The 108,684-nt window shown below is 72.0% G+C and carries 105 protein-coding genes and 3 pseudogenes (2 of these 108 running past the window's edge); 49 read left to right on the top strand and 59 right to left on the bottom strand.

Translation table 11 applies throughout. The features are described 5' to 3' along the window. The 5 genes from MOTC310_RS21835 to MOTC310_RS21815 form a co-directional block, all read right to left on the bottom strand. Positions 1-328: the 5' portion of a hypothetical protein gene (locus MOTC310_RS21835; protein WP_331303269.1), read on the bottom strand. Its footprint begins 17 nt before the window's first position; only the first 328 of its 345 coding nucleotides appear in the window; its start codon is at positions 326-328; the stop codon falls past the left edge of the window. Between the two features lie 200 nt (positions 329-528). Continuing rightward, the gene (locus MOTC310_RS21830) at positions 529-1,014 is read right to left on the bottom strand and encodes an SRPBCC family protein (RefSeq protein WP_012318087.1); all 486 of its coding nucleotides are present in this window, start codon (positions 1,012-1,014) and stop codon (positions 529-531) included. A 125-nt stretch (positions 1,015-1,139) separates the two neighbouring features. Beyond that, the gene (locus MOTC310_RS21825; RefSeq protein ID WP_331303268.1) at positions 1,140-1,799 is read right to left on the bottom strand and encodes a glutathione S-transferase N-terminal domain-containing protein; all 660 of its coding nucleotides are present in this window, start codon (positions 1,797-1,799) and stop codon (positions 1,140-1,142) included. Between the two features lie 8 nt (positions 1,800-1,807). Beyond that, positions 1,808-2,446 (bottom strand): L,D-transpeptidase, encoded by a 639-nt coding sequence (locus MOTC310_RS21820; RefSeq protein ID WP_331303267.1) that lies wholly within the window; start codon positions 2,444-2,446, stop codon positions 1,808-1,810. 122 nt (positions 2,447-2,568) lie between these two features. After that, on the bottom strand, positions 2,569-3,555 hold the full coding sequence (locus MOTC310_RS21815) for an NAD(P)H-dependent flavin oxidoreductase (RefSeq protein ID WP_331303266.1): 987 nt from the start codon (positions 3,553-3,555) through the stop codon (positions 2,569-2,571). A gap of 126 nt (positions 3,556-3,681) precedes the next feature. On the opposite strand from MOTC310_RS21815, the gene MOTC310_RS21810 reads away from it, so the two are divergent. Then, complete coding sequence (locus tag MOTC310_RS21810; protein WP_331303265.1) at positions 3,682-4,620, top strand: LysR family transcriptional regulator; 939 nt, start codon at positions 3,682-3,684, stop codon at positions 4,618-4,620. A 53-nt stretch (positions 4,621-4,673) separates the two neighbouring features. Further along, positions 4,674-5,966, top strand: coding sequence for an ArgE/DapE family deacylase (locus MOTC310_RS21805; RefSeq protein WP_331303264.1), 1,293 nt, complete (start codon positions 4,674-4,676; stop codon positions 5,964-5,966). A gap of 90 nt (positions 5,967-6,056) precedes the next feature. On the opposite strand, the gene MOTC310_RS21800 is transcribed toward MOTC310_RS21805, so the two are convergent. Together MOTC310_RS21800 and aptA are read right to left on the bottom strand one after the other, a co-directional pair. Next, positions 6,057-7,118: an SDR family oxidoreductase gene (locus MOTC310_RS21800; protein WP_331303263.1), complete on the bottom strand. Its 1,062-nt coding sequence runs from the start codon at positions 7,116-7,118 to the stop codon at positions 6,057-6,059. A 226-nt stretch (positions 7,119-7,344) separates the two neighbouring features. After that, on the bottom strand, positions 7,345-8,679 hold the full coding sequence (aptA, locus tag MOTC310_RS21795; RefSeq protein WP_331303262.1) for an omega-aminotransferase AptA: 1,335 nt from the start codon (positions 8,677-8,679) through the stop codon (positions 7,345-7,347). A 166-nt stretch (positions 8,680-8,845) separates the two neighbouring features. Here aptA and MOTC310_RS21790 point away from each other — a divergent pair, with 166 nt between their 5' ends. The 4 genes from MOTC310_RS21790 to MOTC310_RS21775 all read left to right on the top strand — a co-directional run bounded on the left by MOTC310_RS21790 (position 8,846) and on the right by MOTC310_RS21775 (position 11,679). Then, entirely contained in the window at positions 8,846-9,406 is a 561-nt protein-coding gene (locus MOTC310_RS21790) for a cupin domain-containing protein (RefSeq protein WP_331291210.1), read from the top strand. Between the two features lie 13 nt (positions 9,407-9,419). After that, positions 9,420-10,055 carry an alpha/beta fold hydrolase gene (locus MOTC310_RS21785; protein ID WP_331303261.1) on the top strand — a complete coding sequence of 212 codons (636 nt, stop codon included), beginning with the start codon at positions 9,420-9,422 and terminating at the stop codon, positions 10,053-10,055. Positions 10,056-10,093: 38 nt separating this feature from the next. After that, the gene (locus MOTC310_RS21780) at positions 10,094-11,413 is read left to right on the top strand and encodes an MFS transporter (protein ID WP_331303260.1); all 1,320 of its coding nucleotides are present in this window, start codon (positions 10,094-10,096) and stop codon (positions 11,411-11,413) included. Positions 11,414-11,481: 68 nt separating this feature from the next. Continuing rightward, a complete protein-coding gene (locus MOTC310_RS21775) occupies positions 11,482-11,679 on the top strand; it encodes a hypothetical protein (RefSeq protein ID WP_331303259.1) in 198 nt (65 codons plus the stop codon). 33 nt (positions 11,680-11,712) lie between these two features. Here the strand turns inward: MOTC310_RS21775 and MOTC310_RS21770 are convergent, their stop codons facing one another. From MOTC310_RS21770 to MOTC310_RS21760, 3 genes are all read right to left on the bottom strand, one after another. Beyond that, positions 11,713-12,582 (bottom strand): amidohydrolase family protein, encoded by an 870-nt coding sequence (locus MOTC310_RS21770; RefSeq protein WP_331303258.1) that lies wholly within the window; start codon positions 12,580-12,582, stop codon positions 11,713-11,715. 2 nt (positions 12,583-12,584) lie between these two features. Beyond that, positions 12,585-13,889, bottom strand: coding sequence for an MFS transporter (locus tag MOTC310_RS21765; protein WP_331303257.1), 1,305 nt, complete (start codon positions 13,887-13,889; stop codon positions 12,585-12,587). A gap of 139 nt (positions 13,890-14,028) precedes the next feature. After that, complete coding sequence (locus MOTC310_RS21760) at positions 14,029-14,523, bottom strand: hypothetical protein (RefSeq protein ID WP_331303256.1); 495 nt, start codon at positions 14,521-14,523, stop codon at positions 14,029-14,031. A 265-nt stretch (positions 14,524-14,788) separates the two neighbouring features. Here MOTC310_RS21760 and MOTC310_RS21755 point away from each other — a divergent pair, with 265 nt between their 5' ends. Next, the gene (locus MOTC310_RS21755; protein WP_331303385.1) at positions 14,789-15,505 is read left to right on the top strand and encodes a phosphodiester glycosidase family protein; all 717 of its coding nucleotides are present in this window, start codon (positions 14,789-14,791) and stop codon (positions 15,503-15,505) included. A 373-nt stretch (positions 15,506-15,878) separates the two neighbouring features. Here MOTC310_RS21755 and MOTC310_RS21750 read toward each other — a convergent pair whose 3' ends face one another. Next, on the bottom strand, positions 15,879-16,997 hold the full coding sequence (locus MOTC310_RS21750) for an NADH:flavin oxidoreductase/NADH oxidase (protein WP_331303255.1): 1,119 nt from the start codon (positions 16,995-16,997) through the stop codon (positions 15,879-15,881). A 186-nt stretch (positions 16,998-17,183) separates the two neighbouring features. On the opposite strand from MOTC310_RS21750, the gene MOTC310_RS21745 reads away from it, so the two are divergent. Continuing rightward, positions 17,184-17,657 (top strand): phospholipase A2 family protein, encoded by a 474-nt coding sequence (locus MOTC310_RS21745; RefSeq protein WP_331303254.1) that lies wholly within the window; start codon positions 17,184-17,186, stop codon positions 17,655-17,657. Positions 17,658-17,705: 48 nt separating this feature from the next. Here MOTC310_RS21745 and MOTC310_RS21740 read toward each other — a convergent pair whose 3' ends face one another. Further along, positions 17,706-19,634 carry a propionyl-CoA synthetase gene (locus MOTC310_RS21740; protein ID WP_331291203.1) on the bottom strand — a complete coding sequence of 643 codons (1,929 nt, stop codon included), beginning with the start codon at positions 19,632-19,634 and terminating at the stop codon, positions 17,706-17,708. 268 nt (positions 19,635-19,902) lie between these two features. Then, entirely contained in the window at positions 19,903-20,085 is a 183-nt protein-coding gene (locus MOTC310_RS21735) for a YdcH family protein (protein WP_091783161.1), read from the bottom strand. Positions 20,086-20,216: 131 nt separating this feature from the next. Between MOTC310_RS21735 and MOTC310_RS21730 the strand changes: the two genes are divergently transcribed. From MOTC310_RS21730 to MOTC310_RS21715, 4 genes are all read left to right on the top strand, one after another. Continuing rightward, a complete protein-coding gene (locus MOTC310_RS21730; RefSeq protein WP_331291201.1) occupies positions 20,217-20,477 on the top strand; it encodes a YdcH family protein in 261 nt (86 codons plus the stop codon). Between the two features lie 89 nt (positions 20,478-20,566). Further along, on the top strand, positions 20,567-21,064 hold the full coding sequence (gene purE / locus MOTC310_RS21725) for a 5-(carboxyamino)imidazole ribonucleotide mutase (RefSeq protein WP_331303253.1): 498 nt from the start codon (positions 20,567-20,569) through the stop codon (positions 21,062-21,064). Next, a complete protein-coding gene (locus MOTC310_RS21720) occupies positions 21,061-22,173 on the top strand; it encodes a 5-(carboxyamino)imidazole ribonucleotide synthase (protein ID WP_331303252.1) in 1,113 nt (370 codons plus the stop codon). The genes purE and MOTC310_RS21720 overlap by 4 nt, the downstream gene beginning before the upstream one ends. A 333-nt stretch (positions 22,174-22,506) precedes the next feature. Further along, a complete protein-coding gene (locus MOTC310_RS21715; protein ID WP_331291197.1) occupies positions 22,507-23,379 on the top strand; it encodes a tetratricopeptide repeat protein in 873 nt (290 codons plus the stop codon). 116 nt (positions 23,380-23,495) lie between these two features. On the opposite strand, the gene MOTC310_RS21710 is transcribed toward MOTC310_RS21715, so the two are convergent. From MOTC310_RS21710 to MOTC310_RS21695, 4 genes are all read right to left on the bottom strand, one after another. Further along, positions 23,496-24,650 (bottom strand): acyl-CoA dehydrogenase family protein, encoded by a 1,155-nt coding sequence (locus MOTC310_RS21710; protein ID WP_331303251.1) that lies wholly within the window; start codon positions 24,648-24,650, stop codon positions 23,496-23,498. 193 nt (positions 24,651-24,843) lie between these two features. Continuing rightward, positions 24,844-26,040, bottom strand: a complete 1,197-nt coding sequence (locus MOTC310_RS21705; RefSeq protein ID WP_331303250.1) for an acyl-CoA dehydrogenase family protein — start codon at positions 26,038-26,040, stop codon at positions 24,844-24,846. A 4-nt stretch (positions 26,041-26,044) separates the two neighbouring features. Next, complete coding sequence (locus tag MOTC310_RS21700) at positions 26,045-27,232, bottom strand: acetyl-CoA C-acyltransferase (RefSeq protein WP_331303249.1); 1,188 nt, start codon at positions 27,230-27,232, stop codon at positions 26,045-26,047. 14 nt (positions 27,233-27,246) lie between these two features. Next, complete coding sequence (locus tag MOTC310_RS21695) at positions 27,247-29,316, bottom strand: 3-hydroxyacyl-CoA dehydrogenase NAD-binding domain-containing protein (RefSeq protein WP_331303248.1); 2,070 nt, start codon at positions 29,314-29,316, stop codon at positions 27,247-27,249. A 336-nt stretch (positions 29,317-29,652) separates the two neighbouring features. Here MOTC310_RS21695 and MOTC310_RS21690 point away from each other — a divergent pair, with 336 nt between their 5' ends. Genes MOTC310_RS21690 through MOTC310_RS21675 form a run of 4 tightly spaced genes read left to right on the top strand, consistent with a single transcriptional unit; the run spans position 29,653 to position 33,448 of the window. Beyond that, positions 29,653-30,681 (top strand): NAD(P)H-dependent flavin oxidoreductase, encoded by a 1,029-nt coding sequence (locus MOTC310_RS21690; RefSeq protein ID WP_331303247.1) that lies wholly within the window; start codon positions 29,653-29,655, stop codon positions 30,679-30,681. Continuing rightward, the gene (locus MOTC310_RS21685; RefSeq protein ID WP_331303246.1) at positions 30,678-31,415 is read left to right on the top strand and encodes an enoyl-CoA hydratase-related protein; all 738 of its coding nucleotides are present in this window, start codon (positions 30,678-30,680) and stop codon (positions 31,413-31,415) included. The genes MOTC310_RS21690 and MOTC310_RS21685 overlap by 4 nt, the downstream gene beginning before the upstream one ends. Positions 31,416-31,423: 8 nt before the next feature. After that, positions 31,424-32,239: an IclR family transcriptional regulator gene (locus MOTC310_RS21680; protein ID WP_331291188.1), complete on the top strand. Its 816-nt coding sequence runs from the start codon at positions 31,424-31,426 to the stop codon at positions 32,237-32,239. A gap of 12 nt (positions 32,240-32,251) precedes the next feature. Beyond that, positions 32,252-33,448, top strand: a complete 1,197-nt coding sequence (locus tag MOTC310_RS21675; protein ID WP_331303245.1) for a CaiB/BaiF CoA transferase family protein — start codon at positions 32,252-32,254, stop codon at positions 33,446-33,448. A 75-nt stretch (positions 33,449-33,523) separates the two neighbouring features. On the opposite strand, the gene MOTC310_RS21670 is transcribed toward MOTC310_RS21675, so the two are convergent. Both MOTC310_RS21670 and MOTC310_RS21665 read right to left on the bottom strand, forming a co-directional pair. Next, positions 33,524-33,901 carry a PH domain-containing protein gene (locus MOTC310_RS21670; RefSeq protein WP_331303244.1) on the bottom strand — a complete coding sequence of 126 codons (378 nt, stop codon included), beginning with the start codon at positions 33,899-33,901 and terminating at the stop codon, positions 33,524-33,526. A gap of 141 nt (positions 33,902-34,042) precedes the next feature. Continuing rightward, complete coding sequence (locus MOTC310_RS21665; protein ID WP_331291184.1) at positions 34,043-34,498, bottom strand: Rrf2 family transcriptional regulator; 456 nt, start codon at positions 34,496-34,498, stop codon at positions 34,043-34,045. Positions 34,499-34,586: 88 nt separating this feature from the next. Between MOTC310_RS21665 and MOTC310_RS21660 the strand changes: the two genes are divergently transcribed. After that, the gene (locus tag MOTC310_RS21660; protein ID WP_331303243.1) at positions 34,587-35,366 is read left to right on the top strand and encodes a class I SAM-dependent methyltransferase; all 780 of its coding nucleotides are present in this window, start codon (positions 34,587-34,589) and stop codon (positions 35,364-35,366) included. A gap of 28 nt (positions 35,367-35,394) precedes the next feature. On the opposite strand, the gene MOTC310_RS21655 is transcribed toward MOTC310_RS21660, so the two are convergent. Together MOTC310_RS21655 and MOTC310_RS21650 are read right to left on the bottom strand one after the other, a co-directional pair. Then, positions 35,395-36,411: an NAD-dependent epimerase/dehydratase family protein gene (locus MOTC310_RS21655; RefSeq protein WP_331303242.1), complete on the bottom strand. Its 1,017-nt coding sequence runs from the start codon at positions 36,409-36,411 to the stop codon at positions 35,395-35,397. 25 nt (positions 36,412-36,436) lie between these two features. Next, complete coding sequence (locus MOTC310_RS21650) at positions 36,437-37,681, bottom strand: complex I NDUFA9 subunit family protein (RefSeq protein WP_331291181.1); 1,245 nt, start codon at positions 37,679-37,681, stop codon at positions 36,437-36,439. Between the two features lie 294 nt (positions 37,682-37,975). Here MOTC310_RS21650 and MOTC310_RS21645 point away from each other — a divergent pair, with 294 nt between their 5' ends. Beyond that, positions 37,976-38,155: a hypothetical protein gene (locus MOTC310_RS21645; RefSeq protein ID WP_331291180.1), complete on the top strand. Its 180-nt coding sequence runs from the start codon at positions 37,976-37,978 to the stop codon at positions 38,153-38,155. Between the two features lie 9 nt (positions 38,156-38,164). On the opposite strand, the gene MOTC310_RS21640 is transcribed toward MOTC310_RS21645, so the two are convergent. From MOTC310_RS21640 to MOTC310_RS21630, 3 genes and pseudogenes are all read right to left on the bottom strand, one after another. After that, positions 38,165-39,106, bottom strand: coding sequence for an MBL fold metallo-hydrolase (locus MOTC310_RS21640; RefSeq protein WP_331303241.1), 942 nt, complete (start codon positions 39,104-39,106; stop codon positions 38,165-38,167). Between the two features lie 205 nt (positions 39,107-39,311). Beyond that, the gene (locus tag MOTC310_RS21635) at positions 39,312-40,505 is read right to left on the bottom strand and encodes a murein L,D-transpeptidase family protein (RefSeq protein ID WP_331303240.1); all 1,194 of its coding nucleotides are present in this window, start codon (positions 40,503-40,505) and stop codon (positions 39,312-39,314) included. Positions 40,506-40,681: 176 nt separating this feature from the next. Continuing rightward, a pseudogene (locus MOTC310_RS21630) lies at positions 40,682-43,022 on the bottom strand (ABC transporter ATP-binding protein). Positions 43,023-43,398: 376 nt separating this feature from the next. Here MOTC310_RS21630 and MOTC310_RS21625 point away from each other — a divergent pair. The 12 genes from MOTC310_RS21625 to MOTC310_RS21570 all read left to right on the top strand — a co-directional run bounded on the left by MOTC310_RS21625 (position 43,399) and on the right by MOTC310_RS21570 (position 57,455). After that, positions 43,399-44,058, top strand: coding sequence for a cytochrome c3 family protein (locus tag MOTC310_RS21625; RefSeq protein WP_331303239.1), 660 nt, complete (start codon positions 43,399-43,401; stop codon positions 44,056-44,058). Further along, positions 44,055-47,018 carry a TAT-variant-translocated molybdopterin oxidoreductase gene (locus MOTC310_RS21620; RefSeq protein ID WP_331303238.1) on the top strand — a complete coding sequence of 988 codons (2,964 nt, stop codon included), beginning with the start codon at positions 44,055-44,057 and terminating at the stop codon, positions 47,016-47,018. Before MOTC310_RS21625 ends, MOTC310_RS21620 begins: the two co-directional genes overlap by 4 nt. A gap of 2 nt (positions 47,019-47,020) precedes the next feature. Further along, positions 47,021-49,045: a DUF3341 domain-containing protein gene (locus tag MOTC310_RS21615; protein WP_331303237.1), complete on the top strand. Its 2,025-nt coding sequence runs from the start codon at positions 47,021-47,023 to the stop codon at positions 49,043-49,045. Then, entirely contained in the window at positions 49,042-49,587 is a 546-nt protein-coding gene (locus MOTC310_RS21610) for a c-type cytochrome (protein ID WP_331303236.1), read from the top strand. The genes MOTC310_RS21615 and MOTC310_RS21610 overlap by 4 nt, the downstream gene beginning before the upstream one ends. A gap of 194 nt (positions 49,588-49,781) precedes the next feature. Next, positions 49,782-52,097: a cytochrome c oxidase subunit II gene (gene coxB, locus MOTC310_RS21605; RefSeq protein ID WP_473753942.1), complete on the top strand. Its 2,316-nt coding sequence runs from the start codon at positions 49,782-49,784 to the stop codon at positions 52,095-52,097. Next, on the top strand, positions 52,094-53,770 hold the full coding sequence (locus MOTC310_RS21600; protein WP_331291169.1) for a cytochrome c oxidase subunit I: 1,677 nt from the start codon (positions 52,094-52,096) through the stop codon (positions 53,768-53,770). Before coxB ends, MOTC310_RS21600 begins: the two co-directional genes overlap by 4 nt. After that, positions 53,767-54,426: a cytochrome c oxidase subunit 3 gene (locus MOTC310_RS21595; RefSeq protein WP_331303234.1), complete on the top strand. Its 660-nt coding sequence runs from the start codon at positions 53,767-53,769 to the stop codon at positions 54,424-54,426. The genes MOTC310_RS21600 and MOTC310_RS21595 overlap by 4 nt, the downstream gene beginning before the upstream one ends. Position 54,427: 1 nt before the next feature. Next, the gene (locus tag MOTC310_RS21590) at positions 54,428-54,739 is read left to right on the top strand and encodes an oxidase (RefSeq protein ID WP_331303233.1); all 312 of its coding nucleotides are present in this window, start codon (positions 54,428-54,430) and stop codon (positions 54,737-54,739) included. A gap of 78 nt (positions 54,740-54,817) precedes the next feature. Beyond that, complete coding sequence (locus MOTC310_RS21585) at positions 54,818-55,603, top strand: class II glutamine amidotransferase (protein ID WP_331303232.1); 786 nt, start codon at positions 54,818-54,820, stop codon at positions 55,601-55,603. Between the two features lie 163 nt (positions 55,604-55,766). Further along, positions 55,767-56,507, top strand: a complete 741-nt coding sequence (locus MOTC310_RS21580) for a NepR family anti-sigma factor (protein WP_331291163.1) — start codon at positions 55,767-55,769, stop codon at positions 56,505-56,507. Between the two features lie 126 nt (positions 56,508-56,633). Then, positions 56,634-57,047 (top strand): DUF1236 domain-containing protein, encoded by a 414-nt coding sequence (locus MOTC310_RS21575; protein ID WP_012318034.1) that lies wholly within the window; start codon positions 56,634-56,636, stop codon positions 57,045-57,047. A 132-nt stretch (positions 57,048-57,179) separates the two neighbouring features. After that, positions 57,180-57,455 carry a hypothetical protein gene (locus MOTC310_RS21570; protein WP_331303231.1) on the top strand — a complete coding sequence of 92 codons (276 nt, stop codon included), beginning with the start codon at positions 57,180-57,182 and terminating at the stop codon, positions 57,453-57,455. Positions 57,456-57,459: 4 nt separating this feature from the next. On the opposite strand, the gene mscL is transcribed toward MOTC310_RS21570, so the two are convergent. The 4 genes and pseudogenes from mscL to MOTC310_RS21550 all read right to left on the bottom strand — a co-directional run. Next, on the bottom strand, positions 57,460-57,879 hold the full coding sequence (gene mscL / locus MOTC310_RS21565) for a large conductance mechanosensitive channel protein MscL (protein ID WP_331291161.1): 420 nt from the start codon (positions 57,877-57,879) through the stop codon (positions 57,460-57,462). A gap of 91 nt (positions 57,880-57,970) precedes the next feature. Next, complete coding sequence (locus MOTC310_RS21560) at positions 57,971-58,816, bottom strand: CDP-alcohol phosphatidyltransferase family protein (RefSeq protein ID WP_331303230.1); 846 nt, start codon at positions 58,814-58,816, stop codon at positions 57,971-57,973. A gap of 7 nt (positions 58,817-58,823) precedes the next feature. After that, a complete protein-coding gene (locus MOTC310_RS21555; RefSeq protein ID WP_331291158.1) occupies positions 58,824-59,534 on the bottom strand; it encodes a phosphatidylserine decarboxylase in 711 nt (236 codons plus the stop codon). A 238-nt stretch (positions 59,535-59,772) separates the two neighbouring features. After that, positions 59,773-60,477 (bottom strand): annotated as a pseudogene (locus MOTC310_RS21550) (RsmB/NOP family class I SAM-dependent RNA methyltransferase); the annotation flags it as partial. Here MOTC310_RS21550 and MOTC310_RS21545 point away from each other — a divergent pair. After that, positions 60,477-60,635: pseudogene (locus MOTC310_RS21545) on the top strand (DUF1674 domain-containing protein); the annotation flags it as partial. The pseudogenes MOTC310_RS21550 and MOTC310_RS21545 sit on opposite strands and share 1 nt — an antisense overlap. A gap of 19 nt (positions 60,636-60,654) precedes the next feature. Here MOTC310_RS21545 and MOTC310_RS21540 read toward each other — a convergent pair. Then, entirely contained in the window at positions 60,655-61,665 is a 1,011-nt protein-coding gene (locus MOTC310_RS21540; RefSeq protein ID WP_331303229.1) for a 2-keto-3-deoxygluconate permease, read from the bottom strand. 238 nt (positions 61,666-61,903) lie between these two features. Between MOTC310_RS21540 and MOTC310_RS21535 the strand changes: the two genes are divergently transcribed. Then, entirely contained in the window at positions 61,904-62,212 is a 309-nt protein-coding gene (locus tag MOTC310_RS21535; RefSeq protein ID WP_331291156.1) for a cupin domain-containing protein, read from the top strand. A gap of 12 nt (positions 62,213-62,224) precedes the next feature. Here MOTC310_RS21535 and MOTC310_RS21530 read toward each other — a convergent pair whose 3' ends face one another. Together MOTC310_RS21530 and bluB are read right to left on the bottom strand one after the other, a co-directional pair. After that, on the bottom strand, positions 62,225-62,734 hold the full coding sequence (locus MOTC310_RS21530; protein WP_331303228.1) for a L,D-transpeptidase: 510 nt from the start codon (positions 62,732-62,734) through the stop codon (positions 62,225-62,227). A 174-nt stretch (positions 62,735-62,908) separates the two neighbouring features. Then, complete coding sequence (bluB, locus tag MOTC310_RS21525) at positions 62,909-63,547, bottom strand: 5,6-dimethylbenzimidazole synthase (RefSeq protein WP_331303227.1); 639 nt, start codon at positions 63,545-63,547, stop codon at positions 62,909-62,911. Positions 63,548-63,904: 357 nt separating this feature from the next. Here bluB and MOTC310_RS21520 point away from each other — a divergent pair, with 357 nt between their 5' ends. Further along, on the top strand, positions 63,905-64,279 hold the full coding sequence (locus tag MOTC310_RS21520) for a DUF2794 domain-containing protein (protein WP_331291153.1): 375 nt from the start codon (positions 63,905-63,907) through the stop codon (positions 64,277-64,279). Between the two features lie 40 nt (positions 64,280-64,319). Here the strand turns inward: MOTC310_RS21520 and MOTC310_RS21515 are convergent, their stop codons facing one another. From MOTC310_RS21515 to MOTC310_RS21505, 3 genes are all read right to left on the bottom strand, one after another. Then, entirely contained in the window at positions 64,320-65,213 is an 894-nt protein-coding gene (locus MOTC310_RS21515) for a dihydrodipicolinate synthase family protein (protein WP_331303226.1), read from the bottom strand. 95 nt (positions 65,214-65,308) lie between these two features. Then, on the bottom strand, positions 65,309-66,079 hold the full coding sequence (locus MOTC310_RS21510) for a Bax inhibitor-1/YccA family protein (RefSeq protein WP_331303225.1): 771 nt from the start codon (positions 66,077-66,079) through the stop codon (positions 65,309-65,311). A gap of 452 nt (positions 66,080-66,531) precedes the next feature. After that, positions 66,532-67,119 (bottom strand): PAS domain-containing protein, encoded by a 588-nt coding sequence (locus MOTC310_RS21505; RefSeq protein ID WP_331290268.1) that lies wholly within the window; start codon positions 67,117-67,119, stop codon positions 66,532-66,534. A 109-nt stretch (positions 67,120-67,228) separates the two neighbouring features. Here MOTC310_RS21505 and MOTC310_RS21500 point away from each other — a divergent pair, with 109 nt between their 5' ends. After that, on the top strand, positions 67,229-67,603 hold the full coding sequence (locus MOTC310_RS21500) for a hypothetical protein (protein ID WP_331303224.1): 375 nt from the start codon (positions 67,229-67,231) through the stop codon (positions 67,601-67,603). 505 nt (positions 67,604-68,108) lie between these two features. Here MOTC310_RS21500 and MOTC310_RS21495 read toward each other — a convergent pair. Both MOTC310_RS21495 and MOTC310_RS21490 read right to left on the bottom strand, forming a co-directional pair. Continuing rightward, positions 68,109-70,685, bottom strand: coding sequence for an ABC transporter permease (locus tag MOTC310_RS21495; protein WP_331303223.1), 2,577 nt, complete (start codon positions 70,683-70,685; stop codon positions 68,109-68,111). After that, positions 70,685-71,386, bottom strand: a complete 702-nt coding sequence (locus tag MOTC310_RS21490; protein WP_419539099.1) for an ABC transporter ATP-binding protein — start codon at positions 71,384-71,386, stop codon at positions 70,685-70,687. Before MOTC310_RS21490 ends, MOTC310_RS21495 begins: the two co-directional genes overlap by 1 nt. A 177-nt stretch (positions 71,387-71,563) precedes the next feature. Between MOTC310_RS21490 and MOTC310_RS21485 the strand changes: the two genes are divergently transcribed. Then, entirely contained in the window at positions 71,564-72,175 is a 612-nt protein-coding gene (locus tag MOTC310_RS21485) for an arylesterase (protein ID WP_419539100.1), read from the top strand. Next, the gene (thpR, locus tag MOTC310_RS21480; RefSeq protein ID WP_331303222.1) at positions 72,175-72,714 is read left to right on the top strand and encodes an RNA 2',3'-cyclic phosphodiesterase; all 540 of its coding nucleotides are present in this window, start codon (positions 72,175-72,177) and stop codon (positions 72,712-72,714) included. The genes MOTC310_RS21485 and thpR overlap by 1 nt, the downstream gene beginning before the upstream one ends. Before the next feature lie 176 nt (positions 72,715-72,890). Here the strand turns inward: thpR and coaA are convergent, their stop codons facing one another. The 3 genes from coaA to MOTC310_RS21465 form a co-directional block, all read right to left on the bottom strand. Next, a complete protein-coding gene (gene coaA, locus MOTC310_RS21475) occupies positions 72,891-73,880 on the bottom strand; it encodes a type I pantothenate kinase (protein WP_331290273.1) in 990 nt (329 codons plus the stop codon). Further along, entirely contained in the window at positions 73,877-74,200 is a 324-nt protein-coding gene (locus MOTC310_RS21470; protein ID WP_024830843.1) for a phosphoribosyl-ATP diphosphatase, read from the bottom strand. Before MOTC310_RS21470 ends, coaA begins: the two co-directional genes overlap by 4 nt. A gap of 124 nt (positions 74,201-74,324) precedes the next feature. Continuing rightward, positions 74,325-75,272: an aspartate carbamoyltransferase catalytic subunit gene (locus MOTC310_RS21465; RefSeq protein ID WP_331290275.1), complete on the bottom strand. Its 948-nt coding sequence runs from the start codon at positions 75,270-75,272 to the stop codon at positions 74,325-74,327. 353 nt (positions 75,273-75,625) lie between these two features. Here MOTC310_RS21465 and MOTC310_RS21460 point away from each other — a divergent pair, with 353 nt between their 5' ends. Together MOTC310_RS21460 and MOTC310_RS21455 are read left to right on the top strand one after the other, a co-directional pair. After that, positions 75,626-76,489: a cytochrome b/b6 domain-containing protein gene (locus MOTC310_RS21460; protein ID WP_331303221.1), complete on the top strand. Its 864-nt coding sequence runs from the start codon at positions 75,626-75,628 to the stop codon at positions 76,487-76,489. Next, positions 76,486-77,445, top strand: coding sequence for a molybdopterin-dependent oxidoreductase (locus MOTC310_RS21455; RefSeq protein ID WP_331303220.1), 960 nt, complete (start codon positions 76,486-76,488; stop codon positions 77,443-77,445). Before MOTC310_RS21460 ends, MOTC310_RS21455 begins: the two co-directional genes overlap by 4 nt. Before the next feature lie 4 nt (positions 77,446-77,449). On the opposite strand, the gene MOTC310_RS21450 is transcribed toward MOTC310_RS21455, so the two are convergent. Further along, complete coding sequence (locus MOTC310_RS21450; protein WP_331303219.1) at positions 77,450-77,722, bottom strand: BrnA antitoxin family protein; 273 nt, start codon at positions 77,720-77,722, stop codon at positions 77,450-77,452. A gap of 28 nt (positions 77,723-77,750) precedes the next feature. Next, positions 77,751-78,023: a BrnT family toxin gene (locus MOTC310_RS21445; protein WP_331303218.1), complete on the bottom strand. Its 273-nt coding sequence runs from the start codon at positions 78,021-78,023 to the stop codon at positions 77,751-77,753. A gap of 206 nt (positions 78,024-78,229) precedes the next feature. Here MOTC310_RS21445 and topA point away from each other — a divergent pair, with 206 nt between their 5' ends. Beyond that, positions 78,230-80,914: a type I DNA topoisomerase gene (topA, locus tag MOTC310_RS21440; protein ID WP_331303217.1), complete on the top strand. Its 2,685-nt coding sequence runs from the start codon at positions 78,230-78,232 to the stop codon at positions 80,912-80,914. Between the two features lie 185 nt (positions 80,915-81,099). On the opposite strand, the gene MOTC310_RS21435 is transcribed toward topA, so the two are convergent. Next, entirely contained in the window at positions 81,100-81,288 is a 189-nt protein-coding gene (locus MOTC310_RS21435; RefSeq protein ID WP_331303216.1) for a hypothetical protein, read from the bottom strand. Between the two features lie 359 nt (positions 81,289-81,647). On the opposite strand from MOTC310_RS21435, the gene parE reads away from it, so the two are divergent. Beyond that, positions 81,648-83,708 carry a DNA topoisomerase IV subunit B gene (gene parE / locus MOTC310_RS21430; RefSeq protein ID WP_331303215.1) on the top strand — a complete coding sequence of 687 codons (2,061 nt, stop codon included), beginning with the start codon at positions 81,648-81,650 and terminating at the stop codon, positions 83,706-83,708. A gap of 63 nt (positions 83,709-83,771) precedes the next feature. Here the strand turns inward: parE and MOTC310_RS21425 are convergent, their stop codons facing one another. Further along, complete coding sequence (locus MOTC310_RS21425; protein ID WP_331303214.1) at positions 83,772-84,266, bottom strand: PRC-barrel domain-containing protein; 495 nt, start codon at positions 84,264-84,266, stop codon at positions 83,772-83,774. 216 nt (positions 84,267-84,482) lie between these two features. Continuing rightward, positions 84,483-85,349, bottom strand: coding sequence for an outer membrane protein (locus MOTC310_RS21420; protein ID WP_331303213.1), 867 nt, complete (start codon positions 85,347-85,349; stop codon positions 84,483-84,485). Positions 85,350-85,801: 452 nt separating this feature from the next. On the opposite strand from MOTC310_RS21420, the gene MOTC310_RS21415 reads away from it, so the two are divergent. The 3 genes from MOTC310_RS21415 (at position 85,802) to MOTC310_RS21405 (ending at position 89,104) form a co-directional block, all read left to right on the top strand. Beyond that, positions 85,802-86,170, top strand: a complete 369-nt coding sequence (locus MOTC310_RS21415) for a hypothetical protein (RefSeq protein ID WP_331303212.1) — start codon at positions 85,802-85,804, stop codon at positions 86,168-86,170. 209 nt (positions 86,171-86,379) lie between these two features. Further along, positions 86,380-87,945: a DEAD/DEAH box helicase gene (locus tag MOTC310_RS21410; RefSeq protein WP_331303211.1), complete on the top strand. Its 1,566-nt coding sequence runs from the start codon at positions 86,380-86,382 to the stop codon at positions 87,943-87,945. A gap of 100 nt (positions 87,946-88,045) precedes the next feature. Beyond that, a complete protein-coding gene (locus MOTC310_RS21405; protein WP_331291069.1) occupies positions 88,046-89,104 on the top strand; it encodes a GGDEF domain-containing protein in 1,059 nt (352 codons plus the stop codon). A 90-nt stretch (positions 89,105-89,194) separates the two neighbouring features. Here MOTC310_RS21405 and MOTC310_RS21400 read toward each other — a convergent pair whose 3' ends face one another. Then, on the bottom strand, positions 89,195-89,572 hold the full coding sequence (locus tag MOTC310_RS21400; protein ID WP_331291068.1) for a HesB/IscA family protein: 378 nt from the start codon (positions 89,570-89,572) through the stop codon (positions 89,195-89,197). A 349-nt stretch (positions 89,573-89,921) separates the two neighbouring features. Beyond that, the gene (locus MOTC310_RS21395) at positions 89,922-90,914 is read right to left on the bottom strand and encodes a threo-3-hydroxy-L-aspartate ammonia-lyase (RefSeq protein ID WP_331303210.1); all 993 of its coding nucleotides are present in this window, start codon (positions 90,912-90,914) and stop codon (positions 89,922-89,924) included. Positions 90,915-91,132: 218 nt separating this feature from the next. Here MOTC310_RS21395 and MOTC310_RS21390 point away from each other — a divergent pair, with 218 nt between their 5' ends. Next, entirely contained in the window at positions 91,133-91,357 is a 225-nt protein-coding gene (locus tag MOTC310_RS21390) for a hypothetical protein (RefSeq protein ID WP_331291065.1), read from the top strand. A 45-nt stretch (positions 91,358-91,402) separates the two neighbouring features. Here the strand turns inward: MOTC310_RS21390 and lpdA are convergent, their stop codons facing one another. The 7 genes from lpdA to MOTC310_RS21355 form a co-directional block, all read right to left on the bottom strand. After that, a complete protein-coding gene (gene lpdA / locus MOTC310_RS21385) occupies positions 91,403-92,842 on the bottom strand; it encodes a dihydrolipoyl dehydrogenase (RefSeq protein ID WP_331291064.1) in 1,440 nt (479 codons plus the stop codon). 13 nt (positions 92,843-92,855) lie between these two features. Further along, positions 92,856-94,265 (bottom strand): pyruvate dehydrogenase complex dihydrolipoamide acetyltransferase, encoded by a 1,410-nt coding sequence (locus MOTC310_RS21380; protein WP_331303209.1) that lies wholly within the window; start codon positions 94,263-94,265, stop codon positions 92,856-92,858. Between the two features lie 4 nt (positions 94,266-94,269). Then, on the bottom strand, positions 94,270-94,866 hold the full coding sequence (locus MOTC310_RS21375; RefSeq protein WP_331303208.1) for a Uma2 family endonuclease: 597 nt from the start codon (positions 94,864-94,866) through the stop codon (positions 94,270-94,272). Positions 94,867-94,881: 15 nt separating this feature from the next. After that, on the bottom strand, positions 94,882-95,169 hold the full coding sequence (locus MOTC310_RS21370) for a DUF5076 domain-containing protein (protein WP_331291060.1): 288 nt from the start codon (positions 95,167-95,169) through the stop codon (positions 94,882-94,884). 59 nt (positions 95,170-95,228) lie between these two features. Next, the gene (locus tag MOTC310_RS21365) at positions 95,229-96,671 is read right to left on the bottom strand and encodes a pyruvate dehydrogenase complex E1 component subunit beta (protein WP_331291059.1); all 1,443 of its coding nucleotides are present in this window, start codon (positions 96,669-96,671) and stop codon (positions 95,229-95,231) included. A gap of 57 nt (positions 96,672-96,728) precedes the next feature. Beyond that, positions 96,729-97,814 (bottom strand): pyruvate dehydrogenase (acetyl-transferring) E1 component subunit alpha, encoded by a 1,086-nt coding sequence (gene pdhA, locus MOTC310_RS21360; protein WP_331291057.1) that lies wholly within the window; start codon positions 97,812-97,814, stop codon positions 96,729-96,731. 172 nt (positions 97,815-97,986) lie between these two features. Continuing rightward, positions 97,987-98,298 carry an FtsB family cell division protein gene (locus MOTC310_RS21355; protein WP_012317989.1) on the bottom strand — a complete coding sequence of 104 codons (312 nt, stop codon included), beginning with the start codon at positions 98,296-98,298 and terminating at the stop codon, positions 97,987-97,989. Positions 98,299-98,411: 113 nt separating this feature from the next. Between MOTC310_RS21355 and MOTC310_RS21350 the strand changes: the two genes are divergently transcribed. Continuing rightward, the gene (locus tag MOTC310_RS21350; RefSeq protein ID WP_331303207.1) at positions 98,412-99,614 is read left to right on the top strand and encodes an adenylate/guanylate cyclase domain-containing protein; all 1,203 of its coding nucleotides are present in this window, start codon (positions 98,412-98,414) and stop codon (positions 99,612-99,614) included. A gap of 69 nt (positions 99,615-99,683) precedes the next feature. Here the strand turns inward: MOTC310_RS21350 and MOTC310_RS21345 are convergent, their stop codons facing one another. Both MOTC310_RS21345 and eno read right to left on the bottom strand, forming a co-directional pair. Next, on the bottom strand, positions 99,684-99,980 hold the full coding sequence (locus MOTC310_RS21345; protein WP_331303383.1) for a DUF3574 domain-containing protein: 297 nt from the start codon (positions 99,978-99,980) through the stop codon (positions 99,684-99,686). A 104-nt stretch (positions 99,981-100,084) separates the two neighbouring features. Then, positions 100,085-101,374, bottom strand: coding sequence for a phosphopyruvate hydratase (gene eno, locus MOTC310_RS21340; protein WP_012317987.1), 1,290 nt, complete (start codon positions 101,372-101,374; stop codon positions 100,085-100,087). A 195-nt stretch (positions 101,375-101,569) separates the two neighbouring features. Here eno and queF point away from each other — a divergent pair, with 195 nt between their 5' ends. Then, the gene (gene queF, locus MOTC310_RS21335) at positions 101,570-102,022 is read left to right on the top strand and encodes a preQ(1) synthase (protein WP_331291055.1); all 453 of its coding nucleotides are present in this window, start codon (positions 101,570-101,572) and stop codon (positions 102,020-102,022) included. Positions 102,023-102,086: 64 nt separating this feature from the next. On the opposite strand, the gene MOTC310_RS21330 is transcribed toward queF, so the two are convergent. After that, positions 102,087-102,425: a hypothetical protein gene (locus MOTC310_RS21330; RefSeq protein ID WP_012317985.1), complete on the bottom strand. Its 339-nt coding sequence runs from the start codon at positions 102,423-102,425 to the stop codon at positions 102,087-102,089. 333 nt (positions 102,426-102,758) lie between these two features. Between MOTC310_RS21330 and MOTC310_RS21325 the strand changes: the two genes are divergently transcribed. Then, positions 102,759-103,433, top strand: coding sequence for a class I SAM-dependent methyltransferase (locus tag MOTC310_RS21325; RefSeq protein WP_331303206.1), 675 nt, complete (start codon positions 102,759-102,761; stop codon positions 103,431-103,433). A gap of 5 nt (positions 103,434-103,438) precedes the next feature. Here the strand turns inward: MOTC310_RS21325 and kdsA are convergent, their stop codons facing one another. Both kdsA and MOTC310_RS21315 read right to left on the bottom strand, forming a co-directional pair. After that, positions 103,439-104,293, bottom strand: a complete 855-nt coding sequence (kdsA, locus tag MOTC310_RS21320) for a 3-deoxy-8-phosphooctulonate synthase (protein ID WP_331303205.1) — start codon at positions 104,291-104,293, stop codon at positions 103,439-103,441. Positions 104,294-104,303: 10 nt separating this feature from the next. Continuing rightward, positions 104,304-104,792: a hypothetical protein gene (locus MOTC310_RS21315; protein WP_331303204.1), complete on the bottom strand. Its 489-nt coding sequence runs from the start codon at positions 104,790-104,792 to the stop codon at positions 104,304-104,306. A gap of 369 nt (positions 104,793-105,161) precedes the next feature. Here MOTC310_RS21315 and MOTC310_RS21310 point away from each other — a divergent pair, with 369 nt between their 5' ends. After that, on the top strand, positions 105,162-106,181 hold the full coding sequence (locus tag MOTC310_RS21310; RefSeq protein ID WP_331303203.1) for an alpha/beta fold hydrolase: 1,020 nt from the start codon (positions 105,162-105,164) through the stop codon (positions 106,179-106,181). Between the two features lie 75 nt (positions 106,182-106,256). Here MOTC310_RS21310 and MOTC310_RS21305 read toward each other — a convergent pair whose 3' ends face one another. Continuing rightward, positions 106,257-107,432: an amidinotransferase gene (locus tag MOTC310_RS21305; protein WP_331291048.1), complete on the bottom strand. Its 1,176-nt coding sequence runs from the start codon at positions 107,430-107,432 to the stop codon at positions 106,257-106,259. A gap of 210 nt (positions 107,433-107,642) precedes the next feature. Between MOTC310_RS21305 and MOTC310_RS21300 the strand changes: the two genes are divergently transcribed. Next, positions 107,643-108,684: the 5' portion of a flippase-like domain-containing protein gene (locus MOTC310_RS21300; protein ID WP_331291047.1), read on the top strand. The gene runs 71 nt beyond the window's last position; the window shows 1,042 of its 1,113 coding nt (coding positions 1-1,042); the start codon lies at positions 107,643-107,645; its stop codon lies off the right edge, out of view.

Raw genomic sequence — 108,684 nt, 5'->3', positions numbered from 1 at the left:
GGCTCTTGGCGGCGGCGAGCAGGTGGAGGGCCTCGCCCGACTTGCCGGCCGAGCATTCCGCGGCGGCCTGGGCGAGGTCGGCGTTGAAGCGGTCGCCCACCGGCTTGTTGAGATTGCCGGTGGCCACGTCGCTGTCGACGATCGCCTTGGTGCGCGCGATCTCCGGACCGCAGCCGCTACCCGTGGGCAGGGCCAGCGGGGCCGGGACGACCGGCGCGGGCTCCATGACGGCGGGCGTGGCGCGCTGCTGGCAGGCGCCCAGCGCCGCGACGGCGAGGGCGGCGAGGCTGAGACGCATCGGAAGACGGGACGCGGGCACGGCGATCATCCTGTTGGGGCGCGGGGGGCTGCGCCGCCGAGGTTCTGAGCCGAGCTTGGCAGTGGGTCAATCGCCCCGGCCACATGCCGTGGGGGTGCGGAACGCGGGGCGGAAGTTCCCGGGACCGCGCGATTACGCCGATGCCAGAGAGGCTTGGAGCGCGAAGCCGGCATCCGGCGCCGGCCGCGCGCTCCGAATCGTGACGGCGCTTACTTGGCCTTGTCGGCGAGCGCCTTCAGGCCGGAATCGTAGATGCCCTGGATCGCGTCGGTGGCGACCGTGTCGGGCGCGCCCTTGGCGTTGAAGGTCCCGGTCCAGGTCACCTTCGAGCCGGAGCCGGCGGGGGCGACCGAGAGCGTCGACTTGTAGTCCGAGACCGGCAGCGGGCTCTCCAGGATCGTGTAGGTGTAGCTCATCACCTTGTCGTCGCGGGAGACCTGCTCCTCCTTGATGGTGCCGCCGCCCTTCAGGCTGAGGGTGCGGACCTTCATGCCGTCCTTGTCCGACAGGACGCACTTCTCGATGGCGGGATGCCAGTCGCCGATGCCGCAGAACTCGCCGATGGTCTGCCAGACCTTGGCCGGCGGCGCCGCGATGTCGGCCGAGCGCGTCACCTCCAGGGCGTAGCCCGGCACAGTGGCCGCGGCGAGCGCTAGGGCGGCAAGGGGAAGGGACCGGCAGAAAGCGAAGGGCATCTCGGGGTGTCTCCGTCCGTCTCAGGTCGCGGCAGGGGCCGCGCAGGCTCTGATGGCCGCGCAGGAGCTAGGCCGGGAGGGTGCGCTCGGCAATGGGCGGGAGCGGCGGCGCATGACTTTCGTGGTCAGACGACGCGGTCGGCGATCGTCTGCGCGTAGGGCACGGAGTCCCGGAACGCGGGGCGCGCCTCCAGCCGGTCGCTGAGCCGGGCGAGGTTCGGATGCCGCGCGCGCCAGTCCAGCTCGGGGAAGCGGACGGAGAGGTAGCCGACGACGGTTCCCGCCGCGACGTCGCCCAGCGTGAACCGGTCGCCGACCGTCCAGTCGCGCTCACCGAGCAGCCGCGCGATCTCGGCCAAGCCGCCCTCGATCTTGCGGCGCTGGCGGGCGAGCCAGGGGGCGCTCCGGCCGGCCTCGTCGCGCTGGCGCTCGAAGAAGGTGAGCACCACCGCGTCGCAGATCCCGTCGCACAGCACCTCGAAGCGGCGCGCGGCGAGGATCCCGTCGGGATCGGGTGGGAGCAGCGGCGGCTCGGGGTGCTTCAGCTCCAGCCATTGCAGGATGTAACTCGACTCGTAGACGCTGCCGCCGTCCGGCAGGAGCAGCACCGGGAGCTTCTCCAGCGGGTTGTGGCGCGGGACCGTCGTGGACGAATCCCACGGCACTTCGGTCACGAGCTCGAACGGCAGGCCCTTCTCGGCCAGCGCGATCCGGACCTTGCGGGCGTAGGGGCTCGGGGTGGCGCTGATCAGCCGGTACGGCGCCCCGGACATGGCCCGGGACATGGCCCGGCCTACCAGCCGTCCACGTCGTCGGTCTCGGCCGGGTAGCCGTAGACCGTCGCCGGGGCGTAGGCCGAGGGGGCGGCGGGGCGATAATAGGCCGGCACCGACCGGCGTCCCATCTGATCGCTGTCCGCCAGCAGGTCGTCCGGCCCGTAGGGGCTGCGGTTCCGGGCGACGCGCGTTCTGCGCTGGCCCCGGTCGGCCATCGGGACATCCGCCCCCTCGATCACCACCCGGGTCCGGCCCATGCCCTGGCTCTTCACGAGGTTGAACAGGGTCGCGGCGTTGCGCACCGACAGGCGCACGCAGCCGTGCGAGGCCGCGCGTCCCAGGCTGCGGACGTGGTTGGTGCCGTGGATGGCGTGGCCCTGGGTCGTGAAGAACATCGCGAAGGGCATGGGCGCGTCGTCCCACTCCTTCGAGAAGTGCGTGCGCTCCATCCGGAACGGGCGGTAGGCGCCGGACGGGGTGTCGTAGCTCGCGACGCCGGTCGAGACCGGCCAGGAATAGCGGGGCTGGCCGTCGACCGAGACCTCCATGCGCTGCGTGGTCTTGTCGACATTGACGAGCACGTCGGCGCTGGCCGTCGCGGGGATGCCCGCGCACAGCAGGAGCCCGGACAGGACGGAGATCAGGCCGATACGCATGAGCGACTCCGACAGGAAGAACAGCGACGGTTTGCCGTCACGCTAAGCCGTCGGCAACACCGAGGTTCCGGTCCGCGGCAACCCTGCGTAGTCACGCTTTGCTGAGCGCCGTCACGGCGCCGTCACGGCGCCGCCGCGGCCATGCCGGAGATCCGGCGGATCGCGGCCTCGGCCTCCCCGGCGATGCGCAGGACCAGGTCGCCGGCTCCCGGCAGATCGTCGATCAGCCCGACGGCCTCGCCGACCGTGACGTTGGCGACGTCGTAGTCGCCCGCCGCGTCGGCATCCTCCACGTCCCGGCGGCGCTCGGCCGAGGCCGCGCGCAGCGCGTCCTCGCGGCCGTGCCAGGTCTCGATGAAGGCGTTGCGCAGGAGCCGCCCGGTATAGGCCGCCGGCCAGGCCCGCTGGCGGGCGATGTCGTAGACCTGCGTGCGGACCGTGTCGTCGCCGGTGGCGGCGAGAACCCGCTGCTTCGCGGCCGGATGGATCAGCGCCTCCCGGGTCGCCCAGAACCGCGTCCCCATCAGGACACCGTCGGCCCCCAGCGCCAGGGCGGCGGCGAGGCCGCGCCCGTCCGCGATGCCGCCCGCCGCGAGGAGCAGCGTCTCGGGGCGCTCCCGCGCGATCAGGTCGGCCGCCGCCGGCACGAACGCCACGGTGCCGCGGGCGGTGAGGCCGTGGCCGCCGGCCTCCGTGCCCTGGGCCACCACCACGGCCGCGCCGACCTCCAGGGCGCGCCGGGCCTGAGCCAGGGTGTGCACCTGGCAGATCAGGGGCACGCCGGCGGCGTGGATCCGGTCCGCGAACGGGGCGGGATCCGCGAAAGAGAGCATCAGGGCCGCGGGCGACCGGGCGAGCGCCGCGTCGAGGAGCGACGGGTCCCGGGCCATGGACCACGTGATGAAGCCGCAGCCGACCCGCTGATTGCCCGCGCGGGCGAATTCCCGGTCGAGCGTCGCGTGGTCGCCGTAGCCGCCGCCGATCAGGCCGAGGCCGCCGGCGGCGCTCACCGCCGCCGCGAGGGCGCCGCCCGAGGCCGGGTCCATGGGCGCCAGCACGATCGGGTGCCGCAGCCCGAAGGCGTCGGTCAGTCTGGTCCTCAACGCCATGGGTCCCCTCCCCGCGGAGCTCTTCTCGGTCGGGCGGTTGCGCGCGCCGCCCGACCGGGCTTAACGCTCGTCGAGATGCGGAAAAAATGATTCCTTCAGAAGGAAGGCATCGGAAAAGCAGATGGCATGAACAGCACCGACCTGATGTTCTTCGCGGCCGTGGCCGAGACCGGCGGCATCGGGCGGGCGGCGGCGCGGCTCAACACCGTCCAGTCCAACGTCACCGGGCGGATCCGCGCCCTGGAGCAGGCCCTGCGCGTGCCGCTCTTCCACCGCGGCAGCCGCGGGGTGACGATGACCCGGGCCGGGGAGCGGCTCCTGCCCTACGCCCTCCAGGTCGGGCAGCTGCTCGCGGAGGCGCGGCACGCCCTGCTGGCCGAGGGCGAGCCCCGCGGGCCGCTGCGGATCGGCGCCATGGAGACGACCGCGGCCCTGCGCCTGCCCGGCCCGCTCGCCGACTTCGCCGCGCGCCACCCGGACGTGGACATCGAGCTGGAGACCGGCCCGACCGAGCTGCTGATCGCCCGGGTCCTCGACCGGAGCCTGGAGGGCGCCTTCGTGGCCGGCCCGGTCACGCAGGCCGACCTCGTCGCGATCCCGGTCCTCACGGAGGAGCTGGTCCTGGTGGCGCACCCGGCCGTCGGCGACCTCGCGGCGCTGCTCGACCGGCTGGCCCGCGCGCGGGACGCGAAAGTGCTCGTGTTCCGGGCCGGCTGCTCGTACCGGAGGCGCCTGGAGCAGTTTCTGGCCCGCCAGGGCCTCGTGCACGTGCGGCGCATGGAGTTCGGTACCCTCGACGGCATCCTGGGCTGCGTGGCGGCTGGCCTGGGCGTGACCCTGGTTCCCCGGGCCGTGGCGGAGCCGGCGCACCGCGCCGGCCGCGTCTCGATCCACCCCGTGCCCGACGGGGACGGCCGCGCCCGGACCCTGCTGGTCCACCGCGCCGACGCGCGGCCGAGCGCGGCCTTCGCGCGGTTCGCCGAGCAGATCCGGACGGCCTTCCCGGATTCGCAGTGCGAGCACCCGGTTCCGGCACGAACCGTGCCCTCGGCAACCGCCGGTTGACAGCGGCCCGAGCCCGGGCGCTTCCTCCCGGCCGCAGACGGTTCGGAGTTCCCATGGCCCTCGACCCCACCCTCGCCGCCGAGATCGAAGCCTCCGTGGCGGCGGGCTTCGCCGACCAGATCGCGCACACGCAGGCGCTCGTCCGGTTCGCCTCCCTGCGCGGGGAGGAGCATGCCTGCCAGGACTACGTGTTCGACCAGTTCCGCGCCCGCGGCTACGCCACCGAGCGCTTCGCCATGGACCGTGCCGCCATCGCGGCCCATCCGGGCGGCTCGAAGATCGACGACGCGCGCCACTCGGACGCGCCGATCGTCGTCTGCCACCACCGGCCGAGCACCGAGACCGGGCGCTCGCTGATCCTGCAGGCCCATGTCGACGTGGTGCCGCCGGGCCCCCTCGACCTCTGGACCCACCGGCCCTTCGACCCGGTGATCCAGGGCGACTGGATGTACGGGCGCGGCGCCGGCGACATGAAAGCCGGCCACGCCGCCAACCTGTTCGCCCTCGATGCCCTGGCCCGCCTGGGCCTCCAGCCGGCTTCCTCCGTGACGGTGCAGTCGGTGGTCGAGGAGGAATCCACCGGCAACGGCGCCCTGATGACTCACCTGCGCGGCTACCGGGCCGACGCCGTGCTGATCCCCGAGCCCGAGGACGAGAAGCTCGTGCGCGCCAATACCGGCGTGCTGTGGTTCACCGTCGAGGTGCGGGGCGTGCCGGTCCATGTCCGCGAGATGGGCGCGGGCGCCAACGCCATCGACGCCACCTACCGGGTGATCGGCGCGCTGCGCGCCGTCGAGGACCGCTGGAACGCCGAGAAGGCCGCGCACCCGCATTTCGAGACCGAGGACCACCCGATCAACCTCAATATCGGCAAGATCGAGGGCGGCGACTGGGCCTCCTCGGTCCCGGCCTGGTGCCGGATCCACTGCCGGGTCGCGCTCTACCCGGGCGTCACCGCCGCGCAGGCCGCCGCCGAGATCGAGGCCGCCGTGGCGTCCTTCTCCCGCACCGACCCGTTCCTCGCCAACAGCCCGCCGCGGGTGGTCTTCAACGGCTTCTTCGCCGAGGGCTACGTGCTGGAAGAGGGCTCGGAGGCCGAGGCGGTGCTCGGCCGCGCCCACGAGCGGGCGATCGGGTCGCCGCTCCAGAGTTTCATGACCGCGGGCTACCTCGATACCCGCGTCCACGCCCTCTACGATAAGGTCCCGGCCCTCTGCTACGGCCCGACCTCCCAGAACATCCACGGCTTCGACGAGCGCGTGAGCCTCGCCTCGGTGAAGCGGATCACGACCACCATGGCGCTGTTCGTGGCCGAGTGGTGCGGGATCGAGCGCAAGGCCGGGTGAGCCGCCGTCCTTGCGAGCGCAGCGAAGCAATCCAGGGTCGCGCCGCCCCGGGTGGCGTCGCTGCGCTCGCGATGACGGCGGTGAGCCCCGTCAGGGGATCAGCCGGTCCGCGCGGAGCTGGGCGAACAGGTCGTAGAACGCGTCGTCCGTCGGCTGGTAGGCCGTGAAGCCGAGGCGGCGGCTCTTGCTCATGTCGGTGACGACCTCGATCGGCCGGCCGAGATCGGCATCCGTGTGCCAGGCCGAGGCCAGCTTCTCGAGGCTCGGCTCGGCGAGGCCGTAGCGCTGCGCGATCTCGGTCCAGGCCGGGCCGTCCTGCGCCATCCGGGGCTCCAGCGGCCGGTGCGTGCCGTCGAACGGCACCGCCTCGATCCCGAACCAGTCGGCGATCCGGCCCCACATCCAGCTCCAGCGGAAGACGTCGCCGTCGACGACGTTGAACGCCTCGTTGGCGGCCTTCGGCTCGGTCGAGGCCCAGAGCAGCTGGCGGGCGAGGAGCCACGCGTCGGTCATGTCGGTGAGGCCGTTCCACTGCGCGGCCGAGCCCGGGAAGATGAAGGGCCGCCCCAGCTCCCGGCACAGGGTGGCGTAGCAGGCGAGCGTCGTGCCCATGTTCATGGCGTTGCCCACCGCCTTGCCGATGATCGTGTGCGGGCGGTGGACGCTCCAGCTGAAGCCGTCGCGCGCCGCGGCCGCGAAGACGGCATCCTCCTGCGCGTAGTAGAAATTCTCGATGTCGAGGCGCCCCTGGTCCTCGCGGAACGGCGTCTGCGGCAGGGTGCCTTTGCCGTAGGCCTCGAACGGGCCGAGATAGTGCTTCAGCCCGGTCACCAGGGCGACGTGGCGGACGCTCCTCTTCGGGCGGAGCGCGTCGAGCAGGTTCTCGACCATCGCCCGGTTGACCCGGATCATCTCCGCCTCGGTCGGGCGCCGCTGCCAGGTCGCCAGGAACACGTGGCTCGGCGCGAGGTCGGCCAGCGCCCGCTCCAGCGCGGCCGGATCCTGCAGGTCGCCCGCCACCGGCGCGACGCCGTCCTGCTGCACCGGGTGACGCGCGAGACCGGCCACCCGCCAGCCTTCCCGGTGGAGCAGCGCCGCGGTGGCGCTGCCGACGATCCCGCTGGCGCCGACGATCAGGGCGGTGTTCGACATGGAAACCCTCGTGCCCGGCCGAAATCCGGGTCCGGGGCAGATGGGCGCAGGTGCTGTCGCGACAACCCCGCTGCGCGGCGGGGGTGCCTGTGCGACGCGCAAGGGTTGTGTGATCGCGTCGCCTTCACCGGCATCGCGAGCGCAGCGAAGCGACCCGGGGCAGCGCGCGGTTTCGAGCCGTGGCGCGACCCTGGATCGCTTCGCTACGCTCGCGAAGACGGGGGCCTCAGGCGACCCGGTCGATCGCGGCGCCGAGGATGTCGACGATCTCGCCGATCTGGCCGCGCTCGATGATCAGCGGCGGCGACAGCGCGATGATGTCGCCGGTCACCCGGGTGAGCAGGCCGCGCTCGAAGCAGTCCACGAACACCTCGTAGGCGCGCTTGCCCACCGCGTCCGGACGCGGCGCCAGCTCGATGCCGGCGACGAGGCCGATGGTGCGGATGTCGATGACGTTCTTGCGCCCGCGCAGGTCGTGGAGCGCCGCCGCCCAGTCGTCGGCGATGTCGGCGACTCGGGTGAGGAGCCCCTCCTCCCGGTAGATGTCCAGCGTCGCGATGCCGGCCGCGCAGGCGATCGGGTGCCCGGAATAGGTGTAGCCGTGGAACAGCTCGATCCCGTCCGGGCCCTGCATCAGCGCGTCGTGGACCGCGCGGCTGGCGAAGACCGCGCCCATCGGGACCGTGCCGTTGGTCAGGCCCTTGGCGCTGGTCACGAGGTCGGGGACGACGCCGAAGAAGTCGGTGGCGAAGGGCGCGCCGAGGCGGCCGAAGCCGGAGATGACCTCGTCGAAGATCAGCAGGATGCCGTGCTTGGTGCAGATCTCGCGCAGGCGCTCCAGGTAGCCCTTCGGCGGGATCAGCACGCCCGTGGAGCCGGCCACCGGCTCGACGATGCAGGCCGCGATGGTCTCGGCCCCGTGGAGCGCCACCAGCCGCTCCAGATCCTCGGCGAGCTCCGCCCCGTGCGCGGGCTGGCCCTTAACGAAGGCGTTGCGGGCCGGGTCGTGGGTGTGGCGCAGGTGGTCGGTGCCGTTGAGCTGCGGGAAGACACGGCGGTTCGACACGATGCCGCCGACCGACAGGCCGCCGAAGCCGACGCCGTGATAGCCGCGCTCGCGGCCGATCAGCCGGGTCCGCGTCCCCTGCCCGATCGCCCGCTGGTAGGCGAGCGCGATCTTGAGGGCGGTGTCGACCGATTCCGAGCCGGAATTGGTGAAGAACACCCGGTCGAGGCGCTTGTCCGGACCGCCCGGGGCGATCTCGGCGAGGCGCTCGGCGAACTCGAAGGCGATCGGGTGGCCCATCTGGAAGGTCGGGGCGAAGTCGAGCGTCGCGAGCTGGCGCTCCACCGCCGCGGCGATGCCCCGGCGGCCATGCCCGGCATTGACGCACCAGAGGCCGGCGGAGCCGTCGAGGACCTTGCGACCGTCGTCGGCGGTATAGTGCATGCCCTCGGCCGACACGAGCAGGCGCGGCGCCGCCTTGAACTGGCGGTTGGCCGTGAACGGCATCCAGAAGGCGTCCATCGCGGGCGTGTTGCGGAGCGGATGGTCGGTCATGGGGCGGTTCTCCGGGGCGGGCGGCGCGGATCGGGCGGCGGGACCAGGGGACACCTTCGCCGATCGGGCAACAAGTCCTTTTCTGGTCGCCGCCAACCCCTTGCAGGATCGGGGCCGCGGGTGGCACCGTTGCGGGATCCGCAACACCTGAAACGGGGCCCGCCGGATGAGCATCGATGTCGGCGCGCGCCTACGCTTCGTCCGGGCCCGCCACGGCCTGTCGCAGCGGACGCTCGCCAAGCGCGCCGGGGTGACGAACTCCGCGATCTCTCTGATCGAGGCGAATCGCGTGAACCCGTCGGTGGGCGCCCTGAAGCGGATCCTCGACGGGGTGCCGATCGGGATGGCCGAGTTCTTCGCCCTGGAGCCGGAGCCGGAGCGCAAGGCGTTCTTCGCCGCCGAGGACCTCACCGAGATCGGCCGCCGGGCCGCCAAGGGGGCGATCTCGTACCGGCAGGTCGGCGACAGCCTGTTCGGGCGCAAGCTCCAGATCCTCAAGGAGCGCTACGAGCCGGGCGCCGATACCGGCCGGGTGCCGCTATCCCACGAGGGCGAGGAGGGCGGGATCGTGCTCTCCGGCCGCCTCGAGGTCACCGTGGACGCCGAGCGCCGGATCCTCGGCCCCGGCGACGCCTACAGCTTCGACAGCCGCCGCCCGCACCGGTTCCGCTGCGTCGGGCCCCATCCCTGCGAGGTGGTGAGCGCCTGCACGCCGCCGAGCTTCTGATCGCCCCGGGCCCATGCCGACCGACAGCGTCGTCCTCCTGCACGGCCTCGGGCGAAAAGCCGCCTCGCTCGCCCGGATACGGTCGGCCCTGACGGCCGAGGGCTACCGGGTGTGCGCGCTCGACTATCCCTCGACCCGCCACGACCTCCCCACCCTGACGGCGACGCTCCGTCCGCAGGTCGCCGCGATCGCCGGCGCGACGGCGGGCGCGCTGCACTTCGTCGGGCACTCGATGGGCGGCATCCTGGCGCGGAGCCTGATCGCGGATGCGCGGCCGGACCGGCTCGGTCGCCTCGTCATGCTCGGGCCGCCCAACCGCGGCAGCGAGATCGCGGACCGGCTGCGCCACGTCGGGCTCTACCGCCGCCTGCTCGGGCCGGCCGCGCTGTCGCTCGGGACCGCGACGGTGCCGGCCTGGCCCGATCCCGACTACCCAATCGGCGTCATCGCCGGCACGCGCAGCGTCGATCCGGTCGGCTGGCTGATGCTGCCTCGGCCCAATGACGGGCGGGTGAGCGTCGCCCGCACCAGGATCCCGGGCCTGCGGGGGCATCTGGTGCTGCCCGTCAGCCACGCCCTGATGATGAACCATCCGATCGTGATCGCGCAGACGGCGCGGTTCCTTGCGACGGGGACCTTCGCCGCGTAACCCTGAATTCAAAATACCGACTGCGCATGCGAGGATCGATGGCCGTCACCACAGCCGCCCCGGCCGCCGGGCCCGGACAGAACCAGTCCGCCCGCGCGGCGCTCGCGGCCTTCGTGGGCACCACCATCGAGTGGTACGACTTCTTCATCTACGGCACCGCGGCGGCCCTGGTGTTCGGGCCGCTCTTCTTCACGGCGGAATCGCCCTACATCGCCACGCTCTCGGCCTTCGGCACCTTCGCGGTCGGCTTCCTGGCCCGGCCGCTCGGCGGCCTGATCTTCGGGCATCTCGGCGACCGGTTCGGGCGCAAGCGCGCCCTGGTGGCGACGCTCGTGATGATGGGCATCGCCACCTCGTGCATCGGGCTGCTGCCGACCTACGCCTCCGTCGGCCTGTGGGCGCCGGTGATGCTGGTGGTCCTGCGGCTCATCCAGGGGCTCGCGGTCGGCGGCGAGTGGGGCGGGGCCGTGCTGATGGCCGCCGAGCACGCGCCGGCCGGGCGCAACACCTTCTTCGCCTCCTTCGCGCAGCTCGGCAGCCCGGCCGGGCAGATCCTGTCGCTGCTGGCCTTCCGGCTCGCGGGCCTCCTCGACAAGGAGAGCTTCCTGACCTGGGGCTGGCGGGTGCCGTTCCTCGTCAGCATCCTCCTGCTCGGCGTCGGGCTCGCCATCCGCCTCGGCGTCGCGGAATCGCCGGCCTTCGAGAAGGCCCGCGCCGCGGGCGGTCCCCCGGCGGCGCCCGTGCGCGAGGTCCTGACGACCAGCCTGAAGCCGGTGCTGCTGGCGGCGGGCGCCAACACCTTCGCGATCGCCTCGGTCTACCTGTTCAACACCTTCATGATCGCCTTCACCACGCAGTATCTCGGCATCGAGCGCGCGACGATCCTCGACGCCCTGCTGATCGGCGCCGTGGTGCAACTGGTGATGACGCCGGTGGGCGCCCGGATCGCGGAGGCCATCCGCAACGAGCGGTTGTTCCTGCAGGGGACGCTGATCTGGGCGATGCTGGCCCCCTACCCGCTGTTCTGGCTGGTCGAGACCAAGTCGGTGCCGCTGATCGTGCTGGGCCTCGCCCTCAACGTGATCGGCACCGGGACCTTCTACGCGGTGATCGCCGGCTACCTCGCGGGCGCCTTCCCGACGCGGGTGCGCTACACGGCGATCTCCATCGCCTACCAGTTCTGCGGCGCGCTCGCCGGCGGCCTGACGCCGATCGTCGGCACCGTGCTGGCCGAGCGCTTCCAGGGCCATTGGTGGCCGATCGCGGTGTTCGGCTCGGCGCTGGCCGGCGTGTCGTTCCTCTGCGTCACGGCGATCGGCGGCTACCGGGCGCGGCAGCGGGGCTTCCTGGACGGGTGAGGGCAACCTGGTCGAAAGCGCCGGATCCGGGTAACCCCGGATTCAGGGCGGCAGTCTAGGATCCCGCCATGGATTCGATCGCCGCAGCCGCCGTCCAGATGCTGGGTTCGTCCCAGAACCAGCAGATCGGCATCGCCGTCGCCAAGCAGCAGCTCTCGGCCGACAAGGCGGTCGCCGGGCTGGTGGCGGACAGCGCGGCCCAGGCGGCGAGCGCCGGCCCGCCCGCCCCTCTCGGACAGGGGCTGAGCGTCGACCTGCGGGTCTGACGGGGCGCTTCGCGCGCCCCGCCCGGTCCAACCCTACCCGAAGCCGTAGAGCCGCCGCGGGTTGTCGACGAACACCATCCGGCGCCGGTCCGCGTCCGGCACCCAGTCGGCCATCAGGTCGAGGAGGTCCCGCGTCCGCGGCGGCCCGTCCCAGGCGGCCACGTGCGGCCAGTCCGAGCCCCAGAGGCAGCGTTCCGGCGCGGCGTCGTTGAGCGCCCGCGCGAAGGGGATCGTGTCCGCGTAGGGCGGACCGGTGACGGAATCCCGGAAGGCCCCCGAGAGCTTCACCCAGTTGCCGTCGGCGACGAGGCCGAGGAGCGCCTCGAAGCCCGGGTGGTCCAGGCCGGCCGAGGTCGGCATGTGGCCCATATGGTCGAAGACCAGCGGCACCGGCAGCCGCGCCAGGCGGCCGGCGATCGGCGGCAGCTCGCGGGCATCGAGCAGGAACTGGAGGTGCCAGCCCATCTCCCGGGCGAGCGCCCCGTAGGACTCGACCGCGTCGAGCCCGACCCCGCCGCCGAACAGGACGTTGAGGCGAAGGCCGACGATTCCGGCCTCCTTCAGCGCGGCGAGCTCGGCGTCGGGCAGGCCGAGCGGGATCACCGCGACGCCGCGCAGGCGCTGCCGGTGGGCGCGCAGGGTCTCGACCATCAGCCGGTTGTCGGTGCCGTGCACGCTGACCTGGATCAGCACGCCGTTGGCCATGCCGGTCCCGTCGAGCATCGCGAGGTACCGCTCGGCCGGCGCCGCCGGGGGCGTGTAGCTCCGGTCCGCCACCAGCGGGTAGTCCGGCGGCAGCCCGATGACGTGGGCGTGCGTGTCGACCGCGCCGTCCGGCACGGCGTAGCGGGTCGGGCCTTCCGGATGCGGGTCCGGGGCGGGGCAGTCTCGGATCTCGGGCATGATCAGCTATCCGCGTGCAGGACCTTGCCGCGCGTCTCGGGCAGCGCGAAGGCCGCCAGGAAGAAGATCCCGTAGGCCACGGCCGCGAAGATCGCGATGGCGGAGGCGAGGCCGGCGCGCTCCGCGAGGTAGCCGACCAGGGCCGGGAACAGCGCGCCGATGCCGCGGCCGAAATTGTAGCAGAAGCCCTGCCCCGAGCCGCGCAGCCGCGTCGGGTACAGCTCGGTCAGGAAGGCGCCCATGCCGGAGAAGTAGCCGGAGGCGAAGAAGCCCAGCGGGAAGCCCAGCACCCAGAGCACGCCGTTCGAGAGCGGGATCTGCGTGTAGGCGACGATCACCGCGATGGCGCCCAGCGAGAAGATCAGGAACAGCGGCCGCCGGCCGAGCCGGTCGGCGAGCCACGCGCCCACGAGGTAGCCGGTGAACGAGCCGACGATCAGCGCCGCTAGGTAGCCGGTGGAGGAGACGATCGACAGGTGACGCTCGGTCGTCAGGAAGCGCGGCACCCAGGTGGTGATCGCGTAGTAGCCGCCCTGGCAGCCCGCCGCCGCCAGGGAGGCGAGCAGCGTCGTCCTGAGGATCGGGCCGGAGAAGATCTCCCAGATCTGCGGCCGGTCGCCCGCGGCGGCGGCCCGGGCACGGGATTCGGCGGCGACCTCCGGCTCCTTCACGTAGCGGCGCAGGTAGAAGACCAGCAGCGCCGGCAACGCGCCCACCGCGAACATCCAGCGCCACGCGGTCTCGGGCGGGAGGATCGAGAACAGCACCGCCTGCGACAGGACCGCGAGGCCCCAGCCGATCGCCCAGCCGGACTGGACCGAGCCGACCGCCCGGCCGCGATACTCCGCCCGGATCGTCTCGCCGATCAGCACCGCGCCGGCCGCCCACTCGCCGCCGAAGCCGAGGCCCAGGATCGCCCGGGCGACGAGGAGCTGCTCGAAGTTCTGCACGAAGGCGCAGAGCAGCGAGAACAGCGAGAACCACAGGATCGTGATCTGCAGGGTCAGCACCCGGCCGATCCGGTCCGCGACGAAGCCCGCGAGCCAGCCGCCGAGCGCCGAGGCCAGCAGCGTCACCGTGGCGGCGAGCCCGGCCGTGCCGGCATCGACGTGCCAGAGGGCCATGATCGTCCCGATCACCAGCGGGTAGATCATGAAGTCCATGCCGTCGAGGCACCAGCCGGCGGCGCACGCCCAGAAGGTGTGCCGCTCCGGCGGCGTCATCGATCGGTAGAAGGCGGTGAGGCTGGCGTCGCGGATCTCGACCGCGTCCACGCCCGTCCCGCCCTGCCCGGTTGCTGAACTCATCACCGCCTCCCGCCGCCCGATACCAGTATCAGCGTCCCGGTCAGAGCTGTCCAACGATGCGGCGGGTCACGCAAGGAACAGGAAAGGAAAAGGCCGCCCGGAGGCGGCCTGTCCCGTTCTTTTCGCGGTCGGGCGAGGCTCAGTAGCAGCGCTCGACCAGTACCCGGCGGTAGCCGTAGGGAGTCCAGCGCACGCGCGGGACCGTGTAGCAGCCGCCGCCGTAGCCGTAATCGTAGGCCGCCGGGGCGTAGTAGCCGCCGTAGCCGTAGCCCGGGTATCCGTACCCGTAGCCGCCGTAGAGGCTCCCGGCCGCGAGGCCGAGCCCGACGCCGAGGCCCAGGCCGCCGAGCCCGTAGCCGTAACCGCCGCGATAGCCGTAGCCGCCGCGCCAGCCGTAGCCCCGGCCGTAGAAGCCGCGGCCGTAGCCGAAGCCGCCGGGACGGAAGCCGGCGCCGCGGAAGCCGCCGCCGAAGCCGCCGTTGCGGAACCCGCCGAACCCGCCGCCCCGGAAGCCGCCGCCGAAGCCGCCGCCGTGGAAGCCGCCGCCGCCGAAGCCGCGCGCGTCCGCGCTGGCCGGCGCCAAGGCCAGAGCACCCGCCGCCAGCAGGGCCGAGCCGAGCACTGCACCCTTCATCACGTCATCTCCGTGGAAACACGCCCTCTGCGGCTAAGAACGCCCGAACCGGCAAAACGGTCCAGCCCGGCCCGCGGCGCGCGGCCGCGCGCCGCGCCCGGACAAACCCGGACGTGTCCGGGCGCGCCGTCCGCGGCTCGGACACGAAATTCGCCGCTTTCCAGAGCGAAGGGCGCGCGGATCGAGCTTCGCCGTCCCCGACTCGCCGTCCCCGAGCTGCCTGGAACGAATGATGATGCTGCGCCCGGCTCACGCCCTGTTGATCATGCTGCTCGCCCTCGCGGCCCCGGCCCGGGCGGCAGGCCCGGCCGCGGTCGAGCCCTGCCGCGCGGTCGAGGCGCAGGGTGAGTCCTTCACGGTCTGCACCATCGATCTCCGGCGGCAGCGGCTGCGGCTGTTCTGGCTCCAGGACGACGGCAAGCCCTACGGCGCCCTCGGCACCCTCGCCGAGAAGCAGGGCGGCCGCCTCGCCTTCGCGATGAATGCCGGCATGTACGACAAGGATCAGGCGCCGGTCGGCCTCTACGTGGAGGACGGGCGCGAGCTGAAGCGCGTCTCCACGGCGGACGGGCCCGGCAACTTCCACCTCAAGCCCAACGGGATCTTCTGGGTGAAGGGCGAGCGCGCCGGGGTGACCGACACCGCCCGCTACCTGCGCGCCAAGCTCCGCCCGGACTTCGCGACACAGTCCGGGCCGATGCTGGTGATCGACGGCCAGATCCACCCCAAGATCGCCGCCGACGGGCCGAGCCAGAAGATCCGCAACGGCGTCGGCGTGCCCGGCGACGGGCCCGTGGCGATCTTCGCGATCTCCGAGCGCCCGGTGACCTTCGGGGCCTTCGCGCGGCTGTTCCGCGACGATCTCGGCTGCCGCAACGCCCTGTTCCTCGACGGCTCGGTCTCCAGCCTCTACGCGCCGAATCTCGGACGCTCGGACATCAGCCGGCCGCTCGGGCCCCTGGTCGGGGCGCTGCCGCGCTGAAGGGTGGTTCCAGGCTTCCATGACGGCGACGGGGGGGGCTAGGGCCGCGTCCGATCGCGTTGCAGCGGTCTGGACGGACGGCGTCTCCGGTCTCGGCGGCCGCGCCAGGCCCCCTCTCCCGCGCGGGAGAGGGTTGGGGCGAGAAGAATCAGGATCAGGCGCGCCCTCGGATCTCCGACACGGCACGCCTCGTCCGGACAAACCTGATCCCTCACCCTGTCCCTCTCCCACACGGGAGAGGGGACCCGCGCCTCGTGCGGCACGGGCTCGGCGGGCGCCTCTGTCCCGACCCGATCGAGAACGGCTCCAGCCCGCGGCGCCAAGGAACGACGGTGCGGTCCGCCGCCAGCCGTTCCAGGCGCGGCGGCCGTCGTCAGCGCTGCCCGAAGGCCGTGTCCTTGAACAGGTCCTTGTACTCCCGCGGCTGCGAGCGCCAGTACTGCTTGGGTGCCCGCACCCGCGCGCCGAGCTCGGCCGCCGCGTGCCAGGGCCAGCGCGGATCGTACAGCATGGCGCGGGCGAGCGAGATCGCGTCCGCCCGGCCCTCCTGCAGGATCGTCTCCGCCTGGGCTGCCTCGGTGATCAGCCCCACCGCGATGGTGGTGAGACCGGTCTCCGCCTTGATCCGCTCGGCGTAGGGCACTTGGTAGCCCGGTCCGAGCTTGATCGCCTGCTTCGGCGAGACGCCGCCCGTGGAGACGTGGAGCGCCGGCGAGCCCGCCCGCTTCAGGGCCTGGGCCAGCTCGATGGTCTCGTCGAGGTCCCAGCCGTCCTCGACCCAGTCGGTGGCGGAGACCCGCAGCCAGACCGGGCTGCCGGCGGGCACGACATCCCGCACCGCGTCGTAGACCTCGAGGGGGAAGCGCATGCGGTTCGCGAGGCTGCCGCCGTACGCGTCCGTGCGCTTGTTGGCGATCGGCGACAGGAACTGGTGCAGCAGGTAGCCGTGGGCGCCGTGGAGCTCCACCGCCTCGATGCCGAGGCGCACGGCCCGCTTGGCGGTGGCCACGAACGCGTCGCGGACCCGCTTCAGGTCGGCATCGTCGAGGGCGTGGGGCGGGACCTCGCCCTCCCCGTGGGCGACCGCCGAGGGCGCCTCGGTGCGCCAGCCGTAGGCGTGCTCCGGCGGGATCTGCTGGCCGCCGGCCCAGGGCGCCTCGCTCGAGGCCTTGCGGCCGGCATGGGCGATCTGGATGCAGACCGGGATCGGCGCGTACTCGCGCACGGCGTCGAGCACCCGGCCCAGCGCCCGCTCGCAGCCGTCGTTGTAGAGGCCGAGATCCCAGGCGGTGATCCGCGCCTCGGGCGAGACCGCGGTGGCCTCCAGGGTCAGCAGGCCCGCCCCCGACATGGCGAGCTGACCGAGATGCATCATGTGCCAGTCGGTCGCCTCGCCGTCCCGCGCCGAGTACTGGCACATCGGGGCGATCAGGATGCGGTTCTCGAGCGTGAGCGCGTCGAGCGTCAGCGGTTCGAACAGGCGAGCGGTCATCGGCAACTCCTGGTGGAAGAACCACTCTGGCCCAGGACGGGCGCCGCGGCCAGTGCGGTGCGGCAGAGCACCCCTGCGGGCGTGCGTTGCGGAACTTGCGGATGTGGCCGGCCGTTTCTCGGCCTGTCGCCGCATCGCGGCATTCGACGCGAACCGCCTGAGGGGGCGAGATCGCCCGAGGTCCAGATGATGCTCACCAAACTCGCCGCCCCGCTCGTTCTCGCCGCCGGCTGCGCCGCTCTCGCCGCCTCGGCGCAGGCGCAGCCCGCCGCCTTCGGCGGACCCAAGATGCTGATCCACGGCAATTACTGCGGGCCGGGCAACAACGCGCCCCTCCCGCCGATCGACGCCCTCGACGCGGCCTGCGCGCGCCACGACGCCTGCACGCCGCAGGGGGGCCTGCCCTCGCAGGCCTGCAACCTCCGCCTCCAGCAGGAGGCTACGCTGATCTCGCGCGATCCGCGCCAGCCGGAGGAGGTCCGGTCCATGGCCGGCCTCGTGGCGGCCACCGCGACCCTGATCCCGTCCGAGCCGAGCGCGCGGCGCGTGCCGGCCTCTGTCGTCGCCGGACCCGCCTCGGGCGGCTACGCGCCCGCCGTGTCGCAGCCGACGCCGACGGTCGATGTCGACAGCGACGACGACGGACCCGACGCCGACTGAGGCGGATCGGGACGTCCCCCGCTCGATCGGCGCGGTCCCGCGGTCTCCTCACTGGGCCGCGCCGATGCCCCGTCCCTTCAGGCTGTCGCCGATCTCGTCGAGGGCGGCCGCGTCGTCGATCGTCGCCGGCATCGTCCAGGGCTCGTGATCGGCGATGCGCTTCATAGTGGCCCGCAGGATCTTGCCCGACCGGGTCTTGGGCAGCCGCGGCACGGTCAGGGCCAGCTTGAAGGCCGCCACTGGGCCGATCTCGTCGCGCACCTTGGCGACGAGCTCTCGCTCGATCGCCTCGGTCGGCCGGTCGACGCCGGCCTTGAGCACCACGAAGCCGCAGGGCACCTCCCCCTTCAGCGCGTCGCGGATGCCGATGACCGCGCATTCCGCGACGTCCGGGTGGCTCGCCAGCACCGCCTCCATGCCGCCGGTGGACAGGCGGTGCCCCGCGACGTTGATGATGTCGTCGGTCCGCCCCAGGACCGTGATGTAGCCGTCCGCGTCGATCACGCCGGCATCCGAGGTGTCGTAGTAGCCCGGGAAGGTGGCGAGGTAGCTCGACCGCATGCGCTCGTCGGAGCCCCAGAGGGTCGGCAGGCAGCCGGGCGGCAAGGGCAGGCGGATCGCGATGGTGCCCATGGTCCCCGGCGGTACCGGCTTGCCGCCCTCGTCCAGCACCTCGACCCGGTAGCCCGGCATCGGCACGCAGGTGCTGCCGTGCTTCACCGGCAGGAGGCCGAGGCCCATCGGGTTGCCGGCGATCGGCCAGCCGGTCTCGGTCTGCCACCAGTGGTCGATCACCGGCCGGCCGAGCACGCGCTCGGCCCAGGCGACCGAGTCGGGATCGGCGCGCTCGCCCGCGAGGAACAGGGTGCGGAAGGCCGAGAGGTCGTGATCGGCGATCCGGGCGCCGGCGGAATCCTCCTTCTTGATCGCCCGCAGGGCCGTCGGCGCCGTGAACAGGCACACGACCCCGTACTCGGCGACGACCCGCCAGAAGGCGCCGGCATCGGGCGTGCCCACCGGCTTGCCCTCGTACAGGACCGTGGTGCAGCCGTGCAGCAGCGGCGCGTAGACGATGTAGGAATGGCCGACGACCCAGCCGATGTCGGAGGCGCAGAAATAGGTCTCGCCGGGCTGGACGCCGTAGAGGTTCGGCATCGACCAGGCCAGGGCGACGAGGTAGCCGCCGGTGTCGCGGACCACGCCCTTCGGCTTCCCGGTCGTGCCGGAGGTGTAGAGGATGTAGAGCGGGTCGGTGGCGGCGACCGGCACGCAGGCCGCGCTCCGGCCCGCCGCCCGAGCCGCCGCGACCGCCTCGGCCCAGTCGCGGTCCCGTCCCGCGACCAGGGTCGCGGGCCCTTGCGGGCGCTGGAGGATCAGGCAGGCCTCCGGCTTGTGCCGCGAGGCCGCGATCGCCGCGTCGAGGAGCGGCTTGTAGGCGACCACCCGGTTCGGCTCGATCCCGCAGGAGGCGGCGAGCACCACCTTCGGCGCCGCGTCCTCGATCCGCACCGCCAGCTCGTTGGCCGCGAACCCGCCGAACACCACCGAGTGGACCGCGCCGAGCCGCGCGCAGGCCAGCATGCCGAACAGCGCCTCCGGCACCATCGGCATGTACAGGATCACGCGGTCGCCCTTGCCGACGCCGAGGTCGGCGAGCGCGGCGGCCAGCACCGCCACCTCGTCGCGCAGCGCCCGGTAGGTGATGCTGCGCTTGGTCCCGGTGACGGGCGAATCGTAGCGGATCGCCACCTGGTCCGCCCGGGCCCCGTCGGCGTGGCGGTCCACCGCGTTGTGGCAGGCGTTCAGGGTGCCGTCCGGGAACCAGCGGCCGTAGGGCCCCGAGTCCGGCGCGAAGGCCCGCTCCGGCGCGCGCGCCCAGTCGAGCGCCCGGGCCGCGTCGAGCCAGAACGCCTCCGGATCGCGGCGGGCCGATTCGTAGATCTCCGGGTAGCGGCCCGGCAGGCTGGCTCTCGTCATCGGTTCGGCGTTTCCTCGCGGGCCGCTCTCCGGCGGCCGGCCCAGATTAGCCCATTCTCGCGCGGGGGCGAGATGGGCCGCGCGCATCACGGCCGGGCCGCGGAGGCGGCGCGGCGGACGCCGCACGAAAACCGCCGCACCGGGGCTCCCGATGCGGCGGCTGTCATCTCAGAGGTGCGCTATGCCCGAACGGGGTCGGGTCTCAGTCCCAAGCGTCTGTTCCAAGCGTCTGTGCCAGGCGTCAGTGCCCAAGGGGCAGTGCCCAGGGTCAGTGCAACGTGTCGTTGCCCGCCTGGAGCCTGTTGATCTCGTCCTTGAGGAGGAGTTTCCGTCGCTTCAGCTCGGCGATGTGGAGGTCGTTCGCCGAAGGTCTGTGGATCGCTTCCTGAATCTCGCGCTCGAGGGCTTCGTGCTTCCGGGCGAGTTGGTTCAGATGCGTCTGCAGCGACATGAGTCGAATCTCCTGTCATCGTTTCGACACACCGAGATTGGCACAGGACGTCGGACCTGTCGAAGCGTTTTCTGCTGCTAAGTCTGATGATTGCTTACCGCGCCGCCTTGTCCGGCGCCGGAGCGTGACGCATGCTCTCGGGCAACGAACGGTCTTCGGGTTCTCAGGTGACGATGGCGGACGAGGCGGGTGACGGTGCGCAGTCGGACCTCCTGGGCGAGCTGGCGCGGCTGCGCGAGGAGCACCGGGATCTCGACAGCGCCATCGAGGCGCTGGAGCGCAGCGTCGCCGGGGACCAGCTCCAGATCCAGCGCCTGAAGAAGCGCAAGCTCACGCTGCGCGACCGCATCTATCACATCGAGGACGCGCTCACGCCGGACATCATCGCCTGATGCCGGTGGACGCCCGCGGGCGCCGCCTTGCCGCCGGCCCGCGCCGCCTGTAAGCGCCCTCTTTTGCCGGGATCAACGCGGGATCAACGATGGTGTCGCCTCCGGTCGCGATCATCATGGGCAGCCAGTCCGACTGGGCGACCATGCGGCACGCCGCCGAGACGCTCGACGCGCTCGGCGTGCCGTACGACGCGCGCATCGTGTCGGCCCACCGCACGCCGGACCGGCTCGTGGCCTTCGCCAAGGGCGCGGTCGCGGCCGGTCTCAAGGTCGTGATCGCCGGCGCGGGCGGCGCCGCGCACCTGCCCGGCATGGCGGCCGCGATGACGCGTCTGCCGGTCTTCGGCGTGCCGGTGGAGTCGAAGGCCCTGTCCGGCCAGGACAGCCTGCTCTCCATCGTGCAGATGCCGGCCGGCATCCCGGTGGGGACCCTGGCGATCGGGCGGGCCGGGGCCGTCAACGCGGCCCTGCTCGCCGCCGCCGTCCTGGCGCTGACCGACCCGGGCCTGGCGGAGCGCCTGGAGGCGTGGCGCGCGGCTCAGACCGCCTCGGTGGCCGAACGGCCGGTGACGGAACAGAACGCGTGACGGACAAGATCCTCGGCCCGGGCTCCATCCTCGGCATCGTCGGCGGGGGCCAGCTCGGGCGCATGATCGCGCTCGCGGCGGCCGATTACGGTCTCAAGGCGCATGTCTACGCGCCCGACGCGGACAGCCCCGCCTTCGACGTGGCCGCCCGCACCACCTGCGCGGCCTACGACGACGCCGCGGCGCTGGCGGAGTTCGCCCGCAGCGTCGACGTCGTGACCTACGAGTTCGAGAACATCCCGCACGCCACTGCCGACATCCTGGCCCGGCACGCCGCCCTGCACCCGAACGCGCACGCGCTCTCGACCACGCAGGACCGCCTCTCCGAGAAGGAGTTCATCAACGGGCTGGGCATCCCCACGGCGCCGTTCCGGGCGGTGGACACGCCCGACGACCTCGACCGGGCGATCGAGGTGATCGGCCTGCCGGCCGTGCTGAAGACCCGCCGCTTCGGCTACGACGGCAAGGGCCAGCGCATGCTCCGCGAGCGGGCCGAGGGCGACCGCAACGCCCTGTTCGCCGAGTTCGGCGGCGCGCCGCTGATCCTGGAGGGCTTCGTGCCGTTCGAGCGCGAGGTCTCGGTGGTGGCCGCGCGCGGGCGCGACGGCAGCTTCGCGGCCTACGACCTCTGCGAGAACGAGCACCGCGACCACATCCTCGCGCTGACCCGGGTGCCGGCGCCCGGCGTCTCCGCCGAGACCGGCCGCGCCGCCCTGGAGATCGCCCGGCGGATCGCCGACGCGCTCGACTATGTCGGCGTGCTCGCCGTCGAGATGTTCCTCGTCCGCGAGGACGGGGCGGAGCGGCTCGTGGTCAACGAGATCGCGCCCCGGGTGCACAATTCCGGCCACTGGACCAGCGAGGGCGCGCTGACCTCGCAATTCGCCCAGCACGTCCGGGCGGTCTGCGGCTGGCCCCTCGGCGCCCCGGACCGGGTCGGCGGCCTCCCCGTGGAGATGCGCAACCTGATCGGCGCCCAGGCCGACGAGTGGCACGCCCTGCTGGCCGAGCCCGGCGCCCACCTGCACCTCTACGGCAAGGGCGAGGCCCGGCCCGGCCGGAAGATGGGTCACGTCACCCGTCTCGGGCCCGCCCCGGCCGGTTCCTGAGGCTTCCAAGGCACACCGGCGCCGCCGCGTGACCGCCTGAGCGCCGTCCGCGGCCCCGCGGGCCGGTCGAGCCATACCTTCGCCACATCCCGCCGCTTCCACGACACCGTGGTCGGTTCCGAATGCTGTCGATCGAGTCCGCCCGCGCCGCCTCGGTCCCGCCGGGACCGGTGGGGAGCCGGGTCACGACGCGGCGCTTCTTAAGCCGGCCTTCACCGTGATGCGCGACGGTGCCCGAACTCGGGTGTGCCCGGCGCAGGGCGCGGGCTCTTGGACTGTGAGGGGCGGGGCGGGCACGCGCGGAGCGGGCAACGCCTCGGGGAGAGTGGGGCGATGAACGTACGCAACCGGCTGGGACGGAAGACGGCACTGATCGGCGCGGCCTTGGTCTCGGCTGCCGGCCTCGCGGGCTGCGAGACCGTCGGCAGCGCGGCCGGCCCGCGGCAATACGCGGTCCTGGAGAAGGACACGACCGGCGCCACGAATGTCAACATCGCCTCCCTGACCGAGGTGGTGCAGCGCAATCCGAACGACGCGGCGGCCTACAACACCCGCGGCGCCGCCTACGCCCGCGCCGGCCAGTTCAACGACGCCATCGGCGACTTCACCAAGGCGATCCAGCTCGATCCGAACTCCGCCTCCGCCTACAACAACCGCGCCCTGGCGAACCGCCAGATCGGCCGCGACGGCCCGGCGCTGCAGGACTTCACCAAGGCGATCGGGATCGATCCGAATTACGGGCCGGCCTATATCGGCCGCGCCAATGTCGAGCGCGCGCAGGGCAACCTCGACCAGGCGTTGAGCGACCTCAACGTCGCGATCCGCCTGAGCCCCGAATCCGCGCAGGCCTACCACGCCCGCGGCCTCGTGCGGCAGAAGCAGGGCCAGGACGCCCAGGCGATCGCCGATTTCGACGCCGCCATCGACCGCGACCCGTTCGTGGCCGCGCCCTACGCGGCCCGCGGCCAGAGCCTGATCGCGACCAACCAGTACGCGAAGGCGATCGAAGACTACAACGCCGCGCTCAACGTGAACGCCAAGGACGCCACGTCCTGGGCCTATCGGGGCCTCGCCTACGAGAAGCAGGGCCAGCGCAAGGAGGCGATGGAGAACTACCAGCGCGCCTCGACCATCGACCCCAACAACACCGTCGCGCGGGCCGGCCTCGGCCGCGTGCAGGGCGGGGTCGGGTCGCTGTTCAACTGATCGCCCCGTCGTCGCGAGCGGAGCGCGACGATCCAGGGCGGCGCGACGTTCTCGAGCGTGGCGCCACCGGATCGCTGCGCTCCGCTCGCAAAGACAATCACGGCGCCTGAGTCGAACTACGCCGCCAGCAGCCCGTTCTCGTCCTGCGTGATCCGGCGCAGGTGGTGGGCGGTGTCGCCGAGCTGGTACTCGATCATGGCGAGCCGCTTGAAGTGGTGGGCGCCGATATACTCGAGCGTCATGCCGATGCCGCCGTGGAGCTGCACCGCCTCCTGGCCGACGTAGCGGCAGGCCTTGTTGATCTGCACCTTCACGGCCGAGAGGGCCGCGGCCCGGGCCCGTGCATCCGGCATGTCCACCATCATGGCGGCGTAGAGCGCCATCGAGCGCGCCTGCTCCAGCTGGATCAGCATGTCCACGGCCCGGTGCTGCAGTGCCTGGAACGAGCCGACGCTGACGCCGAACTGCTTGCGGGTCTTGAGGTACTCCACCGTCAGCTTGTGGAGCGCGTCCATGGAGCCGACCGCCTCGGCGGCGAGCGCCGCGATGCCGTGCTCCACCACCCGCTCCAGGAGCGGCAGGCCGTCCTCCGGATCGCCGAGCGCCGCGTCGGCGGGGAGCTGCACCTCCGAGAAGGACACCTCCGCGGCCCGGCCGCCATCCTGCGTCGGGTAGGCCTCGATGGCGACGCCCGCGGCGTCGGCCGGGACGAGGAACAGGCCGATCCCGCGGGGATCGCGCCGCTCGCCCGAGACGCGGGCCGAGACCACCATCAGGCCGGCCGCGTCGGCGTTGGGCACGACGCTCTTCGCTCCGCTCAGCAGGAACCCGTCGCCGCTGCGCCGGGCCGTGGTGGCCACGTCGGCGAGATCGTAGCGGGACTGGCGCTCGGTGTGGGCGAGCGTCAGGCGCAGGTCGCCGGCGACGAGGCCGGGGACGAGGCGCTCCTTCTGCGCGGCGCTGCCGCCGAGGCGCAGGGCCGTTGAGCCGAGCACCAGGCTCGCGAGCAGGGGTTCGACCACGAGGTTGCGGCCGACCGCCTCCATGACCAGCATGGTCTCCACCGGGCCGCCGCCGAGGCCGCCCTCCTCCTCGGAGAAGGGCAGGCCGGCGACGCCGAGTTCCGCGAAGGCCGTCCAGCCCACCGCGGGGAAGCCGAGCGGCGCCTTCAGCCGCGCCTGCCGGCTCTCCAGGGACGGGTAGAGGTCGGCGGCCAGCCGCTCGACGCTGTCGCGCAGGAGCGACTGGTCCTCGTTCAGGTCGAAATCCATGGTGTCCCCTCGCGGATATTTCAGTCGGGGCCTTCGGCACCGGCCCGTCCAACCCACCCCCTCATCCTGAGGCGCAGGAGCGAGCGAAGGCCTCGGCGGAGGCCTCCAGAGGTCGCCGTGATCCCTGGAGCCCTCCTTCGAGGCTGCTGCGCAGCACCTCAGGATGAGGGCGTGGGTGGGAGGGCGCGACGATTCACAGACCCAGAATGCCCTTGGCGATGACGTTGTGCTGGATCTCGTTCGAGCCGCCGTAGATCGAGACCTTGCGGTTGTTGAAGTAGCTCGGCGCGGCGGCGTCGACCCAGTCGAAGCCCCCGGGCAGGTTGTTGGCCCCGGCCCCGCGGACGGGCGCCGCGAGGGCGAAGGGCCCGGCGAGCTCCACCAGCAGCTCGGTCGCCGCCTGCTGGAGCTGCGAGCCGCGGATCTTGAGGAGCGAGGAGGCCGGGTCCGGCTCCACCGAATCCGCCCTTCCCTGCTTGGCCGCGACCCGCATCTGGGTGATCTCCAGGGCCTTCAGCTCGACCTCGACCTCCGCGACGCGGCCGCGGAAGGCGGGATCGTCCCACATCGTGCCCGACCCGGCCGGCATCTCGCGGGCCAGCCGCTTGATCCGGGCGATCCGCTCCTTGGTCAGGCCGATCCGCGCGATGCCGGTGCGCTCGTTGGCGAGCAGGAATTTCGCGTAGTCCCAGCCCCGGTTCTCCTCGCCCACGAGGTTCTCGACGGGCACGCGCACGGCGTCGAAGAAGACCTCGTTGACCTCGTGCCGGCCCTCCAGAGTCAGGATCGGCCGCACGGTGATCCCGGGCGTCTTCATGTCGATGAGGAGGAAGGAGATGCCCCGCTGCTTCTTGGCCTCGAAGTCGGTGCGGACGAGGCAGAAGATCCAGTCGGCGTGCTGGCCCAGCGTCGTCCAGGTCTTCTGGCCGTCGACGACGTAGTGGTCGCCGTCGCGAACCGCCTTGGTCTTGAGCGAGGCGAGGTCGGAGCCCGCGCCCGGCTCGGAGAAGCCCTGGCACCACCAGTCGTCGAGGTTGGCGGCGCGGGGCAGGAAGCGCGCCTTCTGGTCCTGCCGGCCGAAGGTCGCCAGCACCGGGCCGAACATGTAGCAGTTGAACTGCTGCGGCAGCGGCACCGCCGCCTGGAACAGCTCCTCCGTGTAGATGTAGCGCTGGATCGGGGTCCAATCCCGGCCGCCCCATTCCTGCGGCCAGTGCGGCACCGCCCAGCCCTTGGCGTTGAGGATGCGCTGGCTCGTGACGTAGTCCTCCTTCGAGAGGCTGCGGCCCTCCGAGACCTTCCTCCGGATCTCGGCCGGGATCTCCGTCCGGCAGAAGCTCCGGACCTCGTCGCGGAACGCGATCTCGTCGTCGGTGAAGCGCAGGTCCATCGGCTCAGCTCCGGGCGATCTCGAACAGGCCGGCGCAGCCCTGGCCGCCGGCGACGCACATGGTCACCACGGCGTAGCGCGCGCCGCGGCGACGGCCCTCCAGCAGGGCGTGGCCCACGAGCCGCGCTCCCGACATGCCGAACGGGTGGCCGACCGCGATGGCGCCGCCGTTGACGTTGACCTTCTCGGGGTCGATCCCGAGCGTGTCGCGGCAATAGACCGACTGGGACGCGAAGGCCTCGTTCAGCTCCCACAGGTCGATGTCGGCGACCTTCAGCCCCTGCCGCTCCAGGAGCCGCGGCACCGCGAGAACCGGGCCGATGCCCATCTCGTCCGGCCCGCAGCCCGCCGACGCGAAGCCCCGGAACGTGCCGAGCGGCGTGAGGCCCCGCCGCGCCGCCTCGTCGGCCGACATCAGCACGCTGGCCGAGGCGCCGTCCGAGAGCTGGCTGGCATTGCCCGCCGTGATGAAGGCCCCCTCCCCGCGCACCGGCTTGAGCTTGGACAGAGCCTCCAGGGTCGTGTCCGGCCGGTTGCCCTCATCCTTGGAAAGCCGGGTCTCGACCTCCCGGGTCTCGCCGGTGGCCTTGTCGGTCACCGCCATAACGGCGCTCATCGGGACGATCTCGTCGTCGAACAGCCCCCGCGCCTGCGCGTCGGCCGTGCGGCGCTGGCTCTCCAGGGCGAATTGGTCCTGCGCCTCCCGGGAAATGCCGTAGCGTTCCGCCACGATGTCGGCGGTCTCGATCATCGGCATGTAGATCGCCGGCAGGTGCGCCTCCAGCCACGCGTTGCGGGTCAGCTCCCGCTGGACCTTGGGCTGGACGAGGCTGATCGACTCGACGCCGCCCGCCACCGCCACCGGCACGCCGTCGAGGACGATCCGGCGCGCCGCGCTGGCGATCGCCTCCAGGCCCGAGGCGCAGAAGCGCGAGACGGTGACGCCGGCCGACTCGACCGGGATCCCCGCCACCAGGGCCGCGTGCCGGGCGACGTTGCCGCCCGTGGCGTTCTCCGGATAGCCGCAGCCGAGCACCACTTCCTCGACCGCCTCGGGCTCCAGGCGCGCCCGGTCGAGGGCGCCGCGGATCGCGTGGGCCGCGAGATCGGCGCCGCGGGTGAGGTTCAGGGCGCCGCGATGCGCCTTGCCGATGGGCGTGCGGGCGGTCGCGACGATCACCGCGTCGGTCATGATCTCTCTCCCGCTCAGGCGTTCTTCAGGCCGGCGAAGCTGCCGCCCTCGGCGGCGAGGCGCTTCAGGAGCGGCGCCGGCTCCTGGCTGTCGTCGCCGGTCTCCGCGGCGAAGCGCGACAGCGCCTCCGCGATCGTCCTCAGCCCGACGCTGTCGGCCCAGTGCATCGGTCCGCCGCGCCAAGCCGGCCAGTTGTAGCCGTTGATCCAGATCGTATCGATGTCGCCGGGGCGGGCCGCGATCCCCTCTTCCAGGATCCGCGCGCCCTCGTTGACCATCGGGTACATGAGCCGCGCGACGATCTCGTCGGCCGTGAAGCTGCGGCGCGCGACGCCGTGCTCGGCGGCGACGCGCGCGATCAGCGCCTCCACCTCCGGGTCGCGCGTGCCGGTGCGGGCACCGTCCGGGTAGAGGTAGAAGCCGCGTGCGGTCTTCTGGCCGAAGCGGCCCTGCTCGGCGAGCGAGTCCGCGACCGGCGCCCGACCGCCGAAATCCTTGCGCGAGCGCCAGCCGATATCGAGCCCGGCGAGGTCGGCCATGGCGAAGGGCCCCATCCGGAAGCCGAAGCCGGTGACCGCCGCGTCGACCTCGTGGGGCAGCGCGCCCTCGAGCAGCAGGCGCTCGCCGGCCCGGCTGCGGCGCTCCAGCATCCGGTTGCCGACGAAGCCGAAGCAGACGCCCACCGTCACCGGCAGCTTGTTGAGGCGCTTGCCGAGATCGAGGGCGGTGGCGAGCACGTCCGGGGCGGTCTTCTCGGCCCGGACCACCTCGACGAGGCGCATGACGTTGGCCGGGCTGAAGAAGTGCAGGCCGAGCACGTCCTGCGGCCGGCCCGTCACCGCCGCGATGGCGTTCACGTCGAGGTAGGAGGTGTTGGTGGCGAGGATCGCGCCCGCCTTGGCGATGCCGTCGAGCTTGGAGAAGATCTCGCGCTTGACGCCCATATCCTCGAACGCCGCCTCGACGACGATGTCGGCCTCCCGGGCGTTCTCCAGTCCGAGCGCGCCGGTGATCCGGCCGACCCGCTCGTCGCGCTGGGCCTCGGTGATCGAGCCGCGCTTGGCCGAGCCGGCGTAGAGCCCCTTCACCCGGTCGAGGCCGCGCGCCAGGGCGCCGTCCTCCGTCTCGATCACCGTCACGGGGATGCCGGCATTGGCGAAGCACATGGCGATGCCGCCGCCCATCGTGCCGGCGCCGATCACCGCGGCCGTGCGGACGGGGCGGCGGGGCGTGTCCTTCGGCAGGCCGGGCACCCGAGCGGCCTCGCGCTCGGCGAAGAAGGCGTAGCGCAGGGCCTTCGAGCGCGGATCCTCCACCAGGGCCCGGAACTCGGCCCGCTCCACCGCGACGGCGGCGTCGAAATCCTGCTCCAGGCCGGCGCGCACGGCCCGCGCCAGGGCGTGGACGTTGGTGGCGTCGGGGTCGCGCTTCACCGCCTCGGCGGCCTGGTGTTCGAACCGGTCGCGCGCCTCCGGAATCAGCCTGTCGGACCGGTCACGCACCCGCGGCAGCGTCCCCGCATCGGCCAGTTCCAGGGCGCGGGTCCGGGCCTCCGCCACGAGGTCGCCGAGGACCACGGCGTCCACGATGCCGAGCGAGGCCGCCTTCTCGGCGGAGACGGGCTCGCCGGTGAGCATCATCGGGAAGGCGGCGTCGGGCCCGATCAGGCGCGGCAGGCGCTGCGTGCCCCCCGCCCCCGGGATGATCCCGAGCTTGATCTCCGGCAAGCCGATCTTGGCGGACGGGGCCGCGACGCGGCCGTGGCAGGCCATGGCCAGTTCTAGGCCGCCGCCGAGGGCCGCGCCTCCGATCGCCGCCACCACGGGCTTCGGGCTGGCGTCGAGCCGGTCCAGGATGTCCGGCAGGCTCGGCGGGTGCTGCGGCTTGCCGAACTCGCCGATGTCGGCGCCGCCCACGAACACCTTGCCCTCGGCGGCCAGCACGATCCCGCGGACCGACGCGTCCGCGATGGCGTGCGTCAGGGCCTCGTCCAGGGCCGCCCGCAGCGCGGCGCCCAGCGCGTTGACCGGCGGGTTGGCGAGCGTGAGCACGGCCACGCCGCCATCGACCTCCTGACGAACCACCCGGGACTCCCTGTTGTTCTGCAATGCAGAATAAGTGCCTGCATTTCGGCGGGATGTTGGTCCGAGTGCCCGCCAGCGTCAAGGACGGACAAGGTCTGTCATCGGGGTTCGGCCAACTGTTCTGCAATGCAGAAAAGTATCGCCTCGGCCGTTTGACCCGCGGCCCGGGGCCATGCCATCACAACGGCCCTGAACGAGACTCGGTTGCGGACGCCGCCCGGCGCGCGAAGGCCGGGCCGCCGGAGGCAGGGGGAGGATCGCGGTGCGCGGCAAGGATCGGGGCGAGCGGACCGGGAGCGCCTGTCCGGCGCGGATTCCGGCGGCGGGGAGCGGGCGGTGAGCGACGGTCCCGAGCGTGCCCCGGCCGGGCGCCTGCCCGAGGTCCTGCGCGGCCGCCTCGCCCTGCCGGTGATCTGCGCCCCGATGTTCATCGTCTCCAACCCGGAGCTGGTGATCGCCCAGTGCCTGTCCGGCGTGGTCGGCGCCTTCCCGGCGCTGAATGCCCGACCGGCCGAGCTGCTCGACGAGTGGCTCGAGCGGATCACGCGGACGCTCGAGCAGGCCCGCGCCGCCGACCCGTCGCGGCGGATCGCGCCGTTCGCGGTGAACCAGATCGTCCACGCCTCCAACGACCGGCTGGCGCAGGATGTCGAGGCCTGCGTCCGGCACCAGGTGCCGATCATCATCACCTCGCTGCGGGCGCCGGACGCGGTGATCCGCCCGGTCCACGCCTACGGCGGGGTGGTGTTCCACGACGTCACCACCGTGCGCCACGCCGAGAAGGCGCTCGAGGCCGGCGTCGACGGGCTGATCCTGGTCTGCGCCGGGGCGGGCGGGCATGCGGGGACGCTGAGCCCCTTCGCCCTCGTCGGCGAGATCCGGCGGTTCTACGACGGGCCGCTGATCCTGTCGGGGGCGATCACCTCGGGCTCGGCGATCCTGGCCGCCCAGGCCATGGGCGCCGACCTCGCCTATATGGGCACCCGGTTCATCGCCACCCGCGAGGCCAACGCCGCCCCGGCCTACAAGGACATGATCGCCGGCAGCGCGGCGTCCGACATCCTCTACACCCCCTACTTCACGGGCGTGCCGGGCAACTACCTGACGCCGAGCATCCGCGCCTCCGGACTCGATCCCGACGCGCTGCCCGTCCGCGACAAGACCGCGATGAACTTCGGCAGCGCCAGCGTGAAGGCGTGGCGCGACGTCTGGGGCGCCGGCCAGGGCGTCGGCACCATCGCGGACGCGCCGGCGACGGCCGACCTCGTCGCCCGGCTCGCCCGGGAATACGCGGCGGCGCGGGCGCGGATGGCCGGCCAGTCCGCCGACTACGCCGCGGACCGCGCCGGCGGGGCCGCCCCGTGAGCGTCCGCCTCGCCGATCCGGAGCCCGGGATCCGGCTCGTCACGATCGACCGGCCGGAGCGGCGCAACGCCCTCGACCGGGCGACCTACGCGGGCCTGACCGACGCCCTGGAGACGGCGCCTCGGGACGCGGAGGTGCGCGCCCTGGTCCTCACCGGCGCGGGCGGCTGCTTCACCGCCGGCAACGATCTCAAGGATTTCCAGGATGTCGAGACCGCGGGCGACAGCCCCGGCCTGACCTTCCTCAAGGCCCTGCGCGCCTGCCCGCTCCCGGTGGTGGCGGCCGTGGAGGGCCACGCGGTCGGCATCGGCACGACGCTGCTGCTCCACTGCGACCTCGCCTATGCGGGGGACGGGGCCCGGTTCCGCCTGCCCTTCACGGCCCTGGGCCTCAGCCCGGAGGGCGGGTCCAGCTACCTGCTGCCCCTGGTCGCGGGATCGAAGCGCGCCGCCGAGCTGCTGATGCTCGGCGAGCCCTTCACGGCCGCCGACGCCGCCGCGGCCGGCCTCGTCAACGCCGCCGTCCCGGCCGGCACCGCCCTGGAGACCGCTCTGGCCAAGGCGCGCGCGCTCGCCGCCCTGCCCCGGGTCTCGATCGCCGCGACCAAGCAGGCCCTGCGGCGCGGCCACGACGACAGCGTCGCCCGCGCCCTCGACGCGGAGGCGGAGGTCTTCCACGCCCTCCGCCGCGGTCCGGCGGCGCAGGCGGCCTTCGCGGCGTTCCTGGGCCGGTGAGCGGGCGGATGGAGGCGGATGCGGGCCTGCTCGCCGAATCCGACGCCGCCGGTTCCGGCGCGAAGGAGGACCGGCACTTCGTCACGGCGCTCGCCCGGGGGCTGTCGGTGCTGGCCTGCTTCGGACCGGGGCGCACGAGCCTCGCCAACCACGACATCGCGGAGGCCTGCGGGCTGCCGCGCTCCACCGTGTCGCGGCTGACCTACACGCTGACCAAGCTCGGCTACCTGCAGCACATGCCCGAACTCGGCCGCTACCGCCTCGGCACCGCCACCATCGCGCTGAGCTCGGCCGCCCTGGGCGGCCTCGACGTCCGCGCCATCGCCCGGCCGGTGCTGCGCGCGGTCGCGGAGGCGGCCAACGCCTCGGTCGGCCTCGGGGTGCGCGACCGGCTCAGCATGCGCTACGTCGATTGCCAGCGCGGCCCGGCGGCGATCTCGCTCAACCTCGACACCGGCTCGCGCATCTCGCTGGCCCGCAGCGCCATGGGTCGCGCCTACGTGGCGGTCTGCCCTGACCGGGAGCGCGCGGGCATCTACGAGGACCTGAAGGCGCTGGATCCCGTGGCCTGGCCGGCGCTGCGCGCCGGCCTCGACCGGGCAGTGGAGGAGCACCGGGAACTCGGCTGCTGCACCTCGTTCGGCGAGTGGCAGGAGACGGTCTGCGCCATCGCGGTGGGGTTCCATCCCGGCGGCGGCCTGCCGCCCATGTCGGTCAATTGCGGTGCCCCCACCGTCATCACCGACGCGCGCTTCCTCCTGGAGGTGGCGCGCCCGAAACTGATCGACGCCGTGCGCAGTCTCGACGGCGTCATGGGAGCCTGAGGACCTTTCGCGATGGATGCCGTTGCCGACCTGCCGCTGTCCGGAATCCGCGTCCTCGATCTGTCCCGGGTCCTGGCCGGGCCCTGGTGCGCGCAGGTGCTGGGCGATCTCGGGGCCGACGTGATCAAGGTCGAGCACCCGGAGCGCGGCGACGACACCCGCGACTGGGGCGTGCCGACGAGCCCCGGCAACACCTCGTATTTCGACAGCGTCAACCGCAACAAGCGCTCGATCGGCGTCGACCTCGCCACGCCGGAGGGGCTGGCGATCGTGAGGGCCCTGGCCCGCGACAGCGACGTGCTGGTCCAGAACTTCAAGACCGGCGGGGCCGAGAAGCTCGGCCTCGGCTACGCGGCGCTGGCGGCGGAGAACCCCGGCCTGATCTACTGCTCGATCGCCGGCTACAGCTCCGACGGCTCTGAGGCCGGCCGGCCCGGCTACGACCTCGTGGTCCAGGGCGAGTCCGGCGTGATGGCGCTCAACGGCGAGGCCGGGCGGCCGCCCCTCAAGTTCGGGGTCGCGGCGGTCGACCTGTTCACCGGCCAGTTCGCCGCCCAGGCGGTGCTGGCGGCCCTGTATCAGCGGGAGCGGACCGGGCGCGGCCGGACCGTCGACCTCGCCCTGTTCGACTGCGGCGTGGCGCTGACCTCCTATTACGGCCTTGAGGCGCTCGCCCGGGGGATCGATCCGCCCCGCTACGGCAACGCCCACCCGTCGATCGTGCCCTACGGGGTGTTCGAGGCCGGCGACGGGCCGGTGGTGATCACGGTCGGCAACAACGGGCAGTACCGCCGCTTCTGCGAGCAGGTGCTGGAGCGCCCGGACTGGGTCGCCGACCCGCGCTTCGCCACCAACCTCGACCGGTCGCGCAACCGCGCCGCCTTCATCCCGGTGCTGGAGGCCGAGCTCGCCAAGTGGGAGCGCGCGCCGCTGATCGCGCGGCTCAGGGCCGCCGGCATCCCCTGCGGCGAGGTGATGGGCCTGCGCGAGGCGCTCACCTGCGACCGGGCGCAGGAGGCCGGGCTGGTGGTCGCGGCGCCCGAGAACGCCCACGTCATCGCCCCGCCCTACCGGCTCGACGGGCGCCGGCTGCCGGTGCGGCGCATGCCGCCGGGCCTCGGGGATTCGAGCGCGGAGATCCTGGCCGAGCAGCTGGAGTATCCGGAGGACGCGCGCGACGCGCTGCGGGCCAAGGGCGTGGTCCGGTAGGGAGGCCGTCGCCGGCTGTCGCGTGCCGTGGGCTGGACGGCGCGGCTCAGGGGCAGCCGACGTCCGCGCCGTGGGCTAGCGCAGCACGCCCTCGGCGAGGGCCCGCTGGATACCCCGGACATCCGCACCCTTCTTCAGGGTCCGCTGGATCGGCTCCGCCGCCCCCGACACCCAGATCTTCAACTCGGCGTCGAGGTCGAACGTGCCGGCGGTCTCGACCGAGAAGCGCACGATCGCGCGGTACGGCACCGACAGGAACTCGACCTTGCTGCCGGTCACGCCCTGGACGTCGACCAGGATGACGCGGCGCTCGGTGAACACGAACACGTCCCGGATGATCCTGAAGGCGAGCCGCGCCGTCTCGCCCTCGATCAGGATACCGTCGAGCCGGCGCTCCAGGGAGGCCGCGTCGACGGCCGAGCCGTGTCCGAGCAATCCGTCCAGAAGGCCCATGGCCGATCATCTCGTGCGGGTCCGCGTCGACGCCGAGCATGGCGCCTGAGCGTCGGCGCGGCAACCGCCCGCCGCGATCCGACATCCCGGCCCGACCGCGAGCCCGATCGCGCGCAGCAATGCCCGGCGCCGCGCCCGCCGTCACGCGCAGGTCGCGGCGTCCGACGGCCCCTCGGTGCGACACCGGGCGTCGAAGCTCCGCGCGAGCTGGGCGAGGCTGACGGAACCGAGCCGCGCGACCAGGAGGGCCTCGGCCTCGCGCAGCGTGTCCTCGACCGCCGCGTTGACGACCTGCTCGACGGCGCAGGCCGGGTTCGCGCGATCGCTGCCGATCGCGAAGATGCGGGGCCCGCCGACCGCGCGGTGGACGTCGAGCAGCGAGACCGCGTTCAGGTCCGCCGCGATGGTCCATCCGCCGCCGTGCCCCTTCTCCGATTTCACGTAGCCCGCGGTTCTGAGCCCGGCCATCGTCCGGCGGACGACCACGGGGTTCGTCCCGAGCATCCGCCCGATCGCTTCGGACGTCATCGGTCCGTCGTGGCGGGCCATGTGAAGCAGCACATGGAGCGTTCGGGAGAGGCGACTGTCGGTGCGCACCCGTCGATCCATCACACCGGGCTCGGGATTGGCAACCGTGCCGCATCACGATACTTATCAAGTTACGTGATAGAGCGGAGCCGAAGCGGTGCGCGAGTTCGAGAACCCCGATCGGTGGGACAAGGTCGCCGAGCACTACGCGACGACCGCCCACCCGTTCACGGCGCGCTTCGCCGAGGCGGCGCTCGCGCGGGTGCCGCTAACCGAGAGCAGCCGCGTCCTCGACGTCGCGGCCGGCACCGGCGCCCTCGCGCTGGCCGCGGCGCGGACGGGGGCGCAGGTCCTCGCGGTCGACTTCGCGCCCGGCATGGTCGCGCGCATCGCCGGGGCGGGCCTGCCCAACGTCGCCGCGCGGGTCATGGACGGCCAGGCCCTCGCCCTGCCCGACGGCGGCTTCGACGCGGTGTTCTCGATCTTCGGGGTGATCATGTTCCCCGACTGGCGGAAGGGTCTCGCCGAGATGGCGCGCGTGACGCGGCCCGGGGGACGGGGCGTCGTCGCGACGTGGCAGGACCAGGGCGCGGCGACGTTCCTGCTGCTCGGCGAGATCCGCCGCCGGCTGTTCCCCGAACGCGAGAGCCGGGCGATGCCCGACGGGGTGCGGGCGCTCGGCGATCCGGCCGGGTTCACCCGGGAACTGGTCGCGGCCGGGTACGCAGCTCCCCGGATCGACCGGGTGACCTTCGACTACGTGCTCGACGTCGCGCTGCTCGACGACCCCGACACGGTGTTCGGCCTGTCGCCGGACTGGGTCGACCTGAGCGCGGACGACCGGGCCGCGGTGATCGCGGAGGCGCGGCGCATGGCGGCCGGACGACCCGTCCTGCCGATCCCCTCAACCGCCCTGATCGCCGTCGCCGAGCGCTGAGCGCCGCCTCGGTGCGAGACTCCGCGCCTCAGCCGGATCCGCGGGCGTTCGCCAGGCGCGCCCGCGCGTCGTCCAGAACCCGGGTCAGGGCCGCGTCCCACGAGACTTGCGGCCGCCATCCGGTCGCGGCGTGGAGGCGGCCGGCATCGCCCGCGGCCAGGGGGATCTCGGTCGGCCGCACCCGCTCCGGGGCGACGCGGATCTCGAACGGCACCCGGGCCCGGGCGCGCAGGTCCTCGAGGACGCTGGCGATCGTCCGCGGCTGGCCCGAGCTGATGTTGAACACGCTCCCGTCCGCGAGGGAGTCCGCGCGGCCGATCAGGTCGGCGTAGGCGCTCGCCACGTCGGCGACGTCGAGGAAGTCGCGGTAGGAGGAGAGGTTGCCGACCTCCAGGCAGGGCGGCACGAGGCCGGCCTCGATCCGGGCGATCTGGCCCGCGAAGGAGGCCACGACGAAGCGCTCGTCCTGGCCGGGGCCGATATGGTTGAACGGCCGCAGCACGACGAGCTTCACGCCGATCCGGGGCAGCAGGTCGCGGAGCAGCTGCTCGCCCACCCATTTCGACCGGGCGTAGGTGTTGCGCGGGAGGGGCTCGGCGGCCTCGCTGAGGGCGTGGCCGGCCAGGAAGGCGCTGCCGTAGACCTCGCCGGAGCTGACGAAGAAGAAGGTGCAGCCCGGCACCGCCTCCACCGCGGCCACGAGGTTCATCAGGCCGTCGACGTTGACCCGCCACGTCTGGCCCGGGCCGCTCGCCGAATCCGCCACCGAGGCGAGGCCCGCGAGGTGGAGGATCGCGGTCGGCCGGAACCGCGCCACGAAGCCTGCCAGCGCGGCCTCGTCGAGGAGGTCGACCGCCGCGTAGGTGACGCCCTCCGGCAGGCGCGGCGAGCGCCCCCGCCCGATCCCGGCCACGCGATCGCCCGCCCGCGCCGCCGAGTCCGCCAGGAGCGGCAGAACGTGGCCCCCGACGAAGCCGGCCGCCCCGGTGACGAGGACGCGCCGCGCGACCGGGCCGCCGGATCGATGGGGAGAGGGCGCGCTCATGGCGTGATCCGGGCGGGGACCGTCCCTAGCCTCGGTTCCGGGTTCCCCAGCGCACGCCCATGCTGCCCTGGCCGGCCCCCGGCGAGCTGCCGGCATCGGCGCCGATCGCCGGGCCGGAGGCGGTCTTCGGCCGGTGCTGCGAGCCGGCCGCCAGCGGCTTCGACGCCATCGTGTCGGGCACCTCGGAGAGGTATTCCTCGTCCCGATCGGTGGCGAACTGGCCGGCCTTGCGGAAGGTCCAGAGATAGCCCGGCACCACCGCCTCGGCGGCGGTCGGGGTGATCCCGATCCCCTCGAAGGTCCGACCCTCGGCCTTGGCGGCCTCCGAGACGACGTTGTCGTTCTGGAGCAGGGTGACCTGATCGCGGGTCAGCTTCAGCGAATCCGGCAGCAGGCCGAAGGTCAGCGTGTCGGCGATCTCCAGCATGCGGGCCTGGAGCTTGGCCGCCGGCACGGGCAGGTCCACGACGACCCGCTTCCGCCGGATCGTCTTCAGCATGTAGCGCACGAAATGCTCCAGCGTGCCCACCTCCGGGCCGCCGAGCTCGTAGACCTTGCCGGGCGCCAGGGTGCCGTCGACCGCGCGGGCGATCGCCTCGGCGACGTCGCCCACGAAGGCCGGCTGGAAGCGGGACTGGCCGCCGGCGAGCGGCAGGACCGGGAGCGCCCGGGCGAGGCCGGCGAAGCGGTTGAAGAAGCTGTCGCCCGGCCCGAAGATCAGCGAGGGCCGGAACACCACCGCGTCCGGGCAGGCGGCGAAGACCCGCGCCTCGCCCTCGGCCTTGGTGCGCGCGTAGAGCGACGGCGAGGCCGGATCGGCGCCGATCGCCGAGACCTGGATCATCCGCGCGCCCTGGCGCGCGGCGGCGCGGGCGATCGCCTCGGCCCCGTCGACCTGCAGCCGCGCGAAGCTCTGGGAGCCGGTCTCCTGCAGGATGCCGACGAGGTTGATCAGCACGTCCGACCGCTCGGCGGCCCGGGCCACCGAATCGGGGTAGCGCAGGTTCGCCTGGACGGCGACGATCTGGTTGACCTTGCCGAGCGGCTGCAGGAACAGCGCGAGGTCCGGCCGGCGCACCGCGACGCGGATCCGGTAGCCGCGCTTGGCCAGCGCCCGCACCACGTGCCGGCCCAGGAAGCCGGAGCCGCCGTAGATCGTCACGAGCTGGTCCTGCGGGCGCAGGGGGCCGGGCGCGGCGACGGGGGCGGGACGCGTCTCCGGACTGGGATGCGCCGCCGCGGACGCCGTCGTGTTGTCTTGGCCGCTCATCGCCGTGGTCTCGAGCTCCTCGCGCGCCCCGGGGCGCCGTCAGGCGGCCTACTTAGCCTAACTTCGGCGCGATGGGAGCCGCCGAATGCGACGCCGCGCCATTCCGGTGAACAGCGCGCGGCAGATGACCGGGGCGTCGGCCGCCGGCGGGCCGGGCACAGGGCTAAGCAGGAGGCTGAGCACAGGTCTTGGCAGGGTCCTGGAACGCGCGCGGTCGCCGCGCATTCCTCCCCACCACACCGCCCTGCCGAATCGCGCGGATGGGACGCGCCGGGGACTTCGATGATTGTAGGGATGCTCGTTTCCGCGGCGATCGCGGTGTTCGGTCTGCTGGTTGCGCTCGGGTTCGTCGGCCACCCGATCGACGCGCAGCTCGTCAGCAATTACGGCTGGAGCATCCTGATCATCGGCGTCGCGCTGTTCGTGCTGTTCGCCTGGGCCCGGTTCAGCCGGACGCGCAGGCGGTCCGCCTGATCCCGCGCCTCAGGCGACCTTGATCCGGCGGCGCATCTCCCGCGCCACGGCCGGGCGGCCGCTCTGCCGGCCGCTCACCGCCCGGGGGGCGCCGACCACGAGGCTCTGGCGCTCGCGCGCGATGAACGCGGTCGGCATCTCGGCCTGCAGGTCGGCCTCCATGTCGCGCAGCGCCGTGTCGGAATGGGCCGGGTGCAGGTGGATGATCCCGAGCGCCTTGACGCCCGCGTTCCGGGCGAGCTCCACGCCCTTCTGCCAGGTCGAGTGCCCCCAGCCCCGGCAGGTCGGGTACTCGCCGTCGGTGAACATGCCGTCGTAGACCATCAGGTCGGCGTCGGCGACGAAGGCGGCGAGGTCCGGATCGGGCCAGGGGTCGCTGTGCTCGATGTCGCTGATCAGGCACAGGCGCTTGCCGGCATGCTCGAACCGGTAGCCCACGGACCCTTGCGGATGGTTCAGCAGGATCGTGGCGACCCGCGTCCCGTCCGGGAAGGCCAGCGTCTGCCCCGCCTGAAAGCCGTGATGGCGGAAGGTGCAGCACAGCTTGTCGAGCGTAACCGGGAAGAGCGGCGGCGCGAACAGGCGGTCGAGGGTCGGCCCGGCCGATTCGCCGCCGAGGTTGCCGCAGTAGGTGTTGATCACGCGGTCGGAATCGAGGACCACCGGCTTGAAGAAGGGCAGACCCGCCGTGTGATCGAGATGCAGGTGGCTGAACAGCAGATCGACTTCCTGGGGCAGGTCGGTCCGGTGACCCTGCCCGAGATTGTAGATGCCCGAGCCCGCGTCGACGATGAACATGCGCTGGCCGCACCGCACCTCGATGCAGGGCGTGCTGCCGCCGAACTCGGCGTATTGCGGGCCGCTGACGGGCGTCGAGCCGCGGACGCCCCAGAAGCGCAGTGCGAGGTCCTGGTCGGCCGCCAGGATGGTCGGCTCGGAACTGTTCGACATGGCGATCACGAATCCGCGGACAGTCGGTCCCGATCGGTTATGATCGAAACCCCGTCGCCGTTCCGGGAAGGTAGCTTTGAATACGGCAGGCCGACGGAGCAGGTGTACCGCTCATCCCCTGCCGTATCATGAATTGGTGTGCCGCACGCGGCCGTGATGTGCGTCCGCGCACACGCACGGGCCGCCGCGAAGGGCCTCCGCATGCTCAGAGGGCCTCCGCGGAGGCCAGGAGGCCGGCCGGCGATCCGGCCAGATACGGCCGGCCGGGGGCCGGTCCGGCGAGCCCGGCGGCCAGCCAGGACGGCAGTGCGTCGCTGTACCGCGTCGGGAGCGGCGCGACCAGCGCGCCGAACGGATCGGGCGCGCGCTCGTAGACCGGGACGAAGCCCGCCATCTGCCGCGGCGACAGGCCCGATTCGGGCCCGGCCCAGCTGGCCCAGACCGTGTCGGGCACCGGGCGATGGGTGCGGTGGCCCGGCACGACCACCACCTCCTGGCCGGCGAAGGCCAGGGCTTCCGGCCGGCTGATATCGCCCACCGCCCCGCCCCGGGCTGTGTAGGCCGCCCAGAAGGCGTTCTGCCCGCCGTCGGAATAGGTGGTGCGCACGGCGGGCTCGCCCGCCTCGGCGAGCGCGGTCATCCGCGCCTCCTCGACCGCGCGGCGGGTGGTGACGGCCGCCTCGACCGCGGGATCCCGCGCGGGCGCGAACGCGTAATGGCCGGCGACCACCGAGACCTGCAGCTCCTCCCGGCTGACCTCGAACCGGTCGGAGCCGGCCTTGAGGTCCCGCCAGAAGGCGATGTTGGGGTCGGTCCGGTGGCGGGCCATGTTCTCGGCCGTCATCCGGAACGGGTAGGACTGGAACTGGAAGGCCGCCTGCCCGCCGTTCAGCGCGTCCCGGGCGATGGCGTAGATCTCGCCGACCGTGCCGTTGGTCATGGCGAAGCAGCCCATGGACGAGCAGATCCCGTGCACCATCACGGCGGAGCCGGTGCCGCCATGGGCCCGGTCGTAGGCGTTGGGATAGCCGACGTCGAAGGACAGGTAGTAGTGCGAGTTCGGGTTCATCTGGCGCCGGGGCACCGTGTAGAACCCTTCCGGAGTCTGGCGGTCGCCGCTCCTGCGCTTGGGCCCGAGCTGGCCGGACCAGCGGCAGATCGGGAACGTCTTGATGTAGACGTAGCCCGCGCGTCCCTTCTTCCAGACCTCGATCTCCGATTCCTTCTTGTAGGCCCGGAACAGGACCGGCGAGGCGGCCGTCACGCCCTTCTGCGCCATCAGCGCGAGGGTCGCGGCCGGGATCGGCGCCTCGGCCTTGCCGGCCTGGGCGGCCGCCGGGGCGGCGAGGGCCAGCAGGACGAGGCCGGCGGCGAGGGGAAGCGAGGTCGACAGGGGCATGAACCGTCCGCGCTGGATCGGCCGGGATGGCTGCCGGACGGGCGCGGCCTCGCGACGTGACGGAGTATTGCGGCGGCCGTGAGGCTGCGCGTCCGGTCAGCCCGGCGCCGCCTCGCCGGCTCCCTCCGCGGACGGGGGCGGGACGATGGCGCGGCCGGATCGCCGACGGCCTCCCGTCAGGCCGCCGGCGCCTTCTCCAGCTCGGCATCCGCCGGCACGGCCGCGACGACCGCGCTGTTCTCCACGGCGATCACCGCGTCGAACGGCGCGGCGCTCTCCGCGAGGCCCGTCTCGGGCAGGCAGACGATCAGGCCGCGCCCGGCCCGCGCCTGCCGCAGCTGGGCGAGGCGCTCGCGCGCGCCCTCGGCCTTCCGCTCGTCCATCGCGACCGCCACCACGAGGATGTCGGGGTCGCGGGCGAGGCACCGGCTCAGCTCGATCGCCACCCGTTCGCGGGCGCTGATCGCGCCGTCCGCCAGCGCCCCGGTGCTGGGCTGGATCTCGACCTTGCTGTCGAGGCCGAGGCCGTAGACCGAGGCCTCGAGGCCCTCGTCGGCCAGGACCCGGCGCACCAGTTCCCGCACCCGCGGCTCGGCGTTGGCCTCGCCGAGGCTGATCCGGCCGAACAGGAGGTTCTCCTCCAGGCTCGCGGCCGGATTGACCCGCGAGGGATCGTGGAACACCACCGCGCCGGCGAGGTGCGGCGGCAGCATCCGCGCGAAGGACCGGCGCGCCTGCACGAGGCGCTCCTCGAACAGGCCGTCGATCAGGCCGAAGCGGTGCCGGGACTCGTTGTAGCGCAGGGCGAGGCCGATCAGCCGCGTGCGGTCGCGCTGGCCCGCCGGTCCCCGGCGCAGGCTCGCCGCGCTGGGCAGGCGCACCACCAGATCCTCGAAATAGCCCCGCTCGGCCGCCTGGAACAGCGAGTAGGCGTCGAACAGGGGGTGGTCGTTGGGCAGGTCGGCGAAGATCTCGACCGTGCTGCGGGCCACCGACAGGCCGATCTCGGTGAGCGGGCGGACCAGCCCCTCGGCCTCCAGGACCGCCCGCAGATAGGGATGGCGGGCGAAGCGCAGGGGCGCGAAGGTGCCGCCCACCGGCTCGCCGAACAGGATGTTCTCGCCGATGCTCGCCTGGTTGTTGTAGCGGTCGGGATCGAAGGGCTCGACGAGGCGCTCGGCGCCCTTGGCGGCCAGCGCCACCCGCATGGTCCGGCGCGCGGTGACGATCGCGGCGGCGAGCCGCGGCTGGGCGGCCGGATCGAGCCGCCCGGTCAGCCCGCGGGCGTACACGAAGCCGTCGAGCCCGGTGAGCCGGCTGATGCCGATCAGCGCGATGTCGTCGGGCGCGGTCGCCGGATCGGTGCCGTAGAGCAGGTTCTGCCGGAGGGAGCCCTCCATCAGGATCGCCTCGCCCGACGTGAAGGCGATCCGCCGGGCGCGCTCGGCGGCGTCGAAGTCGCGCAGGTCCGTGCCCGCGTAGGTGACGGCGCCCGCCGTCGGCTCGACCTGCCCGGCCAGCACCGCCGCCAGCGCGCGGGCGCCGCTGCCGCGGCTGCCCGTGATCGCCACGTGGCCCGGCATCGACATGGCCACGTCGACGCCGGTCAGGCGCTCGCCCGTGGCCGGGTCGAAGGCGCCGACGCCCTCGGTGGCCAGGGTTCCGGACCGGGGCAGCGGCAGGGCGGTTCACCGCCAGGGCCAGGGCGGGCGCCCGGGCATAGGCCAGCCGCGCCTCGGCCCGCCCGACATTGGCCCGCATCGCTGCGACGCGGGCCGCGATCCGCTGGCGCTCGATGGCCGCCGCCCCGTGGTTGCGCACGGCGGGCAGCCGCCGGACGAGGTCGTTCAGGCTCTCCTCCGCGCGCGCGCTCGAGCGCAGGCGCAGCTCCTGCCGGTCGCGCGCCCGCTCGAGCACCAGCCCGTAGGCGAGGCCGATCGCCGCGAGGCCGATCACCGCCGCGGGGATGAGCCGGGGCGCGGCCAGGGTCGCGAAGCCGAGGGCCAGGATCAGGGCCGCGAGGGTCATCGCCGGCAGCACGATGCCGGCGGCGAGCAGGCGGTCGGCCCGGGCCAGCACCTCGCCGACGATCCGGGTGAGGCTGCGCGCCTCGTCCCGGGCGCCCGCCGGCGCGTCGAGGATCGCCTGGAGCACGCCCTCGCGGACGGCGTCCCCGGCCTTGTTCTGCGCCCTGAAGCACAGGCGCGCCACGAACCAGCCGACGCCCGCCAGCGCCAGGGCGCAGACCGCGATGCACAGGAAGGCCGTGAGTTCGAGTTCGGCGGGCCGCATCGGGATGCCGGGGGCGAGCACCAGCTCCCCGCCCGGGAGTTCCGCCGCCACGCGCAGGAACGGCAGCTCCGGCGCCTCGTCGCGGGGCAGGACCGCGATCAGGTCGCGCAGGCACAGGAGCGCGAGCGCGCAGAGCGGCGCGCCGATCCCGACCGCGAGGGCCGCCGCGACGGCGTGCTGCGGCCGCGCGGCGCGCCAGGTCAGGAGGAGAGGGTCGGATTCCATGCGTCTCCGGACAGGCTCGGGCGTCGGGACCGTCGCGGGGGAATAGGCGCTCGCGCCGGTCACGGGAAGTGTCGCGGGCCTCGGGCGGCCCTGCCGCGGGCCGCTGCGACATGTCGGCCGGCCTGTTTCCGGTCGTGGCCCTGGTTTAGAAGCGCTCCAGCGTTAAAACCATCGGGCACGGTGGGGCGCGGCGCCGCCGGGGCTCGGATCGGTGAGGCCCGGGCCGGCGACGCCGCGGGCGCCCCGGTCGTATCGCGCGGGCGTCCGGCGTGCCGCACGATGTCGACCGGGACCAGAGGGTGAGGCGAGGCTTGCGGCGAGGGGCTGAGACGACCGAGCGCCATCTCACGGCCCTCGCCTGGCGCGGGCCGGCCTGATGGCGCAGCTCTTCACCCCCGGCGCCGACGCGCTCTACCGCCTCGCGCTGATGACCGGCGTCGCCTGCCTCGTCGGTCTCCCGGTCCTGGCCGCCGGGATCGTGCGCTCGAACTACGTCACGGGTGTCGGGATCGCGCCGGCCCAGCCGCTGCCGTTCAGCCACAAGCACCATTCCGGCGAGCTCGGCATCCAGTGCCGCTACTGCCACACCACGGTCGACCGGGAGGCCACCGCCGGCATCCCGCCGACGCATACCTGCATGACCTGCCACTCGCAGATCTGGACCGGCTCCGAGATGCTCAAGCCGGTGCGCGACAGCTACGCGCAGGACAAGCCGCTGGAGTGGAAGCGGCTGAACAAGCTCCCGCAATACGTCTACTACAACCACTCGGTGCACGTGACGAAGGGCATCGGCTGCTCGACCTGCCACGGCGACGTCACGTCGATGCAGATGACCTACCGGGCCAACGCCTTCGAGATGCAGTTCTGCCTCGACTGCCACCGGGCGCCGGAGAAGTACGTCCGCACGCCGGATCAGGTCTGGAACATGACCTGGACGCCGCCGTCCGACCAGGCGACCCTGGGTCCGAAGCTCGTGGCCCAGTACCATATCCGCGGCGGGGAGCGGCTGACCGAATGCGGGATCTGCCACCGATGACCGGCACTCCCGACATCGCGGCGCTTCGCGAGAAGCTCGCCGGCGGCGACGGCCCGCGCTTCTGGCGCAGCCTCGACGCCGTGGCCGACAGCCCCGAGTTCCGCGCCTATCTGGCGGCCGAGTTCCCGTCGGCGTCCCGGCTCGCCGCCGCCCCGGAGCGGCGCGGCTTCCTGAAGCTGATGGCGGCCTCCTTCGCGCTCGGCGGCCTCACCGCCTGCGGCGCGGGCGGCGGCCGCGACTACGAGGTGCCCTACGTCAACCAGCCCGAGCGGATCGTGCCGGGCACGAACCTGTCCTACGCCTCCTCAGCGGTGTTCGACGGATTCGGCAACGGCATCCTGGTCACCACCCGCAACGGCCGGCCCCTCAAGATCGAGGGCAACCCCGAGCATCCCTGGAGCCGCGGCGGCACCGACGTGCTGGCCCAGGCCTCGGTGCTCGGGCTCTACGACCCGTTCCGCTCCCAGGCGGTGCAGCATCTCGGCCGGCCGAGTTCCTGGGCCGCCTTCCGGGCGGACCTCCAGGCGCGAATGCCGGCCTGGCGCGAGAGCCGGGGCGAGGGTCTCGCCCTGCTCACCGGCCCGGTGACCTCGCCGGGCGTGGCCGCGCAGATCGCGCGGCTGCGGGCCGCCTACCCGGCTCTGCGCTGGTACACCGGCGCCGGCGCCGATCGCGGCGGGATCTACGCGGGCGCCCGCCAGGCCTACGGCCGGCCGCTGGAGACGATTCCCGATTTCGGCCGCGCCCGCACCATCGTGGCGCTGGACGGCGACTTCCTCGATCTTGGTCCCGGCCAGGTCGGCCTGTCGCGGCGCTGGAGCGAGGCGCGGCGCGCGGCCTACGCGGAGGGTCGCCTCCTCACTCTCCACGCGGCGGCGCCGACGCCGACGCTGACCAGCGCCAAGGCGGATCGCGGCCTCGTGGTGCCGGCCGGCCGGCTCGAGGACCTCGCCCGGGACCTGCTCGCCCTGGCCGCGGGCGGCGCCGCCCCCGCGGGCGACGATCCCGTCGCGCGCTGGACGCGGAATGCCGGGACGGCGCTCGACCAAGCCCGGGGCGCCGGCATCGTCACGGCCGGCCTGACCGCGAGCCCGGAGCTGCACGCGCTGGTCCACCGCCTCAACGGCGCCCTCGGCAATACCGGCTCGACCCTGGTCCACACGGCGCCCGCGATGGAGACCGGCGCCGGGACGCTCGCGGAGCTCGCGGAGGCCATGGACCGGGGCGCCGTCAAGGCGCTCGTCGTGCTCGGCGCCAACCCGGTCTACGAGGCGCCCGGCGCCCTCGATTTCGCCGCCCGGATGGCGCGCGTGCCGCTCAAGATCCACGCGGGGCTCTACTACGACGAGACCGGCGCGCACGCCGACTGGCACCTGCCCGCCGCCCACCCGCTGGAATCCTGGGGCGACATCCGGTCCCTCGACGGGACGGTCGGGCTGATCCAGCCGACCGTCGCCCCCCTCTACAACGGCCGCACGCCGGCGGAGATGCTGGCCTTCCTGGCCGGCGGCGAGGGCGGGGAGAGCGCCCAGGACGCCCTCGGCCTCCTCAAGGCGCAGGCGCGGAACGCCGGCGAGGACGACGCGGCCTTCGAGACCCGCTTCGCCGAGGCCCTGCGCCTCGGCTTCTGGGCGGGCAGCGCGCCCCAGCCCGAGACCGTCGCGCTGACGCAGGAAGCCGCCGCTCCGTCCGCCGCACCCGCCGGCGGGGTCGAGGTGCTGTTCCGGCCGGATCCGACGATCTGGGACGGCACCCACGCCGACCTCGCGTGGCTGCAGGAACTCCCGAAGCCCCTGACCAAAGTGGTGTGGGAGAACGTGGTCGCGGTCGGTCCGCGCCTCGCCGAGCGCGAGGGGATCGCCACGGGCGACGTCCTGCGGGTCGAGGCCGGCGGTCGCGCGGTCGAGGGGCCGGCCTGGATCCTGCCCGGCCAGGCCGACGACACGGTGACCCTGACCCTGGGCTACGGCCGCGACGTCCCGGACCACCTCGCCCGCGGCCTCGGCTACGATTCGGCGCCCCTGCGGCCGCCGGGCTCATCCTGGCGCCTCGCCGGCGCCCGGCTGACCAAGACCGGCCGGCAGCGCAGGCCGGTCACCACGCAGCATCTCGGCACGATGGAGGGGCAGGACCTCGTGCGCGTGCAGGCCCTGGGCGCCGCGCCCGCGGGCGACCCCAAGGGCGCGCCGGCGCCGGCCTCGTTCTACCCGCCCCCGGAGAGCCAGGACCGCTGGGTCGCCGCGCAATGGGGCATGGCGATCGACCTCGACGCCTGCATCGGCTGCAACGCCTGCGTCACCGCCTGTCAGGCGGAGAACAATATCCCGGTCGTCGGGCGCGAGGAGGTCGAGCTCGGCCGCTGGATGGGCTGGCTGCGGATCGACCGCTACTACGCGGGCGACCTCGACGCGCCGAGCACGCATTTCCAGCCGGTGCCCTGCATGCATTGCGAGCAGGCGCCCTGCGAGCTCGGCTGCCCCGTGGAGGCGACGCTCCACGACAGCGAGGGTCTGAACCTGCAGGTCTACAACCGCTGCGTCGGCACCCGGACCTGCCAGAGCTACTGCCCGTACAAGGTCCGCCGCTTCAACTACCTGGACTATACAGGCGGCATGACCCCGGTGGAGCAGCAGCAGCGCAACCCCGAGGTCACCGTCCGGTCCCGGGGCGTGATGGAGAAGTGCACCTACTGCATCCAGCGGATCACGGCGGCCCGGATCACCTCGGCCAAGGACGCCCACGCGCCGATCCCCGACGGCGCCGTCGAGACCGCCTGCCAGGGCGCCTGCCCGACCCGGGCGATCACCTTCGGCAACGTCGCCGACCCGGGGAGCCGGGTCTCGGCCGCCCGCCGGGATCCCCGCGAATACGCGCTGCTCGGCCACCTGAACACGCGGCCGCGCACCACCTACCTCGCCGGGCTCGCGCCCGCCGCGGAGTCCGACGGGCGGGAGGGCTGAGCATGTCCGGCGCCCTCTCCGGCGGCACGCAGCCCGGGCCCCTGATCCGGCCCGACGAGACCCTGCCGGGGATCGGCGGCGCGGTCACGGCGATCCCGCTGACCCATCCGGGCAACCGGCGCTGGTGGATCGCCTTCGCGGGGGCGGCCGCGCTCCTCGGCCTGTTCGCCCTCACCCTCGGCTACCTGCTCTACGCCGGCCCCGGCATCTGGGCGAACAACAACGCCGTCGTCTGGGCGCTGGACATCGCGAGCTACGATTGGTGGATCGGCGTCGCCTCCGGCAGCCTGCTGGTCTCGGCGATCCTGCTCCTGCTCGGAGCCGAGTGGCGCGGGGCGGTGAACCGCATCGCCGAGACCCTGGCGCTGCTGGCCACCGCGGCGGCCGGGCTCTACCCGATCATCCATCTCGGCCGGCCGTGGTTCTTCTTCTGGAACCTGCCCTACCCCAACACCTACAATCTCTGGCCGCAGTTCCGCTCGCCTCTCCTCTGGGACGCGATCGACATCGTGTCCTTCCTGGTAATCTGCGTGAGCCTCTGGTTCATCGGCCTGCTGCCGGACCTCGCGACGCTGCGCGACCGGGCCCACATCGAGGCCTTGCGCCAGGTCGAGGCGAAGGCGCCGACCCGCAAGCTCGCGCTGCTGCGCGCGCAGGTCTACGGCATCCTCGCCTCGGGCTGGCGCGGCTCGGCGGCCCACTGGCAGATCTGGGTCCAGGCCTACCGGACGGTGGCGCTCCTCGGCGTGCTGCTGGTGGTCTCGGTCCAGACCGGCGCCTCGGTGATGCTGGCGGGCTCGCTGATGCCCGGCTGGCACAGCACGCTGCTGCCGGTGAGCTTCCTGGTCAACGCGGTCTATTCGGGCGTCGGCGTCACGGCGGTGATCGTGATGCTGATCCGCCTCGTCTACGGCCTCGACGCCCTGGTGACGGACCGCCATCTCGACGTGCTCGGGCGGCTGCTGCTCTGCCTCGGCTGCGCCAGCGCCTACTGCTACGCGGCCGAGTATTTCGACACGTTCCTCAACGGCGACCCGGAGGGGCGCGGCGTCCTGGTCCGGCGCATGACCGGCGCCCACGCCCTCGTGTCCTGGACGGCGATCCTGTGCCTCGTCCTGCCCGCGCAGATCCTGTGGTCGGCCCGGGCCCGCACGGCGCCGCTCGCGATCGCCGCGGTGGGCCTCCTCGTGGCGATCGGCGCCTACGCCGACCACGTCATGGTCCTAGTCGTCACCCTGACCCAGGACTTCCTGCCCTCCTCGAGGCTGCCCTACACGACCGACATCTGGGGCATCGCCACCTTCGCGGGCTCCGTCGGGCTGTTCCTGACCCTGCTGCTCCTGTTCCTGCGCTACCTGCCGGCCGTCTCGATCGTCGAGAGCCGCCGCCTCGCCCTGACGGTGTCGCCGGCCGCCCAGGAGGCCGCCCGGATGGCGGCGTCCCGGGCCACGGGCCGCCCGGAGGAGAACCCGGTCGCCGCGCCCCTGTGGGGCGTGGCGGCCACCTTCGCGAGCCAGGGCGACCTCGCCGCCGCCCTCCAGGCGGTATCCGGGATCAGCCCGGATCAGGTCCATCTCGACGGGCACGGCCCGGTGCCGATGCCCCGCACCCTGCGGCCCCTGGGCCTGGAGGGGCGCTCGATCCTGCCATACGCCCTCGCCGGGGCCCTGCTCGGCGGCTTCGGCTTCTTCGCGATGTGCGTCTACGCCACGGCCTACGACTACGTGTTCCTGATCGGCGGCCGCCCGCGCCTGTCCTGGCCCTCCTTCGTGGTCCCCAGCGTCTCCTTCGCGATGATGGCGGGCTGCGTGGCGATCCACCTCGCGCTCCTCGTGCTCAACCGGCTGCCCCGCCTGAATCACCCCGCCTTCAACATCCCGGGCTTCCTGCGGGCCTCGGAGGACCGGTTCTTCCTCTCCGCTGAGGCGCGAGGCGACCGGTTCGACGCGGGCCGGATCGAGCGGCGGCTCGCGGCGCTGCCGGCCGAGGCCGGGCGCCCCCTCGAGATCCAGCGGATCCCGCGATGAGGCGCGCTGCCCCCCGCGCCGTGCCGCTCGTCCTGCTCGCCCTGGCGCCCCTCGCCGGCTGCGGCGAGGCCGACATGGCCGATCAGGCCCGGGCCAAGACCTGGGACAAGAACCCGTTCTTCCCCCGCGAGATCACCATGCGCCAGCCGGTGGCCGGCACCGTGCCGCGGAGCGATCCGGCACGCGCGGCGCCGCAGCCGCAGACGATCGACCGGGCGCTGCTCGACCAGGGCCGCGAGCGCTACGGGGTGTTCTGCACCCCCTGCCACGGGCAGGACGGCCGCGGCGCCGGGATGATCGTGGCCCGGGGCTTCCCGCACGCCGGCGACCTCACCGCGCGGCCCGCGCGCGCGGCCTCCGCGTCCGACCTCTACGACGCGATCTCGAACGGCCGGAAGGCGATGTTCGGCATGGCCCAGATGATCCCCTCGGCCGACCGCTGGGCGATCGTCGCGTATGTCCGCGCCCTCCAGCTCAGCCAGGACGCCCCGGTGGCGAGCCTGCCCGCGGCGGATCGCGCGCACCTGGAGGCGACGCCGTGAGGCGCCCCGCCCTGCTCGGCCTCGCCGGCCTCGTCCTCCTGGCCGTCTGCCTGATCGCGGGCGGCTGGCGCGGGGCCGCGGCCTCGTATCTCGCGGCGTGGCTGGTCCTCCTCGCCCTGCCGGTCGGCGCCCTGCCGGTGGTCATCGTCGCCGAGCGCTTCGGCAAGCGGGTCCGCGAGCGCGGCGGCGTGGAAATGCTGGCGGGGCTGCGCCGGCTGACGGCGCTGATGCCGGTCGCCGCGGTGCTGGCGCTGCCGCTCCTGGCCGCCGCGCCCCTGCTCTATCCCTGGGTGAGCGCCCCGGCGCGCACGCCGCTGGCCGCCCTGTGGTTCACGGTGCCGTTCTTCGCGGCCCGGGTGATCGTCTACCTCGCGGCCTGGACCTGGCTGGCGCTGCGCTTCGCCAAGCCGTTCGACGCGCCCGGCGAGGGTCGGACCGTGCCGGCGGTGGGGCTGCACGCGGTCATCGGCACGCTGTTCGTCACCGACGTCGTCGCCTCCCTGGATCCGCGGCTCGATTCCACCCTGCTCGGCCTCCTGGTGATGACGGCCTGGAGCGGCCTCGCCTTCGCGGCGGCGATCCTGCTGGCCTGGGAGGAGCCGGAGCCCGTGGGCCGCGGCCGCACCGCGCCCGGGCGCGGGCGTCTGGTGCCCCTCGTGGTGCTCCTCGCCCTCTGGGCCTACCTGCACTTCGTCCAGTTCCTGATCGTCTGGTCGGCCAACCTGCCGCCCGAGGTGGCGTGGTACTTCGCCCGCGGCGGCTGGGTCGGGCGGGCGCTGGCGATCGTGGCCGGCGCGGTCGTTGTGCTGGCCGGTCTCGCGACCCTCCGGCCCGGTCGCCCGACCACCCGGATCCTGGCCGGCGCGGCCCTCGCAATCCACGCGCTGGAGATGTTCTGGCTGGTCACCCCGGCGGTGCGCGACCGCTTCGTCCTGCGGCCGAGCGACGTGCTGGCGGCCGGGGCCGTGGCCGGCCTCGCGGCCGCGCTGCGGCCGCTGCTNCGGCCTCCGCCGCCCGCCGCGCCGGGAGGCCGGCATGAGCGCGAGCGGGCCCTCCGGGCTGATCCCCGCGATCCTCGCCGGGCTGACCCTGCGCGGCAGCGGCCTCCTGAACGGGCGCCCGCCGCGCCCGGCGGCCAATTCCCAGCGCGATCCGAACGATCCCGGCCACGAGACGCGCGACGTCAACGTGCGCAACACCGTGCTGGTGATGGCCGGCCTCGCGCTCACGGCGCTGGCGGTCGTCGGCACGATGGTCTGGCTGATGGGCACCTTCGCGGCGAGCCAGCGCCGGGCGCTCCCCGCCCTGACGCCGCAGCAGACGACGCGGCTGGCGCCGCCGCCGCCCAACCTGCAGGCCGATCCTTTCGCCGATCTCGACCGCGAGCGGGCCGCGACCGCGGCGCATGTCTCCGGCTACGGCTACCGCGACGAGTCCCGCACCCGCGCCCGCATCCCGATCGGGCGCGCCATGGACCTGATCGTCGGCCGCTCCCTCGAACCGGCGGAGCCCGCTGCGCGATGACGTCGAGCCACGATTCCCTCCAGCTCTGGCCCGCCGCGGTCTCCGCCACCGCGAGCGAGACCGACCTGCTCATCCTGGCCTTCACCGTCCTGACGCTGCTGCTGACCGTGCCGGTCTTCGTGGCGATCACCACCTTCGCCCTGCGCTACCGCGAGGGCTCCGAGGCGGATCGCAGCCCGTCGGGCATCCGCTCGAACCTCATCGAGATCAGCTGGATGCTGATCCCGTTCCTGCTGACGCTGATCTTCTTCGTCTGGGGCGCGCGGCTGTTCATCCAGTCGAAGAACCCGCCCCCCGACGCCATGGTGGTCGAGGCGGTCGGGCGGCAGTGGATGTGGAAGTTCCAGCACCCGACCGGTCAGTCCGAGATCAACAACCTGCACCTGCCGATCGGCCAGCCGATCCGCCTGCACATCATCAGCCAGGACGTGATCCACGCCCTCTACCTGCCGGCCGTGCGCCTGCAGGTCGCCGCCCTGCCCGACCGCTACACCGACCTGTGGTTCAAGGCCGACAAGACCGGCACCTACCACCTCTACTGCTCGGAATATTGCGGCACCGACCATTCCGTGATGGGCGGCGAGGTCACCTTCATGAATCCCGGCGACTACCAGGACTGGCTGACCCATGCCGGCGCCCAGCAGGGCAAGGTCGCGGCGGGCCGGGCCCTCTACGAGGCCTATGGCTGCGCCGGCTGCCACGAGCCCGGCTCGTCCGTGAAGGCCCCGAGCCTCGCGGGTCTCTACGGGTCCCGGGTGACGCTCGCCGACGGCCGCACCGTCACGGCCGACGAGGGGTGGCTGCGCGAGAAGATCCTGAACCCGAACGGAGACCGGCTCGCCGGCGGGGGCAAGCAGGTGATGCCGAGCTTCGCCGGCCGGATCCCGGCGGACGAGCTCACGACGCTGATCGACTTCCTCAAATCCTATTCGAGCCCGGCCACCGGCAAGGCCGCGGACGCGACGCCGGCGGGGGCGACACGATGAGCGCATCGGGCAGCATCGGCGGCACCGCCCGCCGGGAACCCCACGCCCCGGAATCCACGATCGGGCGCAAGGCCGACTACCTGCACGCGGAATCGACCCTGCGCTCGTGGTTCCTCACCACCGACCACAAGCGCATCGCGATCCTCTACCTCGCGTCGATCACCGGCTTCTTCGTGATCGGGGCCCTGGCGGCGGGCGTGGTGCGCCTCGCGCTGATCGTGCCGAACGGCGCGATCATGACCAACGACACCTACAACAAGGCCTTCACCATCCACGGCGTGGTGATGGTCTGGTTCTTCCTGATCCCGTCGATCCCGGCGACCTTCGGCAATTTCCTGATCCCCCTCATGATCGGGGCCAAGGACCTCGCCTTCCCGAAGCTCAACCTGACGAGCTGGTACGTGTTCATGGCGGGCGCCCTGTTCACCCTGGTCGCGGTGGTGCTGGGCGGCGTCGACACCGGCTGGACCTTCTACGCCCCGCTCTCGACCGCCTTCTCGAACACCTGGGTCCTGCCGGCGCTGATCGGGGTGACCATCGTGGGCTTCTCGTCGATCCTGACCGGGCTCAACTTCGTGGTCACGATCCACACCATGCGGGCGCCCGGCATGACGTGGTTCAAGCTGCCGATCTTCGTCTGGGCCCACTACGCCACGAGCCTGATCTTCCTGCTCGCCACGCCCGTCATCACCACCGCGCTGATCCTGCTGATCATGGAGCGCGCCTTCCATATCGGCGTGTTCGACCCGGCCTACGGCGGCGACCCGGTGCTGTTCCAGCACCTGTTCTGGTTCTACTCGCACCCGGCCGTGTACATCATGGTCCTGCCCGGCATGGGGGTGATCTCCGAGATCGTCCCGGCCTTCGCGCAGAAGAAGCTGTTCGGCTACCGCTTCGTCGCCTACGCGTCGATCGGGCTGGCCTCGGTGACCTTCTTCGTCTGGGGCCATCACATGTTCGTCAACGGCCAGAGCGACCTGGCCTCGCTGGTGTTCTCCGCTCTGTCCTTCGCGGTGGCGGTGCCCTCGGCCGTGAAGGTCTACAACTGGACCGCCACGATCCATAAGGGGGCGCTGCGCCTCGACACGCCGATGCTCTACGCGATGGGCTATATCGGCCTGTTCGTGCTCGGCGGGCTCACCGGCCTCTACCTCGCGACGCTCGCCATCAACCAGCACATCCACGCGACCTACTTCGTGGTCGCGCATTTCCACTACATCATGGTCGGCGGCACGGTGCTGGCGTTCCTCGGCGGCCTGCACTTCTGGTGGCCGAAGTTCACCGGCCGGATGTACAGCGAGCCCTGGGGCCGGGTCTCGGCGCTGCTGATCTTCATCGGCTTCAACGTGACCTTCTTCCCGCAATTCATCCTGGGCTATCTCGGGATGCCGCGGCGCTACGCGACCTACCCGGCCGAGTTCCAGCTCCTGAACGTCCTGTCCTCGGCGGGCGCCACGATCCTGGCGGCGGGCTACCTCTTCCCGATGCTCTACCTCGTCTATTCCCTGTGGTTCGGGCGCAAGGCGCCCGCCAACCCGTGGAACGCGAAGGGGCTCGAGTGGGAGACCTCGTCCCCGCCGCCGACGCACAATTTCCTGTCGCCGCCCGAGGTGCCGCGCATCCCCTACGACTACCCGATCCAGGCCCAGGAATCCCGGGACCAGCACGGATGAGCGCGCCGCTGGCCGACGGGGTCGGGGTCGCCCGCGCCGAGCATTTCGAGAGCGTCGCGCAGCAGCGCGAAGCCGCGACGCTCGGCATCTGGGCGTGGCTGATCACCGAGCTGCTCCTGTTCTCGGCGCTGTTCCTGGTGGCCTTGATCACCCGGATCCAGCATCCCGAGGCGACGGTCGCGGCGGCCAAGCACCTCAAGTTCTGGATCGGCGCCACCAACACCGTGGTGCTGATCTGCTCATCGCTCACCATGTCGATGGCGATCGAATTCTCGCGGATGGGCTGGCAGCGCGCCATGGTCCGGGCGATGCTCGCCACCGCCGCGCTCGGCGGCCTGTTCCTCGTGCTCAAGGGCTACGAGTACTACGCCGACTGGGACGAGCACATGATGCCGTTCCTCAGCAGTCGACCCTTCGCGCTGGCCGAGACCCCGGCCGCGCGGCTGTTCGTGAACCTCTACTACGTCGCGACGCTGCTGCACGCGCTGCACCTGTTCACCGGCATCGCGCTCCTGCTCGGCATGACCTGGATGGCCGCCAGGGCCGGGTTCCTGTCACGGCACCAGAACTGGATTGAGGTCTACGGCCTGTACTGGCACTTCATCGACCTCGTCTGGATCCTCGCCTTCCCGATCCTCTACGTGGTGAATCGGTAGGATGCGGAAGCCCCTCGCCGCCCTGAGCGCCGACGACCGCGCCCTGCTCCGGAAGCGCCTGCGCACGCCTTTCCTCACTTTCCTGGCGCTGCTGGCGCTGCTCGCCATCAACGTGACGCTCGGCGCCACCCTCCCCTTCGCGCAGGTCTGGATCGTCGAGCTCGCCGTCGTCGCCGTGATGGTGGCGCTGATCCTCCTCGTCTCGATGGAGGTGATCCACGAGCCGCCGCTGATCCGGCTGTTCTCGGGGCTCGGCTTCTTCTGGGTCGCCATCCTGGTCGGCATGACGCTGACCGACTATCTCGGCCGCTGAGCCGCGCGAAAGCCGTTGTCGGGACCGCGGAACACTCCTAAACGTCGCCGCTTCCCCGCAGAGCCCGGCTGCAACCTGATGTGCGAACTGCTCGGCATGAGCGCCAACGTGCCGACCGACATCCGCTTCTCCTTCGCGGGCCTCGCCCGGCGCGGCGGCGAGACCGGTCCCCACGCCGACGGCTGGGGCATCAGCTTCTACGACGGGCGCACCTGCCGCAGCTTCCACGAGCCGGAGCCGAGCGCCCGCTCGCAGCTCGCCCGGCTCCTGCGCGACATGCCGATCAAGAGCCGGATCGTCGTCGCCCATGTCCGCAAGGCCAATCGCGGCCGGGTCAGCCTGGAGAACACCCACCCGTTCTCCCGCGAACTGTGGGGCCGGCGCTGGACCTTCGCGCATAACGGCCAGCTCAAGGGCGTGAAGCGGCTGCCGCTCGGCGGCTTCATGCCGATCGGCTCCACCGACAGCGAGCACGCCTTCTGCTGGATGCTCGGCCGGCTCCAGGCCCGGTTCCGCGCCCTGCCCCGCCCCGAGACCCTCGACCGGGCGGTGGCCGACCTCGCGGGCGAGCTGCACGCCCTCGGCGTGTTCAACATGCTGCTGACCGACAGCCGCACCCTCTACGCCCATTGCGGCAAGCGCCTCTGCTACCTCACCCGCTGCGCGCCCTTCGGGAAGGCCACCCTGATCGACGAGGACTGGCAGGTGGATTTCGCCCAGGAGACCACCGAGCACGACGTGGTCACGGTGATCGCCACCCAGGCGCTGACCCGGGACGAGTGCTGGACCGACCTCGCCCACGGCGACGTCCTGACCCTGCGCGACGGGGCAATCCGGCTGTTGAGACCGGCGAACTTAGCTTAAGTGTGTTTTGCCTGAGGGTGCATGCCCGCGCCCGATGCGCTAGAACTCCCGTAACAGGAGCGCATCGGCCGGACTTCCCCACCGGTTCGAGCCGGCAAGCGCTCCGCCTCGACCCGCTCGGGACCACAGGTCGAGCCACGATGAGTTGACGAGCGCGATACGCATGACCCGCGACGACACCGACACCGTCCTGTCCCAGGAGGACGGGACTCGGGATGGCCGCCCGAACCTGGCGCCCGGCATCCGCACGCATCTCGGGGAGCACCTGCGCACGGTCTACGAGCGGATCGGCGAGGAGACGCTGCCGTCCCGCTTCGCCGAGCTGATCGAGAAGCTCGAGGCGGCTCTGCGCGCCCGGGGCGAGGCGATCGAGCCGGAATTCCGCAACGGCCTGCTCGCGGCCGTGCCGTCGCTGCGCGCCTTCGCGCTGTCGCTGACCTCGAACCCGGCCCGCTCCGACGATCTCGTCCAGGACACCCTGCTCAAGGGCTGGCAGCACCGCGCCCGGTTCCAGCCGGGGACCAACCTGAACGCGTGGCTGTTCACGATCCTGCGCAACATCTTCTACTCGGACCACCGCAAGCGGGTCCGCGAGGTCGAGGATCAGGACGGCTCCTACGCGGCCCGGCTCGCCACGGCCCCGCACCAGGGCGACCGGCTCGACGTCGAGGACCTGCAATCGGCGCTCGCCAAGCTGCCGCCGGACCAGCGCGAGGCGCTGGTGCTGGTCGGCGCCGAGGGCGTCTCCTACGAGGAGGCCGCGACGATCATGGGCTGCAAGGTCGGCACCGTGAAGAGCCGCGTCAGCCGCGCCCGCGGCCGCCTCGCGGAACTCCTGGGCTACGACGAGGAGGATCTCGGATCCGACCGGTTCATCCAGTCGGCGATGCCCAAGGACGCTTAGGGGCTCGGCCGGCCTCAGGCCGGCGGTCCACAAAAAAGGATGCATCCGATTCCGGGGGTCGGGCGTTACCGGCCCGAGCTTCGCTGCGCCCGCGCGGCGAGACACCACGGAACGGAGATGCACCGCATGACCTTCAAGACCCTGATCGCCGCCTCGGCCCTCGCCCTCTCGCTGCCGCTGGCGGCCCAGGCCCAGGGCACCATTCCGGGCGCCGAGCGCGGCGCGGCCGCGGGCGCCGATGCGGCCGGCCCGATCGGCGGGATCGTCGGCGGCGCGGTCGGTGCGGCCACCGGCACGGTGGGCGGCATCCTCGGCGTCGACATGGCCCCGCGCTTCCGCAGCTACGTCCGCGAGCGCAACGTCCGCTCCTACGACTACGACGGCCGCGTCGCCGTCGGCACCACCCTGCCGGCCTCGGGCGTGACCTACTACGACGTGCCGAGCGAGTACCGCGTGCAGCCGGGCTACCGCTACACGGTCGTGAACGACCGCCCGGTCCTGGTCGATCGCGGTCACCGCATCGTCGAGGTCATCGACTAACACCCTGGGCCGGCCTCGTGCCGGCCCAGGGGCCCCCGGAGCCAGGCTCCGGGGGCTTTCCCGCAGCCGCGGCCGCCGGCGCAACGCTTCATCCGTCCGGCCGTTGATGACGGTTCGACCCGTGAGGCGATCATGAGCGACACCCCCACAGACCCGAAATCCACTCTGCCGGAGCCGGTGCGCGACCATCTCGGCCAGCAGCTGCGCAGCGTCCTGCCGGTCGGGCCCGACAAGCCGCGCTTCCTCGGCGACGACCCGGTGCCGGACGCCTTCGAGCCCCAGATCCGCCGGCTCGAGACCCGCCTCAAGACCCACGAGGAAGGCACCGGCGCCGTCGGCCAGGCCCTCGATCAGATCCTCGACGCGCTCGGCGTGAAGCCGCAGGACGACGACGGGCGCGCGGTCTGACCCGTCAGACGCGCGGCTTCGTCGCCAGGATGTCGCGGATCTCGGAGAGCAGCTTCACGTCCGCCGGCACCTCGTCGGGCTTCTTGGCCTCGGAGGTCTGGAGCCGGTTCATCGCGCGGATCACGAGGAACAGCACGAAGGCGACGATCAGGAAGTTCAGCGTCAGGGTCAGGAACTGGCCGTAGCCGATGACCGCGCCCTGCTTCTTCGCGTCCACGTAGGGCAGCCCGGCCTGCACCTTCGACGAGAGCGGGATGTAGTAGTTCGAGAAGTCGAGCCCGCCGGTGATCGCGCCGATCACCGGCATGAAGATGTCCTGCACCGCCGAAGTGACGATGGCCCCGAACGCGGCGCCGATGATCACGCCGACCGCGAGATCGACCACGTTCCCGCGCAGCGCGAATTTCTTGAATTCCTCGAGCATTTCCGGATCCCCCGCCGCACGCCGCGGAGATAGGAGCCGGCCCGGCGTCGTCCAGCGCGTCGCGGATAGCTTCCGGTCCTCGCGCGGCCCGCTAGGCTTGGCCGACCGGATTGACCTGTACCGGTCCCTCGCCGGGGGCGGCCGCCAGTTCCGCCTTGAGCCGGCGGCGATACTGGGCGGCGACGACCGGGATGGTCAGCAGGTAGCCGCCGCTCACCGCCACCAGGGCTTCGAACGGGTAGCTGATCAGGATGCCGAAGGCCGCCACGCCGAACAGGAAGATCGGCAGGACGAGGCTGCGCGGCACGCGCTTGCCCATGGTCTTGCCCGAGTAGGTCGGGACCGTGGAGACGACCAGCAGGGCGATGCACAGCACGTAGATCAGGACCGCGGGCGCCGCCCAGGTCTCGATGCCGAAGCCCAGGAAGTGCAGGTAGAGCGGCAGCATCGCGGTGAGCGCCCCCGCGGGGGCCGGCATGCCGACGAAGAAGTCCTTCTTCCATTCCGGCCGGTTCGGGTCGTCCAGCATCGCGTTGAAGCGGGCGAGGCGCAGCGCCATGGCGATGGCGAAGATCAGCGCCACGATCCAGCCCACCGACTTCAGGTGGAACAGCACGAAGCCGTAGAGGATGAGCGCCGGGGCGCAGCCGAAATTCACGAAGTCGGCGAGCGAATCGAGCTCGGCCCCGAACCGCGACGTGCCCTTGAGCAGCCGCGCCACCCGCCCGTCGATGCCGTCCAGCACGCCGGCCACCACCACGGCGATGACCGCGGGCTCGAACTTGCCCTCGAAGGCGAGCCGGATCGCGGTCAGCCCGAGGCAGAGCGCCATCAGGGTGATCATGTTGGGCGCGATCATCCGGAACGGCACCGGCTTGAACCGGCGCGGCCGCGGCTCGTTGGGATCGGGCGCGAAGGGCGGGAAGAGATCGTCCATGGCCGCCTCAGATCCGCTTGAACAGCCGCTCCGGGCCGCCGCCGAGATCGGCCAGCACCGTCTCGCCGGCCACCGCCTTCTGGCCGAGGCCGACCAGCACGGTCGCGCCGGCCGGAAGGTACACGTCCACCCGCGAGCCGAAGCGGATCAGGCCGAACCGCTCGCCGACCCCGAGCACGTCGCCCGCCGACACGAAGCCGACGATCCGCCGGGCCACGAGGCCGGCGATCTGCACCACGCCGACCCGCTTCGGCTGGCCGGCATGGGTCGTCTCGATGACCATGCCGTTGCGCTCGTTGTCGTCGCTGGCCTTGTCGAGCTCGGCGTTGAGGAAAAGGCCCGGCGTGTAGTGGATCTGGCCGATCCGGCCCGCCACCGGCACCCGGTTCACGTGGCAGTCGAACACGTTCATGAACACCGAGACCCGGAGCGTCGGCACCTGCGGCAGGTCGAGCTCGGGCGGCGGCAGGACGGTGGCGATGAGGTTGACGCGCCCGTCGGCCGGCGAGATCACCAGCCCGTCCGCCACCGGGGTGACGCGCTCCGGATCGCGGAAGAAGTAGCAGACCCACAGGGTGAGGATCAGGAAGATCCAGCCGAAGAACTGGGAGAAGTAACCCGCCAGCACCGTCAGCACGATGCCGATCAGGATGAAGGGATAGCCCTCCTTGTGGATCGGCACGAGCGTCCGGCGGATCGTCTCGATCAGGTCGGTCATGGGTTCTTTGGACTCAACGGGGCCGCGGGCGGGCGGACTTGTCGGACGCGCGGATGGCAGTCCGCCGGGCCGCCGTCAACTTTCCAGGGGTTGCGGATCGCCGCGGGGCGCCGCGCGCGCCCTCGCCGGGACCCGCCCCGCCGGGCATCGATTCGGCCCCGAAGACCCCGACATGCGTCGTCGTCCCCGCACGCCGATCGGCGTCGGGAGCACGGCACCGCACCGCCGCCTCACCCCGTCAGTCCGGAGCCGCGCCCGCTCCGTCCGTCCGCCGGAGGCGGCTCGCGAAGAAGCCGTCGAGGCCGCCGCGGGCGCCGGGGATCTCCGGCAGGTGGCACGGCAGGGTCCGCAGGTCGCCGTGGTCGTCGATCAGCGCCGCTTCGCCACCGACCTCCTCCGGCCGGACCGGAACCCGCGCGTAGCGGGGATCGCGGGCCAGGAAGGCCGCCACCTGCGCCTCGCCCTCCTCCGGCTCCAGCGAGCAGGTGCAGTAGACGAGGAGCCCGCCCGGCCGCACCAGCCCGGCCGCGTGGTCGAGGAGCTTGGCCTGGAGCGCGGCGAGCCGCCCGATATCGGCCTCCGCCTTGGTCCAGGCGACGTCGGGATGGCGCCGGATCGTCCCGGTGGCCGAGCACGGCGCGTCGAGCAGCACCGCGTCGTGGTCCTGCGGCTCCAGGGCGAGGGCGTCGGCGACCACGACGTCGACGGCGAAGCCGAGCCGCGCGACGTTCTCGCGCAGGCGCTCCAGCCGCGGCGCGGACCGGTCGACCGCCGTGACCCGGGCACCGGTGGCGGCGAGCTGCAGGGTCTTGCCGCCCGGCGCCGCGCAGAGGTCGAGGACGCGGGTGCCTTCCCGCGGCGCCAGGAGCCGGGCCGGCAGCGCCGCGGKGGCGTCCTGGACCCACCACGCGCCCTCCTGGAAGCCCGGCAGCTCGGGGATGGCCNGCGCAGCGCGCCCTGGCCGAGGCGGCCGAGCGCCGCGCGGCGATCGACGCTCGGGCCGCCGAGATCGGCGCCAAGCCCGAGCGCCAGGGACGCGGCGGCCTGGAGCCGGTCCGCTACGACGACTGGGAGGTGAAGGGCCTCGCGGTCGACTTCTGAGGGACTTGTCGCGGGGCGCCTACTCGGCCGGGACCGCGAGCGGCGCGCCGGCCTCGGCCTCGGTCCGGGCCTCCGCGACGCCCGCCCCGAATCGCCGGTACCACAGCCCGGTCAGGATCGGCACGAGGATCGAGGTGACGATGATGCAGATCGTCACCAGCACGGTGGCGGTCTGCGCAGACGGGGCGAATTGCGGGGCGACGGCGGCGATCGCCAGCGGATTGGCGGCGGCGGCCCCGGCCGTCGAGGAGGCCGCCAGCCCCGCCGTCCCGGTCCCGCCGCCGATCGCCCGGTCGGCCAGGATCAGCGGGATGCCGGTCAGGACGATCACCGCCAGCGCCAGCACGATGCCGAGCCCCGCGAGCGGCGAGAGCAGGTTGTTCAGGTCGACCGTGTTCCCCAGCGCGAAGGCGAAGAACGGGATCATCAGCTGGCCACCCGGGGCGAACAGGGCCCGGAGCTTCGGGTCGAGGTTGCCGAGGGCGAAGCCGACCAGGAAGGGCAGCACCGCGCCCGCGAAGATCTGCGGCTCGAAATGCGCCGCCCCGGAGGCCCCGAGGATGATCATGCTCATCAGCGGGCCGGACTCGATCGAGGTCAGGATGAAGGCGCCCGCCTCCTCGCGGCTGCCGTAGGTCTGCATCAGCGAGGCGTAGAGGCCGCCGTTGGACATATCCATCGCGCAGACGATCGCCAGGATCGACAGGCCGGCGAAGAAGCCGGTCTGGATCCCGTCGGGCGGGATGAACAGCGAGGACACCAGCACGATCGCCCAGGCGGCCACGAGCTTGGTCGCCACCAGCGTGCCGGACTTGCGCAGCACGGTGCCGGTCGCCTTGAGGCTGACCGAGGCGCCCATGCAGAAGAACCAGACCGCCAGGATCGGGATCACGCCGGTCATGATCCCCTGCGTGAAGCCCTTGAAATAGGCTGGGGCGCCCGGCGCGAAGGTCTTGCACAGCGCTCCGAGCAGGAGCGGGACCAGCATCAGGCCGCCGGGAATCCTGTCGATCGCCGCCTTGATCTGCATGGCGCGTCCCTCCCGATCCGGGTCGTCCGCCGACGCGCCGGACCCGGGCGGATCCGAGGCGCCGCACCGGACCGCGCCTCTGTCGGGCGCCTCTCGGACCGGTGCGTCATCCTGTCGGGGGGCGGCGCGGGCCGTCAAGCGGCGCGCCGGCGCGGGGCTTGCCGAACGTGTCGCGCTGTCGGGCGCGGAACGTCGGGCGCCGGGCCCCGTTGGGCAGGTTCACCTGAGGGAGGCGAAGATGGCGACGACAGTATCGGCCCGGAGCGCGGCCGCGGGCCCGCACGGCGAGATCCCCCTCGCCCGCGGCGAGCGTCTCGGCATGCGGATGTGGCGGGCCGAGGAGCCCAACGCCGACAAGCCGATGACCACCTCGGCGCACGAGACGGTCGGCTACGTCGTCAGCGGCCGGGCCGAGCTCGTGCTGGAGGGCGAGACCGTGGCGCTCGCGCCGGGCGATTCCTACTGCGTGCCGGCCGGCGCCGCGCACACCTACCGGATCCTGGAGACCTTCACGGCCGTCGAGGCGACCGCCCCGCCGGCCGGGTGAGGCCGACGGGCCTCAGTGGGTCATGTAGACCTGCGTGCCGACATCGACCCGCGCGTAGAGGTCGACCACGTCCTGGTTGTACATCCGGATGCAGCCGTAGGAGGCGTAGGTGCCCACCGAGCTCGGCCGGTTGGTGCCGTGGATCGCGTACTCGCCGCCCGCGAGCGTCATCGCCGCCGCCCCCATGGGGTTGTGCGGCGAGCCGCCCGCGATGAGGTTCGGCAGGCGCGGGTTGTCGCGCTTCACCTCCGCGGGCGGCGACCAGGCGGGGGCGACGTACTTGCCGTCGATCGGCTTGATGCCGAACCACTGCTTGCCGGGACGGCCCACCGCCACGGGATAGCGGATCGCCGTGCCGTCGCCGTTCACCAGGTAGAGCTTGCGCTGCGACACGCTGATCACCACCGAGCCCGGCGCGACGCCGTTCGCGAAGGGCACGATCTCGCGCGCCTGCGCCGTCTGGAAACAACCGGCCAGCATCGCGCCGGCCAAACCGAATAGAGCCGTCACCCGACCCGACATCACCGCGATCCTCGCAAAGCTAGACTTGACGCGGGCAAGTAATCCCCGGCCGGGCTTACCGTTCCAAGAAAAGCTATGGTTGACGCGGCGTCATTCCGCGGATCCGCGGGGCACGGTAAAAGAGCAACCACGATCCAGGGTGTACGGGCCGTTGCGGGCCGGATCGGCCGCCGCTCAGCGCTCGTGGAGCTCGCTGCCGCGCCGGTCCTCCGGCTGCCAGCCGTGGCGCTCCAGCTCCGGGTCGAGATGCTCCTCCACCGGGTACCCGACGCAGAGATAGGCCACGAGCCGCCACGTCCCCGGTACGGCCAGGATCGCCGTGACCGCGTCCGGCTCCAGGATCGAGACCCAGCCGACGCCGAGGCCGCGGGCCCGGGCGGCGAGCCAGAAGCACTGCACGGCCCCCACCACCGAGTAGGCCAGGGTCTCCGGCATGCTGGCCCGCCCGAGGCCGAGGCCGGTCTCGGTGGCCGCGTCACAGAAGGCGGCGAGATGCACCGGCGCCTCGCGCAGGCCGGCGAGCTTCAGGTTGCGGTACTGCGCGGCCCGGTCCGCCGCGTAGCTCGCGGCCGCGGCGTCGTTGCAGCCGGCGAAGTTCTCCGCGACCGCACGGCGCCGCTCCGGATCCGAGACGCGCACGAAGCGCCAGGGCCGGCTGTTGCCGACCGAGGGCGCCCTGTGGGCCGCCGCGAGGCAGGCGCGCAGGCACGCCTCGTCCACCGGGTCGGTCCGGAACCGTCGCACGTCGCGGCGCCACGCGAACAGCGCGTCGAGGTCGTGCAGGAAGGCGGCGTCGAAGGCGGGGGAGCCCATGGTGCGGCTGGCATAGCCGCAACCCCGGCCCGACGGGAAACAGAAAAAAGGCCGCCCGAGGGGCGGCCTGAAGTCTTGGGTCTCGAAACCTCGGAGTGCCGGATCCTGGGATCCCGTGCGGCGGCCGATGGCTGGGGAGCTGGGTGTCGGTCGCCGACCGGGCAGAACCCGGCGAGGTTCGATGCCTGTTGTCGCGCTGCAACGCGGCCTGCAAAAGGCGTGAATCGGGCCAAACCGTGTTTTTTGTCGCTTGGGCGTGTCTCGCGGGACACGGCTGCCGCCGCCCCGACCGCCACCCTTGCGGGCCGCAGCGGCGAAGCCCATCATCCGGCAAAGCATTGACGCACGGGAGCCGTGATGACCGAGAGGACGAGCGCCGGGTCGAGGCCCGACGAGGCGGCGGGCCATGTCATCCCCTTCCCAACCCGCGCGGCCCCTCCCCAGATCGCTTTCAACCGGGACGAGCTCCGCACGATCTTCAACCTCTACGGCCGGCAGGTCGCCGCGGGCGAGTGGCGCGACTACGCCCTCGATTTCCGCCGCGACAAGGCGGTGTTCTCGATCTACCGGCGCTCCTCCGAGATGCCGCTCTACCGGATCGAGAAGGATCCCAAGCTCGCCCGCCGCCAGGGGGCCTACGCGGTCATCGCCGCGAGCGGCCAGATCCTGAAGCGCGGCACCGAGCTCGTCCGGGTGCTCGCCGTGCTGGAGCCGGCGCCGAAGGCGGTCTGAGCGCGGCGCCGCCTCGGGGTGACGGGAGCGGCGCGCTCGCTCAGGAGAGGGACAGGCCCCGGACGGTCGCGGCGATCTCGGCCACCACCTCCGGCGCCAGGGGACGGATCGGCCGCGGCGGCTCGGCGCGGCACCGGCCCATGAGATCGGTCAGCGCGTAGACCACCCGCAGGCTCGAATGCGTCCGGAACAATGTCCAGAGGGGCTCCAGCTCCGCGTTGAGGGCGCGGGCCCGCTCCGTCTCGCCCGCCGCGACGGCCCGGACGATCGCCAGGCAGGTTCGGGGGAACAGCCCGCCCGCCACGCTGAACCACGCCGCGCCGCCGGCGATGAGCGCCTCGGTCACGTTCCAGTCGCCGCTGAAGCCGACGGGGAAGCCCGCCGGGGCGGCCTCCCGCAGGGCCGCCACGCCGGACGCGGCCTGCGCCGCCTCCGGCGCCGCGCATTTGGCGGCGATGACGCCGGGCAGGCGGGCGATCCGGCCGATCAGCGCCGGCGTGAAGCGGAAATGCGTGGTCGCGGGGTTGTCGTAGAGGACGAGGGGCAGGCCGCCCGCCTCCGCCACGGCGGCGAAATGCGCCTCGACCTCGGCCTCGGTCAGCGGCGTGTAGGAGACCGGGGCGAGGAGCCCGGCATCCGCGCCGGCCGCCCGCGCGTCCTGCGCGAGGCGGACGGCGTCGTCGGTGCGCAGGGCGCCGATGCCGACGAGGAGCGGCACCCGCCCGCCCACGGCCTCGGCGGCGATCGCCACCGCCCGGCGCCGCTCGTCCCGGCTCAGATACGCGTAGGTGCCGGTGCTGCCGAGGAGCCCGATCGAATCGACCCCGGCGGCCGCCAGCGGCTCCAGCAGCCGGCGCAGCGCGTCGGCGTCGACGCGGCCGTCGGCGTCGCTCGGGGTGATCGGGAAGGCGGAGAGGCCGGAGATTGCGGGCATGGCCCGAGCCTAGCGCATCCGCCCGCGGCGGCCAGACAAAAAGAGACCCCGGCGGTTGCCCGCCGGAGTCTCTCTCAACGCTCAGTCTCGCTGGCTCAGCGGCGGTCGCCGATCAGGCTCAGCAGGAACTGGAACATGTTGATGAAGTCGAGATAGAGCGTCAGGGCGCCGTTCACCGACATCTTGGCCGCCATCTCGCCGTCGAAGCCGCCGTAGAGATACATCTCCTTGAGCTTCTGGGTGTCGTAGGCGGTCAGCCCCGCGAAGATCAGCACGCCCAGCACCGAGATAGCGAACTGGAGGGCCGACGAAGCGAAGAAGATGTTCACCAGCGACGCGAGGATGATGCCGATCAGGCCCATCATCAGGAACGAGCCCATGCCGGAGAGGCTGCGCCGGGTGGTGTAGCCCCACAGGCTGAGCGAGCCGAAGGCCGCCGCCGTGATGAAGAACACCTGCACCACGCTGCCGCCGGTGAAGACCAGCAGGAGCGAGGACATCGAGGCGCCCATCACCGCCGCGAAGGCCCAGAACATCGTCCGCGCGGAGGAGGCCGACATCCGATCCATCCGCATGGAGAAGACGAAGATGAACGCCAGCGGGGCGAGCATCAGGACCCACTTCAGCGGGCTGAGGTAGAGGGTCTGACCGAAGGGGGTCAGGACCGGGCGGGTGCCCTGGTAGGCCGCCACGGAGGCCATGTTCAGGCCGAGCGCGACGAGACCCGAGATGCCGAGCCCGACGACCATGTTGTTGTAGACGCCGAGCATGAAGGTGCGCAGGCCCTGGTCGACTTCGACCTGGGTGCCGGCGTAGCCGGTCGGCTGCTGGGCGCCGTACCGGAAGGGACTGTTCTCGAATGCCATGGGAGTTTCCTTGCGGAGGCTCTCTCAGCGTGGTGTTCGGGCGAGGCCCACGCAGGACCTCTGGCGCCAGGCTGGCGCCTCGATCGGGAATATGTTGCGCCGGCCGCCGAGACACAAGTCCCCGGCCACGGTTGCAGGGCCGCTTTTCCGTGTCCGGCGGATGTATTTTTGTCCATCTGGGCCGGGATTAAAATGCATTCCGCTCCGTCGCCGGTGTGTTCGACTGACGGTTGCCGGGATCCAGCCGTTTCGACGCGCCTGCGCAAAGTCTTAACGGCTTCCTTATGCCACGCGCGCCCGCGCGCGCCGGGAATTTTCCGGTGCGGACCGGCGCGGCGCGGCGCGTTCGAGGCTGCGCGGGCGATCCGCGGACTCCGAAATCCGGTTTCGCGCGCGCGGGATCTGGGCCGTTCCGAGAGGCGGCCTCGGGCGGCTCGAACCGGAGCGGCGGCTCAGTGCGTCATCCTGCGGGCGAGCGCGCGGCCCAGACGTATCAGCATCAGCTCGGCGGCGGCACGCACCTCCGCGGGCGCATCGTCGGTGAGCGTCTCCCTGAGCGCGAGGGCGAGATCCGCCGCCCGCTCCAGCGCGTCGCCGCCCGCCACCGGCTTGCCGAGCACGTAGCGGTCGCCGCCGTCCCGGATCTCCGTGATGTCCATCAGGATGCCGTGCGAGCGCTGCGGCTGGCCATCCTCGTCCCGGTGGGTCCGCCCCCGGCTCAGGAGCCAGCGCACGGAGCCGTCCGGCTTGAACACGCGGTACTCGGCCAGCACCAGCCCGCCGGACCAGACGGCCCGGAGCATGTGGTCCATGAGCCACGTCATGTCCTCGGGATGCACCGCGGCCAGGGCCATCGGTCCGTTGATCGGACGATCGGCGAGGTCAGGATTCCCGGTCAGCAGGCGGGCCGCGCCCGCGTCGTAGACGACCACGCCGCGGACATGGTCCCACTCCCAGGCGCCCACAACGCACGAGGCTTCGAGAGCCGCGCGGAGACGGTCGACGTTCTCCGCGTAGCCATCGATGACGTTGATGCGCATGGCGGATGGTCCCCCCGGCCACTCGAAATCCGAATGTCTAGCCCCGTACCAATCTTCTGCCGGAATGACAAAGAGTTCACTTGCGAATACCCCTTCATCCGGGCACCCCTTGTCGCGGCTGGGAAATCATCCTCGGTCGCCAGAAGTTCGAGGGACCGCCATGGATGAGAATGGGCTCGAATTTCTGCGCAAGATTGCCGACCGGAAGGCGGAATCCTCCTCATCGCGCGCGCTCGACAGGATCGCGCAGTCCCTCGATTTGCCGGTCGAGGCGTTCTTCGGTCCCGATCACCGCGGACCTGTCGACCGGCGGACGATCGAGCGGGAAACGGAGCGGCTGCTGGTGCTGGTCGGAGTCCATCTGCGCCAGCTCGATCCCGGCGCGCGGACGCGGTTCGGCGAAGCGGTCCTCGCGATGGTCGCCCCCGATTCGGCGGAAGGCTGCGCGCGCGCCGCGGAGACGGCGGGGCGTGGGGACCCGTGAGCGCGGGGCCCGACGATTGCGGCGCCTCCCTCCGGCGCGACGGTGCCGATTCCCGGTCGGGCTTCCTTCGACCGCGCACATCTCGCCGAGCTGTGCCGAGGGCCTGCCTCCCGACGTGATGGAGGACAAGTGATTTGTCGATCTCGACGGCCTTCATCTCCGCGTCCACCGGAGCTGGACCGGCTTCGGCGCCTACAAGGCCGGTCTGCGGCAGGACGGCGAGACCTGTCGCGTCGTGTCGGCTGTCTGTCCGGAGCGGAGGCTCCGGACGCGCGACGGTGATTATCGGGTCCGGAGCGTCGCTTTCCTGATCGCGGAGCTCCTGCTCGGCGAGGCGAAGCCGCTCGCGAGACCCGCGAACACAGGCCAACGCGCCGCCGGGATGTCCGGCACGGCTCCTCGGGAACCGGCCATCGCGAGACCGTCATGTCCCGAACGCCGCGGTGGCGGTCCTGGCGCCGAGGTCGGCCGCCCGGGCCGGGGCGGTTCCGGGCGCCCGCGCGCTTCAGATCTGCCGGAGATACGGCGCGGGCTTCTGCCCCAGGATCCGCCACGTGCCGGCGAGCCCGAGCAGGATCGCCAGGGCCACGGCGGCGAGCGCCGCCACAAGCGCCCCCGACAGGTCGAGCCGGAAGTCGAGGTGCATCACCTTGGCGACGATCACCCAGCCGGCGAGCGTGCCGGCCGCGAGGCCGAACAGCGCCGTGGCGAGACCGAGCGCCGCATACTCGATCGCGTAGGCGGTGAGCAGCCGGGCCCGGCTCGCGCCGAGGACTTTCAGCACCACGGCGTCGTAGAGCCGCGCGCGGTGCCCGGCCGCGATGGCGCCCGCCAGCACGAACAGGCTCGCCAGGACGGCGACCGCGCTCGCCCCGCGGATCGCCAGGACCAGCCGGCCGACGAGGTCGCCGATGGCGTCCAGCGCGTCCTTGACCCGGACGGCGCTCACCGACGGGAAGGTTTTGGCGACATCCCGCAGGATGTGGTTCTCGGTGGCCGCGTCGGTGCCGCCGGGCAGGGTCAGGGTGGCGAGGTCCGAGTGCGGCGCGCCCCGAAAGGTGCCGGGCGAGAACACCATCACGAAGTTGATGCCGAGGTTGCGCCACTCCACCCGGCGCAGGTTGAAGATCGTCGCGGTGAGGTCGCGGCCGAGGACGTTCACCGTCACGGTGTCGCCGAGCTTCAGCCCGAGCTGGCGGGCGAGGTCGGCCTCGAAGGAGACGAGCGGCTTGGCACCCTGCTCGGGGCTCCACCACGCCCCCTCGGTGAGGCTGGAGCCCTCCGGCACCGTGTCGGCGTAGGTGATGCCCCGGTCGCCGTCGAGCACCCAGGCGGCGTCCTCCGGCGGCCGGATCTTGCTCGCCGGCACGCCGTTCAGGGCGACGATCCGGCCGCGCATCATCGGCACGTCCTCGACCTTGCCGTTGGGCGCCGAGCGCGCCAGGAACTCGCGGAACTGGGCGGCGTCCCGCGAGGGGACATCCAGGAAGAAGAGATTCGGCGCCCGGGCCGGCAGGGTCGCGCTGATCGTGCGGCGGACATTGGCGTCGATCAGGCTGAGCGTCACGAGGAGCGTCACGCCGAGGCCCAGCGACAGGACGATGGCGGGCGTCAGCGCGCCCGGCCGGTGGAGATTGGCGAGCGCCATCCGGGGCGCCGGCCAGCGCGGGTGCGGGAGCCGGCGGGCCGCCGCCATCAGCCCGAGCGCCACCCCGTGGAGCAGGCCGAACGCGATGGTCGCGGCCGCGATGAAGATCAGCGCCACGCGCCGGTCGAAGGCGGTCGCCACCGACAGGCCGACCAGGGCGGCGAGGCTGAGGCCCAGCCAGATCCGGTAGCGCCAGCGCGGCCTGACCCGGGCCGGGTCGACCGTGTCGCGGAACAGGCCGGAGACCGGCACGTCGTGCGCGCGGCCGAGCGGCGTGATCGCGAAGGCGAAGGCGGTGATCAGCCCGTAGGCGGCTGCGAGCGCGAGCTCCCCCGGCGCGAGCGTGGGATTGAGCGGCAGCGGCAGGTCGGCGGAGAACAGCGCGTCGAGGAGGAAGGGCAGGCTCGCGCCGATCGCGAGGCCGATCCCGGTACCCAGCCCGGCGATGAGCATCACCTGCGTCAGGTACAGGGCGACCACCTGCGAGCCCGGCGCGCCCACGCTCTTGAGGGTCGCGATCGAGGGCCGCTTGCGCTCCACGAAGGCGTGGACGGCGTTGCCGACCCCGACGCCGCCGACGATCAGCGCGGTCAGCCCCACCAGGGTCAGGAACTGCGTGAACCGCTCGATGCTCTTGGCGAAGCGCGGGTCGGCGTTGGTGCGCGAGCGGATCTCCCAGCCGGCCTCGGGCGTCGCGGCGCGGATCCGGGCCTGCGCGGCGTCGAGGTCGGCATCGGGCGTGCCGGCCGGCAGGACGAGGCGGTAGCTCCAGCGGTTGAGGCTGCCGGGCTGGACGAGGCCGGTGGCCCGGAGCGTCGGCTCGGAGACCATCAGCCGCGGCCCGAAGCCGATGCCGCCGGCGATCTTGTCGGGCTCCGACACGATGGTGCCGCGGAGCGCCACATCGTGCCCGGCGAGCGTGATCCGGTCCCCGACCTTGACGTCGAGGCGGGTGAGCAGGGCCTGGTCGGCGAGCGCCCCCGGCACCCCGTCGCGCGCCGCCAGCAGGTCGGCGAGGCGGCCCGGCGGGTCGGTGGCGAGGTCGCCCGCGGCCGGGTAGGTGGCGGGATCGACGGCCTTCAGCTCCACGAGGGCCGCGTCGCCGCCCGGCGCGACCGCCATGGCCCGCAGGGAGGCGACGATGTCGAGGCGGCCTTCGCGCGCGAGGGCCTGCTTCTCCGCGTCGGCCGCCTCGCGGTTGATCAGGTTGTAGGCGAGGTCGCCGCCGAGGATGCGCCGGCCCTCGCGGCCGAGCCCGTCCGAGAGCGAGCGCGAGATCGACGCCACGCCCGCGATGGCCGTGACACCCAGCGCGATGCAGGCGAGGAACACCGCGAAGCCGTTGAGGCCGGCCCGCAGCTCGCGGAGCGCGAGGCGCAGGGTGAGCGGGACGCGCCGGGGCGCGGGGTCGGGGCGGGCGAGCGTGCCGTGCATCAGGCGGTCACCGCCTCCTCGATCCGCCCCGAGCGCAGGCGCACGGTGCGGTCGCACAGGCGCGCGAGGCCGTTGTCGTGGGTGACGAGGACCAGCGTCGCGCCGCGGTCCCGCTTCAGCCGGAACAGCAGGTCGACGATCTGGCGGCCGGTGGCCTCGTCGAGGTTACCGGTGGGCTCGTCGGCCACCAGGATCGCCGGGTCGGGGGCGACCGCCCGGGCGATGGCGACGCGCTGCTGCTCGCCGCCCGAGAGCTGCGCCGGGTAATGGTGCAGCCGGTGGCCGAGGCCGACCGCCTCCAGCTCGGTCCGGGCGCGATCCAGGGCCCCGGGCCGGTCGGCGAGTTCCAGCGGCAGCGCCACGTTCTCCAGGGCCGTCATGGTCGGCACGAGGTGGAAGGACTGGAACACGATGCCGATCCGCCGGCCGCGGAACCGGGCGAGCGCGTCCTCGTCCAGGCGGACAAGGTCGGTGTCCTCGATGACGACGCCGCCGGAGTCGGGCCGCTCCAGACCGGCCATGACCATCAGCAGCGTCGACTTGCCGGAGCCGGACGGGCCGACGAGGCCCACCGCCTCGCCGCGGTCGACGGTCAGCGAGATGCCGCGCAGGACGTGGACGCGGGCCGCGCCGCGCCCGAGGCTGAGATCGATGTCCGACAGCGCGATCGCGGGCTCGCGCAGCACCTTGCCGTGGCTCACCGGTGAGCCGATCTGTGGGCGATGACGAGCATGGCGCGCGAGGTCCTCACGTGGGGTCGATCTTGGCTGTACGGGCCGCGGTTGCACCGCGATATGGGTTCCGCATTGGGGCCGCGCCATGACGGACGCGGCGTGTTCCGGCGCACAACCCTGTTTGCCGCAGCGCTAGCGCTCCTCATGGTCCCTTTCATGACAGCTCTTCAGGCCGCCCCGGGCGGCCCGATCAAGCTCGTCGCCCTCGGCGACAGCCTCACCGCCGGCTACAGGCTTCCGGCCGACGCCGCCTTCCCCACCGTGCTGGAGCGCCTGCTCAAGGCCAAGGGCGCGGACGTGACGGTGGCCAATGCCGGCGTCTCCGGCGACACCGCCACGGGCGGCCTGGACCGGGTCGACTGGTCGGTCCCGGACGGGACCGCGGGCGTGATCCTCGAACTCGGCGCCAACGACATGCTGCGCGGCACCGACCCAAAGGTCACCGAGGGCGCGCTGTCGGCGATCATCGAGCGGCTGAAGGCCCGGGGCATCCCGGTCCTGCTCGCCGGCATGCAGGCCGCGCCCAATCTCGGGCCGGACTACAAGGCCCGGTTCGACGCGATCTACCCGGCTCTCGCCAAGCGCTTTGACCTGACCCTCTACCCGTTCTTCCTCGACGGGATCATCGGCGACCGGGCGCAGCACCTCGACGACATGCTCCACCCGAACCGGCAGGGCGTGGAGACCATCGCGGCCCGCATGCTCCCGACCGTGGAGACGTTCGTGGGAGGCCTCCGGCAGGGGGCGTCGCGGTAGTGCCGCGCCTGTTCACCGGCCTCGCCGTGCCGCTCGCGATCGCCGACGCGCTGAGGGCCTACCAGGGCGGGCTGCCGGGCGCGCGCTGGATCGAGCCCGGCGACTTCCACGTCACCCTGCGCTTCCTCGGCGACGTCGAGGCGACCGTGGCCGACGACGTCGTCGAGGCGCTGTCCGAGATGCGGGCGCGCCCGGCCCTGACGGTGACGCTCGACGGCCTCGGCATCTTCGGTGGCGACAGGCCGCGGGCGCTCTACGCGTCGGTGGTGCCGGAGGCGGGGCTGACGGATCTCCAGGCCGAGCAGGAGCGGCTCGTGCGCCGCGCCGGGGTCGAACCGGAGCGGCGGAAGTTCACCCCGCACGTCACCCTGGCCCGGCTGCGGCGCGACGCGACGCCGGAGGCGACGGCGATGTACCTGTCGCAGGCGCCGGTCTTCGCGCCGCTGAGCTACATTGCGGACCGGGTGACGCTGTTCTCGGCACGGGACTCGACCGGCGGCGGTCCGTACGTGGCGGAGGCCGAGTTCCCGTTCGCGTGACGCGCCTGGGCTCGGTCGTTCACGTCCTCGCGAGCGAAGCGAAGCAATCCAGGGTCGGCGACATGCCCCCGAACGTCGCCCCAGAACGTCGCGCTGCCCTGGGTCACTTCGCGTCGCGCGTGATGACGGAGGTTGGCTCTTCAGGCGAGCCGATCGCGCGATCGTCTTGCATCGGTTCACAACCGCCGCAGGGCCACGCTCTCGATCCGGTGGCTCGCGCCCTTGGTCAGGATCAGGCTCGCCCGCTGGCGGGTCGGCACGATGTTCTCGCGCAGGTTCGGCAGGTTGATCGTGGTCCAGAGCCGGTCGGCGATGTCGAGCGCCTCCGCCTCGGGGATCTCGGCATATTTCCGGAAGTACGAGCGCGGGTCGCGGAACGCCGTCTGCCGCAGCTTCATGAAGCGGGTGACGTACCAGCGGTGCAGGTCGTCCTCGTGGCCGTCGAGATAGATCGAGAAATCGAAGAAGTCGGACACGAACGGGATCGCGGTCCCGTCCCGCGGCAGGCGGGCGGGCTGGAGCACGTTCAGGCCCTCGACGATCAGGATGTCGGGGCTCTCCACCACCCGCTCCTCCCCGGGCACCCGGTCGTAGACGAGGTGCGAGTAGAGCGGCGCGGTCACGCGCTTGTGGCCGGCCTTCACGTCGTGGAGGAAGCGCAGCAGCGCGGCGGTGTCGTAGCTCTCCGGGAACCCCTTGCGCTCCATCAGGCCGTTGGCGGCGAGCTCGGCGTTGGGCAGCAGGAACCCGTCGGTGGTGACGAGGTCGACCTTCGGGGTGTTGGGCCAGCGCGCCAGCAGGGCGGTCAGGATGCGGGCCGTGGTCGACTTGCCGACCGCCACCGACCCGGCGAGCCCGATGATGTAGGGCGCCTTGGTCTCGCGCTCGGCCAGCAGGAAGCGCTGCGTCGCCTTGAACAGCCCCTGCGTCGCCGCGACGTAGAGGGCGAGCAGCCGCGACAGCGGCAGGTAGATCGCCTCGACCTCCTCCACCGAGATCGGGTCGTTGATCGATTGCAGCCGCTCCAGATCCTCCTGCTTGAGGGTGAGCGGCGTGTCGGCGCGGAGCTGCGCCCATTCCTCGCGGCTGAAGCGGCGATAGGGCGAGAGCCGGTCCGACGCTTCGAGGATCGCCTCGACCGTGCCGGGCAGCGCGGCCGCGTTCACGCGGGGCGCCTCGCGGCCTTCTCGGCGATGCCGCTCTGGGCGGTGCGCCGCTCGAGCTCCGCCATCACGGCGTCCAGCTCCACGCCGCCGGCCCGGAGCAGCACCACGAGGTGGTAGAGCACGTCCGCGGCCTCGTTCCGAAGCCCGGTCTTGTCGCCCTGCACGGCCGCGATCGCCGCCTCCACCGCCTCCTCGCCGAGCTTCTTGGCCGCCTTGGCGGGGCCTTCCGACAGGAGCTTGGCGGTGTAGGAGGTGGCGGGATCGGTCCCGGCACGGCTCGCCACCAGGGCGGCGAGGTCGGCGAGCGTGTAGGCGGTCATGAAGCGATCTGCATGGTGGGCCGGTCTCGTCGCGGGGTTGAGGCCGGATTTCGGCAGGAAACTGCGCTACGGCCGGCCCGCGGGCAAGCCGGGCCGGTGAAGGCGGGCGGGCTTTGTCCGCGGCTCACTCGTTCGGCAGGTGTCGGGCGAGCGCTTCCAGCACCGCCATGCGCACGGCGACACCCATCTCGACCTGCTCGCGGATCAGCGACTGCGCCCCGTCGGCGATCTCCGAGGAAATCTCGACGCCCCGGTTCATCGGGCCCGGGTGCATCACCAGGGCGTCGGGCTTGGCCAGCGCCAGCTTCTCGCCGTCGAGGCCGAAATACCGAAAGTACTCCTTCACGGAGGGCACGAACGAGCCGTTCATGCGCTCGCGCTGGAGGCGCAGCATCATCACGATGTCGCAGCCGACGAGGCCCTTGCGCATGTCCGTGAAGGTCTCGACGCCGAAGCGCTCGATGCCGGCGGGCAGCAGCGTCGAGGGCGCGATCAGGCGGACCCGCGCGCCCATCGCCTGCAGCAGGATGATGTTCGAGCGCGCCACCCGCGAGTGCAGGACGTCGCCGCAGATCGCCACCTGCAGGCCCTCGATCCGGCCCTTGTTGCGGCGGATGGTGAGCGCGTCGAGGAGCGCCTGGGTCGGGTGCTCGTGGGCGCCGTCGCCGGCATTGACCACCGCGCAATCGACCTTGCGGGCGAGCAGGTGCACGGCGCCGGCCGATTCGTGGCGGACCACGATGATGTCGGGCCGCATGGCGTTGAGCGTCGCGGCGGTGTCGATCAGGGTCTCGCCCTTCTTCACCGAGGACGAGGCGACCGACATGTTCATCACGTCGGCGCCGAGCCGCTTGCCGGCGAGCTCGAAGGACGATTGCGTCCGTGTCGAGGGCTCGAAGAACAGGTTGATCTGCGTGCGGCCCCGCAGGGTCGTGCGCTTCTTCTCCACCTGCCGCGAGATGTCGACGGCGGAATCGGCGGCGTCGAGCAGGGCCTCGATGTCGGGCCGGGTCAGGCCCTCGATGCCGAGGAGGTGCCGGTGCGGGAAGGCCGGGGGCGCGGGGCTCGTCATGATGAGGCCCGGGTGTAGGTGCGACGCGCCCGGCGGGCAAGGCTGTTCGGCGCTCATCCCGGCTCAGTCATGACGGTCACTTCGTCAGGGCCTGCGGGCACCACGGGTTCGAGGCCCGGGCTGTCTGTCCGTCGGCAGGATGATGCGCGGGTCCCCTCTCCCGCGCGGGAGAGGGGGCGCGTCGCGGTCCGTCATCAACCGCGTGCGCCGATTGGCGCGGTCCTACTCCGAGAGGCGGCTGCGGCCTTTTTCCCGGCGGATGGTAACCGAGGAGTCCTGCCCCACGTATTCGCCCGAACGGTCGGAAAGCAGACGCTTCCCGGCTCCGCGCCGCACGCCCGGGATCCAGACGCTTGGCCGCCTCCCCTGCCCTCGAAGCCCCCGAGACCGTCGACCGGCACGGGCGCCGCTGGTTCTACCGCCATCCGCTGGTGATCCGGCTGGCGCACTGGATCAACGCCGCCGTGCTGCTGGTGCTGCTGATGAGCGGCCTGCAGATCTTCAACGCCCACCCGGCCCTCTACTGGGGGTCGGTCTCGACCTTCGACAGCCCGGCGCTCGCCATCACCAGCGAGCAGGGAAGCGACGGCACGAGCCGCGGCGTCGTGACGGTCGGCTCCCACAGCCTCGAAACCACCGGGGTGCTCGGCCTCTCGAAGGAGGGCGGCACCGAGGTGGAGCGCGCCTTCCCGTCCTGGGCGACCCTGCCGGCCGATCAGGACCTCGCGACCGGGCGACGCTGGCACTTCCTGTTCGCGTGGCTCCTGGTGATCAACGGCGCGGTCTACCTCCTCTACGGCCTGTTCTCCGGCCAGCTCCGCCGCCGCCTGATCCCGGACGGCGACCAGATCCGCGATTTCGGCGGCTCCGTGAAGGAGCACCTGCTCCTGCGCTTCCCCGAGGGTACGGAGGCCAAGCGCTACAACGTCATCCAGAAGCTGACCTACCTCGTCCTCGTGCTGGGCCTGCTGCCCGCGATGGTGCTCGCCGGCCTCGCCATGTCGCCGGGGATGGACGCCGCGTGGCCCTGGCTCACCGAGCTGTTCGGCGGCCGGCAATCGGCGCGCAGCGTCCACTTCATCGCGGCCGGGCTGATCGTGCTGTTCGTGGTGGTCCACGTGCTGCTCGTGATCGTCTCCGGCCTCGTCAACAACATGCGCGGCATGCTCACCGGCTGGTTCAGCCTCGGCCGTCCCGAGAAGGAACCCGCCCGATGATCCTCCACCGCCGCAAGCTCCTCACCGCGGGCGCCGGCCTGATGGGCACCGCGCTCCTCGGCGGCTGCGACCGGTTCGCCGGGACCGGGACGGGGCAGCGCACCCTCCAGGTCGGCGAGGACGCCAACGAATACGTCCAGCGCCTGCTGATGTCGCCCGCGACCCTGGCCCGGGAATTCCCGGCCTCGATGATCTCGCCCTGGTTCAAGCCGAACGGCACCATCGACCCGCCGGACCGCGCCTACCGGGCGCTGGCGGCGCGGACATTCTCGGACTTCAAGCTGACGGTGGACGGGCTGGTCCAGACGCCGCTCGCGCTCAGCCTCGTGGACCTGCGCGCCCTGCCCTCGCGCACCCAGATCACCCGCCACGACTGCGTGGAGGGCTGGAGCTGCATCGGGCAGTGGAGCGGCGTGCCGCTCGCCGAGGTGCTGAAGAAGGCCGGGCTGAAGCCGCAGGCGCGCTACGCGGTGTTCCACTGCGCCGACACGCTGGAGTTCGAGGCCGGGCCCAAGGGCGGGGGCAAGGGGCGCGGCCAGGGGGCGTCCCTGCGGCGCCCGACCCATCCGGGCGCGGTTCGCGAGGCCTATATCCAGCTCGCCGCCGCCGACGATTGGGGCGGCCCGGCCACCGCCACCGACGCGCCCAAGGACGATTGGGGCCAGGGCAGCCCGGCCCCGGAGCCCGAGGCGACTGGGATACCGATCCGCTACTACGAGAGCATCGACCTCTACGACGCCGTCAACCCGCAGACGATCCTGGCCTACGACCTCAACGGCAAGCCGCTGCCGGTCTCGAACGGCGCGCCCCTGCGCCTGCGGGTCGAGCGCCAGCTCGGCTACAAGCAGGCCAAGTACGTGATGCGGGTCGAGATGGTGGAGTCGCTCGAAGGCATCGGCCAGGGCGGCGGCGGCTACTGGGAGGATCGCGGCTACGAGTGGTACGCGGGAATCTGACGGCTCAGCGCGGCGTCTCCCCGCGCTCGCGTTCGACCGCCTCCATCAGGACGGCATTGACGCGGGCCTGCCAGCCGGGCCCCTGAGCGCGGAAATGCGCGGCCACGTCCGGAAGGAGACGGATCGTGTCCGGTCCGTCAGCCATTCCAGGGGCCATGTCGGGTGGCCCGCGCCGCACGAACCGGTCGCCGGAATAGAAGTCGGCGCGCTCGAGCATCGCATCCGTCAGCTCGGGGATCTCGTCGTACTCCTCCGACGTGATCGCGTGCGCGTCCATCTTGACGAGGTCGCTCTTCACCGGGGCCTCAGCGGATGAGCGGTGCGTAGCGCTTCTGCTCCCTGGCATTGGCCTTCCTCATCGAGAAAACATGGTGGTCCTGGTCCCGAGGCGTCCAGATCACGATGACCATGCGGCCGGCCAGGAGGCCGACCGTGACGAGACGGATCTCGCCGTAGTCCTGACGGACATCCTCGAACGTGAACGTCCGGCCCGCAAACACCAGTGCCGCATCCTCGAAGTCGAGCCCGCGTTCCGCGCGGGTCCGACTGCGCTTGGCCGGATCGTAGGTGACCGCCATCGCGCCCCGTTCATATAAGCCGCTCGCGCGGCATACGACGAGTCCCTCGGGCGAGGCTTGCGCGGACTCGCGATTTGACAACCCGCCGCCCGTGACCCACTTGTGCCCGGCGCGCGGCCCCGGCCCGACGGCGGGCATACGTCCCACGCGAATCTCGAACAGAATTCGTCCGTCGCGCCCAGGCTCCGTCAGGGGCAGAGGTCTGAATGAAAGTCGTCGTCGTCGAGTCGCCGGCCAAAGCCAAGACGATCAATAAGTATCTCGGCCGCGACTATGAAGTCATCGCCTCCTTCGGGCATATCCGCGACCTGCCGCCCAAGGACGGCTCGGTGGATCCCGAGCAGGACTTCCACATGGTCTGGGAGCTGGCTGACCGCGGGGCGAGCCGGGTCTCGGAGATCGCCAAGGCGGTCAAGGGCGCCGACAAGCTGATCCTCGCCACCGACCCCGACCGCGAGGGCGAGGCGATCTCCTGGCACGTCCTCGAGGCGCTGACCGCCCGCAAGGCGCTCAAGGGCATCCCGGTCGAGCGCGTGACCTTCAACGCCATCACCAAGGCGTCGGTCGAGCAGGCGATGCGCAAGCCGCGGGAGATCGACCAGGCGCTGGTCGACGCCTACCTGGCGCGCCGGGCGCTCGACTACCTCGTGGGCTTCAACCTCTCGCCGGTCCTGTGGCGCAAGCTGCCGGGCGCCCGCTCGGCCGGGCGCGTGCAGTCCGTGGCGCTCCGCCTCGTCGTCGAGCGCGAGATGGAGATCGAGCGGTTCAAGCCGCGCGAGTACTGGACGCTCATCGCGACGCTGACGACCGCCGACGGCGCGACCTTCGAGGCCCGCCTCGTCGGCGCCGACGGCAAGCGCATCCAGCGCCTCGACGTCGGCACCGGCGAGGAGGCCGCCGCCTTCAAGCGCGACCTTGAACTCGCGACCTTCCAGGTGGCGAGCGTCGAGGCCAAGCCCGCCAAGCGCCACCCGCAGCCGCCCTTCACCACCTCGACCCTCCAGCAGGAGGCATCGCGAAAACTCGGGATGGCGCCGGCCCAGACCATGCGGGTCGCCCAGCGCCTCTACGAGGGCGTCGATATCGGCGGCGAGACGGTCGGCATCATCACCTACATGCGGACCGACGGCGTCGACATGGCGCCGGAGGCGATCCAGGACGCCCGCCGGGTGATCGGCAAGGAGTTCGGCGACCGCTACGTGCCGGACGTGCCGCGCAAGTACAGCGTCAAGGCCAAGAACGCCCAGGAGGCCCACGAGGCGGTGCGCCCCACCGACATGGGCCGCCTGCCCAAGGCGGTGGCGCGCCATCTGGAGCCAGAGCAGGCCCGGCTCTACGAGCTGATCTGGACCCGCACCATGGCGAGCCAGATGGAATCGGCCGAGCTGGAGCGGACCACCGTGGACGTCACGGCGCAGGTCGGGCCGCGCAGGATCGACCTGCGCGCCACCGGCCAGGTGGTGAAGTTCGACGGCTTCCTGGCCCTGTATCAGGAGGGCAAGGACGACGAGGAGGACGAGGAGAGCCGCCGCCTGCCGCCCATGAAGGCTGGCGATCCCCTCGACCGCGAGCGGATCAGCTCGACCCAGCACTTCACCGAGCCGCCGCCGCGCTACTCCGAGGCGAGCCTCGTGAAGCGCATGGAGGAGCTCGGCATCGGCCGTCCGTCCACCTACGCGGCCGTGCTGCAGACCCTGCGCGATCGCGAGTACGTCAAGATCGAGAAGAAGCGGCTGCAGCCGGAGGACAAGGGACGGCTCGTCACGGGCTTCCTGGAGAGCTTCTTCCGGCGCTACGTCGAGTACGATTTCACTGCCGGCCTCGAGGAGCAGCTCGACCGCGTCTCCAACGCCGAGATCGACTGGCGGGCGGTGCTGCGCGACTTCTGGCGCGACTTCTCCGCGGCGATCGGCGAGACCAAGGAGCTGCGCGTCACCGACGTGCTGGAGGCGCTGAACGGCCTCCTCGGGCCGCACATCTTCCCCGACAAGGGTGACGGCTCGAACCCGCGCACCTGCCCGACCTGCGGGTCCGGCCAGCTCTCGCTGAAGCTCGGCAAGTTCGGCGCCTTCATCGGCTGCTCGAACTACCCGGAGTGCAAGTACACCCGCCAGCTCTCCGCCTCGGGCGTCGACGGCGAGGGAGAGGGCTCCTCGGCCGAGGGCGGCCAGCCGGGCGTCCGGGTGCTGGGCGACGATCCTGCGACCGGCCTGCCGGTGACGCTGCGCGACGGCCGGTTCGGGCCGTTCCTGCAGCTCGGCGAGGCCTCCGCCGAGAAGGGCGCGGAGAAGCCGAAGCGCTCGTCGCTGCCCAAGGGACTCAGCCCCTCGGACGTGGATCTGAACAAGGCGCTGGCCCTGCTGGCGCTGCCCCGCGAGGTCGCGCGCCACCCCGAGACCGGCGAGCCGATCCTGGCCAATCTCGGCCGGTTCGGTCCGTACGTGCAGCACGGGAAGACCTACGCCAATCTCGGCAAGGACGACGACGTGCTGGAGATCGGGGCTAACCGCGCCATCGACCTGATCGTCGCCAAGGAGCAGGGCGGCGGCCGAGGCCGCCCGGCCGCCGATCCGGGCCGGCCGCTCGGTAAGGACGAGGCCAGCGGCCGCGACCTCGTGGTCAAGGCCGGCAAGTACGGTCCCTACGTCACGGACGGGGAAGTCAACGCCACGCTGCCGAAGACGATGAGCGCCGAGGCGCTGACGCTGGAGGAGGCGGTCGCCCTGGTGAACGCCAAGCGCGCCGCGGGTGGCGGCAAGCCGGCGAAGCGCGGCGCGGTCCGGAAGAGTTCGGCGCGGGCGTCGAGCGGCGACAAGCCGGCGGCGAAGAAGACCGCCACCAAGAAGCCGGCGGCCAAGAAGGCTGCGGCGAAGACGTCGGGCGCGGGCTGAAGCGTTCGTGGACGAGGACGAGGTAGGCCGGCGAGTCCGCCCGTCCTTGCGAGCGGAGCGGAGCAATCCAGTGCAGCGCGAGGCTTTCGACCGTGCGCCGACTGGGTTGCTTCGCTCCGCTCGCAGAGACGCGGGTGAGGCAGCGTTGCCGCCCTCTCACCGCGGGGTGCGGTCAGCGATCGGGATCAGACCAGATAGGTGATGGTCGCCGCGACCGCGGTCGCAAAGGTCGCCAAGGTGATCGTGGTGGCATTGACCAGCGCCCGCCCGGCCGGCACGACGGCCGCGTCGTCATCGCAGCCGAAGGCGGCGCCGGCCGCGTGCTCGAATCGGATCAGCGTGAGGCGGCGGGCCTCGATCGCGGCGTCGCTCATGGACTGCGGCTCCCTGACCACGGTCAAGATTTATCTCCGCCATCAACGTCGATCGGCCCGTTCTGTTCCGGGCGTCGCCTGTGGATGCCGGGCCGTCGGGTCACGAGAAAGCCTTAACCCATTGTTGTGCAACGTCGTGATGACGGACCGCCCCGCGGACCGGCGTCCCGATACCGCCGCGGCCCTCGCTCGCGGCGGCGCAGCATGCGATGATGCGACCGCTTCGCCGCAGGGCGAGCGGCTTTGATGTTTATGGTTTGTTCCGCTATCATGCGGGGATGAAGGCGCATGCTCCACGACCCAACACCCGTCTGCGCGACCCCGAGCCGGCCGACGCGCCGCGCGCGCGGAGGCCGCGCGTGAGCGATCCGGCGCGGGACCTGTTCGGGCCGGGCGGCAAGGGCGCCGCGGCCCGCCCGCCCGAGCCGCGGCGGCGCCTGGACGCCTCGGCCTCCGTGGCGACGCTCGCGGCCGCCGAGCCCGAGGGCGGCTACACCGCCTCCGACATCGAGGTGCTGGAGGGGCTGGAGCCCGTCCGGCGCCGGCCCGGCATGTATATCGGCGGCACCGACGAGCGGGCGCTGCACCACCTCTTCGCCGAGGTGATCGACAACTCGATGGACGAGGCGGTGGCGGGCCATGCCAGCTTCATCGAGGTGGAGCTGGAGGAATCCGGCGCCCTCGTGGTGACCGACAACGGCCGCGGCATCCCGGTCGACCCGCACCCGAAATTCCCCGGCAAGTCGGCGCTGGAGGTCATCATGACCACGCTGCACGCCGGCGGTAAGTTCGACTCGAAGGTCTACGAGACCTCCGGCGGCCTGCACGGCGTCGGCATCTCGGTGGTGAACGCGCTCTCCGACCTGCTCGAGGTCGAGGTGGCGCGCAACCAGACCCTCTACCGCCAGACCTTCTCGCGCGGTCACGCGCAGGGGGCGCTGGAGCTGGTCGGCCGGGTCCAGAACCGGCGCGGCACCCGGGTCCGCTTCCACCCGGACGCCCAGATCTTCGGCTCGCTGAAGTTCGACCCGCGCCGCCTGTTCAAGATGGCGCGCTCGAAGGCCTACCTGTTCGGCGGCGTCGAGATCCGCTGGCGCTGCGCCCCCGCCCTCCTCGAGGGGCTGGAGGACGTGCCGGCGGAGGCCGTCCACCGCTTCCCCGACGGGTTGCGCGACTATCTCGCCCGCGACATCGACGGCAAGGAGCTCGTCACCGAGGCGATGTTCTCCGGCAAGATCACCAAGCCGGGCTCGCACGGGTCGCTCGAATGGGCGGTGGCCTGGATGGTCGCCGAGGACGGGATCTCGCACTCCTACTGCAACACGATCCCGACGCCCGAGGGCGGCACCCACGAGGCGGGCCTGCGGGTGGCGCTGCTGCGCGGCCTGCGCGAGCACGCCGAGCGGGTGAACCAGGCCAAGCGCATGACGGCGGTGACCACCGACGACGTCATGGCGACCTGCGCGTCGATGCTCTCGGTCTTCATCCGCGAGCCGGAGTTCCAGGGGCAGACCAAGGACAAGCTCGCCACCGTGGAGGCCCAGCGCATCGTCGAGACGGCGGTGCGCGACGCCTTCGATCACTGGCTCGCCGCCTCCCCGGCCCAGGCCAATAAGCTCCTCGACTGGGTGATCGACCGGGCCGAGGAGCGCCTGCGCCGCCGCCAGGAGAAGGAGGTCGCCCGCAAGAGCGCGACCCGCAAGCTCCGTCTGCCCGGCAAGCTCGCCGACTGTTCCGCGGCCGGCACCGCGGGCTCGGAGATCTTCATCGTCGAGGGTGATTCCGCCGGTGGCTCGGCCAAGCAGGCGCGCGACCGGGCGACCCAGGCGATCCTGCCGCTGCGCGGCAAGATCCTCAACGTCGCCTCGGCCTCCCGCGACAAGCTCGGCGCCAACCAGCTGATCTCGGATCTCACCCTGGCGCTCGGCTGCGGCACCGGAACGGCCTTCCGCGAGACGGACCTGCGCTACGACAAGGTGATCATCATGACGGACGCCGACGTGGACGGCGCCCACATCGCCTCGCTGCTGATCACGTTCTTCTACCGTCAGATGCCGAAGCTGATCGACCGCGGACACCTCTACCTCGCGATCCCGCCGCTCTACCGGCTGCAGCAGGGCTCGAAGGTGGCGTATGCCCGGGATGACGCCGATCGCGAGCGGATCATCAAGACGGTGTTCAAGGGCGGCAAGGTCGAGATCGGGCGGTTCAAGGGCCTCGGCGAGATGATGCCGGCCCAGCTCAAGGAGACCACCATGGACCCGAGGAAGCGCACGCTCCTGCGCGTCGCGGTCCTGGACGAGGCCCGGGAGTCGACGGGCGACACGGTCGAGCGGCTGATGGGCAACAAGCCCGAGGCCCGCTTCGCCTTCATCAGCGAGCGCGCGGCCTTCGCCGAGGGCGCCGACCTCGACATCTGACGCCGTCGAGACAGGCGCGCCGACGCGGCCCCGCCGCGTCGGCCAATGGATCGCGGCCGCGGCTCAGCGGGGCGCCGGGATCACCTTGGCCGGGTCGAAGGGCTGGGCCGCCGCCACCGCGTCCTTGCCCATGTTGAGGACCGCCGAGAACCGGTCGCCGCCGGGCCGCAGCACCAGGGCTCCCGGCTCGACCGCGATGAGCTTGCTGCCGAGGCCCAGGAAGCCGCCGACGTCGATCACCACAGCCCTGAGCGTCCCGCCATCGGTGATGAGGAGGTCCTCGATCTTGCCGACGCTGTCGCCCGCGGCGTTGCGCACCGTCACGCCGATCATCTTCGTGGTCAGGAAGCTGACGGGCCTGAGTCCCTGACGCTTGGCGGCGTCCTCGGCGCTCGCCGCCTCCATCAGCCTCCCGACGCCTTTCCCGTCCGTCGAGGTCCCCGGCCCCGTGCCGGGCAGGATCGTGTCCTTGCCGATCACGGTGGCGTCCTGCGCGGATGCCGGTGCGCCCGCGAGGCCGAGGGCGGCGAGCGACAGGAGAAGAATTCGGCTTCGCATGGCTGATCGCTCCGCGCGCCCGGTCCCTGCGTGGAAGGCCCTGTCCGGGTCCCCGTGGGGCGCCGCGGTCTCAATCGCGGGCGGCGCGCGCGGTTCCGGCCCTCCCTGTCGCACCCGGACCGGCCGAACGGCGGCCCCGGAACGCGAAAGGGCCCGGCCTTGCGGCCGGGCCCTTCCGAGGCGCGGAGCCGGCCAAGCCGGCTCCGGCGTTCGATCTCAGTAGGAGCCGAACTTGTAGTTCAGGCCGGCGCGGACGACGGCGAACTCGGTCTTGGCGGCGGCGCCGTTGAGGTAGGCGGTGCCGTTCGGGGGCAGGAGGTTGCCGTAGAACACGCCACCGGCGGCGTTCTTCTGGCGGTCGAGGCTGACGTACAGGCCTTCGACCTTGAGCGTCACGGCGTTCGAGCGGAAGAAGTTCAGGAACGAGTCGGTCGGCAGGGCGTACTCGATGCCGCCGCCGGCGGCCCAGCCGGTGCGGAAGCTGTCGCGGAAGCGGTTGCCGGAGAAGTTCTGATCGTCCTGGCCCGAGCCGTAGGCGAAGCCGCCGGTGCCGTACACGAGAGTGCGGTCGAAGGCGTAGCCGAGGCGGCCGCGCACCGTGCCGAAGTAGTCGAGGCCGTTGCCGCTGGTGGCGACGAAGGCGCGCGGAGCGGCGAAGGCGATGCCCGGGGCGCCGCCGAAGGCGTAGTTCTGGGTGGCGTTGGCGCGGCGGGCGAAGTCGACGTACTGGGCGTCGGCCTCGAAGCCGATCACGACGCCGGAGCCCGGGGTGAACTGGTAGTTGTAGCCGATCTGGGCGCCGCCCGAGAAGCCGTCGTTGTTGCTGCGGTTGTTGACGCTGACGACGCCGGCGGTGCCGGGGGAGTTGATCAGCGAGCCGCCCGGCAGGGCGTAGTTGCTGGTGTTGCGGCTGCTGGCGTCGAAGCCGTAGCCGGCGTTCACACCGAAGTAGAAGCCGGTCCAGGTGAACACCGGCACCGGGGTGAACACCGGCGGCGGCGCGGCGCGACGCGGCAGGTCGGCGGCGGACGCCGCGGCGGTCATGCCGGCGAGGACGGTGGATGCGAGGAGAAGCTTCTTCATGATGGTGTTCGGTCCTGGGGTTAGCTTGAGCCGGCAGCCTTCTAGGCGCTCTCGGATGGCGGGTCTGTCGCTTTCCTGCAACAAGCCTCCTCAGGCTAGGGACATCTCGTCAACGAAAGATGAAGACTAGACGGTCGTGTGCCGGAATAGTCGGCGCGTCCGCACTGGTGGACCGGCCCTAGACAGCTGCAAAAGCCTGGAAGACGAGCTGCCTTGCGCGCCGTGCATATTGGCGGACGTCGCCGCGGTTTCGGGGAGAGCGCCGAAGGTCTCGGGATAGGCAGGCGGCGGCCGACGTTTTATTCCGGCACAACTTTGAGGAGAGATGGTGCCGACCCGTAAGCGATCGGTTAACTGTGTTCCCCGATGGTCCGGCGTGCGGAGGGCCCGCCCCCGATCCCCCGTTGCGCCCCGAACCGAACCCGGTCCTCGGCCGGCGGAGACCGCTATCCATGCAGATCCCCGACGATCGGAGCCGGACGACCTTCGGCAAGCGCCGGGCCGCGGAAGCCGCGCTCGGCGCTCAGGCCGGTCCGTCCGTCGCGCGGGTGGCGCGTGCCCGGTCGGGCCGGACCGCGAGCCCCCTCCCCTGGGCGCTGCGGATGGCCGGCCTCGTCGGGGTCGTCGCGGTGATCGCCGCCTACCAGCTCGCGCGGCTGAGCCAACCCGACGCAGCGCCGGCCCGGACCGCCCTCGCCGCGGCGACGCTCCCGCCGGTGACCGAGCCCGAGACGACCGGCGCGATCGCGGCGGCGCGCTCCGCGCGGTCCACCCGTCTGGACCCTTGTCTCGCCCCCGCGAACGCTCGTCTCCGGCCCTGATCGGAGGCCGTTTCCAGGGCCGATCCTCTGTGCGTGGCCGCCCGCTATTGCCATTGCGAGATTGACAAGTCGCGCCAAGGCCCTAACTGACAGGCAGCATGCGCCCCGCGGCCCCGGGAGCGTCCGAGCGCCCCGCGCGAGCCTTTCCCAGCCGTTGCCGCGACGGTGTCCTTCGCGCCGGCCGGGCGCGCAACGGTTCCTGAACGCAGATGCCTTTTTCCGACCTGGGACTGAGTGAGAAAGTCCTGAACGCCGTCGAAGCGGCGGGTTACACGGAGCCGACGCCGATCCAGGCCGAGGCCATCCCCCACGTGCTGGCGCGCCGCGACGTCCTCGGGATCGCCCAGACCGGCACCGGCAAGACGGCGGCGTTCACGCTGCCGATGCTGACGCTGCTGGAGAACGGCCGCGCCCGCGCCCGGATGCCGCGCACGCTGATCCTGGAGCCGACCCGCGAGCTGGCCGCCCAGGTGGTCGAGAATTTCGACCGCTACGGCACCAACCACAAGCTCAACGTGGCGCTGATCATCGGCGGCGTCTCCTTCGCCGACCAGGACGCCAAGCTGATGCGCGGCACCGACGTGCTGATCGCGACGCCGGGGCGCCTCCTCGACCATTTCGAGCGCGGCAAGCTGCTGCTCACGGGCGTCGAGCTGCTGGTCATCGACGAGGCCGACCGCATGCTCGACATGGGGTTCATCCCCGACATCGAGCGCATCGTGAAGATGGTACCGTTCACCCGGCAGACCCTGTTCTTCTCGGCGACCATGCCGCCGGAGATCGAGCGGCTGGCGGACATGTTCCTGCACAACCCGCAGCGGGTCGAGGTGGCCCGGCCCGCCTCCACGGCGACCACGATCACCCAGCGCCTCGTCGCCACCGGCGCCGAGGGCCACGCCAAGCGCGAGCGCCTGCGCACCCTGATCCGCGGCGAGGGCGAGCTGAAGAACGGGATCATCTTCTGCAACCGCAAGCGCGACGTCGCGCTGCTGCAGAAATCCCTGGTCAGCCACGGCTTCGACGCCGCCGCCCTCCACGGCGACATGGACCAGCGCGCCCGCACGACGGCGCTCGACGGGTTCCGCAACGGTGAGACCGCCCTGCTCGTCGCCAGCGACGTGGCGGCGCGCGGCCTCGATATCCCGGCGGTCAGCCACGTCTTCAACTTCGACGTGCCGCATCACCCGGAGGATTACGTCCACCGGATCGGCCGCACCGGCCGCGCCGGCCGGAGCGGCACGGCCTACACGCTGGTCGCCCCCGACGACACCCGCTCCCTCGGCGCCATAGAGGCGCTGATCGGGCAGCCGATCCCTTGGCTGGACGGCGACCTGTCGAGCGTGGCCGAATCGTCCGGCGACACCGCTACGCGGCACCGCGGCCGGTCGAGCGACGGGCGCCGGGGTACGCGCTCCGCCAAGGGCGGTGGCCGGAGCGGCGACAAGGGCGCCGCCGACAAGGGCGCTGACAAGGGCGTCGTCGAGAAGAGCGCCCGGAGCGCCGGCGAGACCGAGGAGGTCCGCGAGCGTCCGACCCGGTCTCGCGGTGGCCGCGGCGCGGCGCGCGCGGAGAGCCGTCCGGACGATCGTGCCGAGAGCCGCTCCGAGAACCGTCCGGAGCCGCGCGCGTCGGGCCGCTCGACAGGACGCGGCGGTGAGTCCGCGCGCGAGGAGCGCGGGCGCCGGATCGAGGCGGATGGGGACACGCCCGTGGGCCTCGGCTCCCACGTCCCGGCCTTCCTGCTTCGACCAGTCTTGGCGAAGAAGGATAAGTAACAGACGTCGTTCGGGCTTAACTGTCCGGCTACCAGGCAGCCGTATATCAGGTCAGGGCCACGGCGCATGCGCGCCGGTCGCCCCGGACCACGGGATACGGATGAGCCAGGAGACCTATTCGGATCGCGATCGCAGCTTCGCCTTGGCGAAGCGCAGCCACGATCTGATTCGCGACTACGGCCCCTCCGCGACGCCGCGCGCCTATGCCGTCTGGTACGCCTACGTCTCGGGGGAGCTGCCGCTCCTCGCCGACGCCGTGAAGCGTCTCACCACCCAGAACGGCTGCCTCACCGAGGGCGATATCGACGACCTTCACGAGACCTATCTCGACGGGCGCCGCCTCGCGAGCACCACCGACGACGTCAGCCGCATCGTCCTCAGCGAGATCGCGGCCGTCACCGAGATCCTGGACCTCTCCCTGGGCTCGACGGCGCAGTACAGCGAGTCGCTGCGCGGGGTCGCCCAGGACCTCTCCCAGGGCGTCCCGAGCCGGGTGCGGTTCGGCGAGATCGTCGCGACGCTGGCCGCCACGACCCGCGAGGTTGCCGCCAACAACCGGATCCTCGAGGCCCGGATGCGCGAGACCCGCAGCGAGATCGAGACCCTGCGCGAGAAACTCGAGGCGACCCGGCGCGAGAGCCTGACGGACGCCCTGACGGGGCTGGCGAACCGCAAGCATTTCGAGGAGTCGCTGAAGGCCTCGATGGAGACGGCGCGGGCGCGCACCACGCCCATGAGCCTGATCATCCTCGACATCGACTTCTTCAAGCGATTCAACGACCTCTACGGTCACCTCACGGGCGACCAGGTCCTGCGGCTCGTGGCGATCGTGATGCGCGAGAATGCCGGCAAGCAGGCGCAGCTCGCCCGGTTCGGCGGCGAGGAATTCGGCATCATCCTCCCGGGGGCCGACCGGGCGGTGGCCAAGCAGGTGGCTGAGACGGTCCGCACCAGCGTCATGGGGCGCGAGCTGGTCAAGCGCTCGACCGGCGAGTCGCTCGGCAAGATCACCATCTCCCTGGGGGTCGCGGTGCTGCGCCCGGGCGACACGCCGGCCTCGCTGATGGAGCGGGCCGATCTGTGCATGTTCGCGGCGAAGCGTTCCGGCCGGAACCGCTTCCTCGACGACGCCGCCGAGTCGCTGTCGCAGGTCGCCTGAGGGCGCGCCGCGGCGACGCCCCGCATCCGCGCACGAAGGGCCGGGCGGCGGCGCACTGCCGGCCCGCTCCGCTCCGTGGCGGGGAGCTTCTCAGACCTGCGCGGGCAGGCGGTCCGCCGAGACCGGCGTGATCGCCACCGACTCCCCGCAGCCGCAGGCCGAGGTCTGGTTCGGGTTGTTGAACACGAACTGCGACGCCAGCTTGTTGGTCGTGAAGTCCATCTCGGTGCCGAGCAGGAACAGCACCGCCTTCGGGTCGACGAAGACGCGCACGCCGCGATCCTCGACCACGTCCTCGCCGGGCTTGACCGCCTCGGCATATTCCATCGTGTAGGACATGCCGGCGCAGCCGCCGTTGCGGACACCGACGCGGAGCCCGGCAATCGGCCGGTCGGCCTCCGCCATGATCGCCTTGATCCGATCGGCAGCCCGATCGGTCAGCGAGAGAACCTTGAAACCTGCGGACATCGTCACCCTCCCGCCCATCCGGGTTCAAGGCCCGGGGACGCGCATTCTGACCCGCTCAAGATAAGCATTGGGTTGAGGCCGGTCCACCGCGCCGGGGTCACACCGGCCCGGCATTCGGCGCCGAAGCGCCGTGCCCGATCACAAGGCTTGGGTGATCCCACCCAACTCCCTCATCCTGAGGTGACCGCGAAGCGGGCCTCGAAGGAGCCCTCCAGCTGGCCGAGCGATCCCTGGAGCCCTCCTTCGAGGCCTCCGCTGCGCTCCGGCACCTCAGGATGAGGCGGTGGGTCGGATCGCCGCTTTTCGGGCTTCCAAAGGGTTGCCGTGCGGCCCCCCGTCTCAACTTGGCTCAGGCGGCCCCGGCGGTGAGCTGCGCGAAGGTCGCGAGATCGACGTTGCCGCCGCTGATCACCACCCCGACCCGCTTGCCCCGGACATTCACCAGGCCGTTGAGCACCGCCGCCGCCGCGAGGCAGCCGGTGGGCTCGACCACGATCTTCATCCGGCTCGCGAAGAACCGCATGGTCTCGACGAGCTGGGCGTCCGAGACCGTGACGATGTCGGCGACGTGCCGGCGGATGATCGCGAAGGTGAGGTCGCCCAGCGCCGTCGACTGCGCGCCGTCGGCGATGGTGCGGGGCACCGGGATCGTCACCACCTGCCCCTCCCGGAACGAGCGCTGCCCGTCATTGCCGGCCTCGGGCTCGACGCCGATCACCCGGCAGCCCGGGGACAGGTCCGCGGCGGCGAGCGCGCAGCCCGCGAGCTGGCCGCCGCCGCCGAGGCAGGCCACCAGCACGTCGAGGTCGCCCACGGTCTCGATCAGCTCCTGCGCCAGCGTCCCCTGCCCGGCGATGACGTCGGGATGGTTGAAGGGCGGGATCAGCGTCAGGCCGCGGGGCCCCGCGATCGACCGGCCGAGCGCCTCGCGGTCCTGGCTGTAGCGGTCGTACAGGATCACCTCGGCGCCGTAGCCGCGGCTGCCCTCGATCTTCGCCGCCGGGGCGTCCTCCGGCATGATGATCGTGGCCGGGGCGCCGAGCAGGCGGCAGGCCAGGGCGACCGCCTGGGCGTGGTTGCCCGACGAGAAGGTGATCACCCCGCGGGCGCGCTCCGCCTCCGGCAACGCGCTGATGGCGTTGTAGGCCCCGCGGAACTTGAAGGCCCCGGCCCGCTGCAGGTTCTCGGCCTTGAAGAACAGCTTCGCGCCGGTCATCGCGTCGGCGGTGCGGGAGGTGAGCACCGGCGTGCGGTGCGCGGCCCCCGCGATGCGCTCGGCCGCGCGCGCCACGTCGGCATAGGTGGGCAGGCCGGTGACCGCCGCGCCGTGTTCGCCCTGCATCGGATCCCGCCTCGTTCCCGCTCTGCGTGAGCGCGACTCATACGGGCGATCGGGCCCGCGCGCATCCCAGGCTCATGCACAGCCGGAAGCGGAGCCATTCGCCCGCTCACGGCTTATCCCGGCAAGGCCAGCTTGGCCGGAACGCTGGGGGGCGTCACCATGCAGATGGAAGTCGCGGACAGAATTTCGGTTGGCCCGTCAGCCTGCGAGGGAGTCTCGTGAGCGCCTGGGCCCGCGAGCGGCCGCTGGACGACGGGGCAACCGCAGTCACGTTCCGGGGCCGCGGGCTGGCACTGAGGTCCGGTACGCGGCTGATCCTGCTCGTCTGCCCGCTCTGCTCGCAGCGCAACGCGCAGCGCGGCGCCGAGCAGGGCATCTGCGAATGGTGTGCCTACGTGCCGTCACCGGAGCAGGCGGAGCCGGTGGAGGCGGTCGGTGGCTGAGGACGGCGCTGCGGCCGAGTACGGCCGCAGACGCGCAGATCCCGACTACGTATGGATCACCTTCCCATACGCATCGAGCACGCTCTCGTGCATCATCTCGCTGAGCGTCGGGTGCGGGAACACCGTGTGCATCAGCTCCTCCTCGGTGCTCTCCAGATTCATCGCCACCACGTAGCCCTGGATCAGCTCGGTCACCTCGGCGCCGACCATGTGGGCGCCGAGCAGCTGGCCGGTCTTGGCGTCGAACACGGTCTTGATCAGCCCGTCCGGCTCGCCGAGCGCGATCGCCTTGCCGTTGCCCGCGAAGGGGAACCGGCCGACCTTCACCGAGAAGCCCTGCTCCTTGGCCTTGGCCTCGGTGAGCCCGACGCTGGCGATCTGCGGCTGGCAGTAGGTGCAGCCCGGGATCTTGGCCTTGTCCATCGGGTGCGTGTGCAGGCCCTTGATGGTCTCGATGCAGATGACGCCCTCGTGCTCGGCCTTGTGGGCGAGCATCGGCGGGCCGGCGACGTCGCCGATGGCGTAGAGGCCGGGCACGTTGGTGCGGCCGAGCCCGTCGGTCACCACGATGCCGCGGTCGATCTTCACCCCGAGCTTCTCGAGGCCGATATTCTCGATGTTGCCGACGACGCCCACCGCCGAGATCAGCTTCTCGGCCGTGATCTGCTGGGTCTTGCCGTCGCCGCCCTCGATGGTCGCCGTGATGGAGTTCGCGCCCTTCTCGACCTTCGTGACCTTGGCGCCGGTGAGGATCTTGATGCCCTGCTTCTCGAAGCGCTTGCGGGCGAGGCCGGCGATCTCGGCATCCTCCACGGGCAGGATCTGCGGCAGCAGCTCCACCACGGTCACCTCGGCGCCCATGGTCCGGTAGAACGAGGCGAACTCGATGCCGATGGCACCCGAGCCCATCACCAGCAGGCTCTTGGGCATCGTCTCGGGGACCATGGCCTCGTAGTAGGTCCAGATCAGCTTCTTGTCGGGCTCGATCCCGGGGATCGCCCGGGGGCGAGCGCCGGTCGCCACGATGATGTGCTTGGCCTGGTAGGTGCCGGCGCCCTTGGCGCCCTTCGGCGGCTCGGCGCGCTTGGTCTCCTTCACGGTGACCTGGCCGGGCTGGTTGCCCTTCGCGACGCTGTCGACCGCGGCCTCGCCCCAGATCACGTCGACCTTGTTCTTCTTGAGCAGCATGCCGACGCCGCCGTTGAGGCGGGCCGAGACGCCGCGAGAGCGCTTCACGATGGCGGCGGTGTCGAACCCGACCTTCTCAGCCGTCAGCCCGTACTCGCCGGGATGCTGGAAGTAGTGGAAGATCTCGGCCGAGCGGAGCAGGGCCTTGGTGGGGATGCAGCCCCAGTTCAGGCAGATTCCGCCGAGATGCTCGCGGTCGACCACGGCGGTCTTGAAGCCGAGCTGCGCCGCGCGGATCGCCGTGACGTAGCCGCCGGGCCCGGCGCCGATGATGAGGACGTCGTAGGTGTCGGACATCGTGTGCTCCGGCTCAGACCAGCATGCCCATCGGGTTCTCGATCAGCCCCTTGAAGGCCGAGATCAGCTCCGCCCCGAGCGCCCCGTCGAGCACCCGGTGATCGCACGACAGGGTGCAGGTCATCACCTGGACGACCGCCGGCGCCCCGTCCTTCACGACGACGCGCTTCTCGCCGGCGCCCACCGCCAGGATGCTCGATTGCGGCGGGTTGATCACCGCGGTGAAGTGCTTGATCCCGAACATGCCGAGGTTCGACACCGAGGTGACGCCGCCCTGATACTCCTCGGGCTTCAGCTTCTTGGCGCGCGCTCGGGCGGCGAAATCCTTCATCTCGTTGGAGATGGTCGAGAGCGTCTTCTCGTTCGCCCGGCGGATCACCGGGGTGAACAGCCCGCCGTCGATCGCCACCGCGACGCCGACCTCGGCGTTCTTGAAGCGCAGGATCCGGTCCTCGGCCCAGACCGCGTTGGCGGCCGGCACGCGGGTCAGGGCGAGGCCCATCGCCTTGATGACGAAGTCGTTCACCGAGAGCTTGAAGGCGGGCTTGCCGTCCTTGTCCTTGCCGGCGGAGCCGTTCAGCGTCTCGCGCAGCTTCATCAGCGCGTCGAGCTCGCAATCCACCGTCAGGTAGAAGTGCGGGGCGACCTGCATCGCCTCGGTGAGGCGCTTGGCGATGGTCTTGCGCATGCCGTCGAGGGGCACCTCCTCGTAGGCATCCTTGGCGAAGAAGCCCTTGACCTGGTCGGTCGTGAGGCCGGCCGGCCCGCCGCCCGCGGGGGCGGCCTTCGGGGCCGGTGCGACCGCCTTCGGCGCCTCGGCGGCGGCCTGCGCGGCGGCGGGTGCCTTGGTGGCGCCGGAGGCCTTCGCGACCTGGANGCCGTGCGGCCCGCTGCCCTGGACGGCGCCGAGATCGACGCCCTCCTGCTTGGCGATGCGCCGGGCGAGCGGCGAGGCGAAGACCCGGCCGCCCGATCCGGCCTGCGCGCCGCCCTGCGGTGCACCGCTCGGCTGCGCGCCCTCCGGCGCGGCGTTCACCCGCTCGTACGACATGTGGCCGCCGCCGGGCGTGGTGTTCTGGTCGGCCGCCGAGGCGCCGGCCGCGGGCTTGGATTCGGCCTTGGCCTCGCCGTTCGCGGCGGCTTTCGGCGCGCCGCCGGCCTGCACGCTCGACGGGTCCTCGCCCTCGGCGGCGATGATGGCGATCAGGTCGTTGACCGGCACGTCCGCGGTGCCCTCGGGCACGAGGATCTTGGCGAGCACGCCCTCGTCGATGGCCTCCACCTCCATGGTGGCCTTGTCGGTCTCGATCTCGGCCAGCACGTCGCCGGACTTGATCGCGTCACCCTCCTTCTTGAGCCACTTGGCGAGGTTGCCCTTCTCCATGGTCGGGGAGAGCGCGGGCATCAGCACGTTGATCGGCATGGCATCAGGTCTCGGGCAAGGCCGGGGCGGCCGGATCGTCGAAGGGGAAGAGGTCGTCGAGGGGGAACGGGACGGCGTCGAAGGGCGGCAGGGCCACGGTCTCGCCGCGCTGGACCGTGGCGAGGAGCACCCAGCGCCCGTCCGCGAAGGCGAAGCCTTCGAGCACGCCGGCCGCCGGGTCGAGCAGCCAGAGGTGATGGACCCCGGCCTCGCCGTAGATGCGGCGTTTGCGGCCGCGGTCGAGGCGGATCGTGGACGGCGAGAGGATCTCGCACACCCAATCCGGAGGGGTCTCGATGAAGGTATCCGCGGGCTCGGTCGGAAGCCGTTCGCGGCGCCAGCCCGCGAGGTCAGGAACAACCACGTGCGGGCCGAAACGAAGTTCCGGCCTGCTCATGAAGATCCACGCGCTCGGATCAACCCGCCTGCGCGGCATGCGGGAGCCGAGCAGAGCTGCCAGGGAGAACACGGTGGCCCCCAGCAGAGGAGGCCGTCCCCGCGGATGCGTCTCCAGCACGCCGTCGATGATCTCGGCGACGCGATGCTCCGGGACCGCCTCCAGATCCGCGTAGGTCGCCTGCCGGACAGCCGCCTCAGCCATGGTCGGCCGCCATCGTCAGTTGAAGCCGCCGGGGTCGAGCCCCTCGGCCTCCCAACCGGCGCGGATGCGCTCGACCGCCTCGTCCTCCGACATGTCGGTCTCCAGCGCGTAGGCGCGGGCGGCCTGCCGGGCGAGGTCGGCCAGGAGGCGGCCCCAGGTCGCCGGATCGTCGAAGGAGCGGCGGAGCGCCACGCTCACCGCGCCGTCCACCACGGCCGCGCGCAGCACCTCGATGCCGCCCTGTTCCAGGGCGTCGGGCGGGATGGCGAGTTCGGCGAAGTCGCGGCTGGAATCCTGGCTCATGGCGCGCCGGCTGTCCCTCGATTTGGCCGGGGCGGGCGACGCCGTCGCCCGCGCGCCCGTCACTTGTAGCAGACGCTCTTGGCCGCCTCGACGACCTCCGCCACCGTCGGCAGCGCCAGCTTCTCGAGGTTGGCCGCGTAGGGCATCGGCACGTCCTTGCCGGTAATGCGCAGGACCGGGGCGTCCAGGAAGTCGAAGGCGTCGACCATCAGGCGGGCCACGATCTCGGCGCCGACGCCGGATTGCGGGAAGCCCTCCTCCACGGTGATGCAGCGGCCGGTCTTCTTGACCGATTGCACCACCGTCTCGGTGTCCATCGGGCGGATCGTGCGCAGGTCGATCACCTCGGCCTCGATGCCCTGCTCGGCGAGCGCCTGGGCGGCCTTGAGGGCGTAGGTCATGCCGATGGCGAAGGACACGATGGTCACGTCGCTGCCGGTGCGGTGGATCTTCGCCTTGCCGATCGGCAGCACGAAGTCGTCGAGCTTCGGCACCGGGAAGGACTGCCCGTACAGGATCTCGTTCTCGAGGAAGATGATCGGGTTCGGGTCGCGGATCGCGGCCTTGAGCAGGCCCTTGGCGTCGGACGCCGTGTAGGGCGCGATGACCTTCAGGCCCGGCACGTTGGAGTACCACGCGGAGTAGTCGTGGCTGTGCTGAGCGGCGACGCGGGCGGCCGCGCCGTTGGGGCCGCGGAACACGATCGGGCAGCCGAGCTGGCCGCCGGACATGTACAGGGTCTTGGCCGCCGAGTTGATGATGTGGTCGATCGCCTGCATGGCGAAGTTGAAGGTCATGAACTCGACGATCGGCTTCAGGCCGGCCAGCGCCGCGCCCACGCCGATGCCGGCGAAGCCGTGCTCGGTGATCGGGGTGTCGACCACGCGCTTCGGCCCGAACTCCTGCAGCAGGTTCTGGGTGACCTTGTAGGCGCCCTGGTACTCGGCGACCTCCTCGCCCATGACGAAGACGTCGCCGTCGCGGCGCATCTCCTCGGCCATGGCGTCGCGCAGGGCCTCGCGGACGGTCTGGGTGACCATCGGCGTGTCGGCCGGGAACTCCTCCATCACCGGCTCTTGGGCCTTGTTGGTGATGACGGCCGGCGCGGCCGGCGCCTTCGGAGCGTCGTCGCCGGTCTTGGCCGCGGGGGCGGCCTTGTCGGCCAAGCCCTCGGCCTGCATGTCGGGCGTCGGGGCCGGGTGGCCGCCGGCGCCGTTGGGCTTGGCGCCGCCGCCGGCCTGCACGCTCGACGGGTCCTCGCCCTCGCCGGCGATGACGGCGATCGGCGTGTTGACCGCGACGCCCTCGGTGCCCTCGGCGATCAGGATCTTGGCGAGGATGCCCTCGTCGATCGCCTCCACCTCCATGGTGGCCTTGTCGGTCTCGATCTCGGCCAGCACGTCGCCGGACTTGATCGGGTCGCCCTCCTTCTTCAGCCACTTGGCGAGCTTGCCCTCCTCCATGGTGGGCGAGAGGGCGGGCATCAGGATGTCGGTCGCCATGCTCAGCTCTGCGGTCGTCGTCTCGTTAAGGGGCGGCCAGCGTCGTCGGCGACGAGCTCAGGCGTGCGCGTCCAGCAGGATGTCGGTCCACAGCTCCGAGGGATCGGGCTCTGGATCGTTGGTGGCGAACTCGGCCGAGGCGTTGACCGTCTCGCGGACCTTGGCGTCGGTGGCCTTCAGATCGGCCTCCGGCACGCCGTGCAGCTCGAGCAGGCGCTTGCGCACCATCTCGATCGGGTCGTGCTCGTCGCGCATCTTCGAGACCTCGTCCTTGGTCCGGTACTTGGCCGGATCGGACATGGAGTGGCCCCGGTAGCGGTAGGTCTGCATCTCCAGGATGTACGGGCCCTGGCCGGTGCGGGCATGCTCGATCGCCCGCGTGGCGGCCTCGCGCACGGTGCGCACGTCCATGCCGTCGACCTGCTCGCCCGGGATGCCGAAAGAGAGGCCGCGCTTCGAGAAGTCGGTCTGCGCCGAGGCCCGGGCCACCGAGGTGCCCATGGCGTAGCGGTTGTTCTCGATCACGTAGACGACCGGCAGCTTCCAGAGGGCCGCCATGTTGAAGCTCTCGTAGACCTGGCCCTGGTTGGCGGCGCCGTCGCCCATGTAGGTCAGGCTGACCTTGCCGTTCTCCCGGTAATGGTCCGCGAAGGCGAGGCCGGTGCCGAGCGAGACCTGCGCGCCGACGATGCCGTGGCCGCCGAAGAACTGCTTCTCGCGGCTGAACATGTGCATCGAGCCGCCCTTGCCGCGGCTGTAGCCGCCGCGGCGGCCGGTCAGCTCGGCCATGACGCCCTTCGGGTCCATGCCGCAGGCGAGCATGTGGCCGTGGTCGCGGTAGCCGGTGATGACCTGGTCGCCCTCGACCGAGGCCATCTGCATGCCAATCACCACGGCCTCCTGGCCGATATAGAGGTGGCAGAAGCCGCCGATCAGGCCCATGCCGTAGAGCTGGCCGGCCTTCTCCTCGAAGCGCCGGATCAGCAGCATCTCGTGGTAGGCGTGGAGATCCTCGTCCCGCGTGAATTGCGGCATGTTCGGCGCGGGGCGGTGCGCCTCGGCGGCCTGAGGGCTCGCGGCCTGCGCCGGCGCGGACGACGCGTCCTTTGCGGGCTCTTTGGCAGGCTCCTTGGCAGCGTCCATCGGCGCTCTCCCCGTGATTCCACGCGACTTCGTGGGGGTGTAGGACAGCGAGGATGGGAAAGCGAGGGCTGCCGCTCTGACAGGAAGCCGCTCTTGTCAGAGGGCTTTCGGGACTAAGGAAAACCGGCTCCCGGACTTGCGCGGGTCGAGCGCGGGACCGTTCGCGGAATGGTCAGGGCGTGATGATGACCACGTCGTTGGCGTGGACCCGGCCCAGGACGATCCGGGCGCGCTCCTCCAGGAGGTCGCGGTCGATCTGGTCGCTCTTGAGCAGGTTCACCCGGTGCTCCCAGACGGCGCGCTCGGCCTTCACGGCGGCGAGTTCCTGGCTGAGGCCGTAGGCGCGGATCTTCAGGGCCTTCTTGGCCTCGAGGCCGCGGTTGCCACTCTCGGCCTGCCACACGAAATAGCCGACAACGAGCGCCGACAGGGTCCAGAGACCCAGCGGCAACACGACCATTCTGACTCGGCGGCGCACGACCATGGCGCGACCCTCGCGCGGAAAGGTTAACGGTTCTTTTCGATCGCGCCGCGGTCGAGACAAGGGCCGGGACAGGGCCGGACCGCGGCCGGTACCGACAGGGGCGAGCCCGAGGCATGGACCTGACGCATCTGGGGCGCTGGATCGCCGCGCACGCCACGGCGACCGACGACCACGATACCCTGCTCACCGGCTTCTGCGAGGCGCTGGTCGAGGCCGGCATCCCCGTCTGGCGGGTCAGCGTCATGGCGCCGGCCCTGGACCCGACGCTGCGCGGCGTCAGCCTCAACTGGCACGCGGGCGAGGGGATGTCCTTCGTCGCCAACGCCCACGGCGCCGACGAGGAGAGCGACTGGCTCCTGAGCCCCGTCTACGCCTTGGTGGAACAGGGCGAGACCTTCGGCCGCTGGCGCCTCGACGCGCCCGGACTGGCGGTCGACTTTCCGGTCCTGAAGGCCCTCGGGGCGCAGGGCGGCGTCGACTACGTGCTGCACATCGTCGAGTTCGCGCCCGGCACCGCCCTGCGCGGCGTCGCGGTCTCGTTCTGCACCCGTGAGGCCGCCGGGTTCACCGCGGCGCACTTGTCGGCCATCGCCGGCGTGCTGCCGTTCCTGACGCTGGCGATCGCCAAGATGGGCCTCGCCCACACGTTCCGCGAGGTGTCGGCGACCTATCTCGGACGGTCCACCGCCGAGCGCATCCTCGACGGTCAGATCCGACGGGGCGAGGGGCGGGCGGTGCCGGCGGCGATCCTGCTGACCGACCTGCGCGGCTTCACGGCCCTGGCCGACCGGGTCGATCCGGCCGACATGGTCACGTGGCTCAACGAGCATTTCGACGCCCTCGGCGACCCGGTGGCGCGGCACGGCGGCGAGATCCTGAAATTCCTGGGCGACGGCTTCCTGGCGATCTTCCCGGTCCCGGACGCCGGCACCCTCCCCTGCCCGGTCTGCGGCGGCGCCCTCGACGCCGCGACCGAAGGGCTCGCCGCCAACGCGGCGCTCAACGCCCGCCGCCGCGCCGCGGATCTGCCCGAACTCCCGGCCGAGTGCGTCGTGCATTTCGGGACGGTCATCTACGGCAATGTCGGGACCGAGCGGCGGCTCGACTTCACCATCATCGGACGGGCGGTCAACGAGGCCAGCCGCATCGAGAGCCAGTGCGCGGCCCTCGGTCACGACCTCCTCGTGTCGGATTCCTTCGCCGAGCGCTGCGCGCGGCGGCTGGAGCCGGTCGGGACGATCGAGTTGCGCGGCCTGTCGCGGCCGATGCGGGTCTGGACCGTGCCGGGGGAGTCGTCCGGTGCGGCGATGACCTGAGGCGAGCGCCGTCTTCCGGGCTCGCCTGCGGCGCCCTGGGATAAAGTGGGAAGCGCCGCGCCGGCGTCGTCAGAACAGCGCGCAGCTCCGCTGGAGCACCAGCCCGACCGCGCCCTGCACGAAGCGGCGCCGGTAGGCCTCCCGGATCTCACGCAGGGCCGCGACCGCCTCGGGCGTTTGTTCGGTGACGATCAGGACGATGCGGGCGGCCTCGTGGACGATCCGCCCGTCCGGCCCGCGCCACTGCCCCCGGCCGGCGAACACGGTCAGCCCCTCCGGAAACCGGGGGGTGATCCGCTCGGCGAGGAACCGGTCGAAGGCGGCGCCCGGGACGCGGCCGCCGTCCGGCCGCGACAGGCCGAACAGCAGCTGCGCGCTGAGCGTCGTGCGGGCGCCGTCGCAGAGCGGGTCCGCGCCGGCGGGGCCGGCCGCCCCGAGACCGAGCAGGCCGGCCAGCAGGATCCGCCGGATCAGCGGCGGGCGAGCTGCTTGAGCGCCGACGGGCCGGCGTAGAGCGCCTGCGGGCCCAGGCCCTCCTCGATGCGGATCAGCTGGTTGTACTTGGCCAGTCTGTCGGAGCGGGCGAGCGAGCCGGTCTTGATCTGTCCGCAATTGGTGGCGACCGCGAGGTCCGCGATGGTCGAATCCTCGGTCTCGCCCGAGCGGTGCGACATCACCGCGGTGTAGCCGGCGCGCTGGGCCATATCGACCGCCGCCAGCGTCTCGGTGAGCGAGCCGATCTGGTTGACCTTGATCAGGATCGAGTTGGCCGTGCCCTCGGCGATGCCGCGGGACAGGCGCTCGACGTTGGTGACGAACAGGTCGTCGCCCACGAGCTGGCAGCGGTCGCCGATCTTGTCGGTCAGGAGCTTCCAGCCGGCCCAGTCATCCTCCGACATGCCGTCCTCGATGGAGACGATCGGGTAGGTCGCGACGAGCTGGGCGAGGTAGTCGACCTGCGCCTCGATGGTGCGGGTCTTGCCCTCGCCCTCGTACGCGTAGGCGCCGTCCTTGAAGAACTCGGTGGCGGCGCAGTCGAGCGCGAGCGCCATGTCCTGGCCCGGCTTGAAGCCGGCGGCGCTGATCGCGTCCATCACGAAGTCGAGGGCGGCCTCGGCCGACGGAAGGTTCGGGGCGAAACCGCCCTCGTCGCCGACATTGGTGTTGTGGCCGGCCTTCTTCAGCTTGCCCTTGAGGGTGTGGAACACCTCGGAGCCCATGCGCACGGCCTCGGCGAGCGAATCGGCGCCCACCGGCATGATCATGAATTCCTGGAAGTCGATCGGGTTGTCGGCGTGCGCCCCGCCGTTGATGATGTTCATCATCGGCACCGGCAGGACCCGGCCCTGCACGCCGCCGACGTAGCGGTAGAGCGGCAGGCCCGAGGCCTCGGCCGCGGCCTTCGCCACCGCCAGCGACACGCCCAGGATCGCGTTGGCGCCGAGGCGGGCCTTGTTGGGCGTGCCGTCGAGCTCGATCATCGCCTCGTCGACCGCGACCTGGTCCTCGGCCTCCATGCCGCCGATCGCGTCGAGGATCTCGGTCTGGGCCGCCTCGACCGCCTTCAGGACACCCTTGCCGAGGAAGCGATTCTTGTCGCCGTCGCGCAGCTCCACCGCCTCGTGGGCGCCCGTGGAGGCGCCCGACGGCACCGCGGCGCGGCCGAAGGAGCCGTCCTCCAGGATGACGTCGACCTCGACCGTGGGGTTGCCGCGGCTGTCGAGGATCTCGCGGGCGCTGATATTGGTGATCGCGGTCATGGAACGTCCTCTCGCGGGGGCCGCGGGTCGGCGGCCGCGCCCAAATCAGGGGTGCGGCGCATCGCGGCGGCTTATCCGTCAAGCCGCGGCCGGCGGCAAGCGCCGGGACGGTGACGGCGCACAGCCGGGTCCGCCCGGGAAAGCGTCGCGGATCAGGCGGATGCGCGCCGCGTCGGCAGGCTCTATATGCCCGCCATGACCTCCACCGACGATCTCCAGCTCGGCCAGCCGACGCCCTTCCCGACCTCACCCGAGGAGGCGCGGCTCGACCGGGTTCCGAACCCGCACGCGGATACCGACTACGTCGCCCGGTTCACCGCGCCCGAATTCACCTCGATCTGCCCGGTCACCGGGCAGCCAGATTTCGCGATCCTGGTGATCGACTACGTGCCCGGCGCCTGGCTCGTGGAGTCGAAGTCGCTGAAGCTCTACCTCGGCTCGTTCCGCAACCACGGCGCGTTCCACGAGGATTGCACCGTGGCGATCGGCAAGCGGCTGCGCGACCTTCTGGAGCCGCGCTTCCTGCGCATCGGCGGCTTCTGGTATCCCCGCGGCGGCATCCCGATCGACGTGTTCTGGCAGACGGGCGAGCTGCCGAAGAACGCGTGGCTGCCGGATCCGGGCGTGCCGCCCTACCGCGGACGCTGATCGGCCAAATGAAAAGGGCGACCGGCTCGCGCCGGTCGCCCCCGATCCTCTCGGATCTCCGATCTCAGTAGCCGTAGCCGTAGTAGCCGTAGCCCGGGGCCGCGTAGCCGTAGCCGCCGTAGACGGGGGCGTAGCCGTAGCCGTAGGACGGGGCGTAGCCGTAGCCGCCGCCGTAGTAGCTGTCGCGGGCCGCGCCCGCGGCGATCGCACCGGCCGCGAGGCCGGCGATGCCGAGGCCGATGGCGGCGCCGGTGCCGATGCCGCGACGGCCGCGGTAGTAGCCGTGGCCGTAGCCGCCGTAGCCGCCGTGGTAGCCGTAGGGACGCGCCTCGGCGCTCGTCGTGACGGCCACGCTGCCGAGAGCCATGGCGGCGGCGGTGGCGATGATACCGATCTTGCGCATAGTGTTCCTTCTCGATCCTCGATCGAACATGCCCATTAACGTGGCCGCACCCGGACAGTTCCAGATTTCACGGCGTGCTTGCGTGCGGATGCGCACGCGGGCGGGATTATGAACCGCCGTTCATCGTTCCCGGCTCTCCGTTGATTGTGGTCAAGCTCGGGTGCCTCTTCGCGAAGAGCCTCCAAACTCTTGCGCGGGGGCGTTCGGGCCGCGGGCGACGACTGCGACGCGCGGGACTTCTGTCCTGAGGCCGCGACGGCTGTTCCGTTCGCGCGGAGGAAATCCATCCTCTTCCGGCGCGGTCGTGCTACGGATTCCGGCGGAGGACCGACGATGGATGCCCTGACCCTGATCCGCGACAGCTTCGCGCCGCTGGCCGGCAAGCGCATCCTCGATATCGGCTGCGGGCCCGGGACATTGGCGCGGCGGCTGGTCGACGCGGGCGCGCGGCTCACCGGCATCGATCCCGGCGCGGCGGTCCTCGCCCGGGCGCGGGACACCGTGCCGGAAGCGCGCTTCGAGGCCGCGAGCGGCGAGGCCCTGCCCTTTCCCGCGGCCAGCTTCGACGGCGCCGTGATGCTGAATTCCCTCCACCACGTGCCGGACCCGGCGGCCGCCCTCGCCGAGGCGGCGCGCGTGCTGGTGCCGCGCGGCCGGCTCGTCGTCGTGGAGCCCCTGGCCGAGGGCAGCTTCTTCGACGCGCTGCGGCCGATCGAGGACGAGACCGCAGTCCGCGCAAGCGCCCAGGACGCCATCGCGGCCGCCCGCGCCCGCGGCGCCTACACGTGTCTCCGCGACGTGACCGTCGCGCGGGAGGAGCGCTTCGACTCCCTCGACGGCTTCCTCGCCCGCGTCAGCGCCGTGGACCCGGCCCGCGAGGCGACCATCCGGGAGCAGCGGCCCGTGGTGGAGGCGGCCTTCCTCGCGGCGGCCGCCCGCGAGGCCGACGGGCGGTTCGGCCTCGTCCAGCCCCTGCGGATCCAGGTTCTTGAGCCGGCGACGGCCTGAGAACGTCAGCCGACCCGGCGCTTGGCGAGGCGGTCGAAGGCGAGGAGGTCCTCGAGCAGGGCCGGCATGTCCCTCAGCGCCACCATGTTCGGGCCGTCGGAGGGCGCCCGGTCGGGGTCGGGATGGGTCTCGATGAACACCCCCGCCACGCCCACCGCCACGGCGGCGCGGGCGAGGACGGCGACGAATTCCCGCTGGCCGCCGGAACTCGCCCCCTGCCCGCCGGGCTGCTGCACCGAGTGGGTGGCGTCGAACACCACCGGCGCGCCCTGCGTGACCTGCGCCATGATCGGCAGGCTGCGCATGTCCGAGACCAGGGTGTTGTAGCCGAAGGAGGCGCCGCGCTCGGTGACGATGACGTTGGGATTGCCGGCCTCCGTCACCTTGGCGGCGACGTGCTTCATGTCCCAGGGCGCCAGGAACTGACCCTTCTTGATGTTGACCGCCCGGCCGGTCGCGGCGGCGGCCAGCAGCAAGTCGGTCTGGCGGCACAGGAAGGCGGGGATCTGCAGCACGTCCACCGCCTCCGCGGCGCGGGCGCACTGCTCGGCGGCGTGCACGTCGGTCAGCACCGGCAGCCCGAGGGTCTCGCGGATCTCGGCGAAGACCGGGAGCGCCCCGTCCAGGCCGATGCCCCGGGCGGCGCTGCCCGAGGTGCGGTTGGCCTTGTCGAAGGAGGTCTTGAACACGAGGCCGAGGCCCAGGCCCGCGGCCATCTCCTTGAGGGCGGCGGCGATCTCCAGGGCGTGCTGGCGCCCTTCGAGCTGGCACGGGCCGGCGATCAGCGTCAGCGGCAGGTGATTGGCGAAGCGCGCGTCGCCGACTTGAACGACGGGGCCGGGTGTCTCGATCTTCGACATGCCGGCCGGTCTAGCCCGCGCGGCGGATCCGCGAAAGCCCGGGCCGGGGCGCGACCCGGCAGACCGTGCGATCGTCCCGGAGGGCGTCGGTGCGCGGGCCGGTCTCGCACAGCATCAGGATGCGGCCGGCTCCGCCCCGGCGCGGGGCGTCCGCCAGCAGGCTGGCCTGGTGGAGGTTGAGCGCCAGCACCTCGACCGCGGCGGCGTCCGCCCCGGCGAGCGCCTGCGCGGCCCGGCCGATCAGGACGAAGTAGGCCGGCGACGGCTCGCGGTCGCGGGAGGCCACGGTGATCCGGGCGGGGGCGCGGCAATCGAGGCTCAGCCGCTCGGCGTCCTGCGCCCGGAACACCGCGACCGGCCCGGCCCGCCCGGCCAGGGAGGCGCCGGTGGTGCGGATCACGCGCGCGGCGAGGACGTCGCAGGCATCCGCCGCCCGGGCCGGGGCCGGCCCGAGAAGGAGCGCGCCGGCGAGGGCGGTCAGGGTGGTGAGGCGCAGCATCGGGACATCCGCGGTGGCGACGGTCGCGCCCGGGAGATAGCGCGCGGAGCGGCGGGCGCGAAGCCGCGCCGCTCCGCGGGGCGTGGACAGGGGCGCCCGGATGNACGCGCGCGGCGAGGACGTCGCAGGCATCCGCCGCCCGGGCCGGGGCCGGCCCGAGAAGGAGCGCGCCGGCGAGGGCGGTCAGGGTGGTGAGGCGCAGCATCGGGACATCCGCGGTGGCGACGGTCGCGCCCGGGAGATAGCGCGCGGAGCGGCGGGCGCGAAGCCGCGCCGCTCCGCGGGGCGTGGACAGGGGCGCCCGGATGACCGATCTGAGCGGGCGGCGCGGCGCCGCACGCCGCACGCAGATCAGGCTCCGACGCGGCCATGCTCCGAATCCTCCTCGCCTCCGTCCTGGTGGCCCCGCTGGCCCTGCTGCCGGCGGGACCCGCTTCCGCGGAGCCTCTGCCGCAGCCGACCTACGGGCCGGAGCTCGAGGGCTTCGCCTACCCGTTCCCGGTGGAGCGGTTCCAGTTCACGTCGCAGCGCCAGCCGCTGCAGATGGCCTATCTCGACGTCCGGCCGGCGACGCCGAACGGCCGCACCGCGGTGCTGCTCCACGGCAAGAACTTCTGCGCCGCCACCTGGGAGAGCCAGATCCGGGCGCTCAGCGCGGCCGGGTACCGGGTGATCGCGCCGGACCAAGTCGGCTTCTGCAAGTCGAGCAAGCCGGCGGCCTACCAGTTCACCTTCCGGCAGCTCGCCGAGAACACCCACGCCCTGCTGGAGAAGCTCGCGGTCGAGCGCCCGATCCTGGTCGGCCATTCCACCGGCGGCATGCTCGCCGCGCACTACGCCCTGCTCTACCCGAAGGCGGTGGAGCAGCTCGTGCTGGTCAACCCGATCGGCCTGGAGGACTGGGCCGCCAAGGGCGTGCCGCCGACCTCGGTGGAGCAATGGTACCAGCGCGAGCTGAAGGTGACGGCGGCCTCGATCCGCGCCTACGAGACCGCGACCTACTATGCCGGAGCCTGGGAGCCCCGCTACGAGCCCTGGGTGACGATGCTGGCGGGCCTCAACGCCGGCCCCGGCAAGGAGGCGGTCGCCTGGGACTCGGCGCTGCTCTACGACATGATCCTCACCGAGCCGGTGGTCTACCGGTTCCCGCAGATTGCCGTCCCGACCCTGCTCATGATCGGCCAGAAGGACAACACGGCGATCGGCAAGGACCTCGCGCCGCCGGAGGCGCGGGCGAGCCTCGGCAACTATCCCGAACTCGGCAAGGCGGCCGCCAGGGCCATCCCGGGCGCGCGGCTCGTGGAATTCCCGGATCTCGGCCACGCGCCGCAGATGTCCGACCCGGAGGGGTTCAACACGGCGCTGATCGCGGGGATCGCGGCGCATTAAGCGACGCGTGACATCTCCCGTCATTCCGGGGTGCTCGAGGCGCCCCGGAACGACGACGGGTCGGGCGGGCCGATCCTAGAAGTACGACTTCAGCACGCCCCGGCGGCGGACGTCGAGGGTCGCGCAGTGGAACGAGCCGCCGAACGGGCCGTAGCTGAGGAACGGCGCCGGGATCGGATCGAAGCCCCAGTCCTTCAGAGCCTTGATCAGTGTCGGCTGGCTCTGGTCGACGACGATCTTCTTCTCGGTGATCGCCAGGACGTTGATCGAGGTCCAGGGCGAGCACATCGAGATCTTGCTCATGAAGCCCTCGACCGGGTCGGGGCGCGGGGCGATCAGCACGTCCCACTTCTTGAGCACGGCCGGCAGCTTCTCGACGTCGACGTAGTCCGGGTTCACAAGCACCTTGCCGGGGGCCAGCGGCATGAACGACGAGTCGATGTGCATCGGCTGCGGGCAGCGGCTCTCGATCTCGTGGATGCGGAAGCCCGGGCCGAGATGGCGGCGCAGCCACTCGATGCCCATCAGGTTCGTCACGTTGGAGCGGGTGACGAACAGGTCGCGGCCGCAGCGCACGAAGTCGGCGGCGTCGAAGACCGGCTCGAACTCGTTGACCGTGAACTGCATGGGCTCGCCGGCCTTCAGGTTCGGCACCCGGTAATCGTAATTGTAGAGGTCGTCGGTCAGCTGCGGGCGCGGTGCGGAGGTCCAGCGGGCGCCGGCGCGGAAGTACTCCTTGAACAGCGACCGGTAGGCGTCGCCCTCGAAGTAGCGCGAGCGCCAGCACATCGGGCTCTCGATGATCTCGTCGCCGATGACGAGGTACGGGTCGCGCGGGCAGGCGACGCAGAAGCCGCGGGAGGACCAGCGCGGCGCCTTGAACTTCTTGGAGAAGTCCACCGCGTCGGGGCGGCGGACCTTCACGCCCTCGCCGGCGAGAATGGTGATGAAGTTGTCGAGCTCGGCCTGGGCGAGCTTCTTCATGAACTTCGGATACTTCCAGCCGCTCGCCAGCCGGTAGAACGGCTGCGCGGCGCGCGGCAGGTTGAAGATCACCGTCAGGTGGTGGGTCGGGATCGTGGCGCCGTCGAGCGAGCCGACGATCACCTCCTCCAGCGGATCCCACTCGTTCCAGGCCATCACCGGGGACTGGGGCGCCGGCACGCCCGGTCCGGTCCCTCCCTGGAGGCCGCCCGCGTGCGTGTCGTCGGTCACGGCCTCCAGGGCCGTGATCGGTGATTCGCGCTCCATGACGTGTGCCCCTTCTGCGACGTGCCGCGGCCTTCTGCGCGGGCTTGTCAGCCCCGCCGCCGCTTTGGCCCCCGGTGTGTCAAACGGGTGATAGACACCGCTAATCCGTGCTGCAACGTGACAGAAACGTTCCCGGGCCGACGGACCTATTTCTGCCGCGACCGTGACCGATTTCCCGCATCAAGCCTTTTGCGAGCTTGAAAGACGACAATGAAGCGCCTGACGACCCTGGCCTCGATCGCCGGTCTGTGCACGGTCGTCGGCCTGTTCATGTCCTCCGGCCTGGAGGACGTGTCGGCCGCCGTCGTGAGTGCCGGCTGGGGCGCCGCCCTGGTGGTGCTGGCCCGTATCGTGGCCGTCGCGTGGGCGGGGCTCGGCTGGTACGTCGTGTTCCCCGCCGGCGCGACCAAGCTCGCCGACTGCGTCTCGCTCCGCTTCGTCCGCGAGGGCATCAACACGCTGCTGCCCGTCGCCACCGTCGGCGGTGACTTCGTCGGCGCCCGCCTCCTGTCGAAGCGCGACGTCCCGGGCGCGCTCGCGGGCGCGAGCATGTTCGTCGACCTGATGACCCAGGCGCTGACGCAGCTCCTGTTCACGGTGCTCGGCCTCGCCCTGCTGGTCCTGATCTCCGGCGACGGCCCGATCGCCCACACGGTCGAGGGCGGGCTGGCCCTGGCGGTGCCGGCGCTCGGCGCCTTCTACCTGATCCAGCGCCGGGCCGGTCACCGCCTGATCCAGGGCCTGCTCAGCCGCTTCGCCTCCGGGCGCGAGTGGCGCGCCTTCGGCGCCATCGATCAGCTCTACGGCAGCCTGCGCCGGCTCTACGGCAATCACGGCCGGTTCGCGCTGGCCCTGGTGGTTCATCTGGCCGGCTGGGTGATCGGCACGCTCGAAGTCTATGTCTGCCTGCGGTTCATGGGCTACCCGATCGACTTCGCGCAGGCGCTCATCATCGAGAGCCTCGCCCAGGCCGTGCGCGGCGCGGCCTTCGCTGTGCCCGGCGCCCTGGGCGCGCAGGAGGGCGGCCTGATCGCCCTGTGCGGCCTGTTCAATATCCCGGCCGAGGCGGCGCTCGCCCTGTCGCTGGTCAAGCGCTTCGCCGATCTCGGCGTCGGGCTCCCGAGCCTCCTGCTCTGGCACCGGATCGAGTCCAAGCTCCGGTCCGAGGCACCCGAGGAAGAGGAGCGCGAGCCGGAGCCGGAGGCGGCGCGCAAGGCCAAGAGGGTCGCGCAACCCGCCACCCTCGGCCCGT

It is taken from the genome of Methylobacterium oryzae (assembly GCF_036441375.1).
Classification (GTDB): Bacteria; Pseudomonadota; Alphaproteobacteria; order Rhizobiales; family Beijerinckiaceae; genus Methylobacterium; species Methylobacterium oryzae_A.
The sequence above is the reverse complement of the archived record's forward strand: the minus strand, read 5'-3'. Positions and strand labels throughout refer to the sequence as shown.

What these genes read in the sequence shown, in the direction of transcription:
- MOTC310_RS21830 (WP_012318087.1), bottom strand. Translation starts at nt 1,014, where the DNA reads ATGCCCTTCGCTTTCTGCCGGTCCCTTCCCCTTGCCGCCCTAGCGCTC.
- MOTC310_RS21825 (WP_331303268.1), bottom strand. Translation starts at nt 1,799, where the DNA reads ATGTCCCGGGCCATGTCCGGGGCGCCGTACCGGCTGATCAGCGCCACC.
- MOTC310_RS21820 (WP_331303267.1), bottom strand. Translation starts at nt 2,446, where the DNA reads ATGCGTATCGGCCTGATCTCCGTCCTGTCCGGGCTCCTGCTGTGCGCG.
- MOTC310_RS21815 (WP_331303266.1), bottom strand. Translation starts at nt 3,555, where the DNA reads ATGGCGTTGAGGACCAGACTGACCGACGCCTTCGGGCTGCGGCACCCG.
- MOTC310_RS21810 (WP_331303265.1), top strand. Translation starts at nt 3,682, where the DNA reads ATGAACAGCACCGACCTGATGTTCTTCGCGGCCGTGGCCGAGACCGGC.
- MOTC310_RS21805 (WP_331303264.1), top strand. Translation starts at nt 4,674, where the DNA reads ATGGCCCTCGACCCCACCCTCGCCGCCGAGATCGAAGCCTCCGTGGCG.
- MOTC310_RS21800 (WP_331303263.1), bottom strand. Translation starts at nt 7,118, where the DNA reads ATGTCGAACACCGCCCTGATCGTCGGCGCCAGCGGGATCGTCGGCAGC.
- aptA (WP_331303262.1), bottom strand. Translation starts at nt 8,679, where the DNA reads ATGACCGACCATCCGCTCCGCAACACGCCCGCGATGGACGCCTTCTGG.
- MOTC310_RS21790 (WP_331291210.1), top strand. Translation starts at nt 8,846, where the DNA reads ATGAGCATCGATGTCGGCGCGCGCCTACGCTTCGTCCGGGCCCGCCAC.
- MOTC310_RS21785 (WP_331303261.1), top strand. Translation starts at nt 9,420, where the DNA reads ATGCCGACCGACAGCGTCGTCCTCCTGCACGGCCTCGGGCGAAAAGCC.
- MOTC310_RS21780 (WP_331303260.1), top strand. Translation starts at nt 10,094, where the DNA reads ATGGCCGTCACCACAGCCGCCCCGGCCGCCGGGCCCGGACAGAACCAG.
- MOTC310_RS21775 (WP_331303259.1), top strand. Translation starts at nt 11,482, where the DNA reads ATGGATTCGATCGCCGCAGCCGCCGTCCAGATGCTGGGTTCGTCCCAG.
- MOTC310_RS21770 (WP_331303258.1), bottom strand. Translation starts at nt 12,582, where the DNA reads ATGCCCGAGATCCGAGACTGCCCCGCCCCGGACCCGCATCCGGAAGGC.
- MOTC310_RS21765 (WP_331303257.1), bottom strand. Translation starts at nt 13,889, where the DNA reads ATGAGTTCAGCAACCGGGCAGGGCGGGACGGGCGTGGACGCGGTCGAG.
- MOTC310_RS21760 (WP_331303256.1), bottom strand. Translation starts at nt 14,523, where the DNA reads ATGAAGGGTGCAGTGCTCGGCTCGGCCCTGCTGGCGGCGGGTGCTCTG.
- MOTC310_RS21755 (WP_331303385.1), top strand. Translation starts at nt 14,789, where the DNA reads ATGCTGCTCGCCCTCGCGGCCCCGGCCCGGGCGGCAGGCCCGGCCGCG.
- MOTC310_RS21750 (WP_331303255.1), bottom strand. Translation starts at nt 16,997, where the DNA reads ATGACCGCTCGCCTGTTCGAACCGCTGACGCTCGACGCGCTCACGCTC.
- MOTC310_RS21745 (WP_331303254.1), top strand. Translation starts at nt 17,184, where the DNA reads ATGATGCTCACCAAACTCGCCGCCCCGCTCGTTCTCGCCGCCGGCTGC.
- MOTC310_RS21740 (WP_331291203.1), bottom strand. Translation starts at nt 19,634, where the DNA reads ATGACGAGAGCCAGCCTGCCGGGCCGCTACCCGGAGATCTACGAATCG.
- MOTC310_RS21735 (WP_091783161.1), bottom strand. Translation starts at nt 20,085, where the DNA reads ATGTCGCTGCAGACGCATCTGAACCAACTCGCCCGGAAGCACGAAGCC.
- MOTC310_RS21730 (WP_331291201.1), top strand. Translation starts at nt 20,217, where the DNA reads ATGCTCTCGGGCAACGAACGGTCTTCGGGTTCTCAGGTGACGATGGCG.
- purE (WP_331303253.1), top strand. Translation starts at nt 20,567, where the DNA reads ATGGTGTCGCCTCCGGTCGCGATCATCATGGGCAGCCAGTCCGACTGG.
- MOTC310_RS21715 (WP_331291197.1), top strand. Translation starts at nt 22,507, where the DNA reads ATGAACGTACGCAACCGGCTGGGACGGAAGACGGCACTGATCGGCGCG.
- MOTC310_RS21710 (WP_331303251.1), bottom strand. Translation starts at nt 24,650, where the DNA reads ATGGATTTCGACCTGAACGAGGACCAGTCGCTCCTGCGCGACAGCGTC.
- MOTC310_RS21705 (WP_331303250.1), bottom strand. Translation starts at nt 26,040, where the DNA reads ATGGACCTGCGCTTCACCGACGACGAGATCGCGTTCCGCGACGAGGTC.
- MOTC310_RS21700 (WP_331303249.1), bottom strand. Translation starts at nt 27,232, where the DNA reads ATGACCGACGCGGTGATCGTCGCGACCGCCCGCACGCCCATCGGCAAG.
- MOTC310_RS21680 (WP_331291188.1), top strand. Translation starts at nt 31,424, where the DNA reads ATGGAGGCGGATGCGGGCCTGCTCGCCGAATCCGACGCCGCCGGTTCC.
- MOTC310_RS21675 (WP_331303245.1), top strand. Translation starts at nt 32,252, where the DNA reads ATGGATGCCGTTGCCGACCTGCCGCTGTCCGGAATCCGCGTCCTCGAT.
- MOTC310_RS21670 (WP_331303244.1), bottom strand. Translation starts at nt 33,901, where the DNA reads ATGGGCCTTCTGGACGGATTGCTCGGACACGGCTCGGCCGTCGACGCG.
- MOTC310_RS21655 (WP_331303242.1), bottom strand. Translation starts at nt 36,411, where the DNA reads ATGAGCGCGCCCTCTCCCCATCGATCCGGCGGCCCGGTCGCGCGGCGC.
- MOTC310_RS21650 (WP_331291181.1), bottom strand. Translation starts at nt 37,681, where the DNA reads ATGAGCGGCCAAGACAACACGACGGCGTCCGCGGCGGCGCATCCCAGT.
- MOTC310_RS21645 (WP_331291180.1), top strand. Translation starts at nt 37,976, where the DNA reads ATGCTCGTTTCCGCGGCGATCGCGGTGTTCGGTCTGCTGGTTGCGCTC.
- MOTC310_RS21640 (WP_331303241.1), bottom strand. Translation starts at nt 39,106, where the DNA reads ATGTCGAACAGTTCCGAGCCGACCATCCTGGCGGCCGACCAGGACCTC.
- MOTC310_RS21635 (WP_331303240.1), bottom strand. Translation starts at nt 40,505, where the DNA reads ATGCCCCTGTCGACCTCGCTTCCCCTCGCCGCCGGCCTCGTCCTGCTG.
- MOTC310_RS21625 (WP_331303239.1), top strand. Translation starts at nt 43,399, where the DNA reads ATGGCGCAGCTCTTCACCCCCGGCGCCGACGCGCTCTACCGCCTCGCG.
- MOTC310_RS21620 (WP_331303238.1), top strand. Translation starts at nt 44,055, where the DNA reads ATGACCGGCACTCCCGACATCGCGGCGCTTCGCGAGAAGCTCGCCGGC.
- MOTC310_RS21615 (WP_331303237.1), top strand. Translation starts at nt 47,021, where the DNA reads ATGTCCGGCGCCCTCTCCGGCGGCACGCAGCCCGGGCCCCTGATCCGG.
- MOTC310_RS21610 (WP_331303236.1), top strand. Translation starts at nt 49,042, where the DNA reads ATGAGGCGCGCTGCCCCCCGCGCCGTGCCGCTCGTCCTGCTCGCCCTG.
- MOTC310_RS21600 (WP_331291169.1), top strand. Translation starts at nt 52,094, where the DNA reads ATGAGCGCATCGGGCAGCATCGGCGGCACCGCCCGCCGGGAACCCCAC.
- MOTC310_RS21595 (WP_331303234.1), top strand. Translation starts at nt 53,767, where the DNA reads ATGAGCGCGCCGCTGGCCGACGGGGTCGGGGTCGCCCGCGCCGAGCAT.
- MOTC310_RS21590 (WP_331303233.1), top strand. Translation starts at nt 54,428, where the DNA reads ATGCGGAAGCCCCTCGCCGCCCTGAGCGCCGACGACCGCGCCCTGCTC.
- MOTC310_RS21585 (WP_331303232.1), top strand. Translation starts at nt 54,818, where the DNA reads ATGTGCGAACTGCTCGGCATGAGCGCCAACGTGCCGACCGACATCCGC.
- MOTC310_RS21580 (WP_331291163.1), top strand. Translation starts at nt 55,767, where the DNA reads ATGACCCGCGACGACACCGACACCGTCCTGTCCCAGGAGGACGGGACT.
- MOTC310_RS21575 (WP_012318034.1), top strand. Translation starts at nt 56,634, where the DNA reads ATGACCTTCAAGACCCTGATCGCCGCCTCGGCCCTCGCCCTCTCGCTG.
- MOTC310_RS21570 (WP_331303231.1), top strand. Translation starts at nt 57,180, where the DNA reads ATGAGCGACACCCCCACAGACCCGAAATCCACTCTGCCGGAGCCGGTG.
- mscL (WP_331291161.1), bottom strand. Translation starts at nt 57,879, where the DNA reads ATGCTCGAGGAATTCAAGAAATTCGCGCTGCGCGGGAACGTGGTCGAT.
- MOTC310_RS21560 (WP_331303230.1), bottom strand. Translation starts at nt 58,816, where the DNA reads ATGGACGATCTCTTCCCGCCCTTCGCGCCCGATCCCAACGAGCCGCGG.
- MOTC310_RS21555 (WP_331291158.1), bottom strand. Translation starts at nt 59,534, where the DNA reads ATGACCGACCTGATCGAGACGATCCGCCGGACGCTCGTGCCGATCCAC.
- MOTC310_RS21540 (WP_331303229.1), bottom strand. Translation starts at nt 61,665, where the DNA reads ATGCAGATCAAGGCGGCGATCGACAGGATTCCCGGCGGCCTGATGCTG.
- MOTC310_RS21535 (WP_331291156.1), top strand. Translation starts at nt 61,904, where the DNA reads ATGGCGACGACAGTATCGGCCCGGAGCGCGGCCGCGGGCCCGCACGGC.
- MOTC310_RS21530 (WP_331303228.1), bottom strand. Translation starts at nt 62,734, where the DNA reads ATGTCGGGTCGGGTGACGGCTCTATTCGGTTTGGCCGGCGCGATGCTG.
- bluB (WP_331303227.1), bottom strand. Translation starts at nt 63,547, where the DNA reads ATGGGCTCCCCCGCCTTCGACGCCGCCTTCCTGCACGACCTCGACGCG.
- MOTC310_RS21520 (WP_331291153.1), top strand. Translation starts at nt 63,905, where the DNA reads ATGACCGAGAGGACGAGCGCCGGGTCGAGGCCCGACGAGGCGGCGGGC.
- MOTC310_RS21515 (WP_331303226.1), bottom strand. Translation starts at nt 65,213, where the DNA reads ATGCCCGCAATCTCCGGCCTCTCCGCCTTCCCGATCACCCCGAGCGAC.
- MOTC310_RS21510 (WP_331303225.1), bottom strand. Translation starts at nt 66,079, where the DNA reads ATGGCATTCGAGAACAGTCCCTTCCGGTACGGCGCCCAGCAGCCGACC.
- MOTC310_RS21505 (WP_331290268.1), bottom strand. Translation starts at nt 67,119, where the DNA reads ATGCGCATCAACGTCATCGATGGCTACGCGGAGAACGTCGACCGTCTC.
- MOTC310_RS21495 (WP_331303223.1), bottom strand. Translation starts at nt 70,685, where the DNA reads ATGCACGGCACGCTCGCCCGCCCCGACCCCGCGCCCCGGCGCGTCCCG.
- MOTC310_RS21485 (WP_419539100.1), top strand. Translation starts at nt 71,564, where the DNA reads ATGGTCCCTTTCATGACAGCTCTTCAGGCCGCCCCGGGCGGCCCGATC.
- MOTC310_RS21470 (WP_024830843.1), bottom strand. Translation starts at nt 74,200, where the DNA reads ATGACCGCCTACACGCTCGCCGACCTCGCCGCCCTGGTGGCGAGCCGT.
- MOTC310_RS21465 (WP_331290275.1), bottom strand. Translation starts at nt 75,272, where the DNA reads ATGACGAGCCCCGCGCCCCCGGCCTTCCCGCACCGGCACCTCCTCGGC.
- MOTC310_RS21455 (WP_331303220.1), top strand. Translation starts at nt 76,486, where the DNA reads ATGATCCTCCACCGCCGCAAGCTCCTCACCGCGGGCGCCGGCCTGATG.
- MOTC310_RS21450 (WP_331303219.1), bottom strand. Translation starts at nt 77,722, where the DNA reads ATGGACGCGCACGCGATCACGTCGGAGGAGTACGACGAGATCCCCGAG.
- MOTC310_RS21445 (WP_331303218.1), bottom strand. Translation starts at nt 78,023, where the DNA reads ATGGCGGTCACCTACGATCCGGCCAAGCGCAGTCGGACCCGCGCGGAA.
- topA (WP_331303217.1), top strand. Translation starts at nt 78,230, where the DNA reads ATGAAAGTCGTCGTCGTCGAGTCGCCGGCCAAAGCCAAGACGATCAAT.
- MOTC310_RS21435 (WP_331303216.1), bottom strand. Translation starts at nt 81,288, where the DNA reads ATGAGCGACGCCGCGATCGAGGCCCGCCGCCTCACGCTGATCCGATTC.
- MOTC310_RS21425 (WP_331303214.1), bottom strand. Translation starts at nt 84,266, where the DNA reads ATGCGAAGCCGAATTCTTCTCCTGTCGCTCGCCGCCCTCGGCCTCGCG.
- MOTC310_RS21420 (WP_331303213.1), bottom strand. Translation starts at nt 85,349, where the DNA reads ATGAAGAAGCTTCTCCTCGCATCCACCGTCCTCGCCGGCATGACCGCC.
- MOTC310_RS21415 (WP_331303212.1), top strand. Translation starts at nt 85,802, where the DNA reads ATGCAGATCCCCGACGATCGGAGCCGGACGACCTTCGGCAAGCGCCGG.
- MOTC310_RS21410 (WP_331303211.1), top strand. Translation starts at nt 86,380, where the DNA reads ATGCCTTTTTCCGACCTGGGACTGAGTGAGAAAGTCCTGAACGCCGTC.
- MOTC310_RS21405 (WP_331291069.1), top strand. Translation starts at nt 88,046, where the DNA reads ATGAGCCAGGAGACCTATTCGGATCGCGATCGCAGCTTCGCCTTGGCG.
- MOTC310_RS21400 (WP_331291068.1), bottom strand. Translation starts at nt 89,572, where the DNA reads ATGTCCGCAGGTTTCAAGGTTCTCTCGCTGACCGATCGGGCTGCCGAT.
- MOTC310_RS21395 (WP_331303210.1), bottom strand. Translation starts at nt 90,914, where the DNA reads ATGCAGGGCGAACACGGCGCGGCGGTCACCGGCCTGCCCACCTATGCC.
- lpdA (WP_331291064.1), bottom strand. Translation starts at nt 92,842, where the DNA reads ATGTCCGACACCTACGACGTCCTCATCATCGGCGCCGGGCCCGGCGGC.
- MOTC310_RS21375 (WP_331303208.1), bottom strand. Translation starts at nt 94,866, where the DNA reads ATGGCTGAGGCGGCTGTCCGGCAGGCGACCTACGCGGATCTGGAGGCG.
- MOTC310_RS21370 (WP_331291060.1), bottom strand. Translation starts at nt 95,169, where the DNA reads ATGAGCCAGGATTCCAGCCGCGACTTCGCCGAACTCGCCATCCCGCCC.
- MOTC310_RS21365 (WP_331291059.1), bottom strand. Translation starts at nt 96,671, where the DNA reads ATGGCGACCGACATCCTGATGCCCGCCCTCTCGCCCACCATGGAGGAG.
- pdhA (WP_331291057.1), bottom strand. Translation starts at nt 97,814, where the DNA reads ATGGACGCTGCCAAGGAGCCTGCCAAAGAGCCCGCAAAGGACGCGTCG.
- MOTC310_RS21355 (WP_012317989.1), bottom strand. Translation starts at nt 98,298, where the DNA reads ATGGTCGTGCGCCGCCGAGTCAGAATGGTCGTGTTGCCGCTGGGTCTC.
- MOTC310_RS21350 (WP_331303207.1), top strand. Translation starts at nt 98,412, where the DNA reads ATGGACCTGACGCATCTGGGGCGCTGGATCGCCGCGCACGCCACGGCG.
- eno (WP_012317987.1), bottom strand. Translation starts at nt 101,374, where the DNA reads ATGACCGCGATCACCAATATCAGCGCCCGCGAGATCCTCGACAGCCGC.
- queF (WP_331291055.1), top strand. Translation starts at nt 101,570, where the DNA reads ATGACCTCCACCGACGATCTCCAGCTCGGCCAGCCGACGCCCTTCCCG.
- MOTC310_RS21330 (WP_012317985.1), bottom strand. Translation starts at nt 102,425, where the DNA reads ATGCGCAAGATCGGTATCATCGCCACCGCCGCCGCCATGGCTCTCGGC.
- MOTC310_RS21325 (WP_331303206.1), top strand. Translation starts at nt 102,759, where the DNA reads ATGGATGCCCTGACCCTGATCCGCGACAGCTTCGCGCCGCTGGCCGGC.
- kdsA (WP_331303205.1), bottom strand. Translation starts at nt 104,293, where the DNA reads ATGTCGAAGATCGAGACACCCGGCCCCGTCGTTCAAGTCGGCGACGCG.
- MOTC310_RS21315 (WP_331303204.1), bottom strand. Translation starts at nt 104,792, where the DNA reads ATGCTGCGCCTCACCACCCTGACCGCCCTCGCCGGCGCGCTCCTTCTC.
- MOTC310_RS21310 (WP_331303203.1), top strand. Translation starts at nt 105,162, where the DNA reads ATGCTCCGAATCCTCCTCGCCTCCGTCCTGGTGGCCCCGCTGGCCCTG.
- MOTC310_RS21305 (WP_331291048.1), bottom strand. Translation starts at nt 107,432, where the DNA reads ATGGAGCGCGAATCACCGATCACGGCCCTGGAGGCCGTGACCGACGAC.